The sequence below is a fragment of the Salinibacterium sp. NG22 genome, from assembly GCF_015864925.1.
GTDB lineage: Bacteria > Actinomycetota > Actinomycetes > Actinomycetales > Microbacteriaceae > Rhodoglobus.
This window is the reverse complement of the sequence record NZ_JADYWG010000002.1, coordinates 460,430-575,255: the sequence shown is the minus strand read 5'-3', so window position 1 is coordinate 575,255 and position 114,826 is coordinate 460,430. Positions and strand designations below refer to the sequence as shown.

Sequence of the window (114,826 nt, the reverse complement as noted above, 5' to 3'; positions counted from 1 at the left end):
GGGCTCTCTCCGAGCACCAGCCGGGTGCCGTTATCCGGCTCTCTGCGGACGACGCTGAAATCTTCCCTCTGCTGCAATTTGTTGTGATGGGTTACGGCAGGGCTGACTCTTTCTCTCTTGCCTCTGAATCGCTAGCCGACGTCACGAGCCTCGACGAGTTGCTCGCTAGCCCAGCGGTCTACTCGACGACTACAGGGCTAGCGTCTGGCCACGGGCACAGTGAAGAGAATTGGTACTACATTCGTGGCGAGTGCTCCCGCGATGACCCTTCCGAACTCGTCATCGGTCATCTGATGGACGAGACAGATCACGCTTTGGTTTTCGCCGATAGCTGCTTGTTGCCGAACGGTGGGCTGAGCGAATGATTCTCGAAGTCGTCTTTCTGCTGTCGATGGTGTTGGGCGGTTCTGCCCTCATCCAGGTCGCTGGCGCGCGTGGGCTGGGGGTTCCCGTCCTTGGCGCGGTAGCCGGGCTAGCTCTGTACCTCTGCATCGGTGCTCTCCAAGTGCTAACCCCGATCACGACCACTCCGTTACTCACGATGATTCTCACCGCTGCGATTCCGAGCGCGCTCTGGTTGTGGCGTCGATTCCGCGGAGCAGTGCTGCCGGTGCGACCGCTGTGGGCGGGAATCATCGTCGCCGGCGTCGTTGCCGCGGTTGCACTGTTTCGCGCCTTGCCTCAAGTTGCTTGGTCCTACGACAGCCTGCAGTACCTCCTCAACGGCTCGCTCATCGCCAACAACAGCATCACTATTGCGACGAGCGGCCTGCTGCCCAAACGACTCATTGGTGTTCCCGAGCTGCACGCCGCGGCCAACCTTGGCGGCGAGTACTACGTGCAGTCGATCACTCCGTTGATCTCAGTGCTGGTGTTGGCTTTGCTGTCGTGGATGTTGTGGGAGTCGTTGGCGACGCGACTCAACAAGCGTGCGCTCTTGTTGCTCATCGTCGGGGGAGTGCTCTTTCTCGTCTCGATGAACCGTTTCGTTTTTCATGCGTTTTATCTCAACGGGCACCTTCTCTTTGCGTTGCTGATGCTCGTCATTGTCGGTGGTGGCTGGATGCTCGTCTCCACTGAATCTGTCAGCAAGACGGCCCTCGTCACTGCGATGGCGTTGTCGATCGGTGCGGTTGTTTTTGTTCGCGCTGAGTCACCGATTTTGGTGTTCTTGGTTCTTCTCCCGGTGATCGTCGACCGCTCGGTGAGCGTGCTCCATAAGTCGATCCTCCTTGCGATTCTGGGTGTGGCAACGATCGCTTGGCAGCTGTTTATGGCTGCTGTCTATCGTGCCGACGGGCTGTCGGTTGAATTCTCTGTGTGGGGATTGTTGGCGTTTGGCGTGCTGATGCTCGCGGCGATCCCGTTGCTTCGGTGGAACCTTCTGATGAAGCGCGGCCGCATGTTGTTGCTTCTTGCCGAGGCTCTTTTGTGGGTGGCGCTGATCGTGCTGGCACTCCGGGAGCCTCTGATTCTTCGCGAGAGCCTTTCCGCAACGTTCCAGAACGTCGTGATGGGCGCGGGCTCGTGGGGAGTCTCTCTGATCTTGCTCGCCGTGCTTCTGGTCGTCGCTTCGTTTATTGCGGTGCCCAACAGCGTGAATCTCCGCTTCCCGCTCACCAGTTTCGTTCCGCTTGGTTTTTTGCTGGCGTACTTGAGGGATGCGGCCTACCGCGTCGGCGACGGCGACTCGCTCAACAGAATGTGGATCCAGCTCGTTCCGGTCGCGTTGTTCTACGTTCTTATCGCGCTCGGCGTTGGTCAGTGGCGGCGCTCATCCACGGTTTCCCAAGCCAAGCCATCGTCAGTCGCTAACAAGGCGTAGCAGATATAGTTACTACGGCGTTGACGCGCCTGCTCTCAGTTGAGCGGGCACGACGCCTTTTTACGTTCTGAAGTGCGGAGAGAACTTGCTGAAGAAGCTCAAAACTATCGCGACAAATCTGTTGGCGATCACATGGATTCGAAAGACCTACGAGGTCGTCAATCGCGTGTTCCTCGAGACGTTCGGATCGAGCCGCATTCTTGCGCATTTCTTCTACATGTTCGGCTTTCTTGCCTTCAACCGCGAGCAAGCAGGAGTGCTCCGCGGGCGTCGCAACTACTACCGCAACAAGAACCAAGACCGCACCTCTCGTGTAGAGCTGCGCCGCAACATCCACCGCCTCGAAAAGGGTCTCGTCATGAGACCACGGCGCGATATCTTCGCGCGGGACTACATCACCGAGACGGTCGAGTTCTATGAGCTCGCGGCCCAGCAATGCGCAACCGACACCAGCACGATGGAGTCGAGCGAAATGGAGTGGGCCCACAACGTCTTGGCGGAGTACTTCCGGGCCAGCACCGGCAGCGACCCTGTTGTGGATGCCGCGCGCGCCCGTTTTGCGAAGTTGGCTTACCAGCCGCAGACCAGCGACAAGGTTCCGTACGTCAAGAAGAACCTCTCCAGCGTCAGCTACGAGCAGTTGCATGAGCTCGCGATGCAACGACGTTCGGTGCGCTGGTTCGATGAGAAGCCGGTTCCACGCGACCTCGTTGACAAGGCATTGGTAATCGGGCGCCAGTCTCCGACAGCCTGTAACCGCCTTCCCTACGAATTCCGAATCTTTGATGACCCAGAAATGGTGAAGACGGTCGCCGGGTTGCCATTCGGTGCCGCGGGTTATGCGCAAAACATTCCCACGATCATCGTCGTTGTCGGCAAGCTCGAGAGCTACTTCAGCCCCAGAGACCGCCACGCGATTTACATCGACTCGTCGTTGGCTGCGATGTCGTTCATGTATGGCCTCGAAACCCTTGGTCTCAGCTCGAGCGTGATCAACTGGCCCGACTTCGAACCGCTTGAAGCCACAATGCAAAAGACTCTGGGGCTTGACGTCACCGATCGCGTGATCATGCTGATCGCCGTCGGTTACGCGCACCCCGAGGGTCTCGTGCCGTACTCGCAGAAGAAGGAACTCGATACGTTCCGCTCCTATAACCAGTTGCGATGACAACGCCCGTTCCTTCGCGCTTGCCCAAACGCCTTCTGAGGTATGGGCTCACCGTCATTGTGCTCGCGCTCGTTGCTGTGCTGTTTTGGCGCGCGCTGGCGGACAACTGGGCTGAAGTGCAAGCGCAGAAGCTCCAGTTCAACTGGCTGATGGTCGCAGCGATTGTGTTGTTCGCGGTTGCCGTGCCGGTCTCAGGGTTGCTCTGGGGTGCGATTGTCAATCGGATGAGCGCGTCGGCAACCGTGACTCCGCGGGAAGCGATGGCCGTGCATTCGGCGTCGTGGCTTCTCAAATACGTTCCCGGCCAGGTTGGTTCTCTTCTGAACAAGGTGATTTGGGGAAAGAAGCGGGGGATCAGCCGCAGCATCATGGTGATCTCGTTCATTTACGAGAATGTGTTCCTCCAGGTTTCATCGATCGTTCCGAGTGCCGCAATCCTGCTTGTCAGCGTCGGGCTGGTGATCTTTCAAGACAACCCGGTCACGCTTCTGCTTCCGATGCTCGCCCTCATCCCGTTGCTCGTCGTTCTTGACCGCAGACTCTTTCATCCCGTGCTCAACTTCGGCGCGCGTCGAGTGCTCAAGCAAGATCTGCCGCGGGAGTACTTCTTGCCGCCCCGCGCAGTGGGTGGGTATCTCGTTGCGTTCGTGGCACCGCGCATCATCAATGGTGTCGGCTTCGTCTTGGTTGCCGCCTCGTTCCTCGATCTCACGCCCGCCTCGTGGCTTCCATTGGGAGCAACGTACGTTCTCGCGGGCGCGATCGGCATTTTGGCGGTCTTCGTGCCGAGCGGGCTTGGCGTTCGCGAAGCGGTGATCTTCCTCTTCGCTCTGCAGTACATGACCCCAGCGCAGGCTGTCATTCTTGCGTTGCTTTCTCGTCTGCTCAGCACCATCGCCGATGCCTTTGTTGCGTTGTTCTATGCGGCGCTCACGCTGTCGCTTAAGCGTTTACCGCCTAAACTCGTTCAGGGCTCTTAATGTTCCCTCACCAACTTTCTGCTTTGCCGCCTCAACCTAAGGTCCGTCTTGCGACCTTTTTGCACTTGGAGATGATTTTCTCGTGAAAGTTTTCGTTCAAATCCCTTGCTTGAATGAAGAGCACACGTTGCCGCTCGTTCTGGAGTCGATTCCGAAACACATCGACGGAGTAGACGAGCTGCACATCTTGGTGATTGACGACGGCTCGACTGATCGCACCATTGAGGTGGCGAAGGAGCACGGGGTTACTCACTTTGTGCGTCATCCCGGCAACCGTGGTTTGGCCCGCTCGTTCTCCGATGGCGTCAGCTATGCGCTCGCTCAGGGTGCCGACATCGTGGTGAACACCGACGGTGACAACCAGTACCCCCAGAACCGCATCCCCGATCTCATTGCTCCCTTGATGAATGGAACCGCGGATATCGCGATTGGTGACCGTCAAACGGCAACCATCGCCCACTTCTCACCGTTCAAGCGACTTCTTCAGCGCTTTGGAAGCCGTGTAGTCAACATGGCTGCGGGAACCGATGTTCCGGATGCCGCGAGCGGATTCCGCGCTTACTCGCGTGAGTCGCTCCTTCGCCTCAACGTCGTCACCGAGTTCAGCTACTGCATGGAAACGATCATCCAGGCCGGCCACAAGCGCATGCGGCTCGCAAGCGTTCCGGTTGAGACGAACGCCAAGACACGCGAATCGCGTTTGTTCTCGTCGATGTGGCAGCACGTGGGCGAATCTGCGCGAGCCATTATTCGCAGCTACCTCATGTTCCGGCCTTTGGCGTTCTTCCTGCCGCTGGGCACCGGGCTCACCGTTGCGTCGCTCATCCCCTTCGTGCGCTATCTGATTCTCTGGTTGTCTGGCACGGCTGGCGACCACATCCAGTCGCTCATTTTGGGAGCGGCGCTCCTCGTTGGTGGACTATTGGCCTTCGCGCTTGGCTTGCTTGCCGACCTGATGCGAATCAACCGCATCCTGCTCGAGGACTCTATGGAGCGCACGAAACGAATTGAATTTGGCCCGGGCTATACCCAAGCCAAACTGAAGCGAGAGGCTGGAAAGTGACCGCTCCCCACGTCACCATCATTGGGTCCGCACTAGCGGGCAACAAGGGCGCTTCGGCAATGCTGGAGAGCGCGATCCAGACTCTGGAACCGCGGCTGCCCGGAGTTACCTTCACTCTCTTGAGCATGTATCCCGAAGAGGATCGCGCTCAAAACACCTACACGAACCTTGAGATTGTTGCCGCGAAGCCGGCGCAGCTGGGCGTCGCGATCAACTCGCTCGCACTGCTCTACCGCATCCTTCCCCCGCTCCGCCCGGTGATTCGCAAGAACTCCAAAGCAATCGGTGCCTTGGTTCGCTCGCAGGTGCTGCTCGATCAGGGCGGCATCACGTTCACAGACGGCCGCGAGAAGTTCTTGCTCTACAACGTGGCGTCGATCCTTCCGGCGATGTTCGTGAAGACGCCGGTGTTCAAATGTGCCCAAGCAATTGGGCCATTCAAGAACCCCATCAACCGTCGGGCTGCTCGCTTCTTCTTGCCCAGGGTCAACACGATCGTGACGCGTGGTGCAAAGACGCATGAGTTCGCCGAGGGCCTTGGCCTGAAGAACCTGTACGCCGGTGCGGACTACGCATTCTCCCTTCAACTTGATGGCACCGAAGCCGCCGCCGTGGCGAAGAAATTCGACATGAGCTTCTTCGAGTCAGGCACCGTAGTGGGCGTATCGCCCAGCGTGGTGTTGCAAAAGAAGGTGGATGCTCGCGACGGTGACTACATCGGTCAGACCGCATCCTTCATCAGTCATCTTCTCGAGTCAGGCCGCAAGGTTGCGCTGCTGCCGCACAGCGCGCGCGACGATGCGTCTAAGACGCATAACAACGACCTGCCCCTGTGCCGCGAGATCTTTGAACGAGTGGGCGCGAACCCTAACCTTCTGTTTGTGGATGACGAGCTTCCGTCGCAACAACTTCGCTACATCATCGGCGAATGTGACCTTTTCGTAGCCAGCCGTTTTCACGCCATGGTGTCGGCACTCGCGATGACTGTTCCCACCCTCGTGATTGGGTGGAGCCACAAGTATCAAGAGGTCTTGGAAATGTTCGGCGCTGAAGAGTGGGCGATGCCGCACAGCGAGGCTGAGCTGGCGTCGCTTATTGTTCGGTTCGAGCAGCTTGCTGACTCGCGCGAAACTGTCGCAGCGTCGTTGAAGGAACACCTTCCCGCTGTCGTCGAGCGTTCGCTGTCGCAGGCTGACTTGATTGCGTCGATTGTGACCGCACGAACCAAATAGCTAGTCCGCTCGGTCAGACCTAGTGGTGGTGCACGTGTTCTTCGTCGATGTTGCTTTCTGGCTCGATCTGGAATGTTGAGTGTTCGATGCTGAGCTCGAAGTGTTCGGCGACGCATTTTTGTAGCGCTGGCAGCATCTCGGCGGCGTGACCGTCGCGGAAGCACGCATCGCCAACAATGACGTGCGCCGTGAGCACGGGCAGGTCGGAGGAAATGCGTGTGATGTGCAGGTCGTGCACTGCAGTGACGTGCTCCATGGCCAAGATGTGGGCACGCACTGCTTCGGGGTCGATGCCCTTGGGCGTGGATTCCAGCAGCACGCCGAGGCTCGCTTTGAGCAGGATGATGGTGCGCGGCACGATCAGGAGAGCGATCAGGATGCCGACCACGGCATCCGCCTGATACCAACCGAAGAGGGCGATCACGATTGCGCTGATGATGACGCCGACAGAGCCGAGCGCGTCGTTCACGACTTCGAGGAACGCTGCCTTCATGTTGAGGTTGGAGTTGCGTCCACCGGTCAGCACGATCATGGCGATGAGGTTGGCGACGAGGCCAATGATTCCGAAAACCAGCAAGCCGGTCGGCTGAATCTCGGGTGGGTCAAAGAGGCGTCGCACGCCTTCAACGAGAGCGTAGATTCCGACGGCGAAGAGCAGGCTCGATTGCGCCATAGCGCTCAGCACTTCAGTGCGCTTTAGCCCCCAGGAGTGCTTGCTAGTGGCTGGACGTTGCATAAGGCCAGCAGCGAGCAATGCCATGAGGAGGCCGGCAGAGTCGGTGAGCATGTGGGCGGTGTCGACGAGCAGCGCGAGGCTGCCCGTGATGATTGCCCCAATCGCTTGGGCTATGACAACGCCGACGGTAATGATGAAGGCGATCAGTAGCCGAGTGCGGTTGGAGGTGCCCGCGGCGTGGTCGTGCCCGGCGCCCATCAGTGCACTCCGCTGGCGTGTGCGCTGGTAACTGCAGGTTCGGGCGCGTGGTGGCTGTGGCGCAGGGTGTCGTCTACGGCGTGCTCCGCTTGGAACACGGCGACGCGGATGAGTTCGAGTGCGTGATCGTTACTGAGCCGGTAGTAGACGCGGGCACCTTCGTGGCGCGTGGTGACGACTCGGCTCATGCGCAGTTTTGCGAGGTGTTGAGACACGGTGGCTTGCGGCTTGGAGACGCGTTCCGCGATCTCCCCGACGGCCAGTTCTCCTTCGCGGAGGGCGAGGACGATGCGAAAGCGGGTGGCATCGGCGAGCAGGGAGAAGATTTCGACAGCGACTGAAACGTAATCATCGCTGGGGTCTGACCAGTCCGAAATGTCTGCGCTCATACGAATATAATCACATGCGCAAGTTCTAATATCAATAGCGGGGCGGGGAACACAGCCACCACACAGCTGCGCAGCCGAGCGATCGGCTTAGTCGCGGCGTTCGGCGTTGGTGAGCAGGAACTGCCGGTTGTGGCGCGCTTGTGCTTCATCGAGTGTGGAGCAGGTGCCGAGCGGCTTGGCGCGGTGATCGGTAATGAAGAACTCACCCGCCGAACTCCGCTCGATCATTCCAGCGAATTCTCCGGCGGCATTGCCGACCCAGAGACCAGCTTGAATGGGGGTCCACACGACGGTGGGGCGTGCTCGGTCTGTTGAACTTTCGGTCGGCCGGGGCGCGGCTATCGTCATAGTTTTTTACTCCTTCGAGTTCACACTATTGAAGACCTCAGACACTGCAGGGTTGCATCCCGCTGCTGTGCGGGTGGTGCTCACTAAGATTCAACTCCTTGCGAGCGAATCTGTCGAGGCCTCATTCGAGCAATTGTGTTGTTCGTAACATTCGCTGCTCAAGCGGGTGTCGGCTGCTCTTCTGCGCGCGCATCATCCAGCATCTTGCGGCGCCCGATGAGGAACCAGCAGAGGGGGCCAGCGATCGTAATGGCGAGCGAGATTGCAACCCACGCGGCGAGCTCGATGCCCCGCAGTGTGGAGCGATTGCGATAGATCGACACGAGTGCGAGCACGGACACCACGGCCGAGGCGAGCCCCAGCACGACGAAGAATCCGATGTAGGCGAACCAAAAGATCATCATGAAGACGACCGCGAACGCTGCCGACCCGTCGGGCCCACCGTTGCTCACTGCTGCAAAAATACTCATGTTTCAAGAGTACCGGGCTGGAGCGACGCACCATAGCCCTCAAAGGGGCGTCGCGTCATTGCGTTCGACGCAATAAAGCTGCACACAACCGACCACGAGGGGGAGCCGCTATCCGGCACCACTCGCCGCGAGATATCATCGACTAAGAGTGGCTCGGAGCAGTGCTGATCGTTGCCGAACACTCGACTGATTCGCTTTCTGCGGTGGCGATTCGGTCTAGTAGCGCTCGAGGCCCAGGGCCCGAGGCGCATCCGATTGGCATTCCCTATTTCTCGTTTCAGAAAGCTGCCATGACTCCGACCGATTCCATCCTGCGTGGCTACCTGAGTGACAATGCTGCCGGCGCCTCACCGCAGATTCTGGATGCCGTTGTCGCGGCATCCGCTGGCCCCGCTGCGCCCTATGGCAACGATGCGCTCACGGCTCAGATGCGCGCGAAGATGGCGGCAGCGTTCGAGTGCGACCTTGATGTGTTTGCGGTCGGCACCGGATCAGCGGCCAACGGAATCGGCCTTGCTTCGCTCACGCGGCCGTGGGGCAGCATCCTCACGCACGCCGACAGCCACATTCAGAACGATGAGGCCGGTGCGCCCGAGTTCTTTACCGATGGCTCCAAGATTGTGTTGCTCGGAGGCGAGCACTCCAAGATTGACCCCGACGAGTTGCGGGTCGCGGTGAAAGCTGGTCGCGGCGACGTGCACAGTGTTCAGGCATCCGTGCTCAGCATTACGCAGGTCACGGAGACGGGCAGCGTGTACACGATCGACGAATTGCGCGTGTTGACGGATATTGCACGTGAGGCTGGCCTTCGCGTCCACATGGACGGTGCTCGCTTTGCCAACGCGCTCGTCGCCCTCGATGTGAGCCCCGCCGAGATGACCTGGAAGCTTGGCGTCGACATGCTCTCGTTTGGAGCGACCAAGAATGGCGCGCTGACGGCGGATGCCATCGTCTGCTTTGACCCGACGCTGGCGACTGAACTGTCGTTCCGTCACAAGCGCGGCGGCCAACTCACCTCCAAGATGCGGTTCCAGGCCGCCCAACTCGACGCCTACCTCACCGATGATCTGTGGCTCGACAACGCGCGCCAAGCCAATGCGATGGCTGCGCGCCTTCGCGCGGGAATCGCGGATGTCGCGGGCGTGACGGTCACGAGTGAACCCGGCAGCAACATCCTCTTCGCTGTCTTCTCCGACGAGTTGACCGAAGCTCTCCACGATCGCGGTTTCGGTTTCTACGCCAACCGTTGGGAGCCCGGTGTCGTGCGCATCGTGGTGTCCTTCGCGCACCAAGCTGCTGACATCGACGCGTTCGTCGCCGCCATCCGCGAGCTCGCGTAGCGCGCACGGCTAGCCCGCACCCGCAACGCGCGCACCTAGCGCGCCAACACTTTAAACGGAACTGGCCCGACGCACACTCGCCGTGATGGCGAAGTGTTCGTCGGGCCAGTCCCTTGAGCGAGCCAGCGCGGCTTAGTCCGTGCCGGGGCGATCAGTTCGTTCAGTCGAACCTTCGGATGCCTCACCGGCTGCATCACCGGCTGTGTCGCTGTCCGTCGCTGCGTCGGCAGCGGGGGTCTCGGCGCCGGCCTCGGTGACCGTCACTCCGGCGGGCGGAGCCATGCCGATCGTGGTGCGCAGCACTGAGCCACGCGCTACGGCAATCGCGATCACTGAGGTGGCAGTGACCAGCGCGGCGATCATGAAGATGGAACCGAACGCATCCGCATAGGCATGGTGGAATGCCGTCTGGATGACGTCGGGCAGACCAGTGATGTCGAGGCTGGTTTCGCCGGAGCCGTTCGAGAGCGCGTTGGGGTCAACGCCGATCTCGGCCAGGTCGTCGACGATGTTGGTGCTCACGTGGCTGGTGAGCACCGCACCCAAGACGGTGACGCCAACGGCGCCGCCGAGCGAGCGGAAGAACGCGATTGCAGCCGAGGCAGATCCGACATCCTTCACGTCGACGGTGTTCTGAACCGCAAGCACGACGTTCTGCACGAGTGCGCCGATACCGACGCCCATCAGCACCATGTAGATCACGACAGTCCAGTAGGCGGTGTCGTGGGTGATCGTGCCGAGGCCCGTGAGGCCGGCGAGCAGCAAGACGCTGCCGACGAGCATGACGGGCTTCCAGCGACCGATGCGGCTGACGATGAGCCCACCGATGGTTGCCGAGAGCAGTTGCGAAATGATCATCGGGATCGTCATCAGGCCGGCCTGCGTGGGGGTAGCTCCTGTGCCGAGCTGGAAGTACTGAGTCAAGAAGATGCCCGAGCCGAACATCCCGACACCGATGCCGACGCTGGCGACGATCATCCAGATGGTGGTCGAGTTGCCGAGTAGGCGCAACGGAATCATCGGGGTGGGCGCGCGCAGTTCAACAACAACAGCAAAGAAGCCGACGATGAGGAACGCGGCGAGGAAGACGCCCGACTGCCAGGAGATCCAGTCGTAGTCGTTGCCGGCGAAGGTGACCCAGAGCATCGGGAGGGCTGCGGTAATGGAGACGAGCACGGCTCCGAGGTAGTCAAGCTGAGTCTTGGCGTGCGGGTTGGTGGGCAGGTGAAGCTTCATCTGCAGAACGATGAGAGCGATGATGGCCAACGGAAGGCTGACGAAGAAGCACCAGCGCCATCCGAGCGAGTCAGTGATGATGCCGCCTAAGAGTGGCCCGGAGACCGTGGCGACGGCCATGACGGCACCCATGTAGCCGGCGTAGCGTCCACGTTCGCGCGGCGCAATGATCGATCCCATGATCGACTGCACGAGCGCAGTGAGGCCACCCATCGCGATGCCTTGGAGTGCGCGAGCGATCATCAGCACGCCGATAGAGCCAGCGAAGCCGGCGGCGATCGAGCCGACGAGGAAGAAGACGATGGACAGCTGAGTCAGCATCTTCTTGTTGTACAGGTCAGACAGCTTTCCCCAGATCGGGGTCGTGATCGTCATGGCCAGCAGGCTTGAGGTGATGACCCAGGTGTATTGGCGCTGGGTTCCGTCGAGTTCGGCGATGATGGTCGGCAGCGCGGTCGACACGATCGTGGTGGAAATCATGGCGGTGAAGAGAGCGGCGAGAAGGCCGGTCATCACCTGCAGAATTTCGCGGTGGGTGTAGGTCACTGGCGCGCCGGGCTGGTCTGGCGATTGCGCCGCGGCGCGTGCGGGGGCTGTCATTCGTTGTTCTCGTCTTCGTCGTGAGTGGTGAGTGTGTCGGTCGGTTTAGCAGGGTCGGGCATGGCGCTGGCGTCAGCGTCGGCCGGAGTTTCGGAGGGCTCAAGCACGTCAGCCAAACGCTCGTTGAGCACGCCGAGCAGGCTGATGGCCCGCTCGGCTTCTTGGGGAGACCAGTCGTCGAGAGCAGTAGCGAAATTGCGGATGATGTGGCTGTTGCCTTCGGCTACCGCCGTGCGCCCCTGCTCGGTGATGGAGATGAGGATCGCGCGTGCATCGCTCGGGTCAGGGCGGCGTTCGACGAGCTCTTCTGCTTCGAGCGCCTCGACAGCGCGGGAAGCGACGGGGGCTGAGACAACGAGCTGCGTGGCGAGTTCACCGAGTCGAGCATCAGAGTCGATCAGGCACCGCAAGAATCCGTACTTCGTGCCGGCGAGACTGCGTTCGCGACTGCGTTGGCCGGCCTTGCGGAAGGTGCGGCTGATCGTGACCATGCCGGTAAGTAGCCGTGCGGCATCCGTCTCGTCAATCATGTCTCGTCTCCTTAAGCACTTAGCGAGACTAATCATATTGCTTACCTTAAGCAACTAAATCTTTGATGGAGTTTTCTGGCGTCGATCTGACCGTGCTCTGTGCTCGCGCACGGCAGGCGCAGGGGGAGTAGCGTCGGGGCATGAATACCACTGCAGCCGCTGAGGTGATGGCTGAATTGGCGGCGCTCGAGGATCCCAAGGTTCGCGCCGTTAACGAACGGCATGGCGATGACCACGGGGTGAATCTGAGCAAGCTGCGAGCGATTGCGAAGCGGCTCACGACGCAGCATCCACTCGCCATCGAATTGTGGGAAACGGATGACACCCCCGCGCAACTCTTGGCGCTGCTCATCTGTCGGCCCACAGAGTTCACTGCCGCCGAATTGGATGCCATGGTGCGCCAGGCGAGGGCATCGAAGGTGCGCGACTGGTTGATCAACTATGTCGTCAAGAAGAGCCCCCACTTCGAAGAGTTGCGGGCGGCGTGGACGGATGACCCGGATGCCGGAGTGCGTAGCGCCGGCTGGGCACTGACCGCCGAGCGAGTGCGCAAGAAGGCTGACGGGCTCGATCTCCCCAGCCTGCTCGTCGTCGTCGATGCCGAGATGAAGGATGCGCCGGATCGACTTCAGTGGGAGATGAACAACACCCTCGCCTACATCGGAATTGAGCATGCCGACCTGCGCGAGCGAGCGCTCGAGATTGGCGAACGGCTCGAGGTGCTGAAGGACTACCCCACCCCGCGGGGGTGCACCTCGCCCTATGCTCCGCTGTGGATTGCGGAGATGGTGCGCCGCCAAGAGAAGCGGTAGCGTCGAAGCATGAGTGAGTCGGCGAAGACGAACACGAGTGCGGCTGCGAGTGCCGGTGCTGGGGCGGCCTCCAGCAGCACGGCCATGCCGGCGGAGGTGGCGGCAACTTTCAGCGACTATCCGGAACCGATACGCGCCGAACTGCTCACGCTTCGCGAGCTGATCCTGGCCACGGCATCCGAGACTGACGGTGTTGGCACGATCACCGAAACCCTCAAGTGGGGCGAGCCCGCGTACCTCACGAAGGAGACGCGCAGCGGCAGCACGATTCGCATCGCACCGACGAACGCGAAGTCAGAACACGACTATGCGATGTTCTTTATCTGCAGCACCAACCTCGTCAGCGACTTTCGGGCCCAGTTCGGCGAAACCTTCGCGTATGAGGGCGACCGCGCGGTGCTCTTCAACGTTGGCGACAGCATCCCGGTCGATGAGTTGCGTGAGTGCGTGCGGCAGGCGCTGACCTATCATCTCGGTTCAGAAGCTCGGCGCTGAGAAGCGCAGCCCGTCTTCGTTATCGGCTATCGCCCAGCTAGCGAGAGTGCGCCGTCGATTACGATCAGTGGGACGTAAAGCAGGGAGGGTGACCGTGACGCAGCAGGCGACGAACGTTGTTCAATCGCTTCGTGCTGCCCTTCTGGTGATCGCGGCGCTGCTGGCGATAGTGGCGCTTGTCGCCATGCACTCGGTCGCAGCGGATGCGGCTCCGGCCATGACCGGCCACACTATCGCCCAATCCGCCGCAGCATCGCACGACTCGGAACCCTCGAGCGTCGAGCATTGCCCCTGCCCCAGCGACTCCGATTCGTCGATGTCAATGGCGGAGTGCACGCCGGTCGCTGCGTTGACCGGTGTCGTTGCGCTTGCATCGTTCCGGGCGCAGTGGGCGGTTGCTGCTCCGTTGCTGTCCCCGAACGCTCACAACGCTGGCCCCGTCACGGGCGCCATCACACCTTCGCTTCACGCGCTTTCTATCAACCGCACCTAATCGGCGGGATGTCGGCTTAGCCGAGATCTTTACGGCTCCTTTCGGGGCGCCGCCGATTTGAGTACGCATGAGAAGGAACACAGTGAAGAACAGAATCAAGAAGAATGCCATCCCCCTCGCAGCCAGCGCATCCATTGTCGCGATTGCCTTGGCCGGGTGCGCTTCTCCAGCGCCGATCGCCGGTGCCGACACTGCGCCGTCAGCGCTAAACGTTTTCGAGCACGTGCATGGCTTAGGAATCGACTCGAACGACAACGTACTTGTCGCGAGCCATTCGGGTATTTACCGCGTGGATGCTGCCGGCGAGTTGAGCGGCCCTCTTGGCGGAGAGCCGTTTGATGCGATGGGCTTCGCGGCGGCGGGCGATCAGTATTTCGTTTCCGGGCATCCGAGTTCTAGCTCCAGCACCTTTGAGGGGCCGAACCTAGGGCTGCTCTCGAGTGCGGATGCGGGGGAGTCATGGGCGAGCGTCTCGCTAGCCGGGGCCACAGATTTCCACTCGCTCACTGTCAACCAGAATGACCCCAGCCAGCTGTACGGATTGTCATCTGACGGTGCGCCGCTGTCGGCGAGCACAGATGGCGGGGTGACCTGGAGCGCCGGTGCGAGCATTGAAGCCTATTCACTCGTCGCTGACCCGAGCAGCGCTGAGAGACTATATGCCACTACGCCCGACGGTCTGGCGGTGAGCGAGAATTCCGGGCAGTCGTTCGTTCTGACTGCGGATGCACCGCTGCTGTATTTGCTTGCGGCCGCAGCAAATGCACCCGGAATGCTCGTGGGAGTGGATGTTGAGGGCGCCGTCTGGGTGCGTTCGTCTGAGACGGAGGGGTGGTCTGCCCGAGGCTCGGTGCAGGGGACCGCGTTCGCGCTCACCGTCGGGGCCGAGGGCGACCGCATCGCTCTGATCGATGAGCGCGGTCTTGTCGAGTCGTTCGACGGTGGAAACACCTGGACGGTTCTTACGGCCGGATAGCCCAGGATTCCGCGGTCGCCGAGCTCATGCTTGGCGACCGCGAGTACGACTCTTCTGCCACCCGCCACCCGTGCCACCCGCCACCCGACACGGCGCCGCGCTTCGACCTTTTCTAGGCGAAGTCAGTAGCAACCGCGTTGCGGTGGTATTCGAAGATCATGCTCGTATTGGTCGAGGCAACGCTGTGGCGGGCCGACAGATGGTCGACTACGAATAGCCGCACCTTGGACGAGTTCTCGACTGCGATGTGCACGAGAAAGTCATCCCCACCGCCCACGAAGAAGAGTTGAATCACTTCGGGCAGCCGACGGATTTCTTCGGTGAATGCCTGGATGCTCTCTTGGCGCGCGCCCGGGCGCAGGGAGACTCCGATGATGGCTTGAAGGCCTCGGCCGAGCTTCTCGTGGTTGAGCGCAGCGTGGAATCCCGTGATGAGGCCGCGGTCGAAGAGCGACTTGATGCGAGTGTGGGCAGTGGATGCTGCGATACCCACGGTGCTGGCGACAGCCGCGTTGCTGATCCGGGCATCCCGCGAGAGAAGCGCGAGGATCTTCGTGTCGATCAGATCAAGCTCGTCGGCCATGCGAAGATCCTTCGGTTGAAATGTCGCTGAGGTGCCATTTTCGCACGAATTCACATCACTTTTGAAAATACGCCGATCAAAATTCTGACTTTTCCACAAAAGGCAGAATTTCTGACAGGGTTGAGCAACTCCACCCCGCTGCGAAAGGTAAGTCGATGCGCATTTCCGTGCCTGCTGAAATCAAGAACAACGAGAATCGTGTCGCCATCACGCCTGCGGGCGTTGATACCTTGGCGGCTGGCGGGCACACCGTCATCATTCAAGCTGGCGCTGGCCTCGGTAGTGGCTTCACCGATGAGCTGTACGCGGCAGCAGGCGCACAGATTGTTGTTGACGCAGCCGAGGTGTGGGCATCCGCCGACCTCGTTGTGAAGGTCAAAGAGCCGATCGCTTCGGAGTACGGCTACTTTCGCACAGACCTCGTTCTCTTCACCTACTTGCACCTCGCGGCGGACCGCGCGCTGACCGAGGCCCTCGTCGCTTCGGGAACCACCGCGATCGCTTACGAGACTGTTCAGGGCGACGACCGTTCGCTTCCGCTTCTTGCCCCGATGAGCGAGGTCGCTGGTCGACTCTCGATCGTTGCTGGTGCCCACGCTCTGCTCAAGGCTGAGGGTGGCAGTGGTCAACTGCTCGGCGGAGTTGCCGGAACCCCTAAGGCCAAGGTTGTTGTTATCGGTGGCGGTGTTGCTGGTGAGCACGCCGCAGCTAACGCTCTCGGTTTGGGCGCAGCCGTCACGATCATTGACATTTCGCTGCCGCGCCTTCGGGTTCTCGAAGAGCGCTTCAACGGCCAGATTCAGACCCGTGTTTCGACGCGCTACGAAATTGCCGAACAGCTTCTCGAAGCCGACCTCGTTATCGGCTCGGTGCTGATCCCCGGCGCTGCAGCTCCCAAGCTCGTCACTGACGAAATGGTGGCGTCGATGAAGCCCGGTTCGGTGCTCGTCGACATCGCGATCGACCAGGGTGGATGCTTCGAAGGCTCCCACGCCACGACCTATGACGACCCCACCTTCACGGTTCACAACTCGCTCTACTACTGCGTTGCCAACATGCCCGGCGCTGTTCCGCGCACCTCGACTCGCGCGCTCAGCAATGCCACGCTGCCGTTCGTTGTCGCCATCGCGAACCTGGGCTGGGATGCCGCCGCTGCCGCATCCCCGGCGCTTGCTCGCGGCTTGAACGTAGCTGGTGGCGAAATCGTCAACGCTGGCGTTCGCGCCGCAATGGCGGTTCGCTAGTCTCGGATCGCTAGCTGCGGACTCACGCGCACCCATCCGGCTTCGAGAGGTATGTTGAAGCCGGTTGGGAATAGGTGAGCTCCGCCGCTGCGGCCTCCGCCGCCGTACGACACCATTGCGCCGTTCTCAGCGAAGCGTGAGGGCGGCACGCACCCTGCTGAGAGGAACCAGTCATCGCCATCTCCGCCCCCGGTGGGAGGGGTTGCGATGACGACGCACACAAAATCCTTGGTGTTGCGTGCGGAATAAATGAGATCTTGGTCGACTTCTTCGGTGTCTTCGCTGACAAGCGTGAGGTCGGAATATTCGTTCGTGAAGTCCTCGCGCACCCACTCCGGGAATTCGGCCGGCGACCCACTGGCGGGCGCAAACTCAGGGTTAGCGGAGGCGGTGCAGCCCGCGAGAACCAGTACGGCACTAGCGGCAAGGAGGATAAGGGCTAGTTTCCGCATGCTCTCAGCGTTGCACTGCGGGCATCCATTCGCAAGGATGCTTCAGCTTTGGTGACCGGCTCTAAGCGGCTACTTCGCTTTGGCGTGCGTGAAAATCATGCGCCTGCGCGGTGAGCCAGCCGAAGAGTAGTTCGCGGTCGTGCTCGCTCGACTTGTCGTCTTCGGGATGCCACTGCACGGCAATCAGGGGAGAGGTCGGGTCGGTGCCTTCCACCGCTTCAACCAAGCCGTCAGCAGCGCGACCGGTGGCGGTGAGCCCGGCACCCACGACATCCACCGCTTGGTGATGCCCGGAGCGGATTGTCATCGTGCCGACGCCATACAGCTCGGAGAGTTGCGAAGCGGGATCGAGGGTCACGTCGTGATCGACCATCGCGTCGACTCCGCCGCCGCTATGAACAACGGCGCTCGGTTCGAGGTGTTGGATGAGCGTTCCACCGCGCGCAACGTTCACGATGTGCATCCCGCGGCAGATCGCGAGGATGGGCAAGCGACGTTCGGTGGCCTGGTTCACGAGCTCGATATCGACGCGGTCGGTCGTGCGGTCGATGTTGTAGAGCTTCGGATGCCGCTCCGTCGCCCCATACTCGTCGGGGTCAACATCGCCACCGCCGAGCAGTACGACGCCGTCCGCCTGGCTGAGCGCGGCATCCACGTCAGCCTCGGTAAAGCCGTCAACGCTGATGACGCGAGCACCGGTGGCTTCGATCGCCGATTTCATGGATGCTTCGAGCCCATGAATCAGCGCCGTCAGCTCAGGCTTTTCGTGAGCGCCACCCGCCGACGCCTTCGACAAAACGATGGTGGGAACGTGCTCAGGGGTGGTGGTCATGGGCGGAATCCTCTTGCCAGCGTTCGGTCGCTGAGACCGCTGGGTTCAGCCTAAACGAGGCGGGGTTGTCTGGGCTTCAGGGCGCTGCCGGCGATAATGACCGACGGCAATATCGCCGTCGTGCAGGGTGACGGCAATAAGGCGGTTAGGTCCGAGCGCCCCCAAACTGGGTGTACCAACTTATTGATACAGACGGCATCCTGTATCAATACAGTGACACAGGGGGAGCAATGACGTTAGACAACGGAATAGTAGTGATCGTCGCGGTGCTGGCGATAGCGATGGTCATGGTGTTCGTGCGGTTGGCGAAGGCGCCGAATCCACTTCAGGATGCCGCAGTTAGCAGTGTGCCTCGCGCGACCCATCAATCGCGCTCGATCACCGTTGCTAGTCTTCGGGCGCGTCGCTGGTGGAGCTTCGCACAACCTCGCACTATTGCCGCAATGGCGGTGCTCGCGGTGGCCACACTCGTCGTGCACACGGCGGTGGTGCTCGTCGCATTTCTTGATCAAGGCGCTCTCGGCGGCGATCGAGCGACCCTGCAATTTAGTGGAGTGATTGCTGCGCTTGTTCTTGTTGTCGCAGCCTCCAGCTTCTTCACGCTTCGCAAATTCGCGCACCGTGCGGCTCCGCCAACGCCAGAACAGCTGGTGCTCGACGTCGCGGTTCGCAGTGTTGCCGCGCGCATCGTGACGTCTCTTACGAGCGCTCTGTTCTTCGCGCTTCTCGCCAACGCCGTTGCGATGCTCGGCAATCATGTTTCGGTCTACCTCGCGGTGAGGGCCGGCCAAACATCGTCGGGAACTGTTGCGCTTGCCGTAGATGCGACCTCGCAGATGCTCACTGCCGTTTTGGTGATCGGGGCGATCGTTGAACTCATCGTCAGCATCGTGCTCGCGACCTCTCTGATTGGTCACAAGATCCGCGGTCGCCGTGCCCTTGCCGAGCAGCCGACAGCATGATCACCGTCAATCAGTCGCTGGCTATTCCCGTCTTCGAGCAAATCCGCGGCCAACTTGCCCATGCCATCCGTGCGGGCGAACTGGATGCCGGGGCCAGGCTCCCTTCAATTCGCCAGCTTGCTGGCGACCTGCGCGTGGCACCGGGAACCGTCGCTCGCGCCTTCACTGAGTTGGAGGCAGCCGGGCTCATCCGCTGCGACCGCCGCGGTGCTCGAGTGGAGGAAACGGTTGTCGCGAGTGACGATCTGCGCGCGGCGGCGGTAGCGTTCATCCACAGCGCGCGCGGCGCTTCTATTCCGCTGGAGGATGCTCTCAGTATGGTTCGTTCAGACTGGGATTCGTTGGCGTACGGAGACTAGGTGGCGCACTGGGTGCGCGCTGCGACGAGCCTGTCTGCGCAACCCCGTCGATCCGTAGCAACTCACTCAGTTGCTACGGATGCAGCACGATCTTGCCAACGTGCGCCCGCCGAGCGAGCTCTTCTTGCGCTTCGGCCGCCTGCTCAAGCGGGAACGTCGCGGCAACGAAAGGCACGATGTCTGAGCGCCGCGCCATTCCCATGAGCAGTTCGAAATGCTCGGGGGTGTGCATGGTGGAGCCGATGAGTTGCCGGTTGTGCAGGTAGAGGTCGCGCACGTCGAAGCTGACCGTGTGGCCTCCGAGTGCTCCGGCCACGACCCAGCGGCCGGCCTTGCGCAGCAGGGGGAGTCCGTCGTGAACGAGGTCTCCGGCGACGACATCGAGGGCGACATCAATGCCGTTGGGGGCGGCTGCGTGCACCTGCTCGACGATGTCGTTCGCGCGGTCGACAACAACGTGAGCACCCGCATCCAGCACCGCCTGAATCTTGGAGCCACTGCTAATGGCGATCACGCGGGCGCCACGAGCGCGTGCGAGCTGCACGAGGGCAATTCCGACACCGCCGGATGCTCCGGAGACCAGCACGGTTTCGCCCGACTGCAATCGGCCGCGTTCGATCATGCCGAGGGCAGTACCGTAGGAAATGGGGAGGGCGGCAAGCTGATCGTCGCTGAGCTTCGACTCCCTCACATCGTGGATGCGGTTCAGCGGTGCCGTCACATATTCGGCGTAACCGCCGTCACGTTCGCTGCCCATGAGCCCCGTGATGTTGGCATCCGGCTCGTCGGCATCGTAGACAGCGGGGTCGATCACGACCCGCGAGCCGAGCACGCTCTCGTTGACGCCTTCGCCGACTGCGGCGACATAGCCAGCAACGTCAGCGCCCTGGATGAGCGGAAAGTCGAGCGGCCCACGCCATCCGGCGCGAGGACCGGGCTTGCCGTATTCGCCTTCGCGAGTCCACAGATCCGTGTTGTTCAGGGCGGCGGCGCTCACCTTCACGAGAACTTCTCCGGCTCCGGGCGTTGGTGTCGCTACCTCGGTCAGGTGCAGCACCTCGGGGCCGCCGTGCTGGGTGAGTTGTACGGCGCGCATGGTGGTGGGAACGTCCATGGAAGTCTCCTCGTGGGTATACTGATCGGTGAACTTGATCCACAGTACACCGATCGGTAAAGGGGTGTCGAGTGTCGGAAACGAAACCGATGTCAGCCGCAGGCCAGCGCATTCTGGCGGCCGCCGGCGACCTCTTCTATGGTCGCGGCATCACTGCGGTCGGCGTCGATCTCATCGCTGAGCACTCGGGCGTGACCAAGCGCACCCTCTACAACCAGTTCGGCTCCAAAGATCAGCTCGTTGTCGCGTACCTCGAGGAGCGCGAACAGCGCTGGCAGTTGCTGGTTCGCGAAACAATCGCCGCTGCCACCGCACCGGTCGAGGCAGTGCTCGCCCCACTCGAAGCCCTCCGCACCTGGAACCCGTCCAACCCGCGCGGCTGCGCCTTCATCAACGCGCTCGCCGAACTGCCCGACCCTGCGCATCCCGCGCACCTCATCGCCACGCAGCAAAAGCAGTGGCTGCTAACCCTGTTTGCCGAGCTAGCTACGGCCGCCGGATGCGCGGCTCCCGCCGCGCTTGCCACTCAACTTTTGGTGCTGCACGAGGGCGCTCTCGTCACCCAGCAGCTCCCGCTCGACACCCTCTCGGTGAGTATCGAGTTGGCACGCACGCTCGTTCGCGCCGCTGCACCAGCGCACTCCTAGTAGCGGCACCTCGATAGACTTGCCTGAGAAAACTTCAGTCTGATGGGGGCGTCATGCCAGTGGAACCGGTAACGGCACAATCAGCGGCGGAACCAAGCGCGGCACAGCCGATTGCCGTAATCGCCGGGGCCAGCGGCTTCGTCGGGCCAGCCATCGCCGACGCCTTTCGCGACGACGGCTACGACGTGCGGTTTATCGGCCGCAGTTCCGCGGTCACGTGGAATGACCCCGCCGCTATCGCCCGTCTCATCGATGGCTCAGCGATTGTCGTAAACCTCGCCGGAAAATCCGTGAACTGCCGCTACACCGTCAAGAACCGCAACGAGATTCTGCGCTCGCGGGTGGACACAACTCGGGCATTGCGCGAGGCGATCGCTGCGGCATCCTCCCCGCCCGCCATCTGGATGAACGCGTCAACCGCGACGATCTACCGCCACTCGACCGACCGCCCGAACAGCGACGACAATGGCGAACTCGGCAAGGGCTTCTCGGTGGATGTTGCCCGCAATTGGGAGAACGAATTCTTCGAGGGCGAGCTGCCGCACACGCGCCGCGTTGCCCTCCGCATGGCGATCGTGCTCGGCGATGGCCCCGCCACCAACCTGCTGCTGCGACTCGCGCGGATCGGACTCGGCGGCCCGCAAATCGATGGCTGGTGGTTCGGCCACAACCGGTACCGCGGCATCGGCCCGGCCCCCACAGGCAGTGGTCGCGCCGAAGGCCACAAGACGGGCGGTCGGCAGAAGTTCAGCTGGATTCACCTCGACGATGTCGTCAACGCGATCCGCTTTCTGCGTGACACCGAAACAATTTCCGGGCCGGTCAACCTCGCGAGCCCTAACCCCTCCGACAACCGCACGCTCATGGGTATCCTGCGCCGCGCGGTTGGGGCCCCGTTCGGTTTGCCCGCCTGGCGATGGATGCTCGAGCCGGCCATGTGGGTTCTCAGAACCGAACCCGAACTCATCCTGAAGAGCCGCTGGGTTGTGCCCGGCACGCTCACTGAGGCGGGCTTCACGTTCGAGCATCCCGACCTCGCGGGTGCCATTGATGTGGTTTCGGCTCGATAAAAGGTTCTGCAATCGACCTGGCTGCGGGCGCAGGCAAGTCATCTGGCGGGGAGCGCTACGTTCTTGGGCGGAGCACTACCACGGCGGTCTCGGTAGAGCGAAGCTTCGAATACTCATCGAGGCCATCGTGTAGCTCACGCCACCGTTCCCAGAGCGCCGCACGTTCGTTTCCTTCCGCTGCAGCAGCGGTCACACAATGCCGGCCGGTCACCAATTCGACCGTCGCCTCAGGATGCGCGAGCAGGTTGAGCCACCAGGCGGGTTCGCCCTCGCCCCATCCGTTCATCGCCATGGTGACGAGGTTGGGGCCGTCTTCGTAGTAGCCCAAAATGACGCTGCGCTCCTGGCCAGTGCGGCGGCCGACTGTAGTGACACGCATCGCTCCCCACTTGTCGGGCTCCGCCAGCCACAACCCGCGCCTACTTCTGGTGAGCTTAACAATGGCGCGATGAACACGCCAAGCGGCGCGAACGAACCATCTCGGCGGGAGTTTTCGGGGCTTCGCAGACTTGCTCATGAGTGTGCTCCTTCACTGGGGCTATCCTCGATACATCGGCATCCCGAGTGGGGTCAGTGCCAGCGCGAAACCGGGTTAGTGAAGTCCTCGGGCGATGAGAGTACTGATTCCCGACAGGTTAGTACTAAACCTCTCGTCGTGCTACGGCAGCGCTTATTGCGCGATAGACGCAACTCCTCGCCTCACTCGGCGTGGACAGGCTAAAGGCGAAGCGCGAGGGTATCGAGCAGTTCGACCCATCGTGCGTGCGGCTCTGAGCCCTGAGCGGCTGCGTCGGCAGGAGCAAGAGCATCCGCGTCAGAGAGAACGCGAAGGTCGAGTCCGGTGAGTTCAGCAATATCAACGATGGGCACTTGGAAGGTGCGGAATGGTCCCAACGGCGGGGGAGCACCGTTAGCGAGGGCTTGAGCGCGCGCCTCGTCGAGGTCAATATCGGCGAGCTGAGGGCGTTGGTCAAGCACGAACCCTGCAGCCCGGAGTACGGCAGCGCCATCCACGCTGGTCGCCCACGCGGCGATCTTCCAAAACAGTTGCGGGATGCCCACACCCCGGTACACCGGATCGTCGTCGCCGAGCACGGGCGCCGTAAACACGCTGATGCGGTTTCGGTTCGTGCGCGCGTACTCCAATACGTGATCTTCGAGACCGAGCCACAACTCTTTTGACTGGTTGAATCCCGCAGCTTGGGGCGCAGCATTCGTGAACGCAAACGTGTCGTAATTCGCTTGGCTTGCAGTCGCCCCGTCACCCCACACGGGGTCACGCCGCCGCACAAGGTGCCCGCGGTCGAGATCGTTGCGGGCGTACACCGCTTCGCCGGTCTGTTCCTGCTCCGGGATGCGCGAATCCAGATGCCAGTCATTGCCGCGACCCACATCAACGAGCTGATCGCCATCGATGTTCACCCCGGTCGCGCTGGCGAGACCCCGCAGCGGATCCAGATTTACCGAGAAATGCGTATACGGCAACTTACGAATCGGGGCTCCTGAGGCCGGGGAGGGCAACGGCACAGGAACACCCAAGAAATCAGCGTCGTACCCGTCGGAACTGAGCGATGCGGCATCCATGGAGGTAGTGAAGCAGCCGCGCCTGACATTGGGCCGGACAATTCAGGATGCGCGCACCACCCAGCGCACACCCGCACACCACGGCTCCCCTCGCGGCCGCGCCTCCGCGAGAGTGGGAGACAATGGGGCAGTGCCACTCGTGCACAGAAGAGGTGAGGACCTATGCCGAGCGTTGCACAGCCCCGAATCGGATTTGTGGGCGCAGGCCTCCACTCCTCACTCAACCTCTATCCCGCGTTTGCCGCGACGGGTGTTCCTCTGGTTGGCGTTGCGGAGCGCAATCCTGCCCGCGTCGCTGAGGCCGAAGCCCGCGGCATCCATCCCATCTTCTCGAATCACCTCGCGCTGATCGAAGCCACAAACCTCGATGGCATTGTGGTGTCGCTTGCGCCGCACCTGCAGGCTGACGTCGTTGCCGACTGCGTTCGCGCAGGAGTCGCTGTGTTCGTCGAGAAGCCACTCGGGTCAACCGAGGCCGAAGCCCGAAAAATTTCCGAAATTGCAGCGGATGCCGGTGTGCCCGTGATGCTCGGATTCATGAAGCGTTTCGCCCCGGCCTACACCCAGCTGAAAACCCTCATTGGTGAAGACACCGAGCAGGGCCCGGTCATCTCCTACGCCTGCGAGTTCGGCTTCGCCGCGTGGAAGCCCGACTTCACCCCTGTCGAGTTCATCACCCAGGCGGTCATCCATCTCATCGATCTCGTGCGCGACGTATTCGGCGAGGTGGTTGACGTGTCGGCGATGCAGAACAGCGTCGGCGACGGACTCGCGATTATCGTGCAGGTCCGCCACGAGAACGGTGTCGTCGGATCGTTGAACTTCGTTTCAGCGAAAGCGTGGTCGCGCGAGACCGAAGAGCTCAGTGTGACGTGCGCCAACGGGGTTGTGCGGGTCTCCGACCTGAGCCGCATCCAGGTGCTTACGGGCGAAGTTGCCGGCACTGTTGCCGGGCCGGGCGAAACCCTCTCTGAGCGGTCCGTCACGTTCGACGTCTCGAACTCTCCCGGATCCGGGAGTCTCAAAGATCTCTATCTGCGTGGCTACATCGGCGAGATGCAGCACTTCGTCGGAGTGCTGCAGGGCACCGAAGAACTCAGCCCGTCGGCAGCGGATAACGTGCGCACGATGGCGATCTGCGACACGATTCTTGCCGCTATCTCCAACTGAGTCGTTAGTCGTTGAGAACGACCGCGCGCACCGGTGCACCGTCGGCATCGATCGGTAGCGGGAAGAAACCGACGCGCACGCGCTCGGGCAGTCCCTCAAGGCCGGTGATGTTTTCCACGATGAGGCCGTCGCCGCCCAGCACAATCTCGTGCACCGGAAAATCAGTGGAGCCTTCGCCCGTGGGGTCGGGGCTGAGGGTGTCGACGGCGAGCAATCGCATGCCACGGCTCCAGAGTTCCGCTGCGGCATCCGGAGCAATCGCGGGATGATTCAACGCCTCGTCTGAATCGAAGTGGTGAGCCCATCCGGTGTTGATGATGACGATGGCGGGCACGGCGGCGGGAATCTCACCCAGCGCTGCCGTGATCTCGGCGAGGCCATAGCTTGCGTGAGCGCTCTGCTCAGCGAGGTGCACGACAAGCGCGTCGCCGACGAGTTCTTCAAGGCTGATTGCCGCTGTCGTGCGGCCGCCGGCGACGGTGTGCGACGGGGCATCGAGATGGGTGCCGGTGTGTGATCCCAGGTGGAGCAGGCTGACGTCAACGCCATCCTGCTCCACGCTGAGTGCGCTATCGACTGAGACCGCAGGGTCACCGGGGTAAACCTGCATTCCACTGGTGATGGGGTGGCTCAGTTCGCGCATGGGGTACCTGATTCCTGGTGAGGCTAGTGCGAGTTAGGCGACGGGGCGAGCGGCGGCATCCACGTCGGCATCCGCAGTGTCAGCGAGGTGCTGGCTGCGAACGGCTTCGTGACGCTTTCGCTCAGGAAGCATGACTGCAAGATAGAGCACGAAGGTGAGAACGAACGCCGGGATGGTGGCGCCGATCGGCAGCGGCCAGACGTAGGCCCACACGTATGACATGGTGGCGCCGATGACCCAGATGGCGACAGCGAACCAGTTGACGCCCGCCTTGTACCAGTAACGACCACCGCGAGCTTCAAGAATGTCCTTCGTGTAAGCACCGCGTTTCACGATGTAGTAGTCGACGATCATGATCGCGAACACCGGCACGAAGAAGGCACCGATGACGACAAGGAAGTCGGTGAACTGGTTGAGCAACTGCAACCAAGTCGAGCCGATGATCGAGATACCACCGAGGATGAGCGCGGTGGGCAAGAACTTCAGCCGGCTGCCGACCTTGGCGTTGACGACCGAGGTCACCATTCCGTAGACGACCATTGTGTTCGTGGCCATCACCGAGAGGAAGATGATGATGGCGAGCGGTGCACCGAAGGCGGCGACGATCGTGGTGGGGTCGAACGCGGCAGCTTCGTCGCCCTTGAGGATCACGTAGACGAAGGCGGTAAGGCCGAGCGTCATCGCGGTCACGGTTGAGACGGTGTAGCCGATGCCCGAGCCGATCACGCCGGCCTTGGTGGTGCGGGCGAAACGGTTGAAGTCAGCTGACAGCACCGTCCACGAGACGGCGGTCGCGATCACGATGTCGAGCACGATGATCGGGGTGAAGCCGAGACTCTCGTCGGGGGCAACAGCCTGGAAGTCGCCGAGGTCAAATGCGGTGAACGCGGTGATGAAGACCCACGCGATGATGCCGAGGATGAGAACGGCAAGCCACGGCTCAATCTTGGAGATACCTTCGTGGCCCAGGATCGCGAGAATTACGACGATGCTCTGGCAGAGAACGGAGAACAGAATGGGGTTGGAGTACCCCGTAGCGCTTTCGACCAAGAAGTTGACGGTGACGCCCGCGAGCATCGCCTGCACCCAGCTCCAGCCCATGAGCACGATCACGTTGGCCGCGACGGGCAGAAGGCTGCCGCGCGTGCCGAATGATGCGCGTGTGATGGCCATGGTCGGTAGTCCCGTGCGGGTGCCAATGGCTCCGATGGCGGTGAGCACGATGGCTCCGCCGAGGGTTCCCAGAACGATCATGAGAAACGCGGTCGCGAAGTCAACGCCGGGAACGAACAGTGTTCCCGTGAGCAGAGTCGTGACAACGAGGTTGGCTGCGAGCCAAATCATTCCAATGCGCAGCAGTGAGTAGGTTCCTTTGACGGGCTTGCCGCCATCCGATTGGTCCTGGGTGTGTTTGCTTAAGCGGGTGTAGAGCGACATTGCGTGTGTCTCCTCAGTAGGGTGCGGTTGGGTCCGTTTACTTATGGGGCAGGGTCGGGCAGGGGTGAGAGGTGTTCGTGCACGGCTAGCAATTGGTCGTTGTCGAGGCGGAACACGATGGTTTCGCGCTCGCGGTAGGAGTCCTCGCCGTCGCCGGTGTCGACGCGAGTGAAAACGGTGTGGCTGAACACAGCGCCGCCGGGGAACGACTGCACTGAGGCATCCGACGATTCGCAGTCGAGTACTTTCCAGCCGCCCTCAACCCAACCGGCCCAGAGGCGTTCGTATTCAGCGCGGTCGTTCAGGCGGGCGGGTTCGGTATGAAAGATGAAGGTCGCTTCGGGCGCGAAGCCGCGAAAGTACTGGTCGCCGTCGGTGGCCCTAAAAGCGTCAACGATGGCGGATGCTGCGCTGAGCACGTCATCCTGATGCGGGGTTGTCGTGCTCATGGTGCGCTCCTCTAGCTCGCGGGCGTTGCGGTCGGGGTCTGGTTATCGCGGGGAGCCATCGCACTGAGCAGCTCGTAGGCGACGTGGCTCGCGGCCACGGCCGTGAGCTGCGCGTGGTCGTAGGCAGGGGCGACTTCGACGACGTCGGCGCCAACGATGTTCTTGTCAGCGAGGGCGCGAAGAATGCGCAGCAGTTCACGGCTCGTGAGTCCGCCAGCTTCGGGGGTTCCGGTGCCCGGTGCGTGGGCGGGGTCGAGCACGTCGATGTCGATAGAGATGTAGAGCGGCTTGTCGCCGATGCGGTCGCGGATGCGCTCGATCGCGACGGCTACTCCGTCGTCTTCGATGTCTTCGCTTGTGACGACTGCGAAGCCCAGGCGGCTGTCGTCGGTGAGGTCTTCGGCGCTGTAGAGCGGGCCGCGGGTGCCGACGTGCATGCTCGCGGTGAGGTCGATAAGACCCTCTTCGGATGCCCGGCGAAACGGGGTGCCGTGAGTAACCGGCGCACCGAAGTAGGTGTCCCACGTGTCGAGGTGAGCGTCGAAGTGGAGCACGGCGACGGGGCCGTGCTTCTTGGTGACGGCACGGAGAAGGGGGAGTGCGATCGTGTGGTCGCCGCCGATAGTGAGGATGCGGTCGGCGCGAGTTGCGAGGTCGAGGGCGGCCGCTTCGATTTCGAGGATGGCGTCGTCGATGCTGAAGGGGTTTGCGGCAATGTCGCCGGCGTCTGACACTTGCTGAACGGCGAAGGGCGAGACGTCTTGCGCGGGGTTGTACGGGCGCAGGAGTCGTGATGCTTCGCGCACGTGAGCCGGACCGAAGCGGGCACCGGGGCGGTAGCTCACTCCGCTATCGAAGGGGATTCCGACGATCGCGATGTCGGTGTGCTCGACATCTTCGATGCGCGGCAGACGAGCGAATGTGGCGATACCGGCAAAGCGAGGGACAATACTTGCATCGACCGGGCCAACAATAGGTTTCGTCATAGTAAACTTTCGATAATCAGCAGTAAACGTGAACTCACAGTAAACCCAGAGGTGCGCCTCGTCAACCCCGGTAAGTGATGGAGTAGAGCCATGAGACCCCTGTCGCCCTCACCCAGTGCCGAAGCGCTCGCCATCGGAGCGCGCATCCGCAGCGCCCGCAAAGCACAGGGGTTCACCCTCGAACAAATCGCCACAACTGCAGGGCTGACCAAGGGTTTTCTCAGTCGGCTCGAACGCGACGAGACTTCCCCAAGCGTCGCGACGCTGGTGCAGTTGTGCCAAGTTCTCTCACTCGAAATCGGGTCACTCTTCGCCGAACCTGAAGCAGTAAAAATTTCCTTGGCGGATGCCCCGCACATCAATCTCGGTGGTCAAGGAGTGGATGAGCGGCTCATCTCCCCGCGCAACGAATCGCGCGTTCAAGTCATCCGCACCCACATGCAGCCCGCTGCCAACGGTGGGGATGCGTTCTACACGATCAGTTGCGAAGTCGAAGTCCTCCACGTGATCACTGGTGCGGTGACCGTACGTTTCGTGGACCGCGACATTCCGCTTGCGGCAGGCGACTCGCTCACGTTCCCTGGCCGTGAACCGCACAACTGGGAAGCGGATGCCGAACTCGGTGCCGAAGTCATCTGGACAATCGTGCCGGCTACCTGGCGCGGAGAATAGCCGCGCGCGCTGCACGTCAGTCGTTCAGCGGCACGACATCCCACTGCCCAAAGCGGGTGAAGCCCGCGGCAAGGGCCGCTGCCACAGACCCAACGTTGTCGGGCTGACAGCGGTATTGCGGTTCGTAGCCTCCGCCGAGGGCGTGGGCGCTGATGGCGCGAACGGTCTGGGTGGCGAACCCTCGACCGCGGTAATCGGGCAGGGTGACGATGCCGAGGTCCGCAAGCTGTGATCCTTGCCACGGGTACATGCTGGAGGCGGCGATGAGGCGGTCGTCGGCAAAGGTTCCGTACACGAGCCAATGGTCGAGTTCGACGAAGGCCTCGTCTAATTCTCTTTCCGGAACGGCCGCAGTGAACTGTTCGAATGCTCTCGTATCCGCTCCAGTCAGCTGGCGCGTTGTCTCAGGAGTCACCTCAGCGCGGAGCACATCCTGAGCATGCCGGGGTAAATAGAAAAGTTGATCTGCACCGTTGAGAGCGACTCCGGCGGCGTCGAGATCTGAGCGCAATTGCTGGCCGCTGACGCGTTGCCCCTCAACGAGGTCGAGGCGTTCCGCAAAAGTGGGAATCATTCTGACGATGCTGGGCCCTTCGGCGACATCCAGCAGCGTGACTGCGGTGTTGGTGGGAAGCGATTCGGCGATCCGCACCACATACAACTCGTCGAATGCGGGCTCGCGTTCGTAGGTCGGCAACCAGTAGTCGAAGACGATCGGTGAATACATGCGAACCCTCTCGGATGCCGCGACGAGGCCGCTGGGCTGTCGTTGCGCTGCCGCTGCGGCAGGTTCGCAGACTAGCAAATGGTCCTCCGGACGCCGCTACTGGCCTGTGGAAAATTGCTCAGTGAGGGCGGGTAGATCGCACCTCGCGACAAGCGCCCGGTACTCCCGCACGGCCTGAGGGAGAGGAGTAGCGTTGGCTATATAGCGGTGCATTGATGGACTGTGAAAGGCACAGCCCAGAGGTCGCCGCAGAAGGCACGGCATCCCATGAAGTTGGTCGTTGTTGGCGGCGTCGCTGGAGGCGCATCGGTCGCCGCTCGCGCTCGCAGGCTCGATGAAAGTGCAGAGATTGTCGTGCTGGAGCGCGGTCATCACGTCTCGTTCGCAAACTGCGGATTGCCGTACCACATTGGTGAAGTGATCACCGAGAGAGACCGGCTGCTCCTGCAGACGCCGGAGAGCCTGCGCGAATCCCTCAACATTGAGGTGCGAATTGCCCACGAGGTCACCGCGATTGACCGTCAGGCCAAGACCGTCTCGGTGCGCGAGGTCGACACCGGGCGCGAATACGCCGAAAGTTACGACAACCTCGCCCTGTGCACCGGGGCGGAAGCGATTCGCCCGCCGCTTCCCGGCATCGACCTGCCCGAAGTGCACGTTCTACGTCGCATCGGCGACATGGATGCCATCAAAGCGGAACTCGATGCTGACCTTGAGAAGGCGGCCAGTGGCGCTCGCGGTCCCGTGCGGTGCGTCGTGATCGGTGCCGGCTATATCGGGCTCGAGATGGCCGAAAACCTGAAGCACCGTGGTGCTCTAGTGGATGTCGTGGAGCTGAGCGACCAGATTCTGCCGCCTCTCGACCACGAGATGTCGGTTCCCGTTGAACACCACCTCCGCAGCCGAGGAATCGCTCTTCACCTCTCGACGGGGGCTGCCGCGTTCGCTCCGCGCACCGGCGGAGGGGTCATGGTGGAACTCACAAACTCGACCACTATCGAAGCGGACCTCGTCATCCTGTCGGTCGGAGTCCGCCCCAGTGTTGGCCTTGCCCGGGATGCCGGTCTCGATCTGGGCGAGAATGGCGGCCTAGCCGTCGACACCCACATGCGCACCTCTGACCCTCACATTTGGGCTGCCGGCGACTCGGTCGAAACCCCGAACACGGTGTTGCCGGGGTCGTGGCTCGCTCCGCTTGCCGGGCCCGCTAACCGCGAAGCGCGCGTTGCTGCCGAAAACATCTGCGGGCGTGACACCGAGTACAAATCCACTCAGGGCACCTCGATTGTGAAGATCTTCGAGATGGTCGCGGGCGGCACCGGCGCGACGGAACGCCAGTTGCTGGCAGCGGGCGTCACGTATCGAGCCGTGCACGTGCATCCATCCGGCCACGCTGGTTACTACCCGGGCACCGCGATGATGCATATCAAGCTGCTCTTCACTCCTGACTCTGGAAAGGTGCTCGGCGCTCAAGTCACCGGTTTTGATGGCGTCGATAAGCGCCTCGATGTTTTCGCCACCGCGCTTCGTGCGGGCCTCACCGTCTGGGATCTCGAAGAACTCGAGCTCGCCTACGCCCCGCCGTTTGGTTCGGCTAAGGACCCGGTGAACATGGCCGGCTTCGTCGCCAGCAATGTACTGCTCGGCGACCTGAACCTCTGGTACGCGCAGGACTACCCGCACGCCACCGACGGTGCGCGCATTATTGACGTGCGCACGCCAGAAGAGTTCTCCATCTTCCACTTGCCCGGTGCCGAGAACGTGCCGCTCGCGACCCTCCGCACCAACACCGGCGACTGGGATCGGTCGCAAGGCCTGCGCCTGTACTGTTCCGTCGGTTTCCGTAGTTACTTGGCGTACCGCATCCTTGTGCAGCTGGGATTTACGGATGTCGCCACGCTGTCGGGCGGATCCGAAACGTTCCGAGCGTGGCATGAGGTCGAGCCAGACACCGACGGACCAATCGAGCCAGAAACCTCGTACGCCGAAGCGGCCGAAGCCCTCAACTCGGCTCGTGTCGCGGCGCACGTCGCCAACGGCACAGGTGTTTCGGTGAATCTGGACTGCACGGGGCTCGCGTGTCCAGGGCCGATCATGAAGCTTGCGACCGAAATGAAGGGACTCAACCTCGGCGACGAGATCGTCGTCCACGTTTCCGACCCCGGCTTCGCGAGTGATGCCCCCGCGTGGGTGCGCCGCAACGGTCACGAACTGTTGGCCATCGAACCGGAGGGGCCCGGCTATGTGGCCACGATCCGCAAGGCTGGTCCTGAGGCCCTCTTGCTCGCCGGTGGGGGAGGAGTCGTTGCTGCCCCCGCGAAACCCAAAGTCTCGTTTGTGGTGTTCTCGGGCGACCTCGACAAGGTGATCGCCGCGTTCATCATCGCCAACGGTGCTGTCTCGATGGGCGAAGAAGTTTCCATGTTCTTCACCTTCTGGGGCCTCAATGCGCTTCGTCAGCAGAAGCCGCCGAAGCGTCAGCGTAAGGCGATGGACAAACTCTTCGCCGGCATGATGCCCGCCGGTGCCGACAAGCTCACGCTCTCGCAGATGCACATGATGGGCGCGGGCACCGCGATGATCAAGAAGACCATGAAGAAGAATGGCGTGCACTCGCTGCCCGAACTCATGGAATCGGCGATGGAGGGCGGCGCTCGCATCATCGCTTGCACCATGACGATGGATCTGCTCGGCATCGCCGAATCCGACCTCATCGATGGTGTCGAGCTCGGTGGTGTCGCCACCTTCCTTGGCGAGGCAGCTGAATCCACGACGACGCTGTTCATCTAACACCGTGCTGATTGTCCACACGCTCTCACTCGCGGGTCTTCCCCGTGGGTGAGGGCGCCGCGTATGGCGCACATCTCGGGTACTACGCATTTACCGCAAGGCTAGGTGCTGTTTTCTCGTTGCTAGAGCGTCAACGGAGAATTCGAAGTCATCCATCAACTCGGCCAGGGGAGCGTTTGCTCAGTCGACGATCTCAGTTTGGGTGGCGATGTAAGCGCGCTCGTCGTCGTTGAGGTGCTGGGGCGCAGCCGGAACAGTGCTCCCCGAAAGTGTCTCGATTTCTTCGAGCACTGACGCACTGATCTCGCCGTGAAGATCCTCCTGAATCGCATGCTTCGCCGGAATGCTCAGTTCGGGCCACCAGCGTTCGATGGGGGGAAGGTCGGTGTGTGAATCCATGAGGTTCCTTTCGCTATCGGTTGACCTATTCTGCACTAAGCGGATGCTGTTACTGACGGCACCCGCTAACCATCGTTCGACCTGCCGCTGGGAACGCAGCCGCACAATGACGAGCTTCGGATGCTTCCGCACGAGAGCGGGAATCTCGGTGTGATACTTCTTGCGGGTTGAGATCGCCCACTTCACGACGTGTTCGCGATCGGTGAAGAAGGTTCGCAAGGGCGTCGGCAATCCGCAGAGCGAGAGTCGTCTTTCCTGCGCCAGAGACACTGGCCACGAGAACACGGAGTGGCCGCTGAGGCAGGGCATTTTCGCACGACAACATGAGGCAACTTTAGGCGTGCCTGTGGAAAGATTCATTCATGACTGAACGCTCGCCTTCGACAATCCCTGACCTCTCGGCGGCGGAGATGGCGAGACTCATTCGCACGGGCGAGCTTTCAGCCCGCGAAGCAGTGCAGTCGCACTTCGATCAGATCGACCTGGTTAACCCTGCGATCAACGCAATCATTCTGCAGGACCGTGAGGGCGCTTTCGAGGCCGCTGCGCGTGCAGACGAGCTGACTGCAGCGGGTGGCGTGCTGCCCCCTCTGCATGGTGTGCCCATGACCCACAAGGACACGAACAACACGAAGGGCATGCGCACGACTCAAGGCTCGGTGGTGTTGAAAGACTTTGTGCCTGACGAGGATGACGTCGTTATCGCGCGGTTCAGGGAGGCTGGGGTTATCAGCACCGGAAAGTCGAACGTTCCCGAGTTTGCGGCGGGCGCACACACGTTCAATGACCTTTTTGGCATCACCACGAACCCATTCGCTCCGTCGTTGAGTGCGGGCGGAAGTAGCGGGGGAGTCGCTGCGGCACTCGCGGCCCGCATCCAGAATCTGGGAGATGGTTCAGACATCGGGGGCTCGTTGCGCATCCCGGCGTCGTTCTGCAACGTGGTGGGGCTTCGTCCGTCACGCGGGCGTATTCCGATGGTTGGCCGCAACTCGTGGGCCTGGCTTGGCCGCACCGGGCCGATGGCGCGTGAGGTCTCCGATATTGCGTTGGCGATGTCGGTGCTCGCCGGTCCCGACTCCCGTTCTCCGCTCTCTATTGCGGAGGGAGGCGAGCAGTTCACTCAGCGTTTGGAGCGGGACATTCGCGGGTTGCGAATCGGCTGGTCGAGAGACTTCGGGCTCGGTATTCCTGTCGCCCCTGAGGTTATCGCCGTACTGGAACGGGCCATGGCCGTATTCGAAGACCTCGGCGCGATTGTCGAAGAGGCTGCGCCCGATCTGAGCGATGCGGATGAGGTATTCAGCACAACACGGGCGTTCGATTTCTCGATGCTGCTGAGCGACTTCGTGAAGCAACACCGCGACTTTGTGAAACCCGAGCTGCAGTGGAACGTTGAGCTGGGCGAGGCGCTTACCGCTGCCGATCTCACCTCGTCCGCTTTGGCCCGCACTCGCTTGGAACGCGCGACGGCGACGTTCCACGAGCGGTTCGATGTCTTTGCTTCACCCGTGGCGCAGCTCCTGCCGTTCGATGCGACGCAGCGGTTCCCCACCTCGATCAATGATGCTCATTTCGACAACTATCTGGGGTGGCTCAGATCAGCCACGCTGATCTCCGCTGCCGACGTTCCTGCCATATCTGTTCCGGCAGGCTTCAGCGAAACTGGTCTTCCGGTTGGGCTGCAACTCTCTATGCCCCACGGTAAAGACTTCGATCTTCTGCAGGTTGCATTCGCCTTCGAACAGTCGACCCACTTCGCCCTCACGAAGCCGACGATGCTCACCTCGGCGGAGCGTCGGAATGAGGGAAAACGATTCCAGGAATCTGCGGCCGTGCGTGGATTCTTCGACGAGTAATGACTGAGCAATCGGGACGTGAGAACCCCTCCGCGATCCCGAGTATCGGCGTATGATCGCAAGAGGCTGGTCTTTTCTGGCCCCGTAACAGTCCAGTGTTGGGCAGAGAGGAAGAACCGTATGAGTGGTCAGTCTGCCGACATCGAGCCGTCAGATTTCTCACAACACCGGTTCTTGACCAATCTTCTCGAAGATAAAGCGCTGGGCGAACTCGTTACCCTGCTTCTAGCCAAAGAGCCGGGTCAGCAGATCCCGAGCGAACGTGAACTCGCAGAAACCCTGAGCATCAGTCGAACGGCGTTGCGTGACCGCATCAGTCGCCTAGTCTCGCTCGGCATCCTTCAGCGCCGCGAACGCGAGGGCACTTTTCTCACGGGAATCCAGCCCGACAGCATCAGCGACACCCTGATTCTTAGCCTGATGTCGTCGCAGCTCACGATCGATTCCCTGATCTCGGTGCGGTATGCGCTAGAGCGTCATGCTGGCATGGCGGCGTGCGATACCCGCGATGAGCAAGCGCTCGACGATCTGGCGAAAGCCGTACAGCGCATGCGCGACTCCGACGACGGGCGCGAACTCTTCGAGGCAGACAACGCCTTTCACCACGCACTTTTCCGCGCTTCCGGTGAGTCGGGGCTGATCTTCTTCTCCCAGATGCTGCACTCAGTCTTGCGCGGCACCGTGCGCTACATTGCTCTCGAAGACGACCGTGAGACGCTCCGAAAAGTTCACGGAGACGTGCTGGATGCCATCCTCACCCAAGACCGTGATGCGGCGGGCGCTGCAATCGATGAGCACTTTGCTTGGCTCGAAACGTTGAGGGCCAACGACACGAACGGCCCGTCCGACAGCTGGTTGCCGAAAGCGATCGATTCCCGAGATTAGACGGCGGCGGCCGACTGCTGGGTGAGGCCACCATCCACGGGCAGGCACACGCCGTTCACGTACTTTGCCTCGTCGGAGGCGAGGAAGAGTGACGCATAGGCGACGTCGAAGCAGTCCCCCATTTTTCCCGTGGGGGAGAGCTCGTTTCGAGCAGCAACCATCTCTTCGACGGAATCGTAGTTTCCGCTGATCTGGCGATACATCAATGGCGACTCAATGTAGCCGGGGGCTACGCAGTTCGCGCGGATGCCCTGGCGTGCGTACTGCAGCGCGATGTTGGTCGTGAATTGGATCATTCCGCCCTTCGTGGCGGAGTAGCTCGGGTAGTTGTAACCGATGTAGCGCATGCCACCAATGGAGGAGACGTTCACGATCGATCCGGAGCCCTGCTCCAGCATGTGGGGGAGCACGAACTTGCAGGTGAGGAAGGCGCTGGTGAGGTTGATCCGCATCACGAATTCCCACTCATCGAGACTCATCTCGATGGGGCCTCCCATGCGGGCAATGCCGACGTTGTTGTGCAGAATATCGATGCGACCGTAGCGGGCGATGACGTGCTCGACAACAGCTGACACGGATTCTTCTGAGGTGACGTCGCCCACGAGACCAGTTCCCTCGAACGGTATTCCGAGAGTGTCGCACTCGGCCGTGAGGCGAGCAACACCGCTCTTCACGGCTTCTTCGTTCACATCGACGATCACCACGTGCGCTCCCGCTTGCGCGTACACAATGCTCGTCGCGAGGCCGTTGTTGATCTCGCCTCCGGCTGATCCTCCACCGAAAACGAGGGCTACTTTGTTGCTGAGTCGTTGCATGTCATTCATACTTTCTTGCTTGTGCAGGTGGGGGCATCCGTTCGGACACCCCCACCCAGTTCGTTGCTGCTTTACGCGAGGGTGCGTCGCACGGCGGCGACGATCTTGTCGACGGTGGGGATAACCACCGCTTCAAGTTCTTCGCTGTAAGGGATAGGCGTTCGTGCAGCGCCGAGACGAACCGGTGCAGCATCGAGCTTGTCCCAGGAGTTCTCGACGACTTCTGCCACGAACTCTGCGCCCCAGCCGTAGTCCCGAACTGCTTCGTGACCAACGACGAGGTGTCCAGTTTTCGCTACGGACGCGTAGACGGTGTCCATGTCGAACGGGAACAGTGTGCGGGGGTCAATGACCTCGGCGCTGATCCCATCGGCTTCAAGAATCTCCGCCGCCACCAGCGAGCGCGCCAAGATCTGCTGCGTAGCGACGATCGTGACATCAGTGCCGACTCGGGCAATGCGAGCCTGCCCGAAGGGGAGCGGCTCAAAGTCGACAAGGCCCTTGTCGTAGTAGAGGTTCTTGTGTTCGAGGAAGATCGTCGGGTTGTTGGTCGTGACCGCATGGCGGAGCAGCCCGTAAGCATCTCCGGGTGTTCCGGGCACAGCGACCTCAAGGCCGGGGATGTGCGCAAAGAGGGTCTCGAGTGACTGCGAGTGCTGAGCAGCCTTACCGATTCCCGAACCACCGTTGGTGCGAATCACCAGCGGAACATCAAACTGTCCGCCGAACATGTAGCGCGACTTTGCAGCCTGGTTGATGATGCCGTCGAAGCCCAAGAAGGCGAAGTCGGAATACATGATTTCTAGGATCGGTCGAGTGCCACGCGATGCCGCGGCCGTTGCCGCGGAGATCAGTACTTCTTCACTGATCGGGGTATCCATGACACGGTTCTTGCCATAGACATCCGCGAGCTTGCGAGTAACGCCGTAGATGCCGCCACCGGTGCCCCACGTGGTGATGTCTTCACCGAGAACGAATGCCTCGGGAGTGTCTTCGAGAATGTCGTGCAGCGCGGCGTTGAGGGCACGCCACGTGCTCATGCTCTTGGGTGCTTTACTCATCGCGAGACCTCTTCTTCCTTGTCGTATACATCGGTGAATGCTGTTGATACATCGGGGAACGGGGAGTTTCGAGCGAAGTCCTCCGCGGCCTGCACCTCGGTGGTGAGCTCGGCCTGCATGCTGGTCCAGCGTTCGTTGTCGAGCACGCCAGCATCGATCAGGACGGATGCCAAGAAGGCAATCGGATCCTTGTCGTGCCACTGTTTGACCTCGTCGGCATCCCGGTAGATCTCGGTGTCACCAGCCATGTGGCCGAGGTAGCGGTAGGTGTCCGCGACGATCAACGTGGGGCCGTCTCCTGCTCGTGCCTTGTCGACAGCCTCGCGGGCGGCAAGGTAGACGTCGCGCATGTCCATTCCATTGACCGCGACCGATTTCACGCCATACGCTATGCCGCGCTGGGTGAAGTCGGGCTGAGCGACCATTTCTTCAATGGATGCCGACTGGGCGTAGTGGTTGTTCTCCAGTACGAAAATGACCGGAAGGTTCCAGATGGCGGCGAGGTTGAACGCCTCGGCGAGCACACCCTGGTTCGAGGCGCCATCGCCGAAGTAGGCCACAGCCACGCTTCCGTCGCCGCTGACCTTAGCGGCCAATGCCGAACCGGTCGCGATGCCGATTCCGGCGCCAACGATGCCGTTGGTGCCGAGCACGCCAATCTCCTTGACGCCAATGTGCATCGAACCGCCTTTGCCGCCGCAGTATCCGTCTGAGCGACCGAGGATCTCTGCCATGGTGCGACCGAAGTCGGCACCCTTGGCGAGGGTGTGGGCGTGACCGCGGTGGTTGCTGGCGACAGCGTCTCCGGTTTCGAGAGCCAGTGAGACTCCGACGGCGACGGCTTCCATTCCCACCGAGGGGTGCGTCGAACCGCGGATGAGTCCCTCTTCAGAGAGCAGCGGCATCCGTCGTTCGAACTCGCGGATCTTTGCCATCAGGCGCAATCCGGTGATTCCTTGTGTTTCGTTATCAAAGTCAGGCATGAGCCGCTCCTATTCGATAGTGGCGATGACGTCGTCAACAGAGACAACGTCGCCAACGGCAACCTTGAAAGTGATGACGCCTGCGCCGGGCGCGACGAAGTCATTGACGAGCTTCGAGGTCTCGACCTGAGCGATGGAATCGCCCTGTGCGACGGTGGCGCCGTCAGCGACTAGCCATTCCACGAGGTCAGCTTCGTCTTCGTCGCCGAGAAAGTCTTTTCCGAGTGTTACGTCCATGAGTGCTCCTTGTGTGTGGGGTTAAACAGATGAGTGTTGCGGTTATTGGTTACGAGATTTTTTGGATGACGAGTTCGAAGGTCACAGCGACAGCGTTCTCGCCCGGCACGAGTTCTCCGGCGTGAACAACGCCGTGGAGGTCGACGAGGGTGCAGCTGATCGTCGTTTCGTAGACGCCGTTAACGAGCGCGACGTCTCCCATGATTGAGATGACTTCGGTGCCTGGACCGTCGACGTGGGTGACTCCGCCGGTGCTCCGGTCGAAGAAGGTGGCGCCGACGAGGCTGCCAAGACCGCCGCGGACGACAGCTGAGGTGAATCCGTTCTCCTCGCAGAGGAAGACGATCGCCGTCGTGAGGTCTTCGTTCGGGCGCACCCGAGCTACCACCGTCTCGAGATAGCCGGTTTCAGTGAGTTGGTTGGGCATGGGGTTCCTCTCGTCGATGGATGGGGTGAACACGGGCATTCGCGTTTCGGGATCGTCGGCGCTTGTCCACCGTGCGCCGTAGATTCCATAGATGGCAGCGTGGGGAGCGGGGCTTCCGGATGCGGTCTCTGGCCACAGGTGGCCCCCGAGTTGCTGCTGGTTTTCATCGACCCACATGCAGTGACTGTGGATGAACGGCTCGTTGTCGCGCAGCCCGACGGTCACGGCGCCATAAACGAGTTCGGCGTGCTCTACGCTTCGCGCCTCCGAGAAGCTGACTGCTCGCTCACTGTCGGCGCCAGCAGGAACGCAGTAGCTCACGGGCGTGTAGCTTCCGGAGAACAGTTCTACGTAGCCGCTGTCGGTGCCCATTTCACGCAGCAGCTCGGTGAGTTCTTCGAGAACGTTTCGACCGGGAGTGAGGGTGGTGAGACGTCCGCGCGAGCGCGTGGGTACGGAGATGATGCGGGGACTGAGGGTCTCGCCGTGGTGCTTCAATACTTCCATTGGTGCCGCCTTGTCAGCTTGTGGCTTCGGTGTCTCGTTTCCTTGGTGAGGAGGGGAGACGACCTTTGGTAATACCAGCAGTTGTTGTGCTGATTTCCGAGATATTTAGTTGTTCTATCAGCCGATAGCGGTTCCGCCGTCGACCTTCAGGGTGTCCCCTGTGACGAAGCCGGAACTGGGTGATGCAAGGTAGGCCACCGCTGTCGCGATGTCCTCCGGTGTACCCATGCGTTTGATCGCGTGGGAGTCGAGCGAATAGTTGGTGCTCGCGGTCATGGGCGTAGAAATCGGGCCCGGTGCCACAGTGTTGCTCGTGATGCCGAACACCCCGACCTCTTTGGCCACCCACTTGGTGAATGCGATGATGCCGCCCTTGGAAGCGGCATACGCGGGGCCGGAGCGGTTGGAACCGTCCCCGGTAGCAAACGGGCCACCCATGATTCCTGAGATGGAGCTGATGTTGATGATCCGGCCGAACGACTGTTCCTTCATGTGGGGGTAGATCGCTGCCTGCGTGAAGAGAAACGTGCCGCGCAGGTTCGTTTCAATATCCCGTTCCCAGGTTTCGTCATCCATCATCTCGAGATCCACGCGTCCGCACGTGCCGGCATTGTTGACCAGGATGTCGAGCGACCCGAAGGTCTCGACGACGTCGGCAACGCAGGCGCGCACTTGAGTGCGATCCCGCACATCCACGATTGAGCTAGCGACGCGAACCCGACCGTCCGCAGCGGCCGAGATCTCCTCGACCGCTTCAGCGCCGTCGATAACATCAACCACCATCACGTGCGAACCACGTTCCGCGAGAGTTCGTGCGATTGCCCGTCCGATGCCGCGAGCTGCGCCAGTGACCAGACTGACTCGGCCTTCTAGATCCTTGACCATCTAACTCGGCCTCCCGCTACAGACCCATAAGGTCAGGTAGTCCGGTGCTGAGCACTGGTATGAAGGTCAGCAACATCAGAACCGTGAGGCTGGCCACCAAGAACGGCCAAATTCCCTTCACGGCTTCACCGAATGGAACTTGCGCGATTCCAGCCGCCACGAAGAGGTCGATTCCGACCGGGGGAGTAACAAGCCCGATTGCCAGGTTGATCGTCATGACGACACCGATTGTGGTGATGTCCATTCCCAGCTCCAGCATGACCGGAACAAAGAGTGGGATAAAGAGGTAAAACGCCGAAACAGCATCGAGGAACATTCCCGCGATGAGCAACATGATGTTGATCAACAGGATGATGACCACCACATTATCCGTCAGCGCGAGCAGGGCATCGGTTACCTGACTGGCGATCTGGTTTCTGGTGATGACGTAGGCGAAGATCGTCGCCGCCGAAATGATCAACATAATGCGGCCCGCTTGGATTCCGGCGGTCGTGAATACCCTGAAGAGCCCTCTGAAATTGAGCTTACGGGTCACGAAAACGCCGACTAATAGCGCGTAGACCGAAGCAACCGCTGCAGACTCGGTGGGAGTGAAGATGCCGCCGTAGATGCCGCCGAGGATGATCACCGGAACGAGAAGGCCGGGAATGGCTCGCACGAAGGCGCGACCGATGACCGGCCACGATGCTCGAGTTCGACGTTGCCCGACCTGAACGTCGTCGGGATCGACATCGGCGGTCATGAGCACCGTCGGATTGGCCGTGGTGTAAGTGGTGGCTCCTGTCGCCGTCAGAAGGAGTTTCTTGTCTTTGCGACCGAGAGCTTTATCGATATGTTTTTTCGCGTTCGTCTTAGCCATTTCGGTTTCGACGGGCAGCAGGCGGGCCACAATGTAGAACGCAATCGCCATGAGGATTCCTGGCACGATTCCCGCGAGGAAGAGACGCCCGATCGAGATGCGTTCGTAGTCGCTCGCCACGACGGCAAAGACGATGAACGCGATGCTCGGCGGAATGACGATTCCCATTTCGCCAGCACTGGCAACCAGCGCTGCGGCGTGACGCTTCTTATAGCCGTGCTTCGCGAGGGCAGGGATCAGAATCGCTCCGAGCGCTGCGACGGTGGCGGGTCCCGATCCGGAGATCGCCGAGAACAGAAGCGCAGCGAGGATCGTGGTGAGCGCGAGCCCACCCTTTTGGTGCCCCACCATGGCATCGGCAAGTTCGATGAGCCTGCCCGAGATTCCGGTGATTTCCATGATCACGCCGGCGAGGATAAAGAAGGGGATCGCCAGAAGCGTTTCAGACGACAGCGAGGCGTACATAATTCCCGCGGTCGGGAAAAGGGCGTTCACTCCATCAGCGACAACGATGGTGAGGAAAGCGGAGCCTCCCATTGCAAATGCAACGGGAACACCGACGAGCAGCAGGCCCAAAAATGAGCCAAAGAGTACGAGTTCAACCATGGGATCAGACTCCCTTGAGTTCTAGTGGCGCTTCGGTCTGCTTGTTGAACAGCTCGCGAACGACTACCTGCACGGTCCGGAGGGCGCCGAGTGCAGCGCCGAACGGGAGTGACATGGAGAAGATCCACTGAGGGACGCCCAGCGCGAATGTGAGCCGACCGGACTCCATCTGCTTCATTGCCATGTCAAAGCCCAACCAGAGCAGCAGCAGGTAGAACGCCAGCATTGCGAGCGCAATGATCACAATGACAACTTTGCGTGGGATGCCGTGGGTCGAGTCCTTGAGGAGTGTAAAACCCGGGTGGGTGCCGAGACGCACTGCTGCGGCGGCCCCCACCAGGGTGAGCAGAACGGCCAAGTTGACGACCAGCTCTGCTGTGTACGCGATCGATGCGTGCAGCAAATAGCGGCTGACTACATTGAAAAACGCGAGGAGGGTGATGGCTGAGAACGCGACCGCAATGATCGTGTTCTCAGCCCCCGTGAGTATCTTGTCGAACATGGGAAGCGTGGACTATTCCGGGCGGACCGCAGCTAGCAGTTCGGGGGTCCACGCGTCGGTGAACTCGTCATAAACCGGAGACATCGCTTCGCTGAAGACAGCGAGCTGCGAGGCAGAGAGTTCCGAAACCGTCATGATTTCTGACATCTCGGCAAGCTGCTCTGCTTCACGTGCACGGTTTTCACTCTTCTGAACTTCGTTTGCCTCGGCAGCAGCCATCTCGACCAGTGCCTTGTCGTCGTCGCTCAGAGCGTCGTACATGTCCTTGTTCATGCCCAGGATGAGCGGGTCGTAGATGTAGTTCCAGACCGACATGTAGTCCTGAACCTCGGTGAGGCCGTTGGAGTAGATGACGTCGTACGGGTTTTCTTGACCGTCGATCGTTCCGGTCTGCAGTGAGGTGAAGACTTCACTGAAGTTCATCGAGACGGGGTCAGCGCCCAGTTCCTTGAAGATGCTGAGGAAGAGGCTTGATCCTGGGACGCGGAACTTCAGGCCGTCGAGGTCGTCGGGTGCGAGGATCTCATGCTTGCTGTTGGTGATCTGGCGGAAGCCGGACTCGCCGAAGCCGAGCAGCTGCACGTCGAACTCTGCGGAGAGTTCCTTGTACGCGTCGAGTGCACCGCCTTCGATTGCGGCATCCGCGGTCTCGTAGCTGTCGTACAAGAAGGGGGCGTTGATCGTACCGAAACGGGGGTCGATTCCCGAGTAGATGATCGTCGAGTTGTAGGAGAAAGCCTTGTCGCCGTTCATGAGCTGTTCGACGCCGGCCGCTGAATCTCCACCTGAAAGCTGTTCGTTCGTGAAGATGTTGACTTTGATGCGTCCGTTGCTCTCCTCGTCGAGGACTTCAGCGAAACGCTCAGCCCCGGCGTTCCAGCTGGACTTGTCGCTGACCGTGATGGTGAAGTCCCAGTCGTACGACGGCAAACCTGAGTCGTTGCCTGAGTCAGACGACCCCGTGCTGCAGCCGGTAAGAACCAGGGCTAGCCCCAGTGTCGAAGCGGCGATTTTGACAAACTTCATTTCTCCTCCTTGAGTGTTGAAGCCAACCTGGTCAACCTCGTTTTTGAGGAGGACCCGTGGTGGGGCGCCCGCTATTCACCAGTTCGATGGTTTCCGGTGCGCTGCGAACCATTATGCACGAATCTGGTAATACCAGCGACATCCGATCAAAAATGGGCCTGCCGTAACCCCAACGGGGGTTGGACAAAGCGGTCCGGCGTGGGAGCTATGAGAGGCACCCTTTGCGGCCAAATGTCAGCGGGTGAGAGTAGATTTAAAGAAAATTGGCCGACACGCCGAGACACTACATCTGGGGTAATGACATGGGTGTCATTACCCATATATAGTGAAATCTCCGACAAACCGTCGGCAAACTTCTAGCAGACTTTTAAGGAGGATCGAATGGATAACGAAAACGACACCGTTGGCGGATATGCAATTCCCGTCGACCCAATGGATCTTCTGCAGTGCGACAGCTGCCAGTAAAAACTTACTGAGCTAACGCCTCACAGAATTTCTGAAGCCCCGGCAGACCTCACGGTCACCGGGGCTTCACCCATTTAACAGCCGCAACACAATGCGCCCGCAACACAATCCCGCCGCAATAAGCCGGCCCACAAACACAACCCCAATCTCACCCACGCGCGTATCGCCAACATTGCCTAAGCTGGACACCGTGCCAGTGAATAAAGAACTAGAAGGCCGGGTCTTCCCGCCTACGACCCCCTACCTCGTCGGGCGAGAAAAAGTACGCGAATTTGCGCGCGCCGTCTTCGCTCAAAGTCCCCTCAACCACGACCCGGAAGCCGCGAAAGCAGCAGGCTTTGTGGATGTCGTAGCACCGCCCACCTTCGCCGTCGTCATCCAAGAAGCAGGCCTTGCCCTTCTCCTGGCCGCCCCCGACACCGGCATCGACTTCTCGCGCATCGTGCACGGCGAACAAAAGTTCACCTACACGCGGCCCATCGTCGCCGGCGACGAACTCACCGCCATCCTCACCGTCACGAGCATTAAGTCGCTCGGCGGCAACGACATGATTACCGCCGAAACCGCCATCAGCGACGCCACAGGCGAGCACGTCGTCACCGCAACCTCCGTACTCGTCATGAGAGGCACAGAATGAGCGACCTCGTCGTCGGCCAAGAACTGATCACCGGCAATATCACCCTCACCCGCTTCTCGCTCGTGCGCTACGCGGGAGCATCCGGAGACTTCAACCCCATCCACTACCGCGATGACGTTGCTGCCTCCGTTGGTCTCCCCGGCGTACTCGCCCACGGCATGCTCACCATGGGCCTCGCCGTGCAACCCGTCATTGACTGGATGGGCGACCGCGGCGAACTCGTCGAATACGGTGTGCGCTTCACTCGCCCCGTCGTCGTCGACGGCAATGGGGGCGTCGTCGTTACCGTCGCCGCCAAAGTGGGCGCCATCGAAGACGACGTGACGCGCATCGACCTCACCGTCAGCGCCGCTAACCAAACCGTGCTCGGCAAGTCGCAAGTGAGGGTCAAACTCAACAAATGACCGACACCGCCCCCAGCGAAAGCACACCGCCGCAATACAACGTGGCGCTCGCCGACCTCACCACCATCAAGGTAGGAGGGCCAGCGCACACGCTGCTGCGCCCCGCCACCGAGCAAGAACTGATCGCGAACGTGCGAGACGTGTGGCAACGAGGCGACGAATGGCTGCTCATTGGGGGCGGCTCCAACATGGTCATCAGCGACGAAGGATTCGACGGCACTGTCATCCATATCGCAACACGCGGCATCCAACTCGTCTCTCAAACCGAGACCTCGCTGAGCCTCCGCGTGCAAGCGGGCGAGTCATGGGACGGCCTCGTGGCGAAGCTCGTTTCACGGGGCTGGGCGGGGCTCGAAGCGCTCAGCGGCATTCCCGGTTCAGTAGGCGCAGCCCCCATTCAGAACATCGGCGCTTATGGTCAAGAAGTCGCCAGCGTGCTCGATGGCATCGACTTTCTCGACTACGACAACGGTGAGTTCGTTCACCTCACGACCGCCGAACTCGAACTGGGTTACCGCAACTCGGTGATCAAAGAGGGGCGCGCCGGCGTTGTCCTCGCCGTGTACGTCACCCTCGCGGCATCGCCCGAGAGCACCGTTCAGTACCAACAGCTCGCGACCGCGCTCGGTGTCAACATCGGCGACCGAGTGCCCGTACAACAAGTGCGCGACACCGTGCTCGCCCTGCGCGCCTCCAAAGCAATGGTGCTCGACCCCAACGAACCAGACTCCGCCAGCTGCGGATCATTCTTTACGAACCCGATCGTGCCAGAACACATCGCGAGAGGGCTTCCCGCGGATGCCCCACGCTGGGTTATCGAGGACGAACCCGTCACCGACGTTGCGGTTCCGCTCGGCGAAGAACCTGCCCCGCCCCCCGCGCCCAAGCCGCGCCTGGTCAAGCTCAGCGCCGCCTGGCTCATCGAACATTCGGGCGTGAACAAGGGCTTCCGGCTGCCAGGCTCACGAGCCGCCGTGTCGACGAAACACAGCCTGGCGATCGTCAACCGCACGGGCGCGGACGCTGCCGAAGTTGCAGAACTCGCCCGGTACATTGGCGCGTGCGTACTCAGCCGCTACGGCATCTACCTGCAGCCAGAACCTGTCGGCGTCGGCGTCGAACTCGCCTAGCTCGCCCAACTCACCTCACAACCAGCGCTCACGCGCCAGGCTCGCCTCACTCAGGCGCGCTAATGCGAGCGAGGCAGCAGCCCCAACTCCATTGCCTTCGTGACGGCCCGCGTACGGTCCTTCACGTCGAGCTTCTCGAAGACATGGATGAGGTGTGTCTTCACGGTCGCCTCGCTCACGAACAGAGCTGCGGCAATTTTTCGGTTGCTGTTGCCCTCCGCCACAAGTGCCAGCACTTGAGTCTCACGGTCGCTCAGTGTCACCTTCGCCGGCTCACGCATGCGGTTCACGAGCAGCGCCGCAATCGATGGAGCCAGAGCGACTTCGCCGCGCGCGACCGAACGCAACCCGGCCAGAATCTCCTCTTGCGGTGCCGCCTTCAACAGATAGCCGCTCGCTCCCGCCTCAATCGCGGTCAGAATGTTCTCGTCAGACTCGTAGGTCGTGAGGATGAGCACGCGGACGTCGGGGCGTGCGGCCACGAGTTGCGCGGTCGCTTCTGCGCCTCCGAGGCCGGGCATGCGCAAATCCATGAGCACAACGTCGGGGGAGAGCTGCGTGGCCAAGGCAACCGCCTCGGTGCCGTCACTGGCTTCTCCGACGACTTCGATGTCATCCGCCGACCCCAGCAGGCCGACGATTCCACTGCGGACGATCGGATGATCGTCGGCAACAACGACACGGATCATGCAAGAACTTCCTTCGGAATGGTGGCACGCACGGTGGTGCCGGCGGCCGAACTATCAACGTCGAGACGACCGTTGACGAGAGCCAAACGTTCGCTCATCCCCTCGAGGCCGAAACCGGGGTGAGCGGTGGTGGGGTCGAAGCCTACGCCGTCGTCGGCGACGGAAATCGTCAGCCCCACATCATCAGCAGAGACTGTGATCGTCGCGCGAGTGGCCTCAGCATGCTTGCGCACATTAGCGAGAGCCTCCTGAGCGCACCGCAACACGACCACCTCGGTTTCGCGGGCCATCGCGGGCAGCTGTTCGGCATCCACGGTTACAGCCAGTTGGGTTTCGCGGCTGTAACGCTCAGCTAGTCGTGTCAGAGCGCTAGTGATGCCATCGCCCGTGAGACCTACCGGAGCGGATGCCGTCACCAGTGCGCGCGCCTCCGCGAGTGCTGCGCGGGCACTGTCTTCAATCAGCTCAAGTTGTTCGGCTGCAGCGGCAGGGTGGTTGTTGTCGAGTTCGCGCCTAGCTCTTTGGGCGACGAGCACTAGCCCGGTGAGGTCTTGCGCGATGGTGTCGTGGATTTCGCGGGCAAGCCGCTCTCGTTCGCTGGAGACGCCGGCATCCCGACTGATGGCGGCGAGTTCGTCGCGGGTGGAGTGCAGTTCGAGTACGAGGTCGTGGCGTTGGTCGCTGAGTGTGGAGATTTGGGTGATCCAGAGGCCGAGGGCGAGGCTGAAGATGAGCGAGAGGGCGACGATTGTGCTGCTGTAGAGCAGGGCATCCGCGCTGAGGCCCATGTTGATCAGAAAGCCGACGCCGACAGAGAGGGCGAGGGCGACGTTGCCGATGATGGCGTTTCGCGTGCGCTCGGCGAGCACCCAGACGAGGGGATAGGCCAGCGATTGCAGTGTGGCCATGACCGGCATGAAGGCGACGGCAGCACCAACGGTAACCACGAGCACACCGACGTAGATGACGGCGATAATGCTGTTGTCTCTGGCGCGGATGCCGAGCGTGAACCAGGCGAGAGCGAAGGCGGCGAGGGCCACCGCAGCGCCGAGTCGGCTACCGGGGCCATAGCCACTGGAGCCGACGATAAGCACTGCCATGACCGCCGTGGTGACGATCACAGCAATGCTCATCCAACGCGCGAAACCCATTTAGCTATCCTTGCGGATCCAGCGGAACGTGATGCGCGTCACGATGAGACCGATGACCAACCAGAGGCCGGTGGCGATGGCGACTCCTGGCAGGTTCCAGCTTTCAGATTGCTCCATCACTTCGAAGCTTGCCGGCAGGAACACTTCGCGCATCCCCTGTGCCATCCACTTGAGCGGGAAGATGCTGGCGAAGTTTTGCAGCCACTCAGGCAACATCGAGAAGCCGAGGTACACGCCGGAGATGAACTGCAACACGAGCGCGACGGGGATGACGACGGCAGTGGCACTTTTGCCGCTGCGGGGGAGGCCGCTCAGTGCGATACCGAGCACGGCGGATGTTGTGACACCGAGCACAAAGACCCAGGCGAAAGTCAGCCATTTGCTGGGTTCGCTCGGCAGCTCGACGTCGAATGCGACACTCGCGACCAGAATCACGAGGGCAGCTTGCAGCACGCCGGTCACGAAGACTTGCCCGATCTTGCCGATGAAATAGCTCATTACGGGCAGCGGTGTTCCGGCGAGACGTTTGAGGGTGCCGTCGCTGCGTTCCATAGCAATGTCGATCGCCATGTTCTGCAGGCCACTGAGAAGGAGGCCGGCGGCGATCATCCCTGGCAGGTAGAAGGCAGCTGCGGTGAGCGGCTCTTCTTCGGTGCCGAAGTTCTGCTCGCTGAAGGCGACCGCGAAGATCGTGAGCATGACGACAGGAAAGAGGAAGGTGAAGAAGACCGAGTCGCCCTGGCGAAAGTAGCTCCGCACTTCGAGCTTGATGCGGCTGAACCCGAGCCGGAGGCTGCGGCCGATTCCGAGACCGAAGCTCGGTGCGCTGGCAGCAGGGGCCGTCGGTGTTGTTGTGGTGCTCATCGTGCGTTCTCCACTTCACGTGCGTGCGCGTGGTCGGAGACCAGCTGCAGATAGATGTCTTCCAGACTGGGGCGAACAATTTCGAGCCCGGCCGGTTCTACGCCAGACGCCATGAGGGATGCCACGACAGCGCCGGGGGCGTGCGTGCGCTCTTCATGCTTGCCGTTGGCATCGCGCCAACGCACGACGGGGGTGCGCGCTTCTTGCCCGCCGATCTCGTCGATAGCGCCGATGTCGATCATTTTTCCACCCGCGATTACTCCGGCACGGTCGCCCAGCTGGGCCGCTTCGTCGAGGTAGTGGGTGGTGAGGAGGATGCTCGTGCCGTCCGCCTTGAGCGAGCGAATCAGCTGCCAAAACTGCTGACGAGCCTCGGGGTCAAAGCCTGTGGTTGGTTCGTCGAGAAAGAGCAGCTCGGGGCTTCCGATGATGCCGAGCGCGACATCCACTCGTCGACGTTGTCCGCCCGAAAGCTTGCGGATCAGCGTGCCAGCCTTCTCTTCAAGACCGACTGAAGCGATAACTTCTTCGACGTCGCGCGGGTGGGGGTAGTAACCAGCAAAGTGGGTGAGCTGTTCGCGCACCGAGACGTTGCCGCTCTCGCCGCTTGACTGCAGCACGATGCCGAGGCGCGCCTTCCAATCGAGGCCACCCTTGCCGGGGTCGACGCCGAGCACGCTCACCGAGCCACCGGTTCGATCCCGGTAGCCTTCGAGAATCTCGATCGTGGTCGACTTGCCTGCACCGTTTGGACCAAGCAGGGCGAAGGTTTCGCCGCGCTGAATCTCAAAACTGACGGAGTCAACAGCGGCAAACGAACCGTAGGTTTTGCGCAGATTTTCGACCTGCACGACGGGAGCGGTGGTGTTCATGCTTCTATCGTCGCTTGTCTGGCCGAGCTGCGACAGGTGCAGACGGTTAGAGGTCTATCAACCGATCGGTTGATACGCAGTGTTGATGCGCAGTGCGGGTGCGCAGTGTGGCGGTGACGTTCAGCCTGTCCCGCTACCGTCGAACCATGATCATGCCGGCCCGCTCCCGAACCTCCGCTCTGGCGGCGCTCGCGCTCGCCGTCACCTTCGCCGTGACGGGATGCTCCGCTGCGAGCACCTCGAACAACACGTCTGAACTCAGCACAACACCGCCAGCCAGCTCAAGCCCCGACTCCGCCACGTTCTTCCCCGATGTGGAAGACGTGAGCGTCTCGCCAACGGGCACCAATCTTTTCGACTTCGCGGTCACGATCAGCTCGCCGTACGACACCCCTGAGCAGTACGCCGACGGATGGCGCGTGCTCGCCCCCGATGGCACGGTGCTCGGTGAGCACACGCTCACCCACGATCACGCCGCCGAGCAGCCGTTCACCCGCACCCAGCCGGGCGTGGAAATTCCTGAGGGCATCGCCGAGGTCACGATCGAGGGTCGAGACCAAGCGAACGGGTACGGCGGAACCACCGTGACGATCGAGCTTCCCGGACGCTAGTAACGGCGCACGGCGCACGGCGCACGGCGAACGGCAGGCTATTCGCCCGCGCCGGCATCCGCCAACAGCACCCGCAACTCCGCGTCGAATAGCGCCGCTTCATAGCCGTCGTCGGGAGATTCGCACAGCAGCAGCGTGGTCATGGCGTGAAGCCGCTCATCGCCTGCGCCGTTCTCGGCGATGTCGTTCAGCAGCGCGGCGGCGTGCTCTCCGAGTGCCACGAGGGATCGGCTGAGACTCATGTGGGCTTCGCGCTCGCCCCGACCGAGGTGCGCCACGAGCGCTCTCGCAAGTTCCGTTTCGCTACCGTGGGGCACCAGTACCGTTGCAACGCGCCACGCGGTGCGGGCCACCGCCTCAGCCGAGTCGTTCAGCAGCTCAGGGGTGATCGCTTCCCACCCGGCGGGGTCACCGATCTTCGAGAGAGTGTGCAGCGCTTGGCTGCGCGCCTGCGCTGTCGCGGATCGTGTTTCGGCAATCAGCAGTGGCACGGTAATCGACGACGGATGCCGCATGAGCGCCCACGTGAGCGTCTCGCGAACGTTGAGGTCGGGTTCGATCGCGCACCGCTCTAGCAGCAGGCGCACGAACTCGTCTCGCGGGTGCGTTCCGGCGGAGAGGGCAGCCTGAAGCCGTTGGGAGGGAAGCGCGGCGGTGAGGGCTACGTTCAACCGGCCTGCCGCATCGAGCGGCGGTGTCGCATCCATAATTCCTCCACCGCCCCGAGGGCGGTTCGGTTAGCTAAAAAGCTTCTGTAAGCGCTGCACGCCTTCGAGGAGGGCGTCGTCGCCGAGGGCGTAGGAGAGGCGGAGGTAACCGCTTGGCCCAAACGCTTCTCCGGGGATGACCGCAACTTCGGCCTTCTCGAGAATCAGGTCGGCAAGTTCGAGGCTTGTGGTCGGAGTGACTCCGTCCCATTCGCGGTTCAGCAAGCCGGAAACATCCGGGTACACGTAGAACGCGCCCTGGGGTGTTGGGCAGTTGATGCCGTCGATCTTGTTGAGTTCGGAGACCATGAGCTTGCGGCGGCGGTCGAACGCGAGACGCATTTCTTCCACGGCGTCTTGCGGGCCGGTCAGGGCTTCGATGGCAGCGCGCTGCGAGATGTTGGAGACGTTGCTCGTGAGGTGTGACTGCAGGTTCGCAGCGCCCTTCATGGCGTCGACGGGGCCGACCATCCAGCCGAGGCGCCAGCCGGTCATCGAGTAGCTCTTGGCGACACCGTTGACGAGGATGGTGGTGTCCGCGAGTGCCGGAACAACCTCAACGATGGAGACGGCACGCACTCCGTCGTAGACGAGGTTTTGGTAGATGTCATCGCTGATCACCCAGATGCCGTGCTCGAGCGCCCATTCGCCAATGGCTTTGGTCTGCTCGGGGGTGTAGACGGCACCGGTGGGGTTCGATGGCGAAACGAAGAGCAGCACCTTGGTGTTCTCGGTGCGAGCGGCTTCGAGCTGTTCCACGGTCACGAGGTAACCCTGGTCTGCGCCAGCAAAAACCTCGACCATGGTGCCGCCGGCGAGCTTGATCGCTTCGGGGTAGGTGGTCCAGTACGGCGTCGGAACGATGACTTCGTCGCCCTGATCAACAAGGGTCGCGAAAGCTTGGTAGACGGCTTGCTTGCCGCCGTTGGTGACAACAACCTGATTGATGCCGACCTCAAGGCCGCTGTCGCGCAACGTCTTGGCAGCGATTGCTTCACGAAGTTCGGGCAGGCCGGCTGCTGGCGTGTAGCGGTGGTTCTTGGGGTCGAGCACTGCTGTGGACGCCGCAGCCACGATGTTCGCGGGAGTCGCGAAGTCGGGTTCGCCAGCCGCATAGCTAATGATGGGCCGCCCTGCCGCAAGAAGCGACTTGGCCTTGGCATCCACCTTGAGGGTGGCTGACTCGGCGATGGCGGAAATTCTGGCGGAGAGGCGAGGTGAGGTCACCCTTCAAGTGTATGGCTTCAGGAGGGCGGATGCCCAGAGATTGCCTACCCAGCGAGAGCAGCGCTGGCGCAGAAGACTGCCCCTACCGCGAGAACGCGGTAGGGGCAGAGGGAAGCGGCCGGAGCTGTGATCCTGGGGGGACGATAAGCTCCGGCCGCTAGAGGTTACTTACGCAGTCCTAGAGCTCGGACTTGGGGTGTGTACGTAGGTAACCCTGACGCGCGAAGTAGGCACCCGCTGCCAACAACGCGACGATGAGGGCGAGGAGCGTCGCAACACCGGCACCGGTGTATGCGAGCTGCCCACCGAGGGCATAGGTCGGAAGGTCGAGGAAGTCCGAATCACCAACGACGCAGATACCGACACAGGGGTCAGGGTCGCCATCGGGGTCTCCACCGGTTCCACAGTTTTCGGTGCATCCAGGATCAACGACGGTCTGAACGTTGGGTCCAACAACGGCGCGAGCCACATTGAGTGTTGCAACTCCAGTCGAAGCGAAGCTCGGGGCCGCTGTTGCCTGGCCGAGTGCACCGTTCAGGAGGCCGCCGGCGCTGGAGAGCCCCGCTGTGGTGAGCCCTGATCCGACGGACATGCGCACTGCGGTTTCGCTGAACATGTCGCCTGAGACTGCACCGGTCGATGTCCATTGCTCTTGCACGTTGACCTTGATGGAGACCAGATCGCGGAGCACTGTCGCTACTGAGTTGTTACCGAGGAGGCCGGTGACAGCGGGATTCACGAGGCCGGTGTTGAGGCTGTTGACGAGCGAGGTCACTACTCCGCCGTTGGAGAAGAGCGACGTGTTGAGGCTCTGGCCGAGGCTACCGATCAGCGTCTTAACGTTGAGGCCGGTTTTGACCGTTCCACCGAGCAGCGAGATGTTCGCCTTCGCAGAGACTGCAGTGCCGTTGATGAGATCGTCAACGTTTCCGATGATGCTGACGTCCACGGTGCTGCGGAGGTCGGGAAGAACAGTGTCGACGAGGTCGCACACGGTGTCCGTTGTGTAGCCGATGATGCCCTGCGTGACACCGTCTGTGAGGCCGCCAGTGAGCCCACCGAGGAGTCCGCCGACGAGCCCGCCGCCCGTCGAGTCTCCGTTGAGAATGTCACCGATGATCGGTACCCGGATGTCGCGGCACACCGTGTTTTGCACGGGGTCCTGTGCGGTCAGAAGGTTCAGCTTCGCCGACACCTCAACGTTGGCGTCGCGCAGAGCCAGCTCGACGCGATCAACGATGTCGTCGGCGAGAGTGGCAACGGTTTCGCTGATGCCGGTGAGGATCTTGTTGACGACAACATCCGTCAGCAACTCCGTGTTCGGCGGAAGATCGTTGAGGTCGCTGCCGAGGAGAGTCTCGAGGTCAACCATGACTGCGCCAGTTTCGAGGTTGAAGCTGACGCCGCCGTTGCCGTAGCTGCCCTTGAGCAGTGAACTCACGGCTTTGTCGAGGTCTGCATCAACAACGACCTTGACGTCGGCCGAGGAGCCGACCACTCCAAGAACAGGGTCGAGGATGCCGTCGATTGAGTTGCCGAGAGCGCCGTTATCGCCGCCCAAGCTGACCAGTTTGCTGTCAACGCCGCTCAATGCAGAAGTGACCTTGCTGGTCAGCTTGCTGATGGCGGGGCTGGAGAAGCTGAGTGTTGCGTCGGCGAGGGTGTAATCGCCGGATGCTGACGTCATGTTTCCGTCAGCGCGAGCGGAAACGGCATCCAGATCGAGCTTGAGGTCGGTGAGTACCGAAGCGAACTCGTTGTCGAGGAGGCTGTCCAAGTCGAGCGTGAGGTCGCCGGCGGGGCCGGAAGCAACGTTGCCGATGCCGATTCCGCCGTCGTCCTGAATGGCTCCGGTGGAAGCGAATGATTCGCCGTTCTTGTCGGCTTCGGCGTACTGGTTGACGACACCGGCATCCACTACGTCGAGAAGGGGCAGCTGCAGGCCGCCTGGCTGGTGGAGCACGGTTGCGCCAAGAGCGTCAACAGTGAGGGGATCGCGGTGAACCTGTCGTGGCTGATTGCCGTTGTTGGTGGCGACGACTTGGCCGAGACCCGCAACGTTGCCGAGGTCCGTTCCGAGCACATCGCCGGAAAGGAATTCTGCGTAAGCGTAGGAGGCGCCGGTGGTCTCCTCTGCGCTTGCTGCAACGGGTGCAATAAGAGTGAAGCCCGATACGAGGGCTACGGTTCCCAGAGCCGCTCCGAAACGGACTGCTGGGGTGTGCTTGGTGTTCCCGACTGGCTTCCCAGTGCGCGGGATGTGTTGTGTAAACACGACTGGTACCTTCCTGATCCTGTTCGGATAAGGAAGCTGATACGACGATGAGGCCAACCTGAGGGTTGTGCCACGAACTACTGCCTGATCTCAGCTTCGCTTGCCCATGTGGTGGTGCTGGTTTTTTGAGTTGTGCGGCGAGATGGTGAGGTCTCGCGTGATGGTGCCCGAATGGTGGTGCTGGTAATGCCCGAATAAGAAGGGTTGGTTTGCCCTGCTTGCATAGAGAGACTGAGACCCCCCTCGGTTATGACGCGGGTTTTCAAACTTTCTTGAAAACTTTTTCTGAGAGACCCCAACGGCGGGTGAAGAAGCGGGCGAATTGCCGCCCATTTCTGCTGGTTCTCTGTGTTGATCTCTCTACAGGGGGGAGTGGGCACTGCGGGACGGCTCAGGATGACGTACACTTGTTCAGGTTGTTGATAACTGCCATACTTTCGCGCGCCTGCTCCTCACTTCTCAATGTGGATGTGTCGTAGTGTTTGTGCGAAAGTGTGGGTAAGAGATTTCGATCTCTTGCAAAGGGTGGTGGCTCAATTGGTAGAGCAGCGGTCTCCAAAACCGCAGGTTGCAGGTTCGAGTCCTGTCCGCCCTGCAAGTCCCTCTCTGTGAGAAACGGAGCGGGTCGAGTAAGCCGAAGTATCGGAAGGTAGTAAGAGTGGCCAAGAAAGACGTAGACGAGCCCAGCGAGGACGTCGTCGCCAAGGCGAAGAAGGAGAGCGCGCAACGTCGTGGACCCTTCGGCCGCATGACACTCTTCATCCGCCAAGTTATTAACGAACTCAAGAAGGTAGTAACTCCGACTCGGCGCGAGCTGGTCAGCTTTACTCTCGTTGTTCTTGTGTTCGTCATCATCATGATGGGTATCGTTTCGGCCCTCGACTTTGGGTTTAGCGCGTTGGTGAACTTCTTGTTCGGCGACCCGAACCTGGTCGTCTAAGCCCTTCATAAACCGCAGCGGTTACGGCCGAACTGCAGAGCAACGAAAAGAGATTTAGTGTCCGAGAACCACCGCGAAGACTCCGAGCTCGCTACGGCAGCAGAGCAGTCCTCCGAGGAGGATGAGGCGCAGACGGGTAACACCTTGGCTGCGGCAGAGCGTTCAGAAGACTCCGCCGAGCACCAGGCAATGCACGTTGAAGGCGACTCGGCTGATGTCGACGCCGATCTTGCTGGTCTCCTTGAGGCTTTGGATGCCGCAGTCGACCCTGCAGCAGATGCTGAAGTAAACGACGCGCTCGACATCGATAACGCTGCAGAGGCTGACGCTTCTGTTGCTGCAACCGATGACGAAGCAGCGGATGACGCTGAAGCGGAAGGCACCGACGCTGCTGAGGCAGTCGAGGGCGAAGAGGTTGAGGTCGACCCGTACGCCGAATTCCGCATGGATCTGCGCCTGCAGCCAGGCAAGTGGTACGTCATCCACTCCTACGCTGGTTTCGAAAAGCGCGTCAAGCACAATATCGAGAACCGCAAGGTTTCCATGGCGATGGAAGATTACGTCTTCCAGGTCGAGGTTCCGATGGAAGATGTTGTCGAGATCAAGAACGGTCAGCGCAAGCTCGTTAACCGTGTTCGTATCCCCGGCTACGTTCTGGTTCGCATGGACCTCAACGAAGACAGCTGGTCGGTTGTTCGTCACACTCCCGGTGTTACTGGCTTCGTGGGCAACGCCCACAACCCCGTACCGCTGCGTTTCGAAGAAGCATTCAACATGCTGAAGAGCCTTGTTGAGATCGTTGAAGCTCCTGTTGCTAAGGGCGCATCGCAGAAGAGCAAGACGGCTGCACGCGCTATCCCCGCAGAGATCGACTTTGAGATCGGCGAGACCATCACCATCAAGGAGGGTTCGTTCGCGGGCCTTCCCGGTTCGATCAGCGAGATCAAGGCGGAGAGCGGAAAGCTCATCGTTCTGGTTTCCCTCTTCGAGCGCGAGACCCCGGTCGAGCTCAGCTTCGATCAGGTCACCAAGCTTTAAGGGCTTACGCCCCTAAAAAACCACCGCGCCCTTCGGGTGCGGGAGAGCTGGCCACACGGGTCAGTTCGTACTGAAAAGGAAACACAATGGCACCGAAAAAGAAGGTTACAGGTCTGATTAAGCTTCAGATCCAAGCCGGCGCCGCTAACCCCGCACCGCCCATCGGGCCTGCGCTGGGACAGCACGGCGTTAACATCATGGAGTTCTGCAAGGCGTACAACGCCGCTACCGAGGCTCAGCGTGGAAACGTTATCCCGGTAGAGATCACCGTGTACGAGGACCGTTCGTTCACGTTCATCCTCAAGACCCCGCCGGCAGCAGAGCTCATCAAGAAGGCTGCTGGAGTTGCAAAGGGTTCGGGCACGCCGCACACCGTCAAGGTTGCGCAGCTCACCAAAGACCAGGTACGTACGATCGCCGAGCAGAAGATGGCTGACCTCAACGCCAACGACATCGACGGCGCAATGAAGATCATCGCGGGCACCGCTCGCTCGATGGGAATCACGGTGGAGGCATAATGTCCAAGAATTCCAAGGCATACAAGTCCGCCGCTGAGAAGCTCGAAGAGGGCAAGTTCTACACGCCCACCGAGGCTGTCTCTGTTGCTCGCGAAATGAGCTCGAAGAAGTTCGACTCCACCGTTGAGGTTGCTCTTCGCTTGGGTGTAGACCCTCGCAAGGCTGACCAGATGGTTCGTGGCACCGTTATCCTGCCTCACGGCACGGGTAAGACTGCTCGCGTTATTGTTTTCGCAACCGGTCCTGCAGCAGAAGCAGCAATCGCTGCTGGCGCTGACGAGGTTGGTGGCTCGGAGCTCATCGAGAAGGTAGCCGCTGGCTACACCAGCTTCGATGCAGCAGTTTCGACCCCCGAGCTCATGGGCCAGGTTGGTCGTTTGGGTAAGGTTCTTGGTCCGCGTGGCCTCATGCCAAACCCGAAGACCGGAACGGTTACCCCTGACACCGCGAAGGCTGTCTCGGAGATCAAGGGCGGAAAGATCGAATTCCGCGTTGACAAGCACTCCAACGTTCACTTCATCGTGGGCAAGGCTGGCTTCACGGCTGAGCAGCTTGACGAGAACATCAAGGCAGCACTCGACGAGGTTCTGCGCGCAAAGCCCAGCTCTTCCAAGGGTCGCTACATCACGAAGGCAACGGTTTCGACCACCTTCGGTCCTGGCATCCCGGTCGACATCAACTCGATCTAATACTGCTTAAATGAACGGGGGTCGGCTTGCGCCGGCCCCCGTTTTTTGCATTCCCTAGGCATTGTGCTTGGGGAATATGCTGGTCAGTATCTGCCGTAGGGAGCCTTGTTGTGACCACCACTGTTCGCCGCGCTATCGAGAGTGACGCCGAGTTGCTCCACGAGATCGCTCGCCAGACTTTTCCGTTGGCGTGCCCTGCCACAACAACGCTCGAAGCGATCGCGTCCTACATCGCAGAACACCTTTCGGTGTCGGCGTTCCGTCACTACCTCACTGACCCTGCCCGCGAGGTTCTTCTCGCCGAGGTAGATGGCCAGCCCGCCGGCTACGCGCTGTTTTCTGCCGCCGGGCCCAGTGATCCGGATGTCGCCCAGGTGCTTACCCTTCACCCCACAGTAGAGCTCAGTAAATGCTACGTTCTCGGCCTCTTTCACGGCGCTGGCGTCGCGCCCGCGTTGATCGGTACGGGAATCGCGTGGGCTCGCGATCAAGGCTTTGCCGGGATGTGGCTGGGCGTGAATCAGGAGAATGCTCGCGCCAATCGTTTCTACGAAAAGATGGGCTTCGAGCTCGCCGGCACCAAAAAGTTTCTTGTCGGAGAGCGCTGGGAAGACGACTTCGTGCGTCAGCTTTCGCTCAACGAACCGCTGTCCGCCCAGTAGTCAATGACTACTATTGCGCCGCAGCGCGTGTCAACCGCTGCCATTGAGGGAGTCGCTGCCGTCGTCGGCAGTGTCGCTGTCGGCATCGCGCTTGTCGTCATTTGGGCGTCTCGGCTCATAGTGCCCCGAGAGCTGTATGTCAGCGAGTTGGGCGCGGAAGGCGAACCTACAGCGGCCGCCTTTGAGATCGCGCTCTTGCTCATTGTGGGCGGTGGCTCAGCAGTTGCGTGGAGCGCCCGACGGGTGCGCGCCTGGCCGCCATTGCTCTCTTTCGGTTCGCCAGCGTTATCTCTCTGGGTGGGGTGCGGCTTCTTCTTGATTGCATCGCAAGTGACCTGCACTTCTGGCTGCCCGTTACCCTACGGACCGAGTTTCACCTGGCAAGACTTCACGCACACCATGGCGGCGGTCATTGCATTCGCAGCAGCATGTTGGGCGATGATCCAAACCTCGTTCGCGCGGGAACACCGTGTGCTCGCAAGAATGTCACTCATCACCGCCGTTGCGGTCGCAGTAATTGCGGGAACGGGTGGGCTCTTTTCGCTCTTCCGCTTTCAGGTTGTGCTCGGCAGCAGGCTTGAATTTGTTGCCACGACGATTGCGATTGCGTGGCTCATCATCCTCGGCACAGTGATTGCTGCTCGCGCGCTGTCTCGCACTGCACGCGAGTAACGAGCTCGCTGAGTACAGAGGGCTAGGGTGCTCGCATGAGATCGAGTAGTCGATCGGCCAAGCCCACCAGGGTGTGGATCTGATCTTCGTCGCGCTCAACCCACTGGCACTTCGGCTCAGAATGCACGGGAACAAAGTCAGTGTGTTGCTCCCACACTACGAGCGTGCGGTCAGCGCCCAGCACATACTGTTGCCACCAGACCTGACGCAGGTACGAGCGCGGGATGGTGCGCCACGCTTTCGCCGTCGTCTTGATCTCCGAAAGCACGAGCGAACCATCAAGCACCGAGACGCCGTCGGGAGTTGCTAAATGCAGGGGCTGATCGTGGGCGTGATAGAGCGCCGAACTTGACTGGATGCCGTGCGCACCCAGCACCCAGCGTGCGATTTCTGGTTCCCGAGCGCGGCCATGATCAGTGAACGCGTTGCCGCTGAAACCGGAGCCGAGAAGCTTGCTCTCCACAACAGCACGCAAGGATTGTTCTGTGGCTAGGCGGGCGGCATCCGTTGCTGTCACGCCACGACTGCGGGCACGAAGCCACGCGACTCGATCCTCAGAATGGGCAACAATGCGGTCGCGATGATTGGGCGCAACCGGCTCCCAAAGATCGAGTTCCGGTTGCATAGTCACACCCCTATTGTCTCCCGTACCGGTGGCATCGCGTGCGCGCACGACAGGGAAAGGAGGGATTCGTCGTTGCCAAGTGGCCACGAGGCACGCGTCCGCGCATTCAATGCCGGTACGAACTGGCAGACTAGGCCCATGCCAGCCATGCACCCCGACACAGCGTCAACCCCGAGCTTCCGTCGTCGCTGGGTCGGAGTAGCCGCGGCTGCAATGGTGGCAATCGTGACGCTGGTGCCGGTTGTCGGTGCTTCGGCATCCGTGGGTTCGACGCCGCCGGATGTCACGCTGTTCGCCAACGCTGATGACGGGTTGCTCTTGGAACTCGAAGAGTTTTTTGGGCAGAATCAACGCGGCAGCGGACTAGATTTCACCAATGGAATCGAGCTCGGAGCCATTGATCGTGTCTTCTTGTGGTCGAACGATTATCACTCGGGCCAATCGACAGAGACTCCGGTGCAGTACGTAAACCGTTGGATGGTCCCGGTGACAATCGGAGAAGAGCCCGTCGGCGTCGCAATGATCGGCATTGATCCCGCGACCGTTGACCCCGAAATGATTGACTTCATTCGCCGCCCCGGCGTTGCGCTTGCACTTGACGATGTCGACGACGATGCAACTCTTGTGCAGGAACCCGAGACCGGTGCCTGGTTCAGCCTCCTTGACGGCGTGATCACGCCCCTTGTTCGTGGCTCTAGCGAGGTAGCGGGAGAGATGACGCTCGAGGCATACCAACCCATCGTGTCCACGCGTCTCGTTGAGGTCGTCGACGAGACGCCACAGCCCGACCAAGGCTCAGTGCAGTCTGTGGTGCTGATCGTGACGACAATCGTCGTGGTGTTGTTGGTCCTGCTCATTCCGACGGTCGTCGGTCAGGTGCGCGAACGCCGTGAACGTCGCGCCGCAAAAGACGGACCGGCAGTCGACACTGACGAAGCTAACGACGAAGCCGCCTCGGCTGGCGACAGCGACGCCACGGAATCGGATGTTGCGTTAGAGACCGCTGTGCCCGCGGGCACAGCGCCGCCAACTTCTGTTGACGATGAGATCGCGGTTGAGAGCGAGATTACGGACGAGGTCGCTGGAGTACAGGCGGCAACCGCCGCAGTGAAGAAACCTGCCGCGAAGCGAGCGCCAGCGAAGAAAGCCCCAGCGAAAAAGGCGCCTGCGAAGAAAGCGGCAGCTCCGAAGGCATCCGCTGCTAAGGCCACGACAACTTCGGTGAAGAAGTCTTCCGCCCCGACAGCGCCGAAGACTCCGGCGAAACCCACTTCACAGTCCGCGACAGCCACGGCGACCACGGCAGCGTCGAAGCCCGCTGCAGCGAAACCTGCAGCGAAGAAGCGTGCGCCCCAACCGGCCGCAAGCAAGCCGACCACGAGCGAATCAGCCGCGAAAAAGCCGGCCGCGAGCAAACCAGCCACAAAGAAGCCTGCGCCAAAGAAGCCTGCGCCGAAAACGCCTGTACCGAAACCCACTTCACAGTCCGCGGGCGCAGACGCGACCGATAGCGCAGCAGACTAGACAACCGTGGGATTGCTGCACTCTCCACTTGATCGTGACATCCGTCGCCTTGCCGTGCCGGCGCTGGGCGCGCTTGTGGCGGAACCGATCTTTCTGCTCACCGACACCGCCCTCGTGGGGCACCTCGGCAGTGCCCAACTTGGCGGCTTGAGCGTCGCGAGTGCTGTGCTGCAGACGGCCGTCGGGCTCCTCATTTTTCTGGCGTATTCCACCACTCCCGCAGTCGCTCGCTGGCTGGGGGTCGGCAATCGGGCGCGTGCTGTCGCCGCCGGCGTTGATGGCGTGTGGCTGGCCATCGCACTCGGCGTCGTGCTCGTGGCGGTCGGCATCCCCACCACTCCCTGGCTGATTAGCCTCTTCAACCCGGATGCCAGTGTCGTCGGCTACGCCACCGAATACCTGTCAATTTCGATCCTGGGCTTGCCCGCGATGCTCATCACCTTCGCGGCATCCGGATTGCTGCGGGGATTGCAGGATACGCGCACCCCGCTCGTGGTTGCCGTTGCCGGGTTTGTCTCGAATGCGCTGCTCAACACACTCTTCATTTACGGTTTCGGCTGGGGCGTTGCAGGGTCAGCAATCGGTACCGTCGTCGCAAGTTGGGGTATGGCTGCCGCCTACCTTGTGATGCTCGTCACTCTTGCCCGTCGCGAGGGTGCCCGGCTTCGACCGCACGCGACAGGCATGCTGTTGGCTGGCCATGCAGGAGCTTGGCTTCTGTTGCGCACAGCGTCTTTGCGGGCAGCGATGCTCGCCACGATAGCCGTCGCCACGAGCTTCGGAGTGCCCGAGCTTGCGACGGTTCAGATCGCACTCACGATCTTCGCGACGCTCGCCTTTGTGCTTGATGCGCTGGCGATCGCGGGGCAAGCGATGATCGGTAAAGAACTGGGGGCGAGCGACCTCCCGCGCGCCCGTGCCATTACGCGGCGCCTTATCGAGCTTGGAATCGGCAGCGGTGTCGTTCTCGGAGTCATGGTTCTTGTGTCGTCACCGTGGATCGGTTTTGCGTTTAGTTCAGACCCAGAAGTGCAGAGCGGCTTGGCGGCGCTTCTGCCGGTGCTTGCCCTCGGCATTCCGATCGCGGGCTTTGTGTTCGTGCTCGATGGCGTATTGATCGGCGCGGGGGATGCGCGCTATCTGGCGCTCACTGGCCTCATCAATCTGGCGGTCTACGTGCCCCTGCTGTGGTGGGTCGACACGGCACACCTCACAGCCGTGTCCGCGATCGTGGCCCTGTGGTTCGCTTTTGGTCTCGGCTATATCGGTGCCCGCGCTGTCACTCTGGGCATCCGTGCGCGAGGCGATCGCTGGCTGATCCCTGGGGCGACGCGCTAGAGACCACGCGCCGCCCGTCCGAGGGATACGACCCTGCTACTTCTTCTCGGTCACCGCACCGTGCTTCAGCGTCAGTCGGCGCTCGGCACGCTTCGCGACGGCTGAGTCGTGAGTGACGATGATGAGAGTGAGGCCCTGATCCCGCCACAGCCCCTCGAGTAATTCCATGATTTCGTCACGGGTCTGCTCATCAAGGTTTCCGGTCGGCTCATCGGCAAGCAGCACGGTCGGCTCCTTCACGAGGGCACGAGCGATCGCAACACGCTGCTGCTGACCGCCTGAAAGCTCAGAGGGGTGGTGGGTGAGGCGCTCGCCCAAGCCCACTTTCTCCAGAGCCGCCGTGGCCCGACTCTTGCGATCCGCGCTGGAAAGCCCGAGAGGAGCTAGCGCCGTCTCCACATTCTCTTGAGCAGTGAGGGTGGGGATGAGGTTGAAGCCTTGAAAGACGAACCCGATTGTGCGGGCGCGAATTTCAGCGAGCCGAGAATCTGGCATCTTCGAAAGTTCGTCATCGCCGAGGGTGACGGTGCCACTGGTTGGACGTTCGAGAGCGCCCAACATTTGCAGCAGCGTCGATTTTCCACCACCGGTGGGGCCTTGGATGGCCACCATCTGTCCGGTCGGGATGGTCAAACTCACCTTGTTAAGGGCCGTTACCGTGCCCCGCTTGGTTTCGTAGGTTTTTGTAAGTTCGTTGAGTTCATACATAGAAAGTCTCCTTGAGGTCTACAGGGTGTGGGGGATCAGGCGACGCTGCGGAGAGCTTCGGCCGGGCGAAGTCGTGCTGCACGCCATCCACCGAATGCTCCGGCGATGAGACCTCCCGCGATGGCGAGAGCTACAGCGATGCCGATGATTCCGAAGGTCACGGGAATCTGGAGAGCGATATCGGTCGTTGCGGCTGCCGTGGTTGCGGCATCACCGAAGCGGTTTCCGCCTCCGCCCTGACCGGCACCCTGGCCTGCAACCGCTGTTGTGGCGACTGCGCTCGCGCTGAGCACCGGAGCGATGAGATTGATGGAGAGGATGCCGAGCAAACCGACGACGACTCCGATCACTCCACCGATGGCGCCCTGCACGAGTGATTCGCCGGCAACTTGACGCACCACGGCGCCATTGTTCCAGCCGATTGCTTTCAGAGTTCCGAACTCACGGGTGCGACGGGCTACGCCCGACGTGGTGAGCAGTACGGAGATGAGGAAGGCAGCGGCGAGCACGATGATCGACAGCCACGTTCCGAGCTTTCCGACGAGGTCGGAGGCGGTGGAAAGCGAACCAGAAACGCTCGAGGCGAGGTCTTCTTGGGTCTTCACTGAGGCATCCGGAAGCGCAGTTTGCAGTGCTGACTGAACACTCGCGATGTCTGTTGAGCTTGCTGCCTGCACGTAGACAGTGGAGACCTGACCTTCAAGGTCAGCTACACGCTGAGCGGTATCGAGCGGAATGTAGGTGTTGGATGCCGTAGTCGCGTCAGACGAGGTCGAGGTGACGGTACCGATGATGGTGAATTCTTCGCCACCGATCTCGAGGGTGTCGTCGACGGCGAGTGAGCTCGTGGTGGCGTAGCTCGTGTCGAGGATGACGACGTTGGAGTCGCTGTCGCTCGTCTCGAAGGCGCGGCCATCGACAAGTTCTACGGAGGTGAGGGGGCCGACGCTTTCGCCAGCAACGTCAATTCCGGTGACGGTGAAGGTGTCAACGTCGAAGGCGCTTCCGCCTGCTCCGTCTGGGCCGCCGCGGCCGCCCTGTGCTGCACCTTCTCCTGGAACTGCACCTTCCTGTCCTGTGCCTTGTTCGGTTGCGGCATCGGGCGCTGCTACTTCGCCGCTGAAGCTCACGTTGGTGAGGGCCAGCGTGGCGGTAGCTGCGGCTACGGTGTCGAGGCCCTGTGCTGTGGTGAGGGCATCCGCATCGAAGGTGGTGCTGGCGATGCCGCTGGTGAGGCGGGACTGGCTGATGGCGGTGGTGCCGTCTGTCGTTTCGCCGTCATCAGCGCCGAATTCGAAGCGGGGCTGCTGTTGTTGCGCCTGGCCTTCTTCGCCTTCGACTGGTTGTGCGGGGTCTTGCGTGATGGTGATGTCGGTGCCGACGCCGTAGACCGAGGCCAGCACGGTAGCTTGGGCATCCTTGACGCCGGCGGCTACTCCATTGACGATCATGACAAGGGCAATGGCAAGAGCCATTCCGGCCGCGATAATGGCTGTTTGTTTGCGTCGATTGCTGAGCTCTCGATACAGGTACGTTCCGAACATGGGTCTCCTCGGGTGATGCGGACGGTGCGGTAGTTGACACAAACCTAGAAACGTCGTCTATCAGGGCTCTATGGCAAGGCTGAGAGTGGGCTTTGAAGGTCGTAAGCCCGTGGACGTGTGGCAGTTGCATCGATGGCGCACAGAAATTTCATAGGAAACTCCGAATAACTAGACGACATGACCCAGTCACACCACCTCCCCGCCGTCCAGGCTCAACCGCGCCTCAGCCGCGCCGATGGAACCGCTATTCGTGCGGTTGTGGTCGACGATGAAGACTCGCTCACCGATTTACTCTCGATGGCGCTGCGCTATGAGGGGTGGGATGTTCGGCTCGCGTCCGATGGTCCACAAGCGCTGTCGACTATCCGCGAGTTCAAGCCAGACGTCGTCGTTCTCGACATCATGCTTCCTGGCCTCGATGGCCTCTCTGTGCTTTCTCGCTTGCGGGCGGATGGCATCCAAACCCCGATTCTTTTTCTCACCGCCAAAGACTCCGTTGACGACCGCATTGCCGGTCTCACGGTGGGCGGCGACGACTACGTCACGAAGCCGTTCAGCCTCGAAGAGCTTGTTGCGCGATTGCGGGCGTTGTTGCGTCGTTCAGCGCTCACGATCTCGGGGGAGGCTAACCCCATCATCGAAGTCGGCGACTTGAGCCTCGATGAAAGCACCTATGAAGTAAGCCGCGCCGGCACAGCGATCGAGCTCACGGCCACCGAGTTCGAACTGTTGCGATACCTTATGCGTAACCCACGTCGCGTTCTGAGCCGAGCCCAGATCCTCGACCGGGTGTGGAGTTACGACTTTGGGGGCAAAGCTAGCGTGGTCGAAATCTATATTTCTTACCTTCGCAAGAAGGTCGATGTTCTTGGCCCGCCCATGATCCAAACCGTGCGCGGGGTTGGTTACATGCTGCGAGCTCCGGAATGACCAGACCTCGAGAGGTCCGGGCTCCGGGCACACGACGTCCGCCGCTGAGTCTCCGCAAGCGTTTGGTGCTTGGCAGCGCTGCTCTTATTGCGCTTGCCGCGATTCTTATCGGTGTCGTCAGCGTGTTGGCCCTTCAGGGTTTTCTCGTGAATCGGCTCGATGATCAGCTTGAGTTGGCGACGAATCGTTCTCAGGGCGCCCTCGATATTCGGGAAACCACCGACCAGAGCAGGCCGCCACCAGCACGCGATTTTCTTGCTCTTCCTGGGCAACGGGAAGGAACCATTGCGGGTCTAGTGAGCGCAAACGGTGAGATCACTGCCGGAGTTCTCGGTAACAAGGGAGCCTCGTCACCGCTAACGGAAACCCAACTCGATTCGCTGGCCGGACTTGCACAAATCGACGAACCCACGACCGTCTCGTTGGGCGGCGACCTCGGCGACTACCGGGTCATCGCATCACACAATGCCGCGACCGGGGAGTCATTGATCGTCGCCCTGCCGCTATCTGACGTGCGCGCGACAGTTCTTCAACTCACCATCCTTGTTGTCGTAATCGGCCTGCTTGCAATTGTCATTGCCGCCATCGCTGGAGCTATCGCTGTGCGCTTCGCCCTTCGCCCGCTTGAGCGAGTCGCGAGCACCGCAACACGGGTGTCTGAGCTCCAACTTGACCGCGGTGCTGTCGCGCTCGCAGAACGAGTCTCGGCCGATGACGCCGACCCGCGCACCGAAGTGGGGCAAGTGGGATCCGCTCTCAACCGACTGCTGGAGCATGTGGCATCCGCCCTCTCCGCTCGTGAAGCCAGTGAGAAGAAAGTGCGTTCTTTTGTGGCCGATGCGAGCCATGAGTTGCGCACGCCGCTGGCCTCGATCCGTGGCTATGCCGAGCTCACCCGCCGTGGTGGCCATGAGATTCCGGATGACGTTGCTCACGCGATCGGCCGCATCGAGTCAGAGTCCGTGCGCATGACCGGTCTCGTTGAAAGCTTGCTCCTGTTGGCCCGCCTCGATGAAGCTGCGCCAGTTGAGCATGCCTCTGTCGATCTCTCTCGACTCCTTATCGACGCAGTCGGGGATGCCCATGTGGCTGGCCCCGACCATGTGTGGGAGCTTGAACTTCCGGATGACTCGATAGTGGTCAGCGGCGACAACGCGCGATTGCATCAGGTCGTCGCCAACCTACTCGCCAATGCGCGAGTGCATACTCCCGCGGGCACCACGGTTACCGCGTGTTTGACGTTGGAGGCAGATCGCGCCGTCATCGAAATCCGAGACACCGGTCCTGGCATTGCTGATGAGTTGCAGGCGACGGTCTTCGAACGCTTCGTACGTGGGGACAGTTCACGCTCGCGCGCTGCGGGGAGCACTGGGCTGGGCCTCGCTATCGTTGCTGCGGTAATCGAGGCGCATGGCGGTTCGAGCTCAGTTACGAGTGAGCCGGGCAATACGGTATTCCGCATTGAGCTGCCGGCGGGCGTTGTTCTTTAGCTGAGGGCTTCTGCTGGTTTGCGCAGATGCTCCCCATCACGTACTCTTATCGAAGCCAAAGACCGCCGGTCGTTTGCATGCGCGAAAGTGTGTGTGATCGAAGTTCGTGAAAACGAAGGCCAGCGCAGGTGTGTGAAGTAGTTTTTCGGCCAGTTCTGGCCGCAACTCAGCTCCGTGCCTCTGTGTTAGCGCAGTAGGGCCGGAGCTTTTTCTTTTCTCCAGCCACTCTTTACACTTCCGTGCGGCTCTGAGGCAGACACACATCAACCAGTAGGGAGCACCATGGCGAACAAGGAAGCATCGGTCGCCGAGCTTACGGATCTTTTCCGCAACTCGACCGCCGTTCTGCTAACCGAGTATCGCGGACTCACTGTTGCCCAGCTCAAGACGCTGCGCAAGTCAATCAGTGAGCACGCAACATACGCCGTGGTGAAGAACACGCTGACAAAGATTGCAGCTAACGCAGCAGGCATTTCGTCGTTCGACGAAGAGCTCGTTGGTCCGTCTGCAATCGCATTCGTACACGGAGACCCTGTCGCCGTTGCGAAGGCTATGCGTGACTTTGCCAAGGCAAACCCTCTTCTCGTGGTGAAGGGTGGTTACTTTGACGGTAACGCGCTCACCGCTGAAGAGGTCAACAAGCTGGCCGCACTGGAAAGTCGGGAGGTGCTCCTTGCGAAGTTTGCTGGAGCAGCCAAGGCTTCACTGTTCGGCGCCGCGTATCTGTTCAACGCACCGCTCGCTCAGGCCGTTCGCACGGTCGACGCGCTGCGCGAGAAGCAGGATTCCGCGCAGTAACGCGCGGGTTAATTAGCTTAAGAAATATAGGAGAAAATCATGGCGAAAATGTCAAGCGACGACCTCATCGAGGCCTTCAAGGAACTGACCCTCATCGAGCTCAGCGACTTCGTTAAGAAGTTCGAAGAGGTCTTCGAAGTTACTGCTGCTGCTCCGGTTGCTGCTGCTGCTGCACCTGCTGCTGCTGCTGAAGAGGTTGAAGAGAAGGATTCCTTCGACGTCATCCTCGAAGCTGCTGGCGAGAAGAAGATCCAGGTTATCAAGGAGGTGCGCGCACTCACGAGCCTCGGTCTCGGAGAGGCGAAGGCAGTCGTTGACGGCGCTCCCAAGGCTGTACTCGAGGGTGCAAACAAGGAGACCGCTGAGAAGGCAAAGGCTGCTCTTGAAGAAGCCGGCGCAACCGTAACCCTTAAGTAGTCGAATCCTTTAACTAGGTTCGAGTCTCTTTAGAGACTTACTTGCCAGAAAGGCGTCACCCTTCGGGGTGGCGCCTTTCTGCGTTAATCAACACTCGGGTCGCGGTTCGCCCGGGAGGGGCGGAGAGGGCGGTCTGCGGCGTCATGTGTGGATGTGTGGATGCGTGCGGATAGCGGGGCGCGTGTGTGATGAGAGCACGCCCCAAGGCTTGTTGCGGGAGCGGGCGCAGGGCTAACAAGAACACTGCCGGGGAAAGTGTCTCAGAGGAGAACCGGTGTGAGAGAGGGGGTGGGGCGCCTGGTAACCAGCCGGGCGCCCCACCAACGTGCCGAATCCGTTGACACCAGGGATCAGGTTCCGGAGGCGGATGTTTCGGCACGAGACCGCTAGGCGCGTAAAGAATACGGGGCTAGCGGAAGTGGTGTCACTAACCTATCGAGGTGAAAGTTACGCAGCAACAGCGGCGAGGGTGAATAGAGGGTTAGTCGCGGGTGATATCCACCTGAAGGCCTAACTCGCGGGACTTGTGGATTGCCTCGACTCGCGATGTCACCCCCAGTTTTCGGTAAATGCTCTTGAGGTGAGATTTCACTGTATTCACCGAAATGAAGAGCGTTTCCGCGATCTCTGCTGAGTTGCTCCCGCGGACGAGTTCGCGGGCGATTGAGCGTTCTCGGTCGCTCAGGGCTAGTGAGTCACGCCGTACGAGGACGACCGTAAGGCCGTCGAGTCGTTTGATGAGCGCTCCAACTTCAAGCGGCTGGCTTCGCGTCGATGCGCGAGTGAGCATTTCTTGAACCACTTCGCTGGGAATAAGGCGGAATGGGCTGTGCATGCGGTTGCGCGCAGCCAGGCGTAGGGCGCGGTCGAAGGCAACATCCGATTGTTCCTCGCCACCGAGGGAAAGATGCGCAGCAGCCTTCACGAGAAAGACATCGGCAAGCGTGCGACTTGAGTGATTATCGCCCAAAGCCTCACATTCGCGCAGCGCATCCAGAGCACCTCGGGCGTCGCCGGTGACGAAGCGCAAGTGAGCTACAAGCCGGCTAGGGCAGACGGTGTGGTGCTGGGTGGGGGAGAGGCTGGCGAGCACATCCCAGGCTGCCCCGCTGTCGCCGAGTTGCAGAAAAGCGGCGGCGCGCAGTCCTCGAATCTCAGAATCAACGAAGCCGACGGGCTGCCATTCATCGAGCGAGAAGAGCGCTAGCCGAAGCTTTTCTAGACCTTCATGGGCGTTTCCGACGAAGAGTTCAGTGAAGGCTTGTGCGTAGAGCCCTAACGGTTCCCAGTCGCTCTCTCGAATGGCTTTCTGCAGCCTGTCTACGAGCGGTCCGACGGAGTCTGTGCCGCGCTGCATGGCGCCGATCAACAGCTCGGTGATCAGAGCCGGGGCGTTGAATCTGCTGTCGCGCAGCGCAGGGCTAGCCCCCGTGGATTCGGCTCTGGCCACGTAGCTGAGGGCATGCTCAAAGTCGCCCATGAGGAGTTGGATGAGAGCGAGGCATCCGAAAACTTCCAGCTGATTTGCAACACTCAGATTCGTTTCCGCGAGCGAGCCGGCTAAGCGGAAATCTGCTTTTGCCCGATCGAAATCGCCACCGTGGAGAGCGATTGCTCCGCGCTGAAGCGCAATCTCTGCGGTGAGCGGAACGCGCCGGGCGAGCGGGATGACATCGCGACTATCCGCGATGGCACTCGCGCTTGTGATCGCGGCGAGAGCGTCATTGAGGCGGCCAAGCGAGCGAAGAGCTGCCGCATATCGCACATATAGGGTCGCACGCACGAACGCGGGGGTCTCGGGGGTGAGGAGCGCGAAAGCGGCTTCGTAGTACGGGAGCGCTGTAGTGCGGCTCGCAGTGTCTGCTGAACGGAAACTTGACGCGTAGCAGGTAATCAACCACGGGTCACTGTGCCACAAATCGTCTGGGGTGGAGTCGAGCATTGTGCGCAGTGAAGCACCTGCCGTACTCACCACTCGGGGCCACGCTTCGCTCAGTTCGTCGAGTGCAAGCGTGAAGTCTCCTGCGGAGCGGGCAGCATCGAAAGCGCGTTCGAGCGCGCTAACGTCGGCTGTCGCCATTGCTGTATTCCCCCCTTCGAGACAGCTGTCTCGATGAGTTCGAAGATCTCGCCTGGTCGGGTGGGTGACGCGAGGATTTACAGACTACTCCCTCCGCGCGCCGCGCTTGCATTATTTCCTCACGACCCCCCATAATAGGCACGTCGCATTCTTGACCCCCGAACGTGTGACAAATCCCGATAGAGCTACCCGGAATCCCCCGCCGGGCTAACGCGCCCCCCAGCGTATTGGTTCGAATAGTTCCAGGTCCCTCGTTACCCGAGAGCGAAACCCGAAGTGAATAACTTTTTGGCGCGCTGGCGCGCCGCAAATCGAAGCCCCCGATTCGATAAGGCCACTGGCCAGCAACGTAAGCGTTGGTCGTTGCGAGACATGCGTGGCATCTCCGCCATGGTCGCTCTCGCACTTGTGGTCGGTTCTGGACTGGCAGTTGTTTCTGTCTCCTCCGCAGCCGAAGCGCACACGCCGAGCATCGACGTTACGTGTGAAGGTGTAACCGTTACTGGTCGTTACTACGAAGCTAGCGGCTCAGGCGAAGGCCAGCAGAACCTCATCAAGTTCCAACTTGAGGGTGGCAAGCAGCAGGTTATTGAGTTCAGCAAGAACGGATCGCACTTCTTCGCGTTCCCCAACTCCACCGAAGCCCACACCTTCACCGCATCGGTGACCGCGTGGAACAACCCCACAAACTCGAGCTGGAACCGCACGTGGACCAAGACCTCCGAACCGTGCGTCGCACAGAGCATCGTCAGCGTGGCCGCCTCGAGCTGCGAAGTGCCCGGTGGATCAACAGACATCACCGCTACTTTCAAGGGCCTCGTAGCTGACCGCAAGTACGAGCTCACTCTCTCTGACAACCTTGGCAACTCGAAAACTGTCACGTATGTCCCCAAGCAGACCACCGGTAGCTACACCTGGGAAACGGCCATCGCCGGAGCTGCTTACACCGTGACGCTCATCGATACGACGAATCGTTCGCTGATGGCATGCAAGACGGTCCAATCGCTTGCGTGCCCCGCATCGTCAGGTATCGCTATCGTCGCTAATGAATGCACGGTAAACGGTGAAGGCGCCTCTATCAAGGTGAACGTCAGTTCTCTCGTAGCTGGTCGCGAATACCGCATCGATATCGTGAACGCCAGTTCGAATGCCGTTGTTGACAGCTACACCTTCACCGCTAGCGCGGCGACCGGCTCGTACAAGTCCCAAGCGACCCCTTCCGCGAGTTACTTCGCGACGATCGTAGACACCAGCCAGGCAAACGCGACGCCTGAGCAGAGCAACACGCACACCTTCTTGCCGTGCCCCGAAGCAATAGCGAAGCCGACTCTCTTGGCAACGCAGTGCGACGCGGTCTCGACCGATGCTGAAGGTGAAATCACGATTGCGGTTGAGGGACTCGTTCCCGGACGCACCTACAACATTGTTGTGGTCGACTCCGCAAAGAAGCCCGTCCTCACCGAGAACGGCTACTTTGCAACCGCTGACCGCTACGACGCAAAGCTGACGGGAATGGCTGGCGGCACCTACACCGCAACAGTGACCGACGCGGTGCAGACGAGTTACACGAACAGCGCTACCGTCACTCTGGTGTCCTGTGCGACTAACGAGACCACGGTTCAGCTGACTGCCGAACAGTGCACCGCACCGGGTGAAAACGCTTCGCTTACTGCTACCGTTTCGCACTACGCTGCTGGCCGCGACTATACCGTTGCGCTCATGCTTGACAACGTTCTCGTGGGTAAAGCCCAGAAGCTTGACTCCAGCACCGGAAAACCTCAGAAGTTCACCTTCGAGGGTCTCGAGCCAGAGAACACCTACCGAGTCATCGTGACCGACACGAAGTCGAACCCGACAGTGACTGCTGCGGCAGACATGTACTTGGATGTGTGCCCTAGTAACCCAACCGTGATGCTCATGCAGACAGAGTGTGATGTTTTGGGTGCCTCAACGATAGCTGTATCGGCAAGCGACCTAGCTGTTGGCCAGAGCTACACGGTCACCGTAGTTACGCACTCCACTGGCAAGCCTGTTGACGGTCTTGCTCCGATCACCTTCGAGGCCGATCTCCCGACTCATGCGCTCACCATCACCGACGTGCCGAACGGCGAGACTTACACGGTGTCGATCGTGAACGCAGACAACACGTTGAGTGCGAAAGACTCGATCACGCTGGAGGTGTGCGACCTGCCCACCTTCCCGCTTCCCCCTGAGGAGCCGCCCACCGTGGTTCCCCCGGTAACGGATACCCCGACAGTTGATTTGCCAACGCTGGCATTGCCGGTTGGAGATCTGCCTACTCTGGCATTGCCGGTTGGAGATCTGCCTACCCTGGCATACACAGGCTCGAGCACAATCGCTCCGACACTGGCTGGACTCGGGTTCCTGCAGCTCGGATTGGTGCTCGTAGGGTTCAGCGTTGCGCGACGACGTTCGGTAGTTCGCGGAAACTGATCCTGACTGTTCGGCGGGCAACCCTAGTTGCCCGCCGAACTCCCGTGTGAGGTTTCTCGCACAGCGCACTCGGGCGCTGTGCGATTGGCCGTTAAGGGCAGAACTGCGAACTAGGCTCGAATTATGAGCACAGTAGGTGGTCCGCGACGCGGTGGCCGAGTTAGCGGCGGAGACTACTCCGCCCAAAAAGCAGAAAATGCTGCAGCCCCCAAGGTCCCCCATCTCCTCCAGCGCATCGCTCACCTCTTTGAGCCGCACAAGTCAGCGCTAACGCTCACCATCACTCTTGTGCTGATCGGCGCCGGCATAAGCGTGCTGCCACCGCTGCTCACCAAGCAAGCCTTCGACGAAGGCCTCTTCCCGGCGTCAGGCACACCCGATATCCCCGTGCTGGCGCAACTCGTCATCATCATGATCGCGCTCTGGATAGCGTCTGCCGCGCTAGGCGTCTGGCAGACCTACCTCACCGCGACAGTGGGCAATAAGGTCATGGGCGCGCTCCGGGTGCGACTCTTCGATCAGCTGCAGCGCATGGAGCTCGCATTCTTCACCCGCACTAAGACGGGCGTCATCCAATCCCGGCTTCAAAACGATGTTGGTGGCGTTGCTGGCGTGCTCAACAACACCGTGTCGAGCGTGATCGGCAACACCGTCACGGTGATCGCGGCGTTCATCAGCATGCTCGTGCTCAGCTGGCAGCTCACCGTGGTTGCCGTCATTGTGCTTCCGGGTATTGTGATCGCTCAACGTCGCGTTGGGCAGATCCGCGCGCGCATTGCCACCAAGACTCAAGAGTCGCTGAGCAACATGACCGCGATCACTCAAGAGTCCTTGAGCGTTTCGGGCATCCTTCTCTCCAAGAGCTTCAACCAACAGGACATCGAAACGCTGCGGTATTCCGACGAGAACGAACAACAGGTCGACCTGCAGGTGCGCCAGCAGATGAGTGGCCAGTGGTTCTTCGCCACCGTCAATATCTTCTTGTCGGTCATTCCTGCGATCGTCTATATGGTTGCCGCGTACCTTATTACTGGTGGCGTTGACGTTACTGCCGGAACAATCGTGGCCTTCACGACAGTGCAGGCACGCCTCATGTTCCCCCTCCTTGGTCTTATGAGGGTGGCGCTCGACCTTCAAACATCCTCGGCCCTCTTTGCGCGAATTTTCGAGTATCTCGACCTCACGCCAGCGATCACCGACAAGGCCGATGCCCACGAGGTAAATAGGGCCGAGCTGGGAGCGGTCGCTTTCGATAACCTGACTTTCCGCTATCCCGACGCCGAGGCATCCACTCGGCCAACGCTTGACTCAGTCAGCTTCTCGATTGAGCCCGGACAGTACGCGGCCTTTGTCGGTCCCTCCGGTGCCGGCAAAACTACCGTGTCCTATCTGATTCCTCGGCTCCATGAAGCGAGCAACGGGCGCGTGCTCTTCGCCGGCGACGATGTGAAGGATCTCACCCAAGATTCGCTCATCCGCAACATAGGCATTGTGAGCCAGGAAACCTACCTCTTTCACGCGACCATCGCCGAGAACCTCTCCTATGCGCGACCGGATGCGACGACCGAGCAGATCGAAACCGCAGCGCGTGCCGCGAACATCCACGAGACGATCATGTCGTTTCCCGATGGCTACGCCACGACGGTGGGGGAGCGCGGCTACCGACTGTCGGGCGGAGAGAAACAGCGCATTGCTATTGCGCGCGTGCTGCTCAAAGACCCCAGTGTGCTGATCCTCGATGAAGCCACGAGCGCGTTGGACTCCATCTCTGAGCGCATTGTGCAAGCAGCCCTCGATACCGCTTCGCGGGGTCGAACGACCATTGCCGTAGCCCACCGGTTGTCGACGGTGCGTTCGGCGGACGTGATATTCGTTGTCGTCGCCGGAGCGATTGTGGAGCGCGGAACGCACGCCGAGTTGATCACGCGCGGCGGCGAGTACTCGCGGTTGTATGCGGAACAGAACCGCACCGACTAGGGGCCACGCACATCCCGTAGGCGAGCGCTGTTGCGTCGAGCGCCAACGTTTCGGACGCTGGGCGTAGGCTGGGGTAGCCCTCGGGGTTGCGGGCACACTACTTTTGCCGCGCCCACAACCGGGCACTCTCTTAGCTAGGAATCGCTTGACTACCGTCGTTCATCCCGGTGACTCACTCTCTGCACGTCAACGGCTTGTGTATGTCCTTGTGCTTGGCGCGCTGACCGCGCTCGGCCCGTTTACCGTCGACCTGTACCTGCCGGCGTTCCCGCTCATCGAAGCGGATCTCGACACCACTGCGGCCATCGTCCAGCTCACGCTGACCGCGACGACCCTCGGTTTCGCGCTTGGCCAGCTCATCGTCGGTCCGCTGAGTGACCGAATCGGTCGACGCCTTCCGCTACTCGTTGCCACGAGCGTGCACCTCATGGCGAGTATCGGAGTTGCCCTCGCAGCCAACATCGAACTGCTCTTCGTCTTTCGCCTCATCCAAGGAATGGGAGCGGCCGCGGGTGCTGTCGTGACCATGGCAATCGTGCGCGACCTCTTTGGCGGGCTCCCTCTTGTGCGGATGCTGTCACGCCTTGCCCTCGTGCAGGGGCTTGCGCCCATCTTGGCTCCGCTCATCGGGTCTCAGCTCTTGCTGATCACCCCGTGGCGTGGAATGTTCGTCTTCCTGGCGATCTACGCCGGCTTGGTATTGATCGCTGCGTGGTTCCTTATTATCGAAACCTTGCCGCCAGCCCGGCGCCGAGACCTCGGCCATGCCACGGCAGGCCAGCGCTACAAGGCCCTCTTCACTGACCGGGTGTTCGTGGGCACGGCGATCATCGCGGGAATGACCTTCTCTGGGCTCTTCGCCTACCTCGCCTCATCTCCGTTCCTCTTGCAGAACGTCTACGGCCTTGATCCTCAAGCGTTCGGTCTTGTCTTCGCCGTGAACTCGGTGGGCGTCGTGATCGGAGTCCAGTCCGCAGCATTCCTGATGCGATTTATCGGGCCGCAGTGGATTCTTGCCGGCTCCGGAGTCATGCTGCTGCTCTCGGCATCCACGATCGTGTTCCTCGACATCGTGAACGGCGATCTCATCACGGTGCTGATTCCCCTGTTCTTCTTCGTGATGTCCTGTGGCTTCTCGTTCCCCTGCACTCAAGTGCTGGCGCTCGCCAACCACGGCGGAGAAGCGGCGACGGCGGCGTCAGTGTTGGGCGCCGTGAACTTTGGGCTTGCCGGACTCACCTCGCCCATCGTCGGCGCCTTCGGAATCACCAACGCAATCCCGATGGGCATTGTGATGGGGAGCACCGCAATCGTGTCGATCATCGTGATGTGGACGGTCATCCGTCCGCGTACCGTGCCCGCGCTATCGCGCTAGGCATCGCGAGAAGTGCTGAGGCTCACGGAGCGCTGACAGCCGCGGATTGTCTCGGCACTCGCCAAGATTCACCCGGTACCGTAAATGGGTGAATACTGAAATTTCGCCAGCGGAAGCTCGTCAGGTTACTCAGCGCTGGCCGCTTATCAGTGGAGTGACCGCCGTGGTGCTGGCCGTGCTGCTCGGTGTTCTTATCGCGACGCGAGACGGCGTGCTGAGTCTCGACCAGCTAGTGCTCGACGACCTGCTGAGCGTCCGTGCCGATATTTTCACCGTGCCAGCTCTGGTCATGGATTTTGTGGGTGGTGGCTGGTTCGGGGTATTTGTTGTCCCGCTGGGGGCAGCGCTTGCGTTCTTTATTGCGAAACGTCGTTCGGCAGCGCTCTACTTTGTGCTGGCGTCAGCACTGAGCGCTGGCGTTGTTCAGTTACTCAAGTCACTCTTTGGCCGCGCGCGTCCTGAGGAGATCTTGGTCACAGCCGATATCGGTTCATTCCCGTCGGGGCATGTGGCCAACGCCGCTACTGTCACGGTCGTGCTCATCATCCTGTTGCAGCGTCGGTGGGTGCTGGTGGCCGGTATCGCCTACACAATTCTCATGATCTTGAGTCGCACGTATCTGGGGGCGCACTGGCTGAGCGACACCATCGGAGGTGCACTCCTCGGTGTTGGTGTCGCGATCATTGTGTGGGCGCCATTCGCTCATCGCTTAGCGACCGAAGACCCACAATCTGGCATCAATAAGAGCGCTGGGCGACCTCACTCCGTAGGCTAGAAGAATGACGGATGCCGCAGCCCAAGTAGAAGCCGCCAAGAAAGCCTTAGCCCAGGCGCAGGCCGCGCTCGCGGCCGCCGAGCTGGCATCGGCAGAGGCCGCGCTTGCCGCAGAGCAGGCCGCGGCCGCAGTGTCGGAGGCAACTACCGCCGAGACCGCACCGGAGGCCGCACCCGAGACCGCACCGGAGGCCGGGCCCCCAGAACCAGCAGCCGACAAGCCGGCAGCGGCGAAGTCAGCCCCAGCGAAAGCCACCCACGCTACCGACTCCGGTGATGGCCCTCTCAACGCAGCTCAGGTAACCGACATCCTCGAGGGCTACGCCTTCGACGGTGAGGTGCTTGAGATGGGCGCTCTCGTGAATGGCGATGCGCTCGCCGATGTTCCGGTGCGCATTCCGATCGCGATGCTCAACCGTCATGGTTTGGTGGCGGGTGCCACCGGAACCGGTAAGACGAAAACGTTGCAGGTGCTGGCCGAGCAGCTTTCGGCTGCCGGTGTTCCCGTCTTCGCCGCCGACATCAAGGGTGACCTCTCGGGCATTGCTACGGCAGGCAGCTCGAGTGACAAGCTGCTGGAGCGCACGGAGTCGATCGGGCAAGACTGGCAGCCCGCGGCATCCCCGACCGAATATTTCACGCTGGGCGGTAACGGCATCGGCGTGCCGATTCGGGCGACGGTTTCCAGCTTTGGGCCACTGTTGCTCTCGAAGGTGCTCGGCCTCAATGACACGCAAGAGTCGAGCTTGGGCCTGATTTTCCACTACGCCGATCAGACCGGACTGCCGCTGGTTGATCTCAGCGATTTGCGCGCTGTCGTGCAATACCTGCTGAGCGATGATGGCAAGGCCGAGTTGAAGAACCTGGGCGGCTTGTCGTCGGCGACTGCTGGCGTCATCCTGCGTGAGCTCATCGGTTTTGCGAACGAGGGCGCCGATGAGTTCTTTGGCGAACCGGAGATTGATACGTCACTCTTCCTGCGCACCAACGCGGAAGGCAAGGGCATTGTGAGCTTGCTTGAGCTGCCGGGCGTGAGCAACAAACCAGCGCTCTTCTCGACATTCTTGATGTGGCTTCTTGCTGACCTCTTCAATGACCTTCCCGAGGTCGGAGATATCGACAAGCCCAAGCTCGTGTTCTTCTTTGACGAAGCCCACTTGCTGTTCAACGATGCCTCGAAAGACTTTATTGAGTCAATCACTCAGACGGTGCGGCTCATCCGTTCCAAGGGCGTCGGTGTGGTGTTCGTCACCCAGACGCCTAAGGATGTTCCGAGCGATGTGCTTGCCCAGATCGGTTCGCGCTTCCAGCATCAGCTTCGTGCTCACACGCCGGATTCGGCGAAGGCACTCAAGGCGACCGTCTCGACCTACCCCACATCGGGCTATGACCTCGGAGAGGTGCTGACGTCACTCGCGACTGGCGAGGCCATCATCACCGTCATGAATGAGAAGGGCGCTCCGACTCCCGTGGCGTGGACTCGATTGCGCGCACCGCAAGGTTCGATGTCGCCGACGGATGCCGGCACGATGGAAGCTGCGGTCGCCGCATCCCCGCTGATGGTGACCTACGGCACCGCGGTCGATCGGGAATCTGCTCGGGAGATTTTGGCCGGCAAGATGAATGCGGCGGCTGAGGCAGATGCCAAAGCGGAGGCGGCGGAGGCGGCGGAAGACGCTGCTGCGGTTGCCGCTAAAGACGCTGAGAAGCTCGCGAAGGCGCACGCTAAGGAGCAGGCGAAGGTGCAAGCCGACTACGAACGAGCGCTCAAAGACATGAATAAAAAGACCACGTCGCGCACCACTACACGCACGACAACGCGCAAGCAGCCCAACGTTTTGGGCGACGCCTTGAGTTCACGAACTGGACAGACGGTCGTGCGCGAGGTGCTTCGCGGAATTTTTTCGACCCTCAAACGTCGGTAATTCCGACCCGTATCCGGAGCTCTCCGCAGCGGGCACTCGGGCACGCAAACGCGCCTAAAACCCAGTGTTCTAGCGGAAGTAGAGCGCAAAGTTCGCTCCAGTCGGCGGTGGCAGCGAACCGAAATAGGCTCGCTGTTGCCAAATCGTGACCATTCGAATGTGCAAAAACTTGCTGCGTTCACTTGTCAAACCCAACGGTTAGACAGTTTACTGGTGAACGTCCGATTCACTTCTTGAACGGAACAGCACTCATATTCCAATGGAGGAACACAGAATGCGTAAGCCACTTTCCATTATCGCCGGGGCGGTGGCCTTAGGCCTCGTTCTTGCGGGCTGCTCGAGCACCCCTAGCTCAGACCCCGACAACGCTGACCAGGTTGAGGTATTCACCTGGTGGGCCTCAGGATCCGAAAAGGTCGGCCTTGACGCTCTCGTCACGGTATTCGCTGAACAGAACCCTGACATTGAGTTCATCAATGCGTCTGTGGCTGGCGGCGCCGGCTCCAACGCCAAGGCAGCTCTTGCATCACGCCTCGAGTCGAACGACCCGCCGGACACGTTCCAGGCCCACGCCGGAGCAGAGCTCACGGACTACATCAACGCCGGTCAGCTTCAGGACCTCAGCTCGTTCTACCAAGAGAACGGACTCACGGATGTCTTCCCCGAGAGCCTGATCGAGCGCATCACCGTTGACGGTGCCATCTACTCGGTACCCAGCAACATCCACCGTGCCAACGTCGTCTGGGCCAACACCCAGGTGCTCGAGGATGCCGGGATCGACCCCAAGGCTGCTCCTGCTGACATCGACGCGTGGCTTGTAGACCTGAAGAAGCTCAAGGACGCTGGAGTCGAGACTCCTCTCGCGCTCGGCACCGAGTGGACTCAGATGCAGCTCTTCGAAAACGTTCTCATCGCTGACCTTGGCGCCGAGGGCTACTCGGGACTCTGGACCGGCGACACCGCCTGGGACGACGCTGGAGTAGAGACCGCAATCGGTCACTACGGAGAGCTGCTCGAATACACCAACAGCGACTTCGCTGGCCTCGACTGGGATGCTGCAACGCAGATCGTTCTCGATGGTAACGCTGCCTACAACGTCATGGGTGACTGGGCCGAGTCTGCATTCCAGCAGGCCGGTTGGACCTACGACAACGAGTACACCACCTGGGCAACCCCCGGCACCGATGGAGTCTTCGACTTCCTCGCTGACTCGTTCACCCTCTCGGAAGGCGCTCCTCACGAAGCGGCTGCCATTGACTGGCTGACGACCATCAGCTCGGCTGAAGGCCAGAAGGCATTCAACCTCGCTAAGGGTTCGATCCCGGCACGTACCGACACGGTTGCTTCTGACTACCCCGCGTACCAGCAGACGGCTATCAAGTCGTTCGGTGAAGACACCGTTGTTAGCTCGCTCGCACACGGTGCAGCAGCAAGCATCGCCTGGTCGGGAGACATCTCTTCGGCCATCGGCAAGTTCGGCGCTGACCGCGACGCAGCTTCGCTTCTGTCCGGACTCGTTGCCGCCGCTGACAAGGCTCAGGGCTAACTAGCACTACGAGACATAGTGGGTGGGGGCGGCGACGCTCCCACCCACTACCGTGCAAACCGAGGAGCTCGCGCGTGAAAAAAGGATACAAAAACTGGGGCCCACCGCTCCTTTTGATATCCCCGACGATTATCGTTCTCGGGATATTTGTTTATGGCTTGATCGGCGCCAACATCTCGGTGTCGCTCAGCAACCGGAACAGTCTTGTTCCCGCTACTGAGTTCGTTGGACTCGATAACTACATCGCTCTGTTTGGCGAAGAGCGCTTCATCCACTCGCTTCAGAACCTTGGTATCTTCACCCTCTTCTTCATCGGTGGCACCATGATCTTCGGATTCTTGTGGGCGTGGATGCTCGACAAGGGCGTCACCGCAGAGGGCGTTTTCCGCTCGGTGTTCCTGTTCCCCATGGCGATCTCGTTCGTGGCATCCGGTGTCGTCTGGCGCTGGTTGCTCAACAGCGCTGAGGGTGACCGTGCATCCGGACTCAACCGGGTCTTCGAGAACCTCGGGCTCGACTTTCTCCAGAACTCGTGGTGGAACGATCCGACCTGGGGCATGGCGGCCATTGCGTTGCCCGCCATCTGGCAGCTCGCCGGCTACGTCATGGCGCTCTTCCTTTCGGGCTTCCGTGGCATCCCTGAAGAGCTGCGCGAAGCAGCCCGCATGGATGGCGCGACCGAGTGGAAGCTCTACCGCTACGTGATCTTCCCCCAGCTCAGCCCCGTCGCGCTGTCGGCTCTCATCATCGTGGGCCACATGTCGCTGAAGGTCTTCGACCTCATCATGGCGATCACGAAGTCGATCTACCAGACCGAGGTTCCCGCAACCTACCTGTGGGTTGCTTTGACCTCTAACGACTACGCCAAGTCGGCCACGATCGCGACGATCCTGTTGCTCTTCGTTGCCGTCGTAATCGTCCCGTACCTGATCTACACCGCTCGCGCAGAGAAGAGGCAAGGATGAGTGTCGCAACTGGACTCGACAAGAAGCCAAGCGAACCCACCACTGAGTCGCACATGCCGCAGAGTTCGGCGATTCGTGCGCGGGCTGGACTGAGCCGCACCGCGAAGTACGTACTGCTGGTGTTCTTCCTGGTCATTGTGTTGATGCCCGTGTACGTATTGATCGTCACGAGCCTCAAGCCGCCGCAGGACGTCAACCCCGCCACCTCGTGGGGGCTGCCGGTTCGTTGGCCGTGGGAGCCTGCTTTCGAGGGCGGACCAACCGGCTTCGACAACTGGGCACTCGCGTGGAACGCGCTCTCGGCATCCATCGGTCGCACGTTCTTGCTGGCGATCCCTGCCGCACTGATCGCGTCGTTCCTCGGAGCAATGAACGGCTTCGTTCTTGCCCGCTGGCGCTTCCCGTACGCCGATGTCGTCTTCACGTTCATCCTGTTCGGAATGTTCATTCCGTACCAGGCGATCATGACGCCGCTCGTGCAGATGAAGACCAGCCTCGGCTTGCCGAGCGATGTCTCCACCCTGCTCGTGGTGCACGTGATTTACGGTCTGCCGATCTGTACGTTGATCTTCCGCAACTACTACGCCGGCATCCCTCATGAGCTCATGGAGGCTGCCCGCATGGACGGTTCGGGGATGCTGCGCACGTTCCGCAGCATCGTCTTGCCGCTGTCGCTTCCCGGCTTTGTTGTCACGATCATCTGGCAGTTCACCTCAGCGTGGAACGACTTCCTGTTCGCGCTGTTCCTGTCGAACCAGAATGAAGGGCCCGTATCGCTCGCGCTCAATAACCTGGCGCAGGGCGCTCAACTGGCGAACTACGGTGCCGCGATGGCGGGTGCGCTGCTTGCATCGCTGCCCACGCTGGTCGTGTACGTCGTGCTCGGCAAGTACTTCATCGGTGGACTGATGAGCGGCTCGGTCAAGAGCTAGCTCAGATCTCCTCGCTGCGAATGCCGCGGTGCTGTTGCCCATCCAGAGGGCGCCGGCACCGCGGCATTTGCGCGTTAAGGGGAGCTGCGGCCGTCGCTAGCGAGCGAGGGCGTTGATGACGGTGAGCGCTGCGGCAAAGACACCGGCAACCGCGGCCGTGGTGCCAATCGCAATAGCGACCACGAGGAGGGGATACCGCTCATACGTATACAGGGTTTCGGGGTAATCGCGCCGAATTTCGCCGTGTGAAACGGTGCCGGGGATTGTTTCGACAGGCACGTTGAAGTGAGACGCGACGAATTCGAAATCCTCGGGAGCCCAATACTGACCGCGCATGCGCAACAGGCGACGGTCGTTGTGACCCATCACGGAGAGTTCGGCCCGCGATTCCAAGCCATCGCTCGTGAAGACGGTTGACCGCACGATCAAGGTGGCGTCTGACTTGTCGAAGTGCGTCAGTCGCCCGAAGAAAAAACCGCGCTCGGTGACGAGGGGGGAGTTTGCACCGATCCAGATGGCGCTGCGAAAGTAGGAAACACACGCGGCTATGGCGGCGGCGATAGCGACCGCGTGAGTGATCACGACCGCAAGCCACGGCCCATCCGGAATCGTGAGGGTATACAGCGCGCCGAACACGATTACCGTGAAAATCAGCCAAGCCTGAAACCCGCGCCACAAGAGCGAACGGGGTTGACCTAGCCGCCGACGAGGATCGTCACGGCGAGGTTTGAGGCTCACTGGCCTAGTCGACAACGGCGTTCCCTTCGTTTTTTCGCGTGGGCGATCACAATGGGGTAAGTGCGGAGAATGGGGGATTCGAACCCCCGAGGGCTTGCACCCAACACGCTTTCCAAGCGTGCGCCATAGGCCACTAGGCGAATTCTCCTGACAGGTTGAACGCGCGTTAGCGCAAACAGCCTCAAGTGATCATAACGGGGTGGGCGGCCCAGTGGTAATCGACGTTCCGAACGCCGTGAATTCGGGGAGAGCCGCCGGCGCGCGAGGGGCAATAATTTTGGGTAGACTGGGGGCGGCTCCTCGCGTGGCGCCATCCAGGCCAATTCCCCCAGGACGGAAACGTAGCAAGGGTAACCGGGCTCTGGCGGGTGCGCGAGGGGTCTTTTCTGTTAAGCGCCCGGCATCTCCTTCTGGGGCGTATCTTCCGGCGTAGGCTGGAGAGGTGACGCGGAATATCTACATCACCTCCATCGAGGGCCACGCTGGCAAGTCCACCATCGCCCTCGGTCTGCTCGACACGCTTAGTCGCGAAGCGAAACGACTTGGCGTGTTTCGGCCCGTCGCTCGCACCAGCGATGAGCAGGACTACGTCTTAGAGATGTTGCTCGGTCATGAAGCCGTCAATCTCAGCTACGACGAGGCTGTCGGCGTGGGCTACGACGACGTGCACGCTGATCCCGAGCTGGCACTCAGCCGCATCATCGAACGGTTTAAGGCAGTCGAGGCCCAGTGCGACGTTGTCGTGATTGTCGGTTCTGATTACACGGATGTGGGCAGCCCTACCGAGTTGTCGTACAACGCCCGCGTCGCCGCGAACCTCGGTGCTCCGGTGCTCCTTGTATTGGGTGGTCAGTCTGAGGACGGCGAGAGTCGCAGCCCCGCTGACATGGCGCAGGTTTATTCGATAGCGCATCAAGAATTGGATGCCGCCCACGCCCGGTTGGTCGGTGTGGTCGTCAATAGGTCTGACCCCGACTTCATGACCGACATCATCGCCGGAGTCAGCGCGGCGGTCGGCGACGATACTCCGGTGTGGGCTATCCCCGAAGATCCCTTCCTTATCGCGCCCAGCCTTGCCTCTCTGCTCACTGCCGTTGATGGTGAGTTGCTGCGCGGCGACGATGATCTGTTGCAGCGTGAAGCGCTCGGCGTGGTCGTGGCCGGTATGACGATGGAGAACGTGCTGCTGCGTCTCATCGAGGGCTCGGTCGTGGTGGTTGCTGGCGACCGGTCGGATGTGTTGCTGGCGACGCTGATGGCGCACGCGTCGGAGACGTTCCCTTCGCTTGCGGGCATCATCCTGAACGGTGGTTTTGATCTGCTGCCCCAGATCGAGCGCCTCATGGATGGTCTCGATGTGTCGTTGCCGGTGATTCGCACCTCGTTCGGCACCTATGACACCGCGCGCATTATTACTAAGACGCGCGGTCGCTTGGCTGCCGAGTCTCCCCGCAAGTTCGACACGGCGCTTGCCCTGTTTGAACAGCATGTGGATGCCGCAGAGCTGCTGCGTCGACTCGACCTGCATCCGCCCACCGTCGTCACGCCGCTCATGTTCGAGTACGGTCTGCTCGATCGCGCTCGCAGCATCCCGCAGCACATTGTGTTGCCGGAGGGCAGTGATGACCGCATTTTGCGCGCATCGAGCACGCTGTTGCGCCGTGGCGTTGCCACGCTCACGATCCTGGGTGACGAGGGCGAGGTGCGTGGCCGCGCGGCTGAACTCGGTCTCGATATCTCGGGCGCGAGCATCCTGAGCCCCTTTGATGAAGAACTGCGCACCCGATTCGCGACGGAATATGTGAAGCTGCGCGCCCACAAGGGAATGACGATGGAGGTTGCGCGCGACACCGTGACCGACGTCTCGTATTTCGGCACCATGATGGTGCACTTGGGGCTGGCCGACGGCATGGTCTCGGGCGCCGCGCACACCACGGCTCACACCATCCGCCCGAGTTTTGAAATCATCAAAACCAAGCCCGATGTGTCGATCGTGTCGAGTGTGTTCTTGATGTGTCTTGAAGACCGCGTCCTTGTCTATGGTGACTGCGCTGTGAACCCCGACCCGGATTCCGCTCAACTCGCTGACATCGCTATCTCTTCTGCCGCGACTGCTGCCCAATTCGGCATCGAGCAGCGCATTGCCATGCTGTCGTATTCCACCGGCTCCTCAGGCAGCGGTGCTGACGTCGACAAGGTTCGGGCCGCTACCGCGCTCGTGGTCGAACGACGCCCTGATCTTGCCGTCGACGGCCCTATTCAATACGACGCTGCCGTGGATGCCGCCGTCGGCAAATCTAAAATGCCCGACTCAGAAGTTGCCGGCCGCGCGACCGTGTTCATATTCCCCGATCTGAATACGGGCAACAACACCTACAAAGCCGTGCAGCGCAGCGCCGGAGCAGTGGCCATTGGGCCTGTCCTTCAAGGCCTCCGCAAACCGATCAACGATCTCTCGCGTGGGGCGCTCGTGCAAGACATTGTGAACACCGTCGCGATCACCGCGATTCAGGCTCAATCGGTCGCCGCCGAGGCCTCCGCGCTACAGGGCATCGCCGATGATGCCGCTGCCAAGGAGTAAGAATGACAACCGTCTTCGTGGTGAACTCCGGTTCATCGTCGATCAAATGGGAACTGCTCGATGCCGAGTCCGGTTCCGTCTATAGCGGCGGCATCGTGGAACGCATCGGGGAACCCGGCGGAGGCGCAGCGGACCACGACGACGGGATGCGGCAGATCCTTGCGGAGCTCGGGGACGAGCATCCGGCCGTCGTTGGCCACCGCGTTGTTCACGGGGGAGCCGAGTTCACACAGGCGACCGTGATCACCGATGAGGTCGAGGACCGACTTGAAGAGATTTCAGTGCTGGCGCCATTGCACAACCCCGCCAATCTGAAGGGCATTCGCGCAGCGCGAGCGACGTTCTCGACCGTGCCTCATGTGGCGATTTTCGACACCGCATTCCATGGCACACTGCCACCCCACGCCTACACGTACGCGATCAATACGGAACTGGCCCGAGTGCACGGCATCCGTCGCTACGGTTTTCATGGCACCTCGTATCGGTACGTTTCGGAGCGGACGGCCGCAGTCCTGGGCAAAGATCTCGCCGATCTCAGGATGATCGTGTTTCACCTGGGCAATGGAGCATCCGTGTGCGCGATCGATGGTGGTCGCAGCGTCGACACGTCAATGGGCATGACTCCGCTCGAGGGGCTCGTGATGGGCACCCGCTCGGGCAACATCGATCCTGGGGCACTTTTTCATCTCGGCCGGGCCGGAATGGACCTCCCCGGACTAGACCACTTGCTCAACCGTGAGAGTGGATTGCTCGGCATGACCGGCACCGGAGACATGCGCGATGTGCAATCGAAGGCGGATGCTGGCGATGAGCAGGCGCAGGCAGCGCTCGGTGTTTACTACCACCGGTTGCGTCACTACTTGGGGGCGTACCTCGTGGCCCTTGGCGGAGCGGACGCCGTCGTGTTCACCGCGGGCGTCGGTGAGAACAACGCCAACACGCGCCTCGCGACGGTCGAGGGTCTCGAATCGTTTGGGATCGAGATGGATATCGCTGCTAACGCCGCAGCCAATCGTGGCGAGCGCGTCATCTCGGCATCCGATTCGCGCGTGAAGGTTCTCGTCATTCCGACGAACGAAGAACTGCAGATAGCACGGGAATCGGTTGAAGCTGTAGCCCGATAGACGACGAGCCGTGCGGGTACTTCCGCGGCGGCGCTGCGAGGATTAGACAACTCTTCGCCCGGCGGAGTGATAGTCTGCCGACGGTTCGGGCAGGCCGGGCAAGGCAGGGGAAACGTGTCACAAGTTCGGAGCAGCAGTTCCGCTGCGCGGCCAGCTCATTGGTTTCGCGGAGACATTAACGGGCTCAGGGTCCTTGCCATCGGCCCCGTTGTCGCTTTCCATGCTGGTTTCCCCGGATTCAGCGGCGGCTTCATCGGCGTGGATGTCTTCTTCGTCATTTCGGGGTTCTTGATCACCACGAACCTCGTGCGCGAGGTCACCGCAACGAGCCGCGTGAACGTTGCGCAGTTCTGGGCGAAACGAGTGCGACGGCTCCTGCCCGCATCGGTGCTGATGATTCTCGTGACGCTACCGCTTGCTCTGTGGATACTTTCTCCGCTGCAGTGGTCGACACTGGGGCGGGATGCCGGATCGGCCCTGCTCTACATCTCCAACTTTGTTTTCGCGCAGCAAGCGACTGACTATTTTGCGGTCGATCTCGGCGATCCGAGCCCGTACCTCCACATGTGGTCGCTCGGTGTTGAAGAACAGTTCTACGTGCTGTGGCCGCTCCTCATCATTGCCGCGGCCGCCTTTGCGCGTCGCCGTGGGGTGTCGATTCAGCGCATCCTCCTCGTTGCATTCTCGGTAACGATCGTGCTGTCGTTCGCTCTCTCGCTCTACTGGACCCAGACCGCCCCGGCGGCAGCGTTCTATCTGCTTCCCACCCGAGCGTGGGAATTCGCGGCGGCAGGTTTAGTCGCAATGCTGTCGACCAAATTCTTGGGAGCCCCGGCGCTTCGCGCGACGATGATCGTGGTCGGTGGAGTCGTGCTGCTTGGCACTGTCTTCCTGCTGACGGAAGCGGCACCATTCCCCGGTTTCGCCGCGCTGCTGCCTGTCGTGGCAACCATCCTGATCATTCTTGGCGGTCGTACGCGAGAGGGCGAGACTCAGGTCTGGCCTGCTCGCCTCTTGGCGATAGCGCCGATGCAGTGGGTCGGTAAGTTGTCCTACTCCTGGTACCTCTGGCACTGGCCCTTCATTGTCTTGGCGGGAGTGGCGTTTGAGACGCAAACTTCATGGGTCCTTGGCACAGCGGCGCTCGCATCTTTGGGTGCTGCAGTCCTCACGTATTACCTCGTAGAGAACCCGATTCGATTTAGTCCCGCGCTGACGCAATCGCTGCGGCGCACGTTTATCGCTGCAGCAACTGTTACAGCGCTTGGGTTAGCGGCGGCGGTCGGTAGCTATGTGCAGGGAGGGATTGCCGCAGAAAAGTTTGGCACTATCGAACAAGCGCGGTCAGAGCGACCCAATCATGACTGTGACCGCAGCAGCACAGTGGTTGACGGTGTCACGCTCTGTGAAATGGGCGCTCTCGAAAGCACGACGACAATTGCCCTCATCGGGGACTCCCATGCAGGGCAATGGAAAGAGGCTCTGGGCGAAGCTGCCGAGCAGGAAAACATCCGGCTTGTTGTCCGCTGGTTCAGGTCGTGCCCCGCTATTGGCATCGACACTGTGAACTCGAATGGCGTCTGGACTGTTGAATGTCCTCCCTTCGTCAGCGACACCGCCATGGTTCTCGAAACCTTGCAGCCTGACGCTGTGGTAATCGCGCAAGCGGAGGCTTACGACGGCCGAATCATAAATGCACAGGGTGAGGAACTGTCGTCGGCCGAGGAAATTGCGCTCTGGAAAGACTCGTTCTCCCGGACGCTCAGTGCGCTTTCGTCAGTGACCCCAAGCACAGGGTTCATTCAAGACAACCCACGTCTGGACTACGACCCAAACACGTGTTTGGTTCGCGCTGGCTCGACGGCGGAGAGTTGCGCATCCCCTCGAGACGAAGCTCTCGACGGGACCGCGGTATTGCAGGCCGCTTCCATGTCGGTGATCTCGGATAGCCAGGTAAGTTTTGTATTCACGACGAATGACACGCTTTGCAGCGATATTTGCAAAGTGATGGACGATGGCGTGCCCGTCTATCAGGACTACAACCACCTATCTCGCCAGTGGACCATGACGCAGGTTCCTGAGCTGCGGGCGTTTCTCGCGAGTTTGGTCCGTTAGGGGCTGAGCATCAGTGCGAGCTTCTCGATAGAACGTTCAAGCAGGCGAGGAACTGGATATAGCACGGGAATCAGTTGAAGCTGTAGCCCGATAGACGACGAGCCGTGCGGGTACTTCCGCGGCGGCGCTGCGAGGATTAGACAACTCTTCGCCCGGCGGAGTGATAGTCTGCCGACGGTTCGGGCAGGCCGGGCAAGGCAGGGGAAACGTGTCACAAGTTCGGAGCAGCAGTTCCGCTGCGCGGCCAGCTCATTGGTTTCGCGGAGACATTAACGGGCTCAGGGTCCTTGCCATCGGCCCCGTTGTCGCTTTCCATGCTGGTTTCCCCGGATTCAGCGGCGGCTTCATCGGCGTGGATGTCTTCTTCGTCATTTCGGGGTTCTTGATCACCACGAACCTCGTGCGCGAGGTCACCGCAACGAGCCGCGTGAACGTTGCGCAGTTCTGGGCGAAACGAGTGCGACGGCTCCTGCCCGCATCGGTGCTGATGATTCTCGTGACGCTACCGCTTGCTCTGTGGATACTTTCTCCGCTGCAGTGGTCGACACTGGGGCGGGATGCCGGATCGGCCCTGCTCTACATCTCCAACTTTGTTTTCGCGCAGCAAGCGACTGACTATTTTGCGGTCGATCTCGGCGATCCGAGCCCGTACCTCCACATGTGGTCGCTCGGTGTTGAAGAACAGTTCTACGTGCTGTGGCCGCTCCTCATCATTGCCGCGGCCGCCTTTGCGCGTCGCCGTGGGGTGTCGATTCAGCGCATCCTCCTCGTTGCATTCTCGGTAACGATCGTGCTGTCGTTCGCTCTCTCGCTCTACTGGACCCAGACCGCCCCGGCGGCAGCGTTCTATCTGCTTCCCACCCGAGCGTGGGAATTCGCGGCGGCAGGTTTAGTCGCAATGCTGTCGACCAAATTCTTGGGAGCCCCGGCGCTTCGCGCGACGATGATCGTGGTCGGTGGAGTCGTGCTGCTTGGCACTGTCTTCCTGCTGACGGAAGCGGCACCATTCCCCGGTTTCGCCGCGCTGCTGCCTGTCGTGGCAACCATCCTGATCATTCTTGGCGGTCGTACGCGAGAGGGCGAGACTCAGGTCTGGCCTGCTCGCCTCTTGGCGATAGCGCCGATGCAGTGGGTCGGTAAGTTGTCCTACTCCTGGTACCTCTGGCACTGGCCCTTCATTGTCTTGGCGGGAGTGGCGTTTGAGACGCAAACTTCATGGGTCCTCGGCACAGCGGCGCTCGCATCTTTGGGTGCTGCAGTCCTCACGTATTACCTCGTGGAGAACCCGATTCGATTTAATCCCGCGCTAACGCAATCGCTGCGGCGCACGTTTATCGCTGCCGGTGCTGCCACCCTTGTCGGGCTGTTAGCGGTCGGCGGTGCCATCGTGCAGGGAAACAATGCAGGGGAGCGGTACGCGGTATTTCAAGATGTGCGCCTCGACAGGCCAGCTCCCGAGTGCGATCGCGAGACCACGATGGTTCTTGACATCGCGCTGTGCGAAATGGGTGCGGTTGATAGCCCCGTCACGGTAGTTCTGGTCGGTGACTCACATGCCGGTCAGTGGAAGGATGCTCTGGCGGAGGCGGCAAAGCAAGAAGACATTCGTCTGGTGGTTCGCTGGCTTACCGCGTGCGCGGCAATTGGAGCTGACACTGTGAGCACACGGGGGACGTTCACGGAAGGATGCCCGTCGTTTGTCGAGGAGACCCGAGCCATCATCCAAGAAATTGAGCCGGATGCGGTCTTGATCTCTCAAGCAGAGGCTTATGACGGCAGGATCGTTGAGCCAGATGGCGGGGAACTGGATCTCCCCGCGCAACTCGACCTGTGGCGATCGTCCTACGACGAGACCTTGACGCTGTTCAAACAGTGGAGCCCTCGCGTCGGCATCATTCAGGACAACCCTCGCGTTGATTACGACCCCAGTACGTGTCTGGTCGAGCCCGGAGCCACTGCGGAGAGCTGCGCTTCACCTCGGGATGAGGCATTAGACGCGACCGCCGTGCTGCAAGAGGTCGCGAGAGAAGCTATGGCTGGGCATGAAATCGATGCATTCTTCACCACTAACGACGTGCTGTGTGACGAATACTGCAAGGTCATGGATGGTGACATACCGGTCTACCGGGACTACAACCACTTGACGCGATCCTGGACGATGACCCAGGTTCCAGAGCTTCGTAAGATGCTTGTGGAGCTCGTCGGATAGCTGACCGTTGCCGATCCGGAACTGCGCCTAGCACGGGAATCGGTTGAAGCTGTAACCCGATAGACCAATTTTCTTGTCCCCCATTGTGGACTCTTGTATTGCCCAGCTGTGAGCTTTTATTATGGTTTCGAGACCGAATTCGGGCGGTCTCAACGTTGGGCCAACCACCCTGCGAGTAGCTCACCACTACTCGAGTTGAGACTGTGTGCACTCGGTGCACCGGTCTCGCGATCAGGGGGGCATTGTGGTTTTCAGGGAACCAATTTTTGGTACAGACAAGCGCGCGAGCGGTCGGGCGCGCACCATTCGCGCGAGCGTTGCTACGTTCGCCGCTGCGGGGCTTGTCACGCTCTCTGTCTTCTCTCCTGGCGCTCCGGCGCACGCGGTCGCGGGTGATGGCTCAACCGCGGATGCGACTTTCTTGTCTGGCACGCTTCTTGCGGGACTCCTCCCCGCGCAAATTGCACTTCTCGGAGCATCAGCCGCGAGCAACGATGGAACGCAGGCTCTTCAAACAGACACCTCCGGAGTCGGCGTGCTCGCGGCGGTCACCGCCACCGCTGGCGGAATCGGTGTGCCTATCGCCCTCACCGATGCTGGGGTTCTCGGCACGTTTGCTCACGCCGCGGATGACGGTAGCTCAATCGCTGCAACAGGATTGGCTGATGTCTCGGGAGACATCGGGGCTTCCCTTTTCGATCTGACAGACCAACCGTCGTCTCTTTCCTTAGGGCTCGCCGAGGCTTTGGGAACCGATCTTGCGAGCGAGTTGACCGCGCTCTCCCTCGAGGTTGGAGCAGCCAGCTCTCGGGCATCTGTCGCAGCTCCCGCTGCACCGGCAGGCTCCTACGAGATCGTGGGCGCCGAACTTCGACTCACCAGCGACACTGTTGCTGGAGTGAGCGCCACAGTAAACGGCCTGGCCTCGACGCTGTCCGGCGCTGTTGATGCTGTTGCTGGGCCCAGCGGCTCGCTAGTGAGCGGTGTCTCCGGCATCGCTCTCAGCACCCTCAGCAGCTTGGGCGTGCTCTCTGTGGGGGATACCTCAGCAAGTGTGACGCTCGACCTGCCGGCTGCGCTGGCTCCCGTGTACACACCGCTCACCTCCGACGCCGTCACAATCGACTTCGGCACGGGTGAGATCATCGTCGACTTGGCGGAGCTCAAAGGCGGTTCGCTGTCAGGACTGCCGGTGGACACCTCTGTTCTTACGTCCACCGAGCTCGCTGCAATTACAGCGTCGGTAACAACATTGGTCGGGCAATTTGCTGACAATGTCGAAGATGCCGTCACGGCGGCGCTCACGGCCGCCGAAGTGAGCATCACCGTCGAGTTGGGTCTCGACCTTGGAGCTGTCCTTGGTGTTGTATCGATTGTCGAGGTCACCGTTGATGGCACCCTCGGCGAAATTGCCACGTCCACGGCGACTATCGGGATTTCAGCGCTCTCTGGTCTCGTAAACATCTCCGCGCTCACGACCGCGATCGTCGGCGCAGCCATCGCACCGCTGGCTTCGGACCTCCTGGATCCAAGTACCACCGCACTCAAGGTGTTCATTGATGGACTCCAGACCGGTGTCATCACACCAGTAGTGACGCTCCTGAACCCGGTGCTCGAAGCTCTTGACACGGTTCTCGCGCTCACCGTCAACAACCAGCAGCTGCTCGGTGTTGCACCAGCCCAAGAGTTCGTAGAAACTGCCCTTCGCGTAGGCCTGCTCGCACAGGGACCGGTAACTGAGCTTCTCCAACTGGATGTCGCACGCTCGGCCGTCGGCCCCAACAGTGTCGGGGTTAGCCCGACTATTGCCGATGTTGACCCGACGAGCGGACCGGCTACCGGCGGCACAGCGGTCGCCATCACCGGTACCGACTTCGGTGGCTCAACCGGCGTCACTTTCGATGGCGTTGCTGCCACAGATTTCGTCGTCGTGAGCGACACCGAGATCACTGTGACGAGTCCCGCGCATGCTGCGGGCACCGTAGACGTCATCATCCAACATCCGGCGGGTGCTTCGGATACTGCCGAGTTCACCTACACGCCGGTACCTCTCGTCTCATCCCTGACACCACACTTCGGCCCGATCGCGGGCGGCACGGTGGTGACCATCACTGGCTCTGAATTCACGGATGCCACGGGCGTCACGTTCGATGGGACTGGCGGCACGTCATTCACCGTCGATAGCGACACTCAGATCACGGTGACGAGCCCGGCGCATGCCCTAGGCGCTGTCGACCTGATTATCGAACGAGCAGCCGGCGACTCTGCTCCCGAAACCTTCACGTACCGCGGAGCACCGACGGTCTCAGGCTTGACGCCGAACGAAGGCCCACTCGCGGGCGGCACTGAAGTGACGATTACGGGTACCGGTTTCACGGGCTCCACGGGGGTTACCTTCGACGGGGCTGCCGGAACGTCGTTCACTGTGGTGAGCGACACCGAGATCACCGTCTCGAGCCCCGCGCACGCTGCAGAAACCATTGCGGTTGTCGTGCAGCATCCGATTGGGAATGCTGCTGCGGGTGACTTCACCTATACCGCTGCGCCCATCATCTTCTCGTTGTCGCCGAACATCGGCCCGGTCGCGGGCGGCACTGCCGTGACTATCACCGGCACGGGATTCACCGGGGCAACGGGCGTCACTTTTGACGGGGATGACGGAACGTCGTTCACTGTGGTGAGCGACACCGAGATCACCGTTTCTACCCCGGCACACGTTATTGGCGTTGTTGACGTCATCGTGCAGAACACGCCATCCGATTCGTCGCCGGGAACTTTCAGCTATCAAGCCGCACCGACAGTGTCCTCGATCGCTCCCGATGAGGGCCCGCTGGCGGGCGGAACAGAAGTCACGATCACGGGCACCGGCTTCACCGGCGCAACGGGAGTGACCTTTGATGGGGATGACGGAACGTCGTTCACGGTCGTGAGCGATACCGAAATCACGGTGACCACACCTGCAGGTTCTGAAGGCGCAGCGGCTGTCGTAGTGCAGCATCCGATTGGCGATGCTGATGGCGGCGACTTCACCTACGTCGTTGCCCCCGTGGTCCTGTCGATGACGCCGCTGGTCGGTCCCGACGATGGCGGCACTCTGGTGACGCTTCGTGGAGCTGGATTCTCGGCCGCCACCGGTGCACGCTTCGGTGCTGTGTGGGGCTCCAACTTCACCGTTCTGAGTGACACAGTCGCCACCGTGATCACTCCGGAACACGAAGCGATGTGGGTTCCCGCGATGGTCGCGTCGGGTGCGCTGGAGGTCAGCACTCCTGGCTTCACCTTCGAACTCACGACGCTGGCGGCCGCGGATGACGGCCTCGCCTTCACCGGTTCGTCCGGCTACCTAGTTGCTTGGCTCGCTGTCGCCCTCATCGGTGCCGGCGGACTACTCATGATTTCTCGACGCCCCACCGGGCGCCATCGCGCGTGAATAGGGGCAGCAGCGCACTGGAGCGCTGCCGCCCGTTCACTCGCCTCGAGAGCTAAGTGCGTGCAGGGTTTTCCCACCCCCCGGGTGAGCCCTGCACGTCTTTTCGGGTAACGCATGCCACGGATCAGGTGTGGCTGTGGTCGGTAACCAGCCGACCAGAGATGATTCGGAACCGGCGGCCGGGTAGTTTGGTCGATTTCGAAACACGTTGAGAAGAGCATGAGCTGCGCGTGTTCGCTCAGCGCGCGTTGGGATCGTCAGCGGGCACGACTACGCTAGGGGCGTGGTTGCTGCCCTATATCGCCGATACCGGCCCGAGACTTTTGCTGAACTCATCGGCCAATCTCAAGTGACCGATCCGCTGCGCACAGCGTTGCGCACCGATCGGGTCAATCACGCGTATCTGTTCAGTGGTCCGCGTGGCTGTGGCAAGACGACATCCGCCCGTATTTTGGCGCGCTGCCTCAACTGTGCCGAGGGCCCGACCGACACTCCCTGTGGTGTGTGTGCGTCGTGTGTAGAGCTGTCACGTGATGGTGGCGGTTCGCTCGATGTTGTCGAGATTGACGCGGCAAGCCACAACGGTGTTGAGGATGCCCGTGACTTGCGCGAGCGCGCCGTGTTTGCCCCGGCCCGCGACCGTTTCAAGATTTTCATTCTCGACGAGGCGCACATGGTGACGCCTCAGGGCTTCAACGCGATGCTCAAGATTGTTGAAGAGCCGCCGGAGCACGTGAAGTTCATCTTCGCGACTACCGAGCCCGACAAGGTGATTGGCACGATTCGTTCGCGCACCCACCACTACCCCTTCCGTTTGGTTCCGCCTGCCCAGATGCTCGACTACGTTCAGCAGTTGTGTGAAAGCGAGAACGTCGAGGTCGAGCCAGGAGTGCTTCCGCTCGTTGTTCGTGCCGGTGGCGGTTCGGTGCGCGACACTCTCTCGCTGCTCGACCAACTCATCGCTGGTTCCGACACCGCCACGGTCGGTTACGAACGCGCCGTTGCGTTGCTGGGGTACACCCACGCTGAGCTACTCGACGAAGTGATTGATGCTCTCGGCACTGGCGACGCTGCCGCTGCGTTCTCGTCGGTCGACCGCGTCATCCAGACCGGTCAAGATCCGCGTCGTTTCGTCGAAGACCTTCTAGAGCGGATGCGCGACCTCATCGTTGTTGCGGCAACTGCAGACAACGCGGCCTCCGTGCTGCGTGGCATCCCGCAAGATCAGCTTGAGCGCATGGCGCAGCAAGCCCATACGCTCGGCGCTGCTGAGCTATCGCGTGCAGCCGATGTGATCAACGCGGCTCTTTCTGAAATGACCGGTGCAACCTCACCGCGGCTTCATCTCGAGCTCATGATCGCGCGCATTTTGGTTCCCGCAAGCGATAACACGCAACGTGGTGCTCTGGCCCGGGTCGAGCGCCTCGAGCGTCGTATTGGCATAGAGGGTGACGCACCCATCGCGGCTGCTCCCGCTGCGAGCGCGGCACCGTCGCGCGCTGCGGCCCCTGCCTCTGCGGCTGCACCGGCTGAACGTCCCGGTGCGGAGGCTCCACGCGCGTCGGCACCTGAGACACCTGCCGCGACATCGGTGGCACCAGCAGCTGCGCCCGCAGCCGCTTCCTCGCCGCCCGCGCCCGCAGCATCCAACACGGGTCTCTCCGCCCCCGCTGCACCGCGCACGACGCCCGTGTCGATTCAGCAGGTGAGAGACGCCTGGCCCGAGATTCTCGATGTTGTCGAAAATCTCAAGCGCACCGCCTGGATGGTGGTATTCACTGCGAAGCCTCTCGAGCTGCGCGATGACAAGATTTTGGTGCTCTCGTTCCCCAGCCAACGTGACGTCGATGCTCTCAAGCAGCGCAGTGCTCCTGGCGAAGGAGTCGGCGACTATCTCAAGAAGGCCGTGGTGCACGTGCTCGGTTTCGAGCCCGCGTTCATCGCCAAGGTTGAGGGTGCGCCGTCAGCGCCGCCCGCAGGTCGTCCCGCCGCGGCAGCACCGCAGCAAGAATCGCGGATGCCCGCGCCCGAGATGTCGCCGGAACCTACGGCTCAGCCGCGCTCGCCGCAGCGCACCGTGCCCGCCGTTGATGAGGGCCCCGAGCCTGAGGAACCTGCGCCGGCCGAAGATCGTGAACCCGGGGGATGGGCTGTAGCGGCTATCCCTGAGTCCGAGCCAGAACCTGAAGGCGATCCTTCTGCAGCACGCGGTGGCGCTGCAGCACAACGCACTGCTAACGCGCAAGCGCAGCAGGCCCAGCAAGCGGCGAAGAAGCCGACGGCCGACCGGCTGGCAGAAGCGGCAGCTGCTGCACCCCCAGCCCCGCCAGAATCAATGGCGAAAGCAGCGATGTCGGCAACGGCAGCGCAAATGGATCGTTCGCGTTATGGCGAATCCGTTGTGCGCGAACTGCTGAACGCAACCTTTATCGAAGAAGAGCAAGTGGCGCCTCGTGTGGTGCCGCAGCCGAGAGACGAGTAACCCGTGTACGACGGAATTGTTCAAGAACTGATCGACGAGCTCGGTCGGCTTCCCGGCATCGGGCCCAAGTCTGCTCAGCGCATCGCGTTCCACATTTTGCAGACCGAAAGTTTTGATGTTCGTCGGCTTGCAGAACTGCTCAACGACATCCGCGACAAAGTGCATTTTTGCGCCATTTGCGGCAACGTCACCGAGCACGACACGTGTTCAATTTGTCGGGATGCTCGGCGCTCGCCGGCCACGATTTGTGTTGTCGAAGAGGCGAAAGACGTCGTCGCTATCGAGCGCACTCGCGAATTCCACGGGCTGTATCATGTACTCGGTGGAGCTATCAGCCCCATCGATGGAATTGGTCCCGACCAGTTGCGCATCAAGCAGCTGTTGGGCCGGTTAGCTGACGGCGTCGTCACAGAAGTCATCATCGCGACCGACCCCAATCTCGAAGGTGAAGCAACCGCTACCTATCTCACGCGGCTTCTCGTTCAACCCAACCTTCGTATTTCGCGCCTCGCATCCGGGCTTCCGGTTGGCGGAGATTTGGAATATGCCGACGAGGTAACCCTCGGCCGTGCATTTGAAGGTCGTCGAACGATCGACAACTAGCGCTCCCGTAATGAACTGCGGCGGATGGTGCTGGCACCGTTAGACTCGCATTTTGGGCACCAGCTGCCCGATCAACCACGCTTCAGGAGAACAATGAGCCTCATCGTTCAGAAGTTCGGTGGCTCGTCCGTTGCCGACGCTGAGAGTATCAAGCGCGTCGCCAAGCGCATTGTCGAGACCCGCAAGGCCGGAAACGACGTTGTTGTCGTCGTCTCAGCCATGGGTGACACCACCGACGAACTCTTCGACCTCGCCGTACAAGTCGTGCCAGTGCCGACCGGCCGTGAGCTCGACATGCTGCTCACCGCAGGCGAACGAATTTCGATGGCGCTGCTCGCGATGGCCATCAAGAGTTTGGGCGTCGATGCCCGCAGCTACACCGGTAGCCAGGCCGGAATGGTCACGGATGCTCAACACGGTGCCGCGCGCATCGTGGAGGTTTCTCCTCGCCGCGTCAAAGAAGCCCTCGATGACGGTGCGATCGCGATCGTCGCAGGCTTCCAAGGATTCAACCGCGGTACCGGAGACATTACGACTCTCGGTCGCGGTGGCTCGGACACCACTGCGGTAGCCCTCGCCGCCGCCCTCGGCGCCGAGACCTGTGAAATTTATACCGACGTTGATGGCATTTTTACGGCTGATCCCCGCATCGTGAAGTCCGCGGGCAAGGTCGACGTCGTCACGAGCGAAGAGATGTTGGAGCTTGCTGCGGCAGGGGCCAAGGTTCTCGACGTGCGCGCAGTGGAATATGCGCGCCGACACGGGGTAACGATTCACGTGCGGTCGTCGTTCAATAACAAGACTGGCACGTTGGTAGTCAATCCGAAGGATGGAGAGAGCGTGGAAGAAGCAATCATCACAGGTGTTGCCTCCGATCTGAGCGAAGCGAAGATCACGGTGGTAGGAGTTCCTGACGTTCCAGGAAAGGCCGCACAGATCTTCACGATTGTGGCCACCGCTAATGCCAACATCGACATGATCGTTCAGAACGTTTCTGAGGCAGCCACGGGTCGCACCGACATCTCCTTCACTCTGAAGAAGTCGGATGCCGAAGATGTGCTCCGCGCGTTGACCTTCAATCAAGAAGAGGTTGGCTTCGAGTCGCTGCAGCACGATGACCAGATCGGAAAGCTCTCCGTGGTCGGCGGCGGCATGCGCACCAACGCTGGAGTGTCGGCTCGACTGTTCACGGCTCTGTTCGAGGCGGGCATCAACATGGAAATGATCTCCACGAGCGAGATTCGCATTTCTGTAGTGACGCGTGCGGATACGGTCGCCCAGGCGGTGCGTGTTGTGCACACCGCGTTCGGTCTCGATGGTGACGAAGAGGCTGTTGTTCATGCGGGCACAGGTCGCTAACCGCTCTTCGCGGTCTCAATCGTTAATTGTTCGGCGCTAGTGTGGCGAATACAAACTGTAGGTAGAGGTACTCATGAGTAACGCAGGCATCCGTATTGGTGTTGTTGGTGCAACGGGTCAGGTTGGCGCTGTTGTGCGTCGTCTGTTGGAAGAGCGTGATTTTCCGGTAGCGGAGATTCGCTACTTCGCGTCCGCTCGCAGTGCCGGAACGACGTTGCCGTTCAAGGGTGAGCAGATCACCGTTGAAGATGCGTCTGTTGCTGATCCCACGGGCCTTGACGTTGCCATTTTCTCGGCCGGTGCCACCACGTCGCTGGCGCAGGCTCCGCGTTTTGCTGCGGCTGGCGTTACTGTGATCGATAACTCGTCGGGCTGGCGCATGGACCCTGAGGTTCCGCTGGTCGTCAGCGAGGTCAATCCGCACGCGATTGACCAGGCCGTTAAGGGCATCATTGCGAACCCAAACTGCACGACGATGGCAGCGATGCCGGTGTTGAAGGTTCTGGATGCCGAAGCCGGTCTTGAGCGCTTGATCGTGAGCACTTACCAGGCTGTGTCTGGCGCTGGCCTTGCCGGTGGCGAAGAGCTACTCGAGCAGGCTGCTGCTGCGGTCGCCCAAAACACGATGGGACTCGTCGAGGATGGCGCGGCCGTCACGATGCCGGCCCCGAACAAGTTCCCCAAGAACATTGCGTTCAACGTTGTTCCGTTTGCGGGCAACATTGTCGATGATGGACTCAACGAGACCGACGAAGAGAAGAAGCTGCGCAACGAGAGCCGCAAGATTCTCGAACTGCCCGGCCTGCTGGTCAGTGGCACGTGCGTTCGCGTCCCAGTCTTCACCGGTCATTCGTTGTCGATCAACGCCGAATTCGCTAAGCCCTTGAGCCCCGAGCGGGCGAAGGAATTGCTGGCGGATGCTCCGGGTGTCAGCCTGAGCGACATCCCGACGCCTCTCGACGCTGCCGGCGCCGACCCCAGCTTTGTGGGTCGCATCCGCACGGATGAGGGCGTGCCGAACGGTCGCGGCCTCGCGCTGTTCATCAGCAATGACAACCTCCGCAAGGGTGCCGCTCTCAATGCGGTGCAGATCGCGGAGCTCGTTGCCGCGAAGCTTCTCGCGAAGGCATCGGTTTAGCGGGCACGCATTACTGCCCGCCGCTCCGAACTTCCCGTATGACCTTTGGTTCCGCAGCCCGCACGATCATTGCGATGATCGCGGTCTCCGTCACGGTGGGTCTTGCGGGGTGCGCGACGAGCGCGTCCTCGACGGAGCCTGTCGTCGTGGCGGCGGCTGATTCCGATGCTCTCCGGGTCGCTTTCTACGGCGACTCGTACACACGGGGAACAGGAGCATCAGCGGAGCAACTGCGCTGGTCGACGCTTCTCAGCAGCCAGCAGGGCTGGAGCGAGTTCAACCCGAGCGTGAGCGGTCTTGGGTTCATGCGCAACCGCACGGAGTTCGGCGACGGCGACCTTCCTGGCCTCATTATTTCGGACGACCCCGACGTCGTCATCGTCACGATGGGGCTCAACGACAACTTCGCCTATGACGCCTATGCCGACGAGCTGCCCGGCCAGATCCTGAGTGATTTCGAGCGACTCGTGACGCAGCTTCCGGATGCCCAGATCATTGTCGTTGAACCGTTCTGGTACAAAACCCAGCGCCCCGCTTCGGTCGGCGTGATCATTTCGTGGGTGCGCGACGCTGCGGCTGAGGCCGGCGCCGATTACATCTCGGGGGCGTCCTATTGGCTCACGGGGCATCCGGAGTGGATGTCCGACGACAACCTGCATCCCAACGATGCGGGTCATGCGGCGATCGCAACCCAGATGGATCTCGCCCTTCGCGACCTAGGGCGCTAGCTCTCGTGAACCGCTCATGTTCTCCCGCGCTCTAAGCCACAGCAACCGTTTAGGCCGCCCGCGCCGAACTCCTTCCATGAAGTTCGATTCAGTAGCCCGCATTATCGCGACGACCGTTGTGGTTGCAGCAGCCCTCAGCCTCTCTGCCTGCAGCTCCGAGGAGCCCGCAACCGAACGCGACCCCAACGACGTTCGCGTCGCTTTCTATGGTGACTCCTACACTCTCGGCACCGGAGCGTCGGCATCCGAGAACCGGTGGTCGACGGTGATCAGCCAGCAGCGCGGGTGGAGCGAGTTCAATCCGAGCGAAAACGGGCTCGGCTTTATCAACAACCGCAGCACGTTCGGTGATGGCGACCTGCCGAGCCTGATCATCGCGGATGCCCCAGACATCGTGATCGTGACGATGGGCCTCAACGACAACTTCAGCTTCGATGCCCGAGCCAGCGACATCCGCACTCAAATATCAGCGGATTTCGACCGGCTGACAACCGCGCTTCCGGATGCCCGCTTCATTGTTGTTGAGCCGTTCTGGTACACGGATGAACGCCCAGAGTCGGTGGAAACGATCATCGGCTGGGTTGAGGCTGCGGCATCCGACATCGGTGCTGACTACATTCCGGGAGCCTCGCACTGGATCGAAGGTCACCCCGAGTGGATGGCCAGCGACGGCTTGCATCCCAACGATGAGGGTTACGCCGCGCTGGCGACAGAGATGGATCAGGCTCTTCGCACTGTGGGTCTCTAACAGAAGGCTAAAGTGGAGTTGTGAAGAAAACCGTCGACGTCGCGCTTATCGGCGGCGGAATTATGAGTGCCACCCTCGGAACGCTGTTGAAGCAATTGCAGCCTGACTGGGAGATCCAGATTTTCGAACGCTTGGGCGATCTTGCCCTGGAGAGTTCGAATCCGTGGAACAACGCTGGCACCGGACATTCCGCGCTGTGCGAGCTCAATTACACCCCGCAAAAGAGCGATGGCTCTATCGAGATTTCGAGTGCGGTGAAAGTCAACGAGCAGTTCCAGGTGTCACGTCAGTTCTGGTCGTACCTCGTCGACGAGGGAGCGTTGCCCGAACCCGAGTCGTTCATCAACGCGACCCCGCACATGAGCTTCGTGTGGGGCGAGACGAACGTTGAGTATCTTCGCAAGCGTTTCGAAGCGCTCAAGGATCACCCGCTCTTCGCGGGCATGGAATACAGCGAAGACCCTGCGGTCATTCACGGCTGGGCGCCGCTCATGATGCCAGGTCGCCTCAAGTCAGAGCCCGTAGCCGCAACCCATATTGCTTCAGGCACAGACGTCGACTTTGGCGCGCTCTCGCACTATCTCGTCGACAACCTCGTGGAGTCGGGCGCTGAGCTCAACACGGGCATCCTGGTCACGAACCTCACGAAACAGCGCGACGGCCTCTGGAAGCTCAAGCTTCGTCACGACATCGGCGGCACTCCTGTCGAGCCTGTGACCGCACGTTTCGTCTTCGTGGGTGCTGGCGGTTACGCTCTCAACCTTCTGCAGAAGTCAGGCATCAAAGAGATCCGTGGCTTCGGCGGGTTCCCCGTCAGTGGCGAGTTCCTCCGCACAGACAACCCTGAGATCGTGGCCGCCCACAGCGCCAAGGTCTACGGCAAGGCCGCTGTTGGTTCGCCGCCCATGTCGGTTCCTCACCTCGACCTTCGTGTCGTGGAGGGGGAGGGCAGCCTCATGTTCGGCCCCTACGCCGGATTCAGCCCCAAGTTCTTGAAGACCGGTTCAGTTCTCGACCTCTTTGCCTCCATCCGCTGGCACAACGTGCTCCCGATGGTCGCCGCCGGGCTCAGCAACCTTTCTCTCGTCAAGTACTTGGTTGGGCAGCTGATGGCGAGCCCCGAGACCAAGTTCGAAGAGCTCAAGGCATTCGTGCCCAATGCCAAGCCAGAAGATTGGTACAGCATTACGGCTGGGCAGCGCGTGCAGGTCATGAAGAAAGACCCGAAGAAGATCGGTGTCTTGCAGTTCGGCACCGAGGTTGTGTCCTCCGCCGATGGCAGCATTGCTGGCCTGCTCGGAGCATCGCCGGGAGCCTCCACGGCCGTTCCGATCATGCTCGGTCTGGTGGAGAAGTGCTTCCCGGAGCGCATGGATGAGTGGCGTCCGAAGATCGAGAAGATGATCCCGACGTTCGGTCAGCAGCTTGCTGACTCGCCCGAACTGGCGCGGGAGACGATCACGCGCACGGCGACGGCGCTTCACATCAACCCGTAGGCAGCCCGCACGAACTGTTTGTCCCCCGTTTAGTGGGCCATTGGCCTCAACTGTACCCCGCACGCGGGGTACAGTTCGTACCCCGAATGCTGCCATACTGGAGCTTGTGCATTCACGGCGCGACGAATGGGGGCATGCATGTCTATTGGCTTGCCAGCCCATCTGCGCAAGGAGAGTGTGAGCCGTGCCTTCGCGCGAGCAATCAACACTGTTGCATTCATTTGTTTCTCCCTCGCTTTCGTCGGCGTTGTGACCCTGTACGCCGGAGACCCCTCCCGCTACCTCCTGCCGGCTGCGATCGCGCTGATTCCGCTTTTCGTCACGATCACACTCGTCAATCGCTATCGCACCGTGTTCTTTACGGTCGCGCACCTAGTGATCGGCGGTCCGGCAGTTTATTGGTTCTCTCTCACCGTCATCTCGCAACTGCAACCAGTGGGCGTCGTCGGCCATTACTTGCTCAACCTGGTCGGAATCGCTCTCATGCTCGTCGGCGGCGCGAGTCGCACCGTGGGATGGAGCATCCTCTGGTGCACGGTAGGGCTCGGCGTCTCACAGGGTGCCGTGGCTTTGGCCTCGCTGCAGTGGCAGGGCTACGTGCATCCGCACCCGGCGCCTGTAGTTGTTTACGTGGCAGTCGTAGCAGTGCTCGTTATTTTGCGGCTCAGCCAACGTGGGGTGCGACGGGTGCAATCGCATTTGCACCGTGCGGCCCGCGACGATGAGTTCGCGAGCCTCCGTTACGGCATCGAAGCTACTTCCGCTGCTGTCATGCACGACACTGTTCTCGGGCATCTTGCCGCCATTGCGAATGCTCCGTTTGGCGCGATGAATCCGAAACTTCAGCGTGACATCAAGCGTGACCTTGAAGTGTTGGTGGGCGAGGAGTGGCTCTCAGAGGCGACGCTCGACTCAACGGACAGCGTGAGGCACGATTGGCAGAACAGTGCACTCCTCGCGGCGATTACTGAGGTGCGCGCTTTGGAGTTAGTCGTGGAAGTGACCGGCGATCTGACCGCATTGTCTCGACTGGATGCTCGAGGTGATGCTGCACTGGGGCCCGCCGTCAAGCAGTGTCTCGTCAACGTAATTAAGCACTCGGGTGTGATGCAGGCGGAAGTCGCCATCTTCGGGTCTGACCATGAAGTAAGCGTGCTCGTGGTCGATGCGGGCAAGGGCTTCAATGAAGCAGAAACTGGTGCTGACCGACTCGGATTGCGGCAGTCTGTTCGCCGCCGCATTGAAATTGTCTCCGGGACTGTTCACGTCTGGTCGACTCCGGAGCTCGGCACCTCCGTGATGATTCGCGTGCCTGTCGGCGAAGACGCGCCAGCCCTCACCGCGAGTGCAATCCAGTGACGGCGCTAGCGGACACGGAATCGATCCAGCAACTCGATCCCCTCGGAACCCTCGACGGGCGCCCAGTGAGCATAGTTGCCGGGGTCGGTCTTCTCGCCTTCGGATCTGTGATGACCTGGGCTAGCGCGTCAACTGTCGCGCAGCCCCTCTTCGCCAACCTGGCGTTAGTCTTCATAGCGCTGTCGTCGCTGAGCCTCATCGTCGGTACTAGCCCGCTCCGTGCCCCCTTCAGTGGAGGACTGCACGCCGCAGTGATTGGGTTTTTGGTTATTGCTTTCGCGCTCAGCTCGGCATCGCTGGGAAGCTCAGCGGAAGTGGTGACTGATTTCTGGGGGCCGCTCCTCATCGGAGTTGCCTGCATGGCGCTCGCGCCGTATCGGCCCATCGCTGAGCTGGTGACGATGGGGGTAGTGGCTTCCATCTTTACGGGCTTCATTGCGCTCGTGCAATCGTCAGTGTCAGATGTCCATGCACCAGCGATGATCGTGATTCTCTATTCCGTCACCCCCGTGCTCACGATGTCCTTGGGCGGCGCCGCGTTTGTGCGGTCGCTCATCCGAACTCATGAGCGTTGGGTGTCTCGCGCTCAACGAGCAACAACGCGTCAGTTGAGACGGCAACACGAGGGCGTTGCCCGTTCAGTGCAGCAGGACAGAGTGACCATTCTGAACCGCGACATTGTGCCGCTTTTTGCCGAACTAGCTCAGCGCGGAATTATCTCGCCCGAGGACCGTGCCCGGGCGGCCGAGTATTCGGAATCCATTCGCGAGCTCATGGTTGCTGAAGTTAACCGTAGTTGGCTCGAATCCGTGGTCGCCAGCTCTTTCGGTTCTCTCGACGACGGCAATCGCGTGTACGACCCTCATCGCCTAGCGGGAGCGATGACGCCCCATCAGCGCACAGCGCTGCGTGCTGCTGTGCTGGCCGTCGCGACCGGTGGTGAAATTGATCGGCAGAGCGTGCGTCTCTCCATCGAAAAGACCAAAGTCGGGGCGGCGATCACCGTAACGGGCGTCATTACCTCCTCCGAATCATCGTGGCGCTCATCACTGGCGCCCTATCTCGCAGTATTGCGCGTCGTCTTCACCGGACTTCGTATTTCCTATCGATCGCCCTCACTAACCGTAAGGTTCACTTATGACACCCCCTGAGACCCACCTCAGCGCTCACCTCGGCGACAGGCCGCCCATTCGCCTTGCGATCCTCGACGATCACGAGGTGCTGCTCGACAGCCTCAATAGCTGGATCACGAACAACGCACCAGACTTTGATGTGGTGCTCACCGCGAGCACGTGGCTTGAACTCGTGCACAGCGATCGCTTTCCCACCGAGCTGGTCTTTCTCGACTTCCAGTTGAAAGAGCCCGTCTCGATCGAAGCCCGTGTACGCACGTGTCGCGCGGCGGGAGCCAAAGTGATTGTGCTCTCCAGCCTCGATAGTCGTGAAGCCCGTGATCGGGCCCTGGCGGCCGGTGCGGCCACTTTCCTCTCGAAGTCGTTGCCGATGCATGAAGTGATGGATGCCGCCCGCCAGATCATGGGCGTCGAGGGCGAAGGTTCGCAGCAGCACGACTGGCGCCCGCTGCCCTCAGGCTCGGCGGACCAGTCGAAGCCGAAGCTCAGCGCTGGCGAGGCTGACGCCCTCACCCTGTACGCTTCTGGACTAAGCACACCGCAGGTCGCCGAGCGTATGAATGTGCAATACGAAACGGCAAAGACCTATCTTCGGAGGGTGCGCGAAAAGTACGCAAAGGCCAACCGGCCGGCAAGTAAAAAGGCTGACCTGATTCGTCGGGCTGCTGAGGATGGATTTCTACGCTGATGAGCAAACTGTATTTCCGCTACGGAGCTATGAACAGTGGCAAGAGCACCGCGTTGCTGCAGGCCGCCTTCAACTACGAAGAGCGCGATCAGCAAGTGTTGCTGGCGAAGCCGCACATCGACACCAAGGGCGACAACGCGATCATTTCGCGTTTGGGGGTGACTCGTCAGGTCGACTTCACCATTTCACCCACCGATGACGTGTACGAAGTGTTTGCCCGCGAACGCGCCCGTGTCTTCGAGAAGACTGGGCTGCCGGTGAGCTGCTTGCTCGTCGACGAGGCTCAGTTCTTTACCGAGGCCCAGGTCGATGATTTGCTCCGCATCGCCATCGTAGAAAAGGTTCCGGTGCTGGCCTACGGCATCCGCACAGACTTCCAGACGGTGGCGTTCCCTGGCAGCCGTCGTTTGCTCGAAATCGCGCACTCCCTCGAGGAACTCAAGACCATTTGCCGCTGCGGTCGCAAAGCAGTCTTCAACGCCCGCACGGTCGGGGATCAGTTCATCTTCGATGGCGACCAAGTCGCGATCGATGGGGTGGATGTCGGCTACCAGTCGCTGTGCGGAGCCTGCTACCTCGAAGAGAGCGGAGGCGTTCTCAATAGCGGCTGGCGCCCCAAGATCGAGTTCAGCTACGGAAGCGCGCCTGACGCCGACTTCTCGTAAGGCTGGCGACGGCACAGCCGCCGTGCCGTGAAGTTGTTAACGACGAAACGCCCTCCCGAAGGAGGGCGTTTCGTTGTACATACTGCAGTTTGTCGGGGTAGCGGGATTTGAACCCACGACCTCTTCGTCCCGAACGAAGCGCGCTACCAAGCTGCGCCACACCCCGATCATCGGTCACTTGCGCGACCGATAGATCAAGAATAGCCGATATCTCCGGCGGTGAGAGTCACTATCACCGCTTCTGGTTTGCAAGCGAAGCGAACGGGCGCATAAATCGATGTTCCGAGGCCTGCGCTCACGTTGAGGAACGCAGCACGACGCAAGTGGTGCCAGATGCTGAGGCCGCTCGCTTGCTCGCGAGGGATGTCGCAATTGGTCACGAGGGCAGGCATGCCAGGGACCCGAACTTGGCCTCCGTGGGTGTGCCCGGCGAAGATGGCGTCAGCTCCGTTAGTGACGAGAGCGTCAAGCACGCGACGGTAGGGCGCGTGGGTCACACCGATTGCGACCGTTTCGGGCCCGTGCGGGTCATCCGCCCAGCCCACGTTCTCGCGCATCTCTTCGACATTGGCGGGAAGCCGGTCAAGGCGCTCCCAGCCGCGATGCGCATCTGCCGTGCCGAACAGTTCGAGCCGTGACCCGCGCATCTCGATCGCCCGCGCGTGGTTATTGAGCGAGAGCCAGCCGAGTTCGTCTTCGAAATACTCGTTGAGGGCATCCGTATCGAGGTGTTCTACAGGGCGATGCCCAGACGACGGTCCGGTGAAGTAGGTGAACGGGTTTTTGAACTGGGGACCGTAATAGTCATTCGAGCCGTGCACGAACACACCCGGCACACCGGCGAAGGGTTCGAAAGCGCGTTTGATGCCCGTGATGCCGTTGGCGTGACCGAGGTTGTCGCCGGTGTTGATGACGAGGTCTGGTTCGTAGAGTGCGAGCTCGCGAACCCAGTCCTGCTTGCGGGTTTGCCACGGAGCCATGTGCAAATCGGAGATGTGCAGCACCGTGATGTCACGCGCGCTCGGGTCGAGAATCGGAAGGATCTCGTGTCGAACGGTGAACGCATTGCGTTCCACTAGCGAGCCCCACGCGAACGCGGCGGCCCCTGCCACAGCTACCGCACCGAGTGCGGTAGCTGTGGGGGAGATACGTCGACTCATGGACAGGGCAGAATTTGCGCGACGGTCAGTGTGATCGTCGTACTCGTCTTGGCGAAGGTGCCCGCCGACGGGCTAGAGGCTGTGACCTTTCCGTCGCTCGGATCGCCTGGCGATACTTCCTCACAGGACTGGCTCACGTTCGAGAATCCAGAGCTGCTGAGGATGCCCTGCGCGGTCGCGAAGTCGTTCGATTCACCGTCTCCTACCGCATCCGGAATCTTCACCTTGTTGCCCTTGCTGGTGTAGACGGTGACGGTGGCGCCGGCTGCGGACTGGGTGCCGGCACCGGGGCTCGTCCTGACGACCTGTCCGGCAGGCAACTCGGAGTCGACTTCGCCGCCATCTCTGAATGAGAAGCCGAGGCTTTCGAGCACTGACTTGGCCTGTTCCAGCGACTGCAGAGTGAGGTCAGGAACTTCAGTTCCCGAGCCGGTCAGCAGCTTGGAGTCAGGCTCGGGCAGCGCGCCACCCGGGTACTTGATGTTGAGGGCGCCGTCGGTGGCACGCGTGATGTAGTGGCGCAGGCGGTAGCCCTGAACATCGGCGTAGTAGACCTGGCTGATGTCTTGGAATCCGGAAATATTTCCGACCCAGGTTGCCGTGCCGTAGCGAGTTGTTCCGCTGGCCATCCACGTGTGTACAGCGCCGTCGGTGGTTCCCGTCTTACCAAAGATCGGGATGCCGTCATTGGGGTCGGAGTACGCAGCGTTACCGCGGTTCAGCACCTCAGTGAGCACGTAGGCCGTGGTTGCAGCGACCTCAGGTGAGATTGCCTGGCGGCAGTTCTGCTCCTGACCACCAAGGTCGGCGTTGCTCGCGCTGATGGCCTTGTCGATGATGATCGGCTCGCACCAGAGCCCGCCAGCGCCAATTGCGGCGTAGGCGGAAGCCATGCTGAGCGGGGTTACATCGTTAGTACCGATGATCGACGACGGGAAGCTCTCCAGTTCGGCGCCATCGGCTCGCTCGACACCCATGCTGGCGGCGACGTTACGGATGTTGCAGAGGTCGAGTTGGGTCGCCATCGAGAAGAAAATACCGTTGATCGACTCGGCAGTGCCCTCGGCAACCGTGTAAATTCCGGATTCGTTCGCGTTGTTGCCGAATTCGACGGTGCCGCCATACGGGCCATTGCAACTGTCGAGGAACTGAGAGCCAGGGATGTCGCGAGCGGTACCTTCGAGGCGCTCGTTAATGCCCTTGCCCTGATTCAGCCACTCGATCAGGGTGAAGACCTTGTAGGTCGATCCAGGCTGGAAGCCGCTCGATCCACCGTACTCATAGCTGGTGTTGTAGTTCACGGCTGTGCTCTCAATGCCGCCACCGTCGAGGGTGTCGTTGAAGAGCTTGTTTTCGGCCATGACGAGCACTCGTCCGGTGCCGGACTCAACCGTGGAGGTGGCGCTTCCGAGGCTGAAGGCGGTCTCGTTGTTGGGCGCGTAGGTCCAGGTTGCCTTCTGTGAAGGAATCTGAGCATCGAGGTCGAGAGTGGTGTACAGCTTGTAACCGCCCTGCTTCCAGCTCTCATTGCGCTCGTCGACGGTGTCGCCGAGGAACTCAAAGTCGGGAACGCTCTTGACGACATAGTCGCAGAACCACTTGGCGTACTTGTAGGCCGAGGTGCAACCGTTGTTCGGGGCCGAGAGGTCGACAGATTCTTCGTCGACCTGAATGGCGACGGCTTCGTCGTATTGTTCGCGATCGATGGAGCCGACGTCGAGCATTGCGCTCAGGATTACGTCGCGACGGTCTTGGTTGGCCGCGTAGTACTCAGGATCCGACAGGTTCCGAATACTGGGCTCTTGCACAATGGCGATGAGGCTTGCGGACTGCTCAAGAGTGAGGTCCTTCGCGTCAACGCTGTAGTAGCGCTGCGCCGCAGCCTGAATTCCGTACGTCGCGTTGCCGAAGTTGGCGATGTTGAGGTACGCGGTCAGGATTTCCTTCTTCGTGTACCGCTTCTCAAGACCGATTGCCAGCTTCATTTCCTTGAGCTTGCGGTCGAAAGACTGACTCGTGGCGGCGAGATACGCGGCCGAGCGCTCATCTTCGGTTGGCAGGGATTCTGCTTCCGAAATGTAGGTGTTCTTGACGAGCTGCATCGTGAGCGTGGATGCACCACTCTCGATTCCCGAAGAAACGAAGTTGCCCACAGCCGCACGCACGAGCGACGTGAGGTCGACTCCGCCGTGATCGAAGAAACGACGGTCTTCACCGGCGACGACGGCCTCTACGGCAAACTCGGAAATCTCGTCGTAGCTGACCTCTTGGCGGTTCTGGTCATAGATGGTTGCGATAGGCAGGTAACCGTCAACATTGCCCTTGCCCGTGTACTGGGCGTAGATCGTGTTGCGTTCAGGCTGCTGGTCGAGTTCGAGGTAATCGGGAAGCCCATCGAAGATGCCGATGGTGCTTGTGGCGGTGATGCCAGTGACGGCGAGCGCGGGAGCAACCATGGCTGTGACAAGCACGCCAGAGAGGACACTGAAGCTGATCAATCCGGCTACAGCCGAGAAGATGCCGCGACGCGGAGTTTTTTGGGCAGACATATGATCAAGAGTAGGGGATCATTGATAACGCCATGCTGAACGGGAGCCGCAAATATGCCTAAATGGGAGTACTTGACAACACCACTGATGGTGCACAATTCCACCGCAATCCTCAATAACTGGGGATCTGAGGGCTGGGAGCTTGTGCAGGTCGGTACCGGCCCTGAAGGGGGCCCGGTCGCTTATTTCAAACGTATCAAGGAAGAGAATAAGTAATGTCACAGCTTGATCAGCGGCTCGCAGAGCTGGGCCTCACGGTTCCAGAAAGTTCAAAGCCACTTGCCTCCTATCTGCCAGCAATGGTTTCTGGAAACCTGGTGTACACGTCGGGCCAACTTCCCATGGTCGACGGTGCTCTTCCTGCCACAGGCAAGGTCGGTGCCGAGGTGGATGCTGCTGCTGCACAGGAGTACGCCAAGACTTGTGTACTGAACGGCCTTGCTGCCGCGAGGGGTGCGATCGGCTCTCTCGACCGCATCACGCGCGTGGTCAAGGTTGTCGGTTTTGTCGCATCCGACCCCAGCTTTACCGGCCAGCCCGGTGTGATCAACGGAGCGTCTGAGCTCTTGGTCGAGATTTTTGGCGAGATCGGCACGCACGCTCGCAGTGCTGTTGGTGTTGCGGTGTTGCCGCTCGATTCTCCTGTTGAGGTCGAGTTCGTGTTCGAGTTCGCGTGATCGAAGTCTGGCAGTCCGGCCAAGCCGGAGAGAATGCGCCGCTTCGTTCGCTAGATCTGAGTGCGTGGGATCCGACGCATGCCGGCGTTGTGTTGCAGGCGCGTCGACTCGTGCAAGACAGCCGAGAGGCTGGCGCGGACGATGTGTTTATGGCCATCGGCACGAGTGCGTCGTCGGCCCTGCCGTACATCGATGCTGCTCTGGCCCAGGGCGCGGTTGCGGTGCTCGTGGACGCGCAGGCGGCCGAGGGTGTTGACCTCGATGAGCGGGTGTTCGCGATTGCGAACCTGCGCGACGTGATCGGCACGATGGCGGATGCGTTTGTGCAGCATCCATCCGCTTCGATGGCGATGGTTGGCATCACGGGCACGAACGGTAAAACGTCTACCGCTCACTTGCTCACGCAAGCGTGGCAGCGGCTCGGAATGACGTCGGCGACCATCGGAACGTTGGGCGCTGGCATCACGGGCGAACGCCGCATCAACATGGGGATGACGACCCCCCAAGTGACTGCGGTGCACCATTTCTTGGATGACTTCCACCGTGCCGGCGTCACGAACGTCGCCATGGAGGTCAGTTCTCACGCGCTTGAGCAACGCCGAGTAGACGGTGTCGCGTTCGACATTGTGGCGTTCACGAACTTCACTCGCGATCACCTCGACTATCACGGGTCGATGGAGGAGTACGCGGCGCAGAAGGCGAAGATCTTCACGCTGCCCGGCATCCAGACGGCTCTGCTGAATCTTGACGATGCCGCCGCCGAAAACCATTTTCACCACACCGTTCCGGCAGGAGTGCGGGCCATTGGCATGACGTCGCACGGCCATGCCGAAGCGAGCGTGTGTGCCGACAACGTGCAGCTCACCACCGAGGGTCTCGAGTTCGATCTCGTGATCGAAGGCGAGAGCAATCATGTCTCGAGCGGCCTCATCGGGCGCTTCAACGTAGACAACTTGCTTACCTGCGCGACGGTGTTGTGGGCACAAGGCATCGAGCCGCGAACGATCGCCGAGGTGTTGGCGCCGCTCGAGCCGGTGTTGGGGCGCATGACCCGCATCCGCGAAAACGACCAACTGCCGTTGGTTGTAGTTGATGCCGGCCACACGCCCGATGCGGTGCGTCAGGCAGTCACGGCTCTGCGTGATTCGGGCCATACCCGCATCGTGACCGTCTTTGGCGCCACTGGCGACCGTGATCCGGGCAAACGCCCGGTGATGGCTCGCATCGTTGAAGACGCCTCTGACGTAATCGTGGTTACCGACGACGATGTGCACAACGAAGATGGTGACCAGATTGTGGACCACATTCGCGCCGGATTCGAACACCCAGAGCGGGTAGTGGAAATTCGCGACCGGGCGACCGCTATCGCCTATGCGATTGATGCAGCGAATCCGGATGACGTGGTGCTCTTGCAGGGCAAGGGTCACGAACCGTACCAAATTGTCGGCAATGAGCGAGTGCCGTTCAGCGACATCGACACCGCTATTCGCTTGCTCAAGGAGCGCGCGAAGTAGCGAGAATTCAGTTGTAACGCAACGAAGGCCGGGTCCCGCGGGACCCGGCCTTCGTCGTTGCTTCGAGAGCTAGTTGAGCTTGTCGGAGATTATCTGCATCACGGTGGTGTCGGCGAGGGTGGTGGTGTCGCCGATCTCACGGCCCTCCGCGACATCCTGCAGCAGGCGGCGCATGATCTTGCCCGAGCGGGTCTTGGGCAGCTCGGCGACGATGAAGATTTCGCGGGGGCGAGCAATCGCCCCAATCTCCTTCGCAACGTGCTGACGCAAGAGGGCGCTCGCCTCGGCGGCGGTCTGAGCGTGCTCCTGATTCGACTTGAGAATTACGAACGCGACGACTGCCTGACCGGTCGCTTCGTCAGCGGCGCCGACGACAGCGGCTTCTGCCACGATCGGGTTCGAGACGAGAGCGGACTCGATTTCGGTCGTCGACAGACGGTGGCCGGAGACGTTCATGACGTCATCCACGCGGCCGAGCAGCCAAATGTCGCCATCTTCGTCAACGTGGGCACCATCACCGGCGAAGTACTGTTCGCCATCGAGCTGCGCGAACTTCGACCAGTAGGTTTCCTTGAAACGCTCAGGGTCACCCCAGATGCCGCGCAGCATGGCGGGCCACGGTTCGGAAACTACGAGCAACCCACCGTTGGGCGGATCGACGCGAGTGCCATCTTCACCCAGAATGTCGATTTTGATGCCCGGAATGGGCACCTGGGCTGAACCCGGCTTCAACGTCGTGAGCCCCGGCAGAGCGGCGATCATGATGGCGCCGGTTTCGGTCTGCCACCACGTGTCAACGATGGGAGCGGTGCCCGCACCGATCACGTCGCGGTACCAAATCCACGCTTCAGGGTTGATGGGCTCGCCCACCGAACCAAGCACGCGAATCGAGCTCAGGTCGAACTGCTCGGGGATTTGACGCCCGGCCTTCATGAACGAACGGATGGCGGTGGGCGCCGTGTAGAAAATGCTCACCCCAAACTTCTGAATGATCTCCCACCAGCGGCCCGGGTTGGGGGCGTCAGGGGTTCCCTCGTAGAGCACCTGAGTCGCACCGTTCGCGAGCGGACCGTAGGTGACGTACGTGTGGCCGGTGATCCAACCGACGTCAGCCGTGCACCAATAGACATCGGTCTCTGGCTTCAGGTCGAAGACATTCTTGTGGGTGAACGCAGCCTGCGTGAGGTACCCACCACTCGTGTGCAGGATGCCCTTCGGCTTACCTGTTGTGCCTGAGGTGTAGAGCACAAAGAGAGGGTTCTCGGCAGGGAACCCCTGCGCCTCGTGCTCGGGCTCCGCTGCCTCAATCTGATCGTGCCACCACAGGTCGCGACCCTCGGTCCACTCCACCTCGTTGTCGCCGCGCTTGACGACCAACACATTGGTGACGCTGGATTCCCCGTTGGCGAGTGCGGCATCCACTGCCGCTTTGAGGGGAAAGACCTTACCTTTGCGCCAGCCGCCATCGGCAGTGACAACAAGTGTGGCGCTCGCGTCGTCGATGCGGCTGCGCAGGCTCTCGGCGCTGAAGCCACCGAAAACGACAGAGTGCGCTGCGCCGAGGCGAACCGTCGCGAGCATCGCGATAACGGCCTCGGGAACGAGGGGCATATAGATGGCGACAACGTCGCCCTGGCCCACGCCGAGGGCAGCCATGGCGTTGGCCGCGCGCTTGACCTCTGCGGTCAGTTCGGCGTAGGTGATGCTGCGGCTA

Annotated in this window: 105 protein-coding genes, 3 tRNA genes and 1 other RNA gene (2 of these 109 cut by a window edge); 65 read left to right on the top strand and 44 right to left on the bottom strand. The window is 61.0% G+C overall.

The annotated features are described in order from the left end of the window. From I6E81_RS12285 to I6E81_RS12260, 6 genes are all read left to right on the top strand, one after another. Positions 1–365, top strand: partial view of a hypothetical protein gene (locus I6E81_RS12285; RefSeq protein WP_197108164.1) — the 3' portion only. 190 nt of this gene lie to the left of the window's left edge; the window shows 365 of its 555 coding nt (coding positions 191–555); its start codon lies off the left edge, out of view; the stop codon is at positions 363–365. Next, positions 362–1,825: a hypothetical protein gene (locus I6E81_RS12280; RefSeq protein ID WP_197108162.1), complete on the top strand. Its 1,464-nt coding sequence runs from the start codon at positions 362–364 to the stop codon at positions 1,823–1,825. The genes I6E81_RS12285 and I6E81_RS12280 overlap by 4 nt, the downstream gene beginning before the upstream one ends. 85 nt (positions 1,826–1,910) lie before the next feature. Next, on the top strand, positions 1,911–2,993 hold the full coding sequence (locus I6E81_RS12275; RefSeq protein ID WP_197108160.1) for a nitroreductase family protein: 1,083 nt from the start codon (positions 1,911–1,913) through the stop codon (positions 2,991–2,993). Then, positions 2,990–3,973 carry a lysylphosphatidylglycerol synthase domain-containing protein gene (locus I6E81_RS12270; protein WP_197108158.1) on the top strand — a complete coding sequence of 328 codons (984 nt, stop codon included), beginning with the start codon at positions 2,990–2,992 and terminating at the stop codon, positions 3,971–3,973. Before I6E81_RS12275 ends, I6E81_RS12270 begins: the two co-directional genes overlap by 4 nt. A 109-nt stretch (positions 3,974–4,082) precedes the next feature. Beyond that, entirely contained in the window at positions 4,083–5,036 is a 954-nt protein-coding gene (locus I6E81_RS12265) for a glycosyltransferase family 2 protein (protein ID WP_231604164.1), read from the top strand. Continuing rightward, a complete protein-coding gene (locus I6E81_RS12260; protein ID WP_307783955.1) occupies positions 5,033–6,268 on the top strand; it encodes a polysaccharide pyruvyl transferase family protein in 1,236 nt (411 codons plus the stop codon). Before I6E81_RS12265 ends, I6E81_RS12260 begins: the two co-directional genes overlap by 4 nt. A 19-nt stretch (positions 6,269–6,287) precedes the next feature. Here the strand turns inward: I6E81_RS12260 and I6E81_RS12255 are convergent, their stop codons facing one another. The 4 genes from I6E81_RS12255 to I6E81_RS12240 form a co-directional block, all read right to left on the bottom strand. Next, a complete protein-coding gene (locus I6E81_RS12255; RefSeq protein WP_197108148.1) occupies positions 6,288–7,202 on the bottom strand; it encodes a cation diffusion facilitator family transporter in 915 nt (304 codons plus the stop codon). Further along, positions 7,202–7,591 carry a metalloregulator ArsR/SmtB family transcription factor gene (locus I6E81_RS12250; RefSeq protein ID WP_197108146.1) on the bottom strand — a complete coding sequence of 130 codons (390 nt, stop codon included), beginning with the start codon at positions 7,589–7,591 and terminating at the stop codon, positions 7,202–7,204. The genes I6E81_RS12255 and I6E81_RS12250 overlap by 1 nt, the downstream gene beginning before the upstream one ends. A gap of 87 nt (positions 7,592–7,678) precedes the next feature. Further along, positions 7,679–7,939 carry a hypothetical protein gene (locus I6E81_RS12245; RefSeq protein ID WP_197108144.1) on the bottom strand — a complete coding sequence of 87 codons (261 nt, stop codon included), beginning with the start codon at positions 7,937–7,939 and terminating at the stop codon, positions 7,679–7,681. Positions 7,940–8,097: 158 nt separating this feature from the next. Continuing rightward, positions 8,098–8,409, bottom strand: coding sequence for a PLDc N-terminal domain-containing protein (locus I6E81_RS12240; RefSeq protein WP_197108143.1), 312 nt, complete (start codon positions 8,407–8,409; stop codon positions 8,098–8,100). A 290-nt stretch (positions 8,410–8,699) separates the two neighbouring features. On the opposite strand from I6E81_RS12240, the gene I6E81_RS12235 reads away from it, so the two are divergent. Then, the gene (locus I6E81_RS12235) at positions 8,700–9,749 is read left to right on the top strand and encodes a low specificity L-threonine aldolase (protein ID WP_231604161.1); all 1,050 of its coding nucleotides are present in this window, start codon (positions 8,700–8,702) and stop codon (positions 9,747–9,749) included. A 132-nt stretch (positions 9,750–9,881) separates the two neighbouring features. Here the strand turns inward: I6E81_RS12235 and I6E81_RS12230 are convergent, their stop codons facing one another. Next, positions 9,882–11,585: an MDR family MFS transporter gene (locus tag I6E81_RS12230; RefSeq protein WP_197108139.1), complete on the bottom strand. Its 1,704-nt coding sequence runs from the start codon at positions 11,583–11,585 to the stop codon at positions 9,882–9,884. Continuing rightward, positions 11,582–12,115: a MarR family winged helix-turn-helix transcriptional regulator gene (locus tag I6E81_RS12225; protein WP_197108137.1), complete on the bottom strand. Its 534-nt coding sequence runs from the start codon at positions 12,113–12,115 to the stop codon at positions 11,582–11,584. Before I6E81_RS12225 ends, I6E81_RS12230 begins: the two co-directional genes overlap by 4 nt. Positions 12,116–12,255: 140 nt before the next feature. Here I6E81_RS12225 and I6E81_RS12220 point away from each other — a divergent pair, with 140 nt between their 5' ends. From I6E81_RS12220 to I6E81_RS12205, 4 genes are all read left to right on the top strand, one after another. Next, entirely contained in the window at positions 12,256–12,927 is a 672-nt protein-coding gene (locus tag I6E81_RS12220) for a DNA alkylation repair protein (RefSeq protein ID WP_197108135.1), read from the top strand. A gap of 9 nt (positions 12,928–12,936) precedes the next feature. Then, entirely contained in the window at positions 12,937–13,422 is a 486-nt protein-coding gene (locus I6E81_RS12215; protein WP_197108133.1) for a DUF1801 domain-containing protein, read from the top strand. 88 nt (positions 13,423–13,510) lie between these two features. Beyond that, a complete protein-coding gene (locus I6E81_RS12210) occupies positions 13,511–13,915 on the top strand; it encodes a DUF6153 family protein (protein ID WP_307784156.1) in 405 nt (134 codons plus the stop codon). Between the two features lie 82 nt (positions 13,916–13,997). Beyond that, entirely contained in the window at positions 13,998–14,891 is an 894-nt protein-coding gene (locus tag I6E81_RS12205; protein ID WP_307784154.1) for a F510_1955 family glycosylhydrolase, read from the top strand. A 112-nt stretch (positions 14,892–15,003) separates the two neighbouring features. Here I6E81_RS12205 and I6E81_RS12200 read toward each other — a convergent pair whose 3' ends face one another. Continuing rightward, positions 15,004–15,474, bottom strand: coding sequence for an Lrp/AsnC family transcriptional regulator (locus I6E81_RS12200; RefSeq protein WP_197108129.1), 471 nt, complete (start codon positions 15,472–15,474; stop codon positions 15,004–15,006). Positions 15,475–15,629: 155 nt separating this feature from the next. Between I6E81_RS12200 and ald the strand changes: the two genes are divergently transcribed. Further along, positions 15,630–16,718, top strand: a complete 1,089-nt coding sequence (gene ald, locus I6E81_RS12195) for an alanine dehydrogenase (protein ID WP_197108127.1) — start codon at positions 15,630–15,632, stop codon at positions 16,716–16,718. Here the strand turns inward: ald and I6E81_RS12190 are convergent. Then, positions 16,715–17,170, bottom strand: a complete 456-nt coding sequence (locus I6E81_RS12190; RefSeq protein WP_197108125.1) for a hypothetical protein — start codon at positions 17,168–17,170, stop codon at positions 16,715–16,717. The genes ald and I6E81_RS12190 overlap by 4 nt on opposite strands. A 61-nt stretch (positions 17,171–17,231) precedes the next feature. Continuing rightward, positions 17,232–18,002 carry a gamma-glutamyl-gamma-aminobutyrate hydrolase family protein gene (locus tag I6E81_RS12185; protein ID WP_197108123.1) on the bottom strand — a complete coding sequence of 257 codons (771 nt, stop codon included), beginning with the start codon at positions 18,000–18,002 and terminating at the stop codon, positions 17,232–17,234. A gap of 230 nt (positions 18,003–18,232) precedes the next feature. On the opposite strand from I6E81_RS12185, the gene I6E81_RS12180 reads away from it, so the two are divergent. Both I6E81_RS12180 and I6E81_RS12175 read left to right on the top strand, forming a co-directional pair. Then, entirely contained in the window at positions 18,233–18,964 is a 732-nt protein-coding gene (locus tag I6E81_RS12180) for a hypothetical protein (protein WP_197108121.1), read from the top strand. Further along, complete coding sequence (locus tag I6E81_RS12175) at positions 18,961–19,323, top strand: GntR family transcriptional regulator (RefSeq protein WP_197108119.1); 363 nt, start codon at positions 18,961–18,963, stop codon at positions 19,321–19,323. Before I6E81_RS12180 ends, I6E81_RS12175 begins: the two co-directional genes overlap by 4 nt. A gap of 73 nt (positions 19,324–19,396) precedes the next feature. Here the strand turns inward: I6E81_RS12175 and I6E81_RS12170 are convergent, their stop codons facing one another. Then, positions 19,397–20,437, bottom strand: coding sequence for a zinc-binding dehydrogenase (locus tag I6E81_RS12170; RefSeq protein ID WP_197108118.1), 1,041 nt, complete (start codon positions 20,435–20,437; stop codon positions 19,397–19,399). Between the two features lie 71 nt (positions 20,438–20,508). Here I6E81_RS12170 and I6E81_RS12165 point away from each other — a divergent pair, with 71 nt between their 5' ends. Together I6E81_RS12165 and I6E81_RS12160 are read left to right on the top strand one after the other, a co-directional pair. Next, positions 20,509–21,084, top strand: coding sequence for a TetR/AcrR family transcriptional regulator (locus I6E81_RS12165; RefSeq protein WP_197108116.1), 576 nt, complete (start codon positions 20,509–20,511; stop codon positions 21,082–21,084). Between the two features lie 53 nt (positions 21,085–21,137). Then, positions 21,138–22,154, top strand: coding sequence for an epimerase (locus I6E81_RS12160; protein WP_197108114.1), 1,017 nt, complete (start codon positions 21,138–21,140; stop codon positions 22,152–22,154). Positions 22,155–22,209: 55 nt separating this feature from the next. Here I6E81_RS12160 and I6E81_RS12155 read toward each other — a convergent pair whose 3' ends face one another. Both I6E81_RS12155 and I6E81_RS12150 read right to left on the bottom strand, forming a co-directional pair. Further along, the gene (locus tag I6E81_RS12155) at positions 22,210–22,533 is read right to left on the bottom strand and encodes a nitroreductase family deazaflavin-dependent oxidoreductase (protein WP_231604159.1); all 324 of its coding nucleotides are present in this window, start codon (positions 22,531–22,533) and stop codon (positions 22,210–22,212) included. Between the two features lie 338 nt (positions 22,534–22,871). Further along, a complete protein-coding gene (locus tag I6E81_RS12150; protein ID WP_197108104.1) occupies positions 22,872–23,738 on the bottom strand; it encodes a DNA/RNA non-specific endonuclease in 867 nt (288 codons plus the stop codon). Between the two features lie 162 nt (positions 23,739–23,900). On the opposite strand from I6E81_RS12150, the gene I6E81_RS12145 reads away from it, so the two are divergent. Then, positions 23,901–24,908 carry a Gfo/Idh/MocA family protein gene (locus I6E81_RS12145; RefSeq protein ID WP_197108102.1) on the top strand — a complete coding sequence of 336 codons (1,008 nt, stop codon included), beginning with the start codon at positions 23,901–23,903 and terminating at the stop codon, positions 24,906–24,908. A gap of 4 nt (positions 24,909–24,912) precedes the next feature. Here I6E81_RS12145 and I6E81_RS12140 read toward each other — a convergent pair whose 3' ends face one another. From I6E81_RS12140 to speB, 4 genes are read right to left on the bottom strand one after another with little or no spacing between them, the layout of a single operon-like run. Beyond that, positions 24,913–25,551, bottom strand: a complete 639-nt coding sequence (locus I6E81_RS12140) for a cyclase family protein (protein WP_197108100.1) — start codon at positions 25,549–25,551, stop codon at positions 24,913–24,915. Positions 25,552–25,584: 33 nt separating this feature from the next. After that, the gene (locus I6E81_RS12135; RefSeq protein ID WP_197108098.1) at positions 25,585–26,988 is read right to left on the bottom strand and encodes a cytosine permease; all 1,404 of its coding nucleotides are present in this window, start codon (positions 26,986–26,988) and stop codon (positions 25,585–25,587) included. A 41-nt stretch (positions 26,989–27,029) separates the two neighbouring features. Next, positions 27,030–27,437 carry a nuclear transport factor 2 family protein gene (locus I6E81_RS12130; RefSeq protein WP_197108096.1) on the bottom strand — a complete coding sequence of 136 codons (408 nt, stop codon included), beginning with the start codon at positions 27,435–27,437 and terminating at the stop codon, positions 27,030–27,032. An 11-nt stretch (positions 27,438–27,448) separates the two neighbouring features. Then, a complete protein-coding gene (gene speB / locus I6E81_RS12125; protein WP_197108094.1) occupies positions 27,449–28,423 on the bottom strand; it encodes an agmatinase in 975 nt (324 codons plus the stop codon). Between the two features lie 90 nt (positions 28,424–28,513). On the opposite strand from speB, the gene I6E81_RS12120 reads away from it, so the two are divergent. Then, a complete protein-coding gene (locus tag I6E81_RS12120) occupies positions 28,514–29,095 on the top strand; it encodes a helix-turn-helix domain-containing protein (protein WP_197108092.1) in 582 nt (193 codons plus the stop codon). Between the two features lie 16 nt (positions 29,096–29,111). Here I6E81_RS12120 and I6E81_RS12115 read toward each other — a convergent pair whose 3' ends face one another. After that, positions 29,112–29,822, bottom strand: a complete 711-nt coding sequence (locus I6E81_RS12115) for a GNAT family N-acetyltransferase (protein ID WP_197108090.1) — start codon at positions 29,820–29,822, stop codon at positions 29,112–29,114. A gap of 267 nt (positions 29,823–30,089) precedes the next feature. On the opposite strand from I6E81_RS12115, the gene I6E81_RS12110 reads away from it, so the two are divergent. Further along, the gene (locus I6E81_RS12110) at positions 30,090–32,612 is read left to right on the top strand and encodes an FAD-dependent oxidoreductase (protein ID WP_197108088.1); all 2,523 of its coding nucleotides are present in this window, start codon (positions 30,090–30,092) and stop codon (positions 32,610–32,612) included. A 180-nt stretch (positions 32,613–32,792) separates the two neighbouring features. Here I6E81_RS12110 and I6E81_RS12105 read toward each other — a convergent pair whose 3' ends face one another. Continuing rightward, a complete protein-coding gene (locus I6E81_RS12105) occupies positions 32,793–33,320 on the bottom strand; it encodes a hypothetical protein (protein WP_197108077.1) in 528 nt (175 codons plus the stop codon). A 53-nt stretch (positions 33,321–33,373) separates the two neighbouring features. Between I6E81_RS12105 and I6E81_RS12100 the strand changes: the two genes are divergently transcribed. Both I6E81_RS12100 and I6E81_RS12095 read left to right on the top strand, forming a co-directional pair. Then, complete coding sequence (locus I6E81_RS12100) at positions 33,374–34,870, top strand: amidase (RefSeq protein WP_197108076.1); 1,497 nt, start codon at positions 33,374–33,376, stop codon at positions 34,868–34,870. A gap of 120 nt (positions 34,871–34,990) precedes the next feature. After that, entirely contained in the window at positions 34,991–35,755 is a 765-nt protein-coding gene (locus I6E81_RS12095) for a FadR/GntR family transcriptional regulator (protein WP_197108075.1), read from the top strand. Here I6E81_RS12095 and I6E81_RS12090 read toward each other — a convergent pair. The 9 genes from I6E81_RS12090 to I6E81_RS12050 all read right to left on the bottom strand — a co-directional run bounded on the left by I6E81_RS12090 (position 35,752) and on the right by I6E81_RS12050 (position 43,663). Next, positions 35,752–36,579: an SDR family NAD(P)-dependent oxidoreductase gene (locus tag I6E81_RS12090; protein WP_197108074.1), complete on the bottom strand. Its 828-nt coding sequence runs from the start codon at positions 36,577–36,579 to the stop codon at positions 35,752–35,754. The genes I6E81_RS12095 and I6E81_RS12090 overlap by 4 nt on opposite strands. 62 nt (positions 36,580–36,641) lie before the next feature. After that, the gene (locus tag I6E81_RS12085) at positions 36,642–37,631 is read right to left on the bottom strand and encodes an alpha-ketoacid dehydrogenase subunit beta (protein WP_197108073.1); all 990 of its coding nucleotides are present in this window, start codon (positions 37,629–37,631) and stop codon (positions 36,642–36,644) included. Then, positions 37,628–38,614: a thiamine pyrophosphate-dependent dehydrogenase E1 component subunit alpha gene (locus I6E81_RS12080; RefSeq protein ID WP_197108072.1), complete on the bottom strand. Its 987-nt coding sequence runs from the start codon at positions 38,612–38,614 to the stop codon at positions 37,628–37,630. Before I6E81_RS12080 ends, I6E81_RS12085 begins: the two co-directional genes overlap by 4 nt. Positions 38,615–38,623: 9 nt before the next feature. Continuing rightward, positions 38,624–38,851, bottom strand: coding sequence for a lipoyl domain-containing protein (locus I6E81_RS12075; protein ID WP_197108071.1), 228 nt, complete (start codon positions 38,849–38,851; stop codon positions 38,624–38,626). A 49-nt stretch (positions 38,852–38,900) separates the two neighbouring features. Further along, positions 38,901–39,785, bottom strand: a complete 885-nt coding sequence (locus I6E81_RS12070; RefSeq protein ID WP_197108070.1) for a PPC domain-containing DNA-binding protein — start codon at positions 39,783–39,785, stop codon at positions 38,901–38,903. 117 nt (positions 39,786–39,902) lie between these two features. Continuing rightward, on the bottom strand, positions 39,903–40,670 hold the full coding sequence (locus I6E81_RS12065; protein WP_197108069.1) for an SDR family NAD(P)-dependent oxidoreductase: 768 nt from the start codon (positions 40,668–40,670) through the stop codon (positions 39,903–39,905). 16 nt (positions 40,671–40,686) lie between these two features. Continuing rightward, on the bottom strand, positions 40,687–42,135 hold the full coding sequence (locus tag I6E81_RS12060) for a TRAP transporter large permease (RefSeq protein WP_197108068.1): 1,449 nt from the start codon (positions 42,133–42,135) through the stop codon (positions 40,687–40,689). Between the two features lie 4 nt (positions 42,136–42,139). Further along, the gene (locus I6E81_RS12055; protein ID WP_197108066.1) at positions 42,140–42,637 is read right to left on the bottom strand and encodes a TRAP transporter small permease; all 498 of its coding nucleotides are present in this window, start codon (positions 42,635–42,637) and stop codon (positions 42,140–42,142) included. Positions 42,638–42,649: 12 nt separating this feature from the next. After that, positions 42,650–43,663, bottom strand: coding sequence for a DctP family TRAP transporter solute-binding subunit (locus I6E81_RS12050; protein WP_197108058.1), 1,014 nt, complete (start codon positions 43,661–43,663; stop codon positions 42,650–42,652). A gap of 655 nt (positions 43,664–44,318) precedes the next feature. Between I6E81_RS12050 and I6E81_RS12045 the strand changes: the two genes are divergently transcribed. The 3 genes from I6E81_RS12045 to I6E81_RS12035 are packed head-to-tail and all read left to right on the top strand — an operon-like array spanning position 44,319 to position 46,299. Beyond that, positions 44,319–44,765: a MaoC family dehydratase N-terminal domain-containing protein gene (locus I6E81_RS12045; RefSeq protein ID WP_197108056.1), complete on the top strand. Its 447-nt coding sequence runs from the start codon at positions 44,319–44,321 to the stop codon at positions 44,763–44,765. Beyond that, a complete protein-coding gene (locus I6E81_RS12040; RefSeq protein WP_197108054.1) occupies positions 44,762–45,169 on the top strand; it encodes a MaoC/PaaZ C-terminal domain-containing protein in 408 nt (135 codons plus the stop codon). The genes I6E81_RS12045 and I6E81_RS12040 overlap by 4 nt, the downstream gene beginning before the upstream one ends. Continuing rightward, positions 45,166–46,299 (top strand): UDP-N-acetylmuramate dehydrogenase, encoded by a 1,134-nt coding sequence (locus tag I6E81_RS12035; RefSeq protein WP_197108052.1) that lies wholly within the window; start codon positions 45,166–45,168, stop codon positions 46,297–46,299. Before I6E81_RS12040 ends, I6E81_RS12035 begins: the two co-directional genes overlap by 4 nt. Positions 46,300–46,358: 59 nt before the next feature. Here the strand turns inward: I6E81_RS12035 and I6E81_RS12030 are convergent, their stop codons facing one another. Genes I6E81_RS12030 through I6E81_RS12015 form a run of 4 tightly spaced genes read right to left on the bottom strand, consistent with a single transcriptional unit; the run spans position 46,359 to position 49,875 of the window. Beyond that, positions 46,359–46,988 carry a response regulator transcription factor gene (locus I6E81_RS12030; RefSeq protein ID WP_197108049.1) on the bottom strand — a complete coding sequence of 210 codons (630 nt, stop codon included), beginning with the start codon at positions 46,986–46,988 and terminating at the stop codon, positions 46,359–46,361. Next, positions 46,985–48,139: a sensor histidine kinase gene (locus I6E81_RS12025; protein ID WP_197108047.1), complete on the bottom strand. Its 1,155-nt coding sequence runs from the start codon at positions 48,137–48,139 to the stop codon at positions 46,985–46,987. The genes I6E81_RS12030 and I6E81_RS12025 overlap by 4 nt, the downstream gene beginning before the upstream one ends. Next, a complete protein-coding gene (locus I6E81_RS12020; protein WP_231600038.1) occupies positions 48,140–49,003 on the bottom strand; it encodes an ABC transporter permease in 864 nt (287 codons plus the stop codon). Continuing rightward, a complete protein-coding gene (locus I6E81_RS12015) occupies positions 49,000–49,875 on the bottom strand; it encodes an ABC transporter ATP-binding protein (protein WP_197108045.1) in 876 nt (291 codons plus the stop codon). The genes I6E81_RS12020 and I6E81_RS12015 overlap by 4 nt, the downstream gene beginning before the upstream one ends. 146 nt (positions 49,876–50,021) lie before the next feature. Here I6E81_RS12015 and I6E81_RS12010 point away from each other — a divergent pair, with 146 nt between their 5' ends. Next, entirely contained in the window at positions 50,022–50,486 is a 465-nt protein-coding gene (locus I6E81_RS12010; RefSeq protein ID WP_197108043.1) for a hypothetical protein, read from the top strand. A gap of 38 nt (positions 50,487–50,524) precedes the next feature. Here the strand turns inward: I6E81_RS12010 and I6E81_RS12005 are convergent, their stop codons facing one another. The 3 genes from I6E81_RS12005 to I6E81_RS11995 all read right to left on the bottom strand — a co-directional run bounded on the left by I6E81_RS12005 (position 50,525) and on the right by I6E81_RS11995 (position 54,695). After that, the gene (locus I6E81_RS12005) at positions 50,525–51,193 is read right to left on the bottom strand and encodes a HEAT repeat domain-containing protein (RefSeq protein WP_197108041.1); all 669 of its coding nucleotides are present in this window, start codon (positions 51,191–51,193) and stop codon (positions 50,525–50,527) included. 30 nt (positions 51,194–51,223) lie between these two features. Beyond that, entirely contained in the window at positions 51,224–52,420 is a 1,197-nt protein-coding gene (locus I6E81_RS12000; RefSeq protein WP_197108038.1) for a pyridoxal phosphate-dependent aminotransferase, read from the bottom strand. A 178-nt stretch (positions 52,421–52,598) separates the two neighbouring features. Next, entirely contained in the window at positions 52,599–54,695 is a 2,097-nt protein-coding gene (locus I6E81_RS11995; RefSeq protein ID WP_197108036.1) for a choice-of-anchor G family protein, read from the bottom strand. 522 nt (positions 54,696–55,217) lie between these two features. On the opposite strand from I6E81_RS11995, the gene I6E81_RS11990 reads away from it, so the two are divergent. The 7 genes from I6E81_RS11990 to I6E81_RS11960 all read left to right on the top strand — a co-directional run bounded on the left by I6E81_RS11990 (position 55,218) and on the right by I6E81_RS11960 (position 59,214). Then, positions 55,218–55,290 (top strand) — tRNA-Trp (locus I6E81_RS11990). Between the two features lie 63 nt (positions 55,291–55,353). After that, positions 55,354–55,635: a preprotein translocase subunit SecE gene (gene secE / locus I6E81_RS11985; RefSeq protein WP_197108034.1), complete on the top strand. Its 282-nt coding sequence runs from the start codon at positions 55,354–55,356 to the stop codon at positions 55,633–55,635. A gap of 57 nt (positions 55,636–55,692) precedes the next feature. Continuing rightward, a complete protein-coding gene (nusG, locus tag I6E81_RS11980; protein ID WP_197108032.1) occupies positions 55,693–56,673 on the top strand; it encodes a transcription termination/antitermination protein NusG in 981 nt (326 codons plus the stop codon). A gap of 86 nt (positions 56,674–56,759) precedes the next feature. Further along, positions 56,760–57,191: a 50S ribosomal protein L11 gene (rplK, locus tag I6E81_RS11975; protein ID WP_100389473.1), complete on the top strand. Its 432-nt coding sequence runs from the start codon at positions 56,760–56,762 to the stop codon at positions 57,189–57,191. Beyond that, a complete protein-coding gene (rplA, locus tag I6E81_RS11970; protein WP_197108030.1) occupies positions 57,191–57,880 on the top strand; it encodes a 50S ribosomal protein L1 in 690 nt (229 codons plus the stop codon). The genes rplK and rplA overlap by 1 nt, the downstream gene beginning before the upstream one ends. A 110-nt stretch (positions 57,881–57,990) precedes the next feature. Next, complete coding sequence (locus tag I6E81_RS11965; protein WP_197108028.1) at positions 57,991–58,542, top strand: GNAT family N-acetyltransferase; 552 nt, start codon at positions 57,991–57,993, stop codon at positions 58,540–58,542. A gap of 27 nt (positions 58,543–58,569) precedes the next feature. Further along, a complete protein-coding gene (locus tag I6E81_RS11960) occupies positions 58,570–59,214 on the top strand; it encodes a DUF998 domain-containing protein (RefSeq protein ID WP_307784153.1) in 645 nt (214 codons plus the stop codon). 22 nt (positions 59,215–59,236) lie between these two features. Here I6E81_RS11960 and I6E81_RS11955 read toward each other — a convergent pair whose 3' ends face one another. Continuing rightward, positions 59,237–59,839 carry a YqaJ viral recombinase family protein gene (locus I6E81_RS11955; protein WP_197108572.1) on the bottom strand — a complete coding sequence of 201 codons (603 nt, stop codon included), beginning with the start codon at positions 59,837–59,839 and terminating at the stop codon, positions 59,237–59,239. 138 nt (positions 59,840–59,977) lie between these two features. Between I6E81_RS11955 and I6E81_RS11950 the strand changes: the two genes are divergently transcribed. Both I6E81_RS11950 and I6E81_RS11945 read left to right on the top strand, forming a co-directional pair. Continuing rightward, positions 59,978–61,363 (top strand): hypothetical protein, encoded by a 1,386-nt coding sequence (locus tag I6E81_RS11950; protein ID WP_197108024.1) that lies wholly within the window; start codon positions 59,978–59,980, stop codon positions 61,361–61,363. Between the two features lie 6 nt (positions 61,364–61,369). Further along, positions 61,370–62,701: an MATE family efflux transporter gene (locus I6E81_RS11945; RefSeq protein WP_197108022.1), complete on the top strand. Its 1,332-nt coding sequence runs from the start codon at positions 61,370–61,372 to the stop codon at positions 62,699–62,701. 36 nt (positions 62,702–62,737) lie between these two features. Here the strand turns inward: I6E81_RS11945 and I6E81_RS11940 are convergent, their stop codons facing one another. Both I6E81_RS11940 and I6E81_RS11935 read right to left on the bottom strand, forming a co-directional pair. Next, complete coding sequence (locus I6E81_RS11940) at positions 62,738–63,409, bottom strand: ABC transporter ATP-binding protein (RefSeq protein WP_197108020.1); 672 nt, start codon at positions 63,407–63,409, stop codon at positions 62,738–62,740. 35 nt (positions 63,410–63,444) lie between these two features. Then, complete coding sequence (locus tag I6E81_RS11935) at positions 63,445–64,953, bottom strand: ABC transporter permease (RefSeq protein ID WP_197108018.1); 1,509 nt, start codon at positions 64,951–64,953, stop codon at positions 63,445–63,447. Between the two features lie 177 nt (positions 64,954–65,130). Between I6E81_RS11935 and I6E81_RS11930 the strand changes: the two genes are divergently transcribed. The 4 genes from I6E81_RS11930 (at position 65,131) to rplL (ending at position 68,588) form a co-directional block, all read left to right on the top strand. Beyond that, a complete protein-coding gene (locus I6E81_RS11930; protein WP_197108016.1) occupies positions 65,131–65,883 on the top strand; it encodes a response regulator transcription factor in 753 nt (250 codons plus the stop codon). Further along, positions 65,880–67,373, top strand: coding sequence for a cell wall metabolism sensor histidine kinase WalK (locus I6E81_RS11925; protein WP_197108015.1), 1,494 nt, complete (start codon positions 65,880–65,882; stop codon positions 67,371–67,373). The genes I6E81_RS11930 and I6E81_RS11925 overlap by 4 nt, the downstream gene beginning before the upstream one ends. Before the next feature lie 282 nt (positions 67,374–67,655). Continuing rightward, positions 67,656–68,171 (top strand): 50S ribosomal protein L10, encoded by a 516-nt coding sequence (gene rplJ, locus I6E81_RS11920; RefSeq protein WP_197108013.1) that lies wholly within the window; start codon positions 67,656–67,658, stop codon positions 68,169–68,171. 39 nt (positions 68,172–68,210) lie between these two features. Continuing rightward, positions 68,211–68,588, top strand: a complete 378-nt coding sequence (gene rplL / locus I6E81_RS11915; protein ID WP_197108011.1) for a 50S ribosomal protein L7/L12 — start codon at positions 68,211–68,213, stop codon at positions 68,586–68,588. A gap of 481 nt (positions 68,589–69,069) precedes the next feature. Here rplL and I6E81_RS11910 read toward each other — a convergent pair whose 3' ends face one another. After that, positions 69,070–70,668: a LuxR C-terminal-related transcriptional regulator gene (locus I6E81_RS11910; RefSeq protein ID WP_197108010.1), complete on the bottom strand. Its 1,599-nt coding sequence runs from the start codon at positions 70,666–70,668 to the stop codon at positions 69,070–69,072. A gap of 372 nt (positions 70,669–71,040) precedes the next feature. Between I6E81_RS11910 and I6E81_RS11905 the strand changes: the two genes are divergently transcribed. From I6E81_RS11905 to I6E81_RS11870, 8 genes are all read left to right on the top strand, one after another. After that, positions 71,041–73,122 (top strand): RTX toxin, encoded by a 2,082-nt coding sequence (locus I6E81_RS11905; protein WP_231604336.1) that lies wholly within the window; start codon positions 71,041–71,043, stop codon positions 73,120–73,122. Positions 73,123–73,245: 123 nt separating this feature from the next. After that, the gene (locus tag I6E81_RS11900; protein ID WP_197108006.1) at positions 73,246–75,099 is read left to right on the top strand and encodes an ABC transporter ATP-binding protein; all 1,854 of its coding nucleotides are present in this window, start codon (positions 73,246–73,248) and stop codon (positions 75,097–75,099) included. Positions 75,100–75,244: 145 nt separating this feature from the next. After that, positions 75,245–76,474 (top strand): multidrug effflux MFS transporter, encoded by a 1,230-nt coding sequence (locus I6E81_RS11895; protein WP_197108003.1) that lies wholly within the window; start codon positions 75,245–75,247, stop codon positions 76,472–76,474. A gap of 88 nt (positions 76,475–76,562) precedes the next feature. Beyond that, positions 76,563–77,249, top strand: coding sequence for a phosphatase PAP2 family protein (locus I6E81_RS11890; RefSeq protein ID WP_307784152.1), 687 nt, complete (start codon positions 76,563–76,565; stop codon positions 77,247–77,249). Between the two features lie 4 nt (positions 77,250–77,253). After that, positions 77,254–79,173, top strand: coding sequence for a helicase HerA-like domain-containing protein (locus I6E81_RS11885; RefSeq protein ID WP_197108001.1), 1,920 nt, complete (start codon positions 77,254–77,256; stop codon positions 79,171–79,173). 274 nt (positions 79,174–79,447) lie between these two features. Beyond that, positions 79,448–80,719 carry an ABC transporter substrate-binding protein gene (locus I6E81_RS11880; protein WP_197107999.1) on the top strand — a complete coding sequence of 424 codons (1,272 nt, stop codon included), beginning with the start codon at positions 79,448–79,450 and terminating at the stop codon, positions 80,717–80,719. A 74-nt stretch (positions 80,720–80,793) separates the two neighbouring features. Beyond that, entirely contained in the window at positions 80,794–81,684 is an 891-nt protein-coding gene (locus I6E81_RS11875) for a carbohydrate ABC transporter permease (RefSeq protein ID WP_129073069.1), read from the top strand. Further along, complete coding sequence (locus I6E81_RS11870) at positions 81,681–82,616, top strand: carbohydrate ABC transporter permease (RefSeq protein WP_197107998.1); 936 nt, start codon at positions 81,681–81,683, stop codon at positions 82,614–82,616. Before I6E81_RS11875 ends, I6E81_RS11870 begins: the two co-directional genes overlap by 4 nt. A 96-nt stretch (positions 82,617–82,712) precedes the next feature. Here I6E81_RS11870 and I6E81_RS11865 read toward each other — a convergent pair whose 3' ends face one another. Together I6E81_RS11865 and I6E81_RS11860 are read right to left on the bottom strand one after the other, a co-directional pair. Continuing rightward, positions 82,713–83,354 (bottom strand): hypothetical protein, encoded by a 642-nt coding sequence (locus I6E81_RS11865; RefSeq protein ID WP_307784151.1) that lies wholly within the window; start codon positions 83,352–83,354, stop codon positions 82,713–82,715. Positions 83,355–83,417: 63 nt separating this feature from the next. Further along, a tRNA-Ser gene (locus I6E81_RS11860) sits at positions 83,418–83,502 on the bottom strand. A 143-nt stretch (positions 83,503–83,645) separates the two neighbouring features. Between I6E81_RS11860 and ffs the strand changes: the two genes are divergently transcribed. From ffs to I6E81_RS11775, 17 genes are all read left to right on the top strand, one after another. Next, positions 83,646–83,742: signal recognition particle sRNA small type (gene ffs / locus I6E81_RS11855), an RNA gene on the top strand. Between the two features lie 54 nt (positions 83,743–83,796). After that, positions 83,797–85,935, top strand: a complete 2,139-nt coding sequence (pta, locus tag I6E81_RS11850) for a phosphate acetyltransferase (RefSeq protein ID WP_197107994.1) — start codon at positions 83,797–83,799, stop codon at positions 85,933–85,935. A gap of 2 nt (positions 85,936–85,937) precedes the next feature. Continuing rightward, a complete protein-coding gene (locus I6E81_RS11845) occupies positions 85,938–87,059 on the top strand; it encodes an acetate/propionate family kinase (RefSeq protein ID WP_197107992.1) in 1,122 nt (373 codons plus the stop codon). 114 nt (positions 87,060–87,173) lie between these two features. Continuing rightward, complete coding sequence (locus I6E81_RS11840; RefSeq protein WP_197107990.1) at positions 87,174–89,174, top strand: acyltransferase family protein; 2,001 nt, start codon at positions 87,174–87,176, stop codon at positions 89,172–89,174. Positions 89,175–89,382: 208 nt separating this feature from the next. Further along, entirely contained in the window at positions 89,383–91,383 is a 2,001-nt protein-coding gene (locus I6E81_RS11835; RefSeq protein ID WP_197107988.1) for an acyltransferase family protein, read from the top strand. A gap of 244 nt (positions 91,384–91,627) precedes the next feature. Further along, positions 91,628–94,813, top strand: a complete 3,186-nt coding sequence (locus I6E81_RS11830) for an IPT/TIG domain-containing protein (protein ID WP_197107986.1) — start codon at positions 91,628–91,630, stop codon at positions 94,811–94,813. 283 nt (positions 94,814–95,096) lie between these two features. Next, positions 95,097–97,295, top strand: a complete 2,199-nt coding sequence (locus I6E81_RS11825) for a DNA polymerase III subunit gamma and tau (RefSeq protein WP_197107978.1) — start codon at positions 95,097–95,099, stop codon at positions 97,293–97,295. Between the two features lie 3 nt (positions 97,296–97,298). Next, positions 97,299–97,898, top strand: coding sequence for a recombination mediator RecR (recR, locus tag I6E81_RS11820; RefSeq protein WP_197107976.1), 600 nt, complete (start codon positions 97,299–97,301; stop codon positions 97,896–97,898). Between the two features lie 93 nt (positions 97,899–97,991). Further along, entirely contained in the window at positions 97,992–99,257 is a 1,266-nt protein-coding gene (locus tag I6E81_RS11815; protein ID WP_197107974.1) for an aspartate kinase, read from the top strand. 73 nt (positions 99,258–99,330) lie between these two features. After that, positions 99,331–100,395, top strand: a complete 1,065-nt coding sequence (locus I6E81_RS11810; protein ID WP_197107972.1) for an aspartate-semialdehyde dehydrogenase — start codon at positions 99,331–99,333, stop codon at positions 100,393–100,395. A gap of 38 nt (positions 100,396–100,433) precedes the next feature. Then, positions 100,434–101,123: an SGNH/GDSL hydrolase family protein gene (locus I6E81_RS11805; RefSeq protein ID WP_197107963.1), complete on the top strand. Its 690-nt coding sequence runs from the start codon at positions 100,434–100,436 to the stop codon at positions 101,121–101,123. A 76-nt stretch (positions 101,124–101,199) separates the two neighbouring features. Continuing rightward, complete coding sequence (locus tag I6E81_RS11800; RefSeq protein WP_197107961.1) at positions 101,200–101,871, top strand: SGNH/GDSL hydrolase family protein; 672 nt, start codon at positions 101,200–101,202, stop codon at positions 101,869–101,871. A gap of 20 nt (positions 101,872–101,891) precedes the next feature. Beyond that, a complete protein-coding gene (locus tag I6E81_RS11795; protein WP_197107959.1) occupies positions 101,892–103,367 on the top strand; it encodes a malate:quinone oxidoreductase in 1,476 nt (491 codons plus the stop codon). A 138-nt stretch (positions 103,368–103,505) separates the two neighbouring features. Next, entirely contained in the window at positions 103,506–104,726 is a 1,221-nt protein-coding gene (locus I6E81_RS11790; protein ID WP_197107957.1) for a sensor histidine kinase, read from the top strand. Between the two features lie 65 nt (positions 104,727–104,791). Further along, entirely contained in the window at positions 104,792–105,877 is a 1,086-nt protein-coding gene (locus I6E81_RS11785; RefSeq protein ID WP_307784149.1) for a hypothetical protein, read from the top strand. Further along, positions 105,864–106,547 carry a response regulator gene (locus I6E81_RS11780; protein WP_197107952.1) on the top strand — a complete coding sequence of 228 codons (684 nt, stop codon included), beginning with the start codon at positions 105,864–105,866 and terminating at the stop codon, positions 106,545–106,547. The genes I6E81_RS11785 and I6E81_RS11780 overlap by 14 nt, the downstream gene beginning before the upstream one ends. After that, the gene (locus tag I6E81_RS11775; RefSeq protein WP_197107950.1) at positions 106,547–107,212 is read left to right on the top strand and encodes a thymidine kinase; all 666 of its coding nucleotides are present in this window, start codon (positions 106,547–106,549) and stop codon (positions 107,210–107,212) included. The genes I6E81_RS11780 and I6E81_RS11775 overlap by 1 nt, the downstream gene beginning before the upstream one ends. Before the next feature lie 92 nt (positions 107,213–107,304). On the opposite strand, the gene I6E81_RS11770 is transcribed toward I6E81_RS11775, so the two are convergent. The 3 genes from I6E81_RS11770 to I6E81_RS11760 all read right to left on the bottom strand — a co-directional run bounded on the left by I6E81_RS11770 (position 107,305) and on the right by I6E81_RS11760 (position 110,921). After that, positions 107,305–107,378, bottom strand: a tRNA-Pro gene (locus tag I6E81_RS11770). 28 nt (positions 107,379–107,406) lie between these two features. Further along, the gene (locus I6E81_RS11765; protein WP_197107948.1) at positions 107,407–108,372 is read right to left on the bottom strand and encodes a metallophosphoesterase; all 966 of its coding nucleotides are present in this window, start codon (positions 108,370–108,372) and stop codon (positions 107,407–107,409) included. Beyond that, the gene (locus I6E81_RS11760) at positions 108,369–110,921 is read right to left on the bottom strand and encodes a transglycosylase domain-containing protein (protein WP_197107946.1); all 2,553 of its coding nucleotides are present in this window, start codon (positions 110,919–110,921) and stop codon (positions 108,369–108,371) included. Before I6E81_RS11760 ends, I6E81_RS11765 begins: the two co-directional genes overlap by 4 nt. A gap of 215 nt (positions 110,922–111,136) precedes the next feature. On the opposite strand from I6E81_RS11760, the gene I6E81_RS11755 reads away from it, so the two are divergent. Together I6E81_RS11755 and I6E81_RS11750 are read left to right on the top strand one after the other, a co-directional pair. Further along, positions 111,137–111,598 (top strand): RidA family protein, encoded by a 462-nt coding sequence (locus tag I6E81_RS11755; protein WP_197107937.1) that lies wholly within the window; start codon positions 111,137–111,139, stop codon positions 111,596–111,598. Beyond that, on the top strand, positions 111,595–113,112 hold the full coding sequence (locus I6E81_RS11750; protein WP_197107935.1) for a UDP-N-acetylmuramoyl-L-alanyl-D-glutamate--2,6-diaminopimelate ligase: 1,518 nt from the start codon (positions 111,595–111,597) through the stop codon (positions 113,110–113,112). The genes I6E81_RS11755 and I6E81_RS11750 overlap by 4 nt, the downstream gene beginning before the upstream one ends. A 69-nt stretch (positions 113,113–113,181) precedes the next feature. On the opposite strand, the gene acs is transcribed toward I6E81_RS11750, so the two are convergent. Next, positions 113,182–114,826, bottom strand: the 3' portion of a protein-coding gene (gene acs, locus I6E81_RS11745) for an acetate--CoA ligase (RefSeq protein ID WP_197107933.1). The gene runs 320 nt beyond the window's last position; 1,645 of the gene's 1,965 nt are visible here — the last part of the coding sequence; the start codon falls outside the window, past its right edge; the stop codon is at positions 113,182–113,184.

Excerpts from the sequence above, each read along its gene's own strand:
- I6E81_RS12150 (WP_197108104.1), bottom strand. The coding sequence starts at position 23,738 with ATGGATGCCGCATCGCTCAGTTCCGACGGGTACGACGCTGATTTCTTG.
- I6E81_RS11775 (WP_197107950.1), top strand. The coding sequence starts at position 106,547 with ATGAGCAAACTGTATTTCCGCTACGGAGCTATGAACAGTGGCAAGAGC.
- I6E81_RS11800 (WP_197107961.1), top strand. The coding sequence starts at position 101,200 with ATGAAGTTCGATTCAGTAGCCCGCATTATCGCGACGACCGTTGTGGTT.
- rplA (WP_197108030.1), top strand. The coding sequence starts at position 57,191 with ATGTCCAAGAATTCCAAGGCATACAAGTCCGCCGCTGAGAAGCTCGAA.
- I6E81_RS11790 (WP_197107957.1), top strand. The coding sequence starts at position 103,506 with ATGTCTATTGGCTTGCCAGCCCATCTGCGCAAGGAGAGTGTGAGCCGT.
- I6E81_RS12055 (WP_197108066.1), bottom strand. The coding sequence starts at position 42,637 with ATGTTCGACAAGATACTCACGGGGGCTGAGAACACGATCATTGCGGTC.
- I6E81_RS12170 (WP_197108118.1), bottom strand. The coding sequence starts at position 20,437 with ATGGACGTTCCCACCACCATGCGCGCCGTACAACTCACCCAGCACGGC.
- rplL (WP_197108011.1), top strand. The coding sequence starts at position 68,211 with ATGGCGAAAATGTCAAGCGACGACCTCATCGAGGCCTTCAAGGAACTG.
- I6E81_RS12065 (WP_197108069.1), bottom strand. The coding sequence starts at position 40,670 with ATGGTCAAGGATCTAGAAGGCCGAGTCAGTCTGGTCACTGGCGCAGCT.
- I6E81_RS12185 (WP_197108123.1), bottom strand. The coding sequence starts at position 18,002 with ATGACCACCACCCCTGAGCACGTTCCCACCATCGTTTTGTCGAAGGCG.
- I6E81_RS11905 (WP_231604336.1), top strand. The coding sequence starts at position 71,041 with ATGCGTGGCATCTCCGCCATGGTCGCTCTCGCACTTGTGGTCGGTTCT.
- I6E81_RS12250 (WP_197108146.1), bottom strand. The coding sequence starts at position 7,591 with ATGAGCGCAGACATTTCGGACTGGTCAGACCCCAGCGATGATTACGTT.
- I6E81_RS12085 (WP_197108073.1), bottom strand. The coding sequence starts at position 37,631 with ATGAGTAAAGCACCCAAGAGCATGAGCACGTGGCGTGCCCTCAACGCC.
- I6E81_RS11950 (WP_197108024.1), top strand. The coding sequence starts at position 59,978 with ATGCCAGCCATGCACCCCGACACAGCGTCAACCCCGAGCTTCCGTCGT.
- I6E81_RS12020 (WP_231600038.1), bottom strand. The coding sequence starts at position 49,003 with ATGAGCACCACAACAACACCGACGGCCCCTGCTGCCAGCGCACCGAGC.
- I6E81_RS12060 (WP_197108068.1), bottom strand. The coding sequence starts at position 42,135 with ATGGTTGAACTCGTACTCTTTGGCTCATTTTTGGGCCTGCTGCTCGTC.
- I6E81_RS12100 (WP_197108076.1), top strand. The coding sequence starts at position 33,374 with ATGACTGAACGCTCGCCTTCGACAATCCCTGACCTCTCGGCGGCGGAG.
- I6E81_RS12005 (WP_197108041.1), bottom strand. The coding sequence starts at position 51,193 with ATGGATGCGACACCGCCGCTCGATGCGGCAGGCCGGTTGAACGTAGCC.
- I6E81_RS12030 (WP_197108049.1), bottom strand. The coding sequence starts at position 46,988 with ATGATCCGTGTCGTTGTTGCCGACGATCATCCGATCGTCCGCAGTGGA.
- I6E81_RS11765 (WP_197107948.1), bottom strand. The coding sequence starts at position 108,372 with ATGAGTCGACGTATCTCCCCCACAGCTACCGCACTCGGTGCGGTAGCT.
- I6E81_RS12140 (WP_197108100.1), bottom strand. The coding sequence starts at position 25,551 with ATGCGCGAACTGAGCCACCCCATCACCAGTGGAATGCAGGTTTACCCC.
- rplJ (WP_197108013.1), top strand. The coding sequence starts at position 67,656 with ATGGCGAACAAGGAAGCATCGGTCGCCGAGCTTACGGATCTTTTCCGC.
- I6E81_RS11780 (WP_197107952.1), top strand. The coding sequence starts at position 105,864 with ATGACACCCCCTGAGACCCACCTCAGCGCTCACCTCGGCGACAGGCCG.
- I6E81_RS12090 (WP_197108074.1), bottom strand. The coding sequence starts at position 36,579 with ATGAATGACATGCAACGACTCAGCAACAAAGTAGCCCTCGTTTTCGGT.
- I6E81_RS12010 (WP_197108043.1), top strand. The coding sequence starts at position 50,022 with ATGATCATGCCGGCCCGCTCCCGAACCTCCGCTCTGGCGGCGCTCGCG.
- I6E81_RS11810 (WP_197107972.1), top strand. The coding sequence starts at position 99,331 with ATGAGTAACGCAGGCATCCGTATTGGTGTTGTTGGTGCAACGGGTCAG.
- speB (WP_197108094.1), bottom strand. The coding sequence starts at position 28,423 with ATGACGAAACCTATTGTTGGCCCGGTCGATGCAAGTATTGTCCCTCGC.
- I6E81_RS12180 (WP_197108121.1), top strand. The coding sequence starts at position 18,233 with ATGACGTTAGACAACGGAATAGTAGTGATCGTCGCGGTGCTGGCGATA.
- I6E81_RS12035 (WP_197108052.1), top strand. The coding sequence starts at position 45,166 with ATGACCGACACCGCCCCCAGCGAAAGCACACCGCCGCAATACAACGTG.
- I6E81_RS12025 (WP_197108047.1), bottom strand. The coding sequence starts at position 48,139 with ATGGGTTTCGCGCGTTGGATGAGCATTGCTGTGATCGTCACCACGGCG.
- I6E81_RS11885 (WP_197108001.1), top strand. The coding sequence starts at position 77,254 with ATGACGGATGCCGCAGCCCAAGTAGAAGCCGCCAAGAAAGCCTTAGCC.
- I6E81_RS12160 (WP_197108114.1), top strand. The coding sequence starts at position 21,138 with ATGCCAGTGGAACCGGTAACGGCACAATCAGCGGCGGAACCAAGCGCG.
- I6E81_RS12215 (WP_197108133.1), top strand. The coding sequence starts at position 12,937 with ATGAGTGAGTCGGCGAAGACGAACACGAGTGCGGCTGCGAGTGCCGGT.
- I6E81_RS11900 (WP_197108006.1), top strand. The coding sequence starts at position 73,246 with ATGAGCACAGTAGGTGGTCCGCGACGCGGTGGCCGAGTTAGCGGCGGA.
- I6E81_RS12110 (WP_197108088.1), top strand. The coding sequence starts at position 30,090 with ATGAAGTTGGTCGTTGTTGGCGGCGTCGCTGGAGGCGCATCGGTCGCC.
- I6E81_RS12270 (WP_197108158.1), top strand. The coding sequence starts at position 2,990 with ATGACAACGCCCGTTCCTTCGCGCTTGCCCAAACGCCTTCTGAGGTAT.
- I6E81_RS12015 (WP_197108045.1), bottom strand. The coding sequence starts at position 49,875 with ATGAACACCACCGCTCCCGTCGTGCAGGTCGAAAATCTGCGCAAAACC.
- I6E81_RS12145 (WP_197108102.1), top strand. The coding sequence starts at position 23,901 with ATGCCGAGCGTTGCACAGCCCCGAATCGGATTTGTGGGCGCAGGCCTC.
- I6E81_RS12255 (WP_197108148.1), bottom strand. The coding sequence starts at position 7,202 with ATGGGCGCCGGGCACGACCACGCCGCGGGCACCTCCAACCGCACTCGG.
- I6E81_RS12230 (WP_197108139.1), bottom strand. The coding sequence starts at position 11,585 with ATGACAGCCCCCGCACGCGCCGCGGCGCAATCGCCAGACCAGCCCGGC.
- rplK (WP_100389473.1), top strand. The coding sequence starts at position 56,760 with ATGGCACCGAAAAAGAAGGTTACAGGTCTGATTAAGCTTCAGATCCAA.
- I6E81_RS12040 (WP_197108054.1), top strand. The coding sequence starts at position 44,762 with ATGAGCGACCTCGTCGTCGGCCAAGAACTGATCACCGGCAATATCACC.
- I6E81_RS12220 (WP_197108135.1), top strand. The coding sequence starts at position 12,256 with ATGAATACCACTGCAGCCGCTGAGGTGATGGCTGAATTGGCGGCGCTC.
- I6E81_RS11940 (WP_197108020.1), bottom strand. The coding sequence starts at position 63,409 with ATGTATGAACTCAACGAACTTACAAAAACCTACGAAACCAAGCGGGGC.
- I6E81_RS12200 (WP_197108129.1), bottom strand. The coding sequence starts at position 15,474 with ATGGCCGACGAGCTTGATCTGATCGACACGAAGATCCTCGCGCTTCTC.
- I6E81_RS11930 (WP_197108016.1), top strand. The coding sequence starts at position 65,131 with ATGACCCAGTCACACCACCTCCCCGCCGTCCAGGCTCAACCGCGCCTC.
- I6E81_RS12115 (WP_197108090.1), bottom strand. The coding sequence starts at position 29,822 with ATGTATTCACCGATCGTCTTCGACTACTGGTTGCCGACCTACGAACGC.
- I6E81_RS12080 (WP_197108072.1), bottom strand. The coding sequence starts at position 38,614 with ATGCCTGACTTTGATAACGAAACACAAGGAATCACCGGATTGCGCCTG.
- I6E81_RS11760 (WP_197107946.1), bottom strand. The coding sequence starts at position 110,921 with ATGTCTGCCCAAAAAACTCCGCGTCGCGGCATCTTCTCGGCTGTAGCC.
- I6E81_RS12075 (WP_197108071.1), bottom strand. The coding sequence starts at position 38,851 with ATGGACGTAACACTCGGAAAAGACTTTCTCGGCGACGAAGACGAAGCT.
- I6E81_RS11815 (WP_197107974.1), top strand. The coding sequence starts at position 97,992 with ATGAGCCTCATCGTTCAGAAGTTCGGTGGCTCGTCCGTTGCCGACGCT.
- ald (WP_197108127.1), top strand. The coding sequence starts at position 15,630 with ATGCGCATTTCCGTGCCTGCTGAAATCAAGAACAACGAGAATCGTGTC.
- I6E81_RS12135 (WP_197108098.1), bottom strand. The coding sequence starts at position 26,988 with ATGTCGCTCTACACCCGCTTAAGCAAACACACCCAGGACCAATCGGAT.
- I6E81_RS11845 (WP_197107992.1), top strand. The coding sequence starts at position 85,938 with ATGACAACCGTCTTCGTGGTGAACTCCGGTTCATCGTCGATCAAATGG.
- I6E81_RS12190 (WP_197108125.1), bottom strand. The coding sequence starts at position 17,170 with ATGCGGAAACTAGCCCTTATCCTCCTTGCCGCTAGTGCCGTACTGGTT.
- I6E81_RS12130 (WP_197108096.1), bottom strand. The coding sequence starts at position 27,437 with ATGAGCACGACAACCCCGCATCAGGATGACGTGCTCAGCGCAGCATCC.
- I6E81_RS11880 (WP_197107999.1), top strand. The coding sequence starts at position 79,448 with ATGCGTAAGCCACTTTCCATTATCGCCGGGGCGGTGGCCTTAGGCCTC.
- I6E81_RS11935 (WP_197108018.1), bottom strand. The coding sequence starts at position 64,953 with ATGTTCGGAACGTACCTGTATCGAGAGCTCAGCAATCGACGCAAACAA.
- I6E81_RS12155 (WP_231604159.1), bottom strand. The coding sequence starts at position 22,533 with ATGCGTGTCACTACAGTCGGCCGCCGCACTGGCCAGGAGCGCAGCGTC.
- I6E81_RS12120 (WP_197108092.1), top strand. The coding sequence starts at position 28,514 with ATGAGACCCCTGTCGCCCTCACCCAGTGCCGAAGCGCTCGCCATCGGA.
- I6E81_RS11805 (WP_197107963.1), top strand. The coding sequence starts at position 100,434 with ATGACCTTTGGTTCCGCAGCCCGCACGATCATTGCGATGATCGCGGTC.
- I6E81_RS12175 (WP_197108119.1), top strand. The coding sequence starts at position 18,961 with ATGATCACCGTCAATCAGTCGCTGGCTATTCCCGTCTTCGAGCAAATC.
- I6E81_RS11925 (WP_197108015.1), top strand. The coding sequence starts at position 65,880 with ATGACCAGACCTCGAGAGGTCCGGGCTCCGGGCACACGACGTCCGCCG.
- I6E81_RS12245 (WP_197108144.1), bottom strand. The coding sequence starts at position 7,939 with ATGACGATAGCCGCGCCCCGGCCGACCGAAAGTTCAACAGACCGAGCA.
- I6E81_RS11955 (WP_197108572.1), bottom strand. The coding sequence starts at position 59,839 with ATGCAACCGGAACTCGATCTTTGGGAGCCGGTTGCGCCCAATCATCGC.
- I6E81_RS12280 (WP_197108162.1), top strand. The coding sequence starts at position 362 with ATGATTCTCGAAGTCGTCTTTCTGCTGTCGATGGTGTTGGGCGGTTCT.
- I6E81_RS12070 (WP_197108070.1), bottom strand. The coding sequence starts at position 39,785 with ATGGAAGTATTGAAGCACCACGGCGAGACCCTCAGTCCCCGCATCATC.
- I6E81_RS12105 (WP_197108077.1), bottom strand. The coding sequence starts at position 33,320 with ATGCCCTGCCTCAGCGGCCACTCCGTGTTCTCGTGGCCAGTGTCTCTG.
- I6E81_RS12235 (WP_231604161.1), top strand. The coding sequence starts at position 8,700 with ATGACTCCGACCGATTCCATCCTGCGTGGCTACCTGAGTGACAATGCT.
- I6E81_RS12225 (WP_197108137.1), bottom strand. The coding sequence starts at position 12,115 with ATGATTGACGAGACGGATGCCGCACGGCTACTTACCGGCATGGTCACG.
- I6E81_RS11870 (WP_197107998.1), top strand. The coding sequence starts at position 81,681 with ATGAGTGTCGCAACTGGACTCGACAAGAAGCCAAGCGAACCCACCACT.
- I6E81_RS11755 (WP_197107937.1), top strand. The coding sequence starts at position 111,137 with ATGTCACAGCTTGATCAGCGGCTCGCAGAGCTGGGCCTCACGGTTCCA.
- I6E81_RS12240 (WP_197108143.1), bottom strand. The coding sequence starts at position 8,409 with ATGAGTATTTTTGCAGCAGTGAGCAACGGTGGGCCCGACGGGTCGGCA.
- I6E81_RS11910 (WP_197108010.1), bottom strand. The coding sequence starts at position 70,668 with ATGGCGACAGCCGACGTTAGCGCGCTCGAACGCGCTTTCGATGCTGCC.
- I6E81_RS12095 (WP_197108075.1), top strand. The coding sequence starts at position 34,991 with ATGAGTGGTCAGTCTGCCGACATCGAGCCGTCAGATTTCTCACAACAC.
- I6E81_RS12050 (WP_197108058.1), bottom strand. The coding sequence starts at position 43,663 with ATGAAGTTTGTCAAAATCGCCGCTTCGACACTGGGGCTAGCCCTGGTT.